The sequence below is a fragment of the Leucobacter tenebrionis genome, assembly GCF_019884725.1.
GTDB lineage: Bacteria > Actinomycetota > Actinomycetes > Actinomycetales > Microbacteriaceae > Leucobacter > Leucobacter tenebrionis.
In genome coordinates this window covers 1,426,697-1,542,039 of record NZ_CP082322.1, presented here as the reverse complement: position 1 = coordinate 1,542,039, position 115,343 = coordinate 1,426,697, and the positions used below count along the sequence as shown (strand labels likewise).

The following is a 115,343-nucleotide window of genomic DNA, read 5'->3' as shown; positions in this document are numbered from 1 at the left end:
AGCTCGTCGCTCTGAAGATCCTCACGCTCGGGGCGGGCTCGACCCTCGCCGCGCTCTTCGCAACGCTCTACACCATCGTTCCCGAGCTCACCTTCTTCGTGCTCATCGGCGGGGTCGCGGTGCTCGCAGGGATCGCCGTGCTCGTCGGCGCCCGTTCGATCCACCGCGCTCTCGACACCGGCATCGATGAGACCGGCGAGCCGCTCGAGGCCCCCTGACTCAGCTCTGCGCGTTCCACTCCGGCAGCACGCGCACGATGAGTGCGCCGGGATCCACCGTGCCGCTCACCGCGAGCGCGAGCCCGAAATCGTCGCCGTCGAGCTGCACCGGTTCGGGGTAGGAGACCCCGAGGGCGTAGCGCCTGGCCTTGAGGTAGTTGACGCTCTTCGTGTCGTGCACGAGGTCGATGATCCTGCGCCCCGTCTTCGTCTTGCGCAGCACCCCGTTCTCCCAGCCGATCTTGTTCCAGATGCGCAGCCACGAGAACGGCCCGAGGGGTCGCAGCGCCACGACGTCGAGCAGACCGTCGTCGAGCTTCGCGTCGGGGATCAGCAGCACGCCGCCCGGCATCAGCCCGCAGTTGCCGATCATCACGGTGTACACGGAGAGCGACTTCACGGGAGCGCGGTCGACGGAGTAGTGGATCTGCAGCGGCCGATCCTTCAGCATCGTGCGCACGCCCGCGTCGACGTAGGCGAGCCAGCCCAGGCGTTTCTTGAGCGTCGCCCGGGTGGCGGAGATCGCGCGCGCATCGAGGCCCATGCCCGCGAGCACGAGGAAGGTGTGCTCGTCCTCGCTTTCGTCCTCGCGCACGATGCGCAGCACCCCCAGGTCGATGGCGCGCTCGCGGCCGTAGAAGGCGGCCCGCACCGCGGCCTCGGGCCTGCCGAGCGGCATGCCGAGGTTGCGGGCGAGCAGGTTGCCGGTGCCCTGCGGAACGATCGCGATCGGGATCCCGGATCCCCTCAGGGCCTCGGCCACGGCGCGCACCGTGCCGTCCCCGCCGCTCGCGAGCACCACACTCGCCCCCTCGGCCATGGCGCGCCGCGTCGCCGCGATCCCGGCATCCTCGGCATCGGTCTCGTACCAGCGGGTGGGCCCCCATCCCGCCTGGTGCTCGTGATGGGCGATGGCGCTGCGGAGCGCGGGGAGATCGGTCTTGAGCGGGTGGTAGACCACGGCGGCGACGGGCAGGCTGCGCGCGGGGGTCTGAGACATGCAACCAGAGTAGCGGTGCGACGCGGGTGCGCGGCCATGTCCGTGGGTGCGGCGCGGGTGCGCGGGGGTGGTCCGCGGTGCCCGTGGGTGCGCTGCGGTGCCCGGGGGTGGTCCGCGGCCGCACCTGGGAACCGGCGCCCTGCGCGCGCCATCCGCACGGGTAAGCTGGGGGAGTGATCGATCCAGTCCTGCTCCGCACCGATCCTGAGGCCGTCAAGCGTTCGCAGCGCGCACGAGGTAACGATGAGGCGGTGGTGGATCAGGCGCTCGCCGCAGACGCGGCCCGTCGATCGGCCCTCACCGAGTTCGAGGGGCTGCGCGCCGAGCAGAAGGAGTTCGGCGGTCGCGTGAAGGCGGCGTCGAAGGACGAGAAGCCCGCCCTCATCGCGCAGGCGCAGCAGCTCGCGGCGGGTGTGAAGGCCGCCGAGGCCCGCGCCAAGGAGGCGGAGGCCGAGTTCGAGGCGATCGCGATGCGCATCGAGAACCTGGTGCTCGAGGGCGTGCCCGTCGGCGGTGAGGAGAACTTCGTCACGCTGCGCGAGGTGGGCGAGAAGCCCGAGTTCGAGTTCGAGGCGCGGGATCACCTGGAGCTCGGCGAGATGCTGGGCGCGATCGATATGGAGCGCGGCGCGAAGGTGTCGGGCGCGCGCTTCTACTTCCTGCGCGGCGTCGGGGCCCGGCTCGAGCTGGCGCTCATGAACATGGCGCTGGATCGCGCACTGTCGCACGGCTTCACCCCGCTCATCACGCCGACGCTCGTGAAGCCCGAGATCATGCAGGGCACCGGCTTCCTCGGCGAGCACGCCGACGAGGTCTACCACCTGCCGGCGCAGGATCTGTTCCTCACCGGTACCAGCGAGGTCGCCCTCGCCGGCTACCACGCCGATGAGATCATCGACCTCTCGGGCGGCCCGCTGCGCTACGCGGGCTGGTCGACCTGCTACCGCAGCGAGGCCGGCTCGCACGGCAAGGACACCCGCGGCATCCTGCGCGTGCACCAGTTCAACAAGCTCGAGATGTTCGTCTACACCTCGCCCGAGGAGGCGGAGGCGGAGCACGACCGGCTCGTCGGCTGGCAGGAGGAGATGCTGCAGTCGCTGGGCCTGCACTACCGAGTCATCGACGTGGCCGCCGGGGACCTCGGTTCGAGCGCCGCCCGCAAGTTCGACATCGAGGCCTGGGTGCCGACGCAGAACGCGTACCGGGAGCTCACCTCGACCTCCAACTGCACCACCTACCAGTCGCGTCGGCTCGCGACCCGGTTCCGCGGTGAGAACGGCAAGACGACCCCCGTCGCCACTCTCAACGGCACGCTCGCGACGACCCGCTGGCTCGTGGCGATCCTCGAGACCCACCAGCGGGCCGACGGCAGCGTGGTGGTGCCAGAGGCGCTGAGGCCGTACATGGGCGGGCTCGAGCTGCTCTCTCCGGCGGGAGTCTAAGATGGGTGCGCGATCAGCAGCAGCCGTGTCAGTGACGGGGGATCGGCGCCACCTCATCGCCCTCGACCTCGACGGCACCGTGCTCGACCACGGCTCCGGCGGGCCGGGCGACGAGCCGGAGGGCGGGCGCATCGATCCCGAGCTCGGCGATGCGATCCGCGCCCTCCACGACGCCGGCCACGAGGTCGTCATCGCGACCGGCCGCTCGGTCGATGCGACGCTCCCGGTCGTCGAGCGGTTGAGGATCCGGCCCGCCTGGGTGGTCGCCGCCAACGGCGCGGTGACGCTGCGACGCGACCCGCTCGCGCCCAGGTCCTACCGCCGCGAGTACGTCGAGGCCTTCGACCCGAGCGACGCGCTGCGCAAGATCCGCACCCAGCTCGTGACCGCGCGCTTCGCGGTCGAGCTCGCCGACGGCACGTTCCTCTACACCGCGCCGATCCCCACGGGCACACTGCCCGCGGAGCAGCGCATGGTGCCGTTCGACGAACTGCTCGGCGTGCAGGCCTGCCGCGTGGTGGTGGTGTCGCCGGACCACCGGCTCGAAGAGTTCCTCGGCGCCGTCGAGACGCTCGGCCTCACCCACGTCTCCTACGCCGTCGGAAGCACCTCGTGGCTCGACATCGCGCCCGACGGCGTGACGAAGGCGAGCGCGCTCGAGGTGGTGGCGGCGCACCTCGGCATCGACCGCTCGCGCGTGTTCGCGGCGGGTGACGGGCGCAACGACATCGACATGCTGCGCTGGGCCGCGCACTCGGGAGACTCCGTCGCGATGGGGCAGGCCGTGCCCGAGGTGCGGGCCGTCGCCGGGCGCGTGACGGGCTCGGTCGAAGAGGGCGGGCTGCTGAGCGCGCTGCGCGAGCGCTTCCCCGAGGTGCTCGGCGGCTGAGGCTTCGCGGTGCGGCGGCGCGGCGGGCGCGGTTTCTGGCGCGCTCCCGGCTTTGCTAAGCTCGTCGGCGGAGGGTTGTCCGAGCGGCCGAAGGAACTTGTCTTGAAAACAAGCAGGCGGTAACCCCGTCTCAGGGGTTCAAATCCCCTACCCTCCGCGGATAGAAAATAGCCCCTGACCAGGCGTCACGATGCCTCGGTCGGGGGCTGTTCTGCGCTCGCGCCGAGTATCGATCGCGCTCAAGGTCTCGGGGTCGCTCCCGGCAGGCTCCGGTCTCGGGCGGCAGCGCAGACAGAACTCCGGGGATTCGCCGTAGACCGGGAAGGTCGGCGGGATTTCTGCCGCTGTCGGGCAGATTCCCGGAGTCCTGACGCAGAGGCGCGATCACCCGAACACGAGAAGGCCCCCGCCGATGGCGAGGGCCTTCCCTGTACTGCGCAGACGGGTCAGTCGGCTGCTCCCTTGCGACCCACGATGAGGCCCCAGATCAGCAGCACCACGATCGAACCGCCGATCGCGAGCAACCAGGTCTGCAACGACCAGAAGTTTTCGAGGCTGGCGTCGAAGATCACCGAACCCAGCCAACCGCCGAGCATCGCTCCCACGACGCCGAGAAGCAGCGTCACGAACCAGCCGCCTCCCTGCCGTCCCGGGAGGATCGCCTTCGCGATCGCACCGGCGATCAGACCGAGCACGAGAAAAGCAATGAAACCCATGTCCTGCTCCTTTCCATGAGGCGGCCCGCCTGGAGGCAGAACCGCTCGGGTACTGACGACGCTACTCTCACCGACCCTTACGCTGCAGGGGCTTGCGCGACGCCTTGCCGATGCGGTAAAAGTCCGAGGCTCAGAGGCAGAGGCAGAGGCAGAGGCAGCGGCGCTGGCGGAGGCGCTGGCGGCCCCGACGCGTGCGCGAAGACGCTTCGGCGGCGCGATCAGCTCGGGTGCGGCGGCTCCTCGACCAGCCGCAGGCCCCCCTGCGAGTTGGCGTGCGCGAGGAGCTGTTCGATCCACGCGGGGTTCAGCTCGTCCGTCGTGCGCTGGTCGAACTCGAAGTGCACGGGCATGGAGGGGTGCAGCCAGATGCTGTGCTGGCGCTCGTCGCTCCAGGTGAACACGAGGCTCTCCTGCAGGTTCAGCTTCGCGAGGATCACCGTTCGCAGATGGGTGAGCAGCCGGTCGTCGAACTCGAATCGTTCGCCGTGCCCATAGATGAGATGTCCCATTGACTCGCCCCTACTTCTGTTCTGCCTGATGCTGTTGCGCCTCCTGCTCGGAGACGACGATGAGTCCTCGCGGTGTGTGCGCAAGCTCGTTCAGCACGGCGAGCCAGTGCCTGTTGAGCTGCGGCGCGCGGCTCCCGGCGAACCGGAAGGAGAGCGGGATCGAGGGGGTCAGCCAGATCGAGACCCGCCCGCCTCCTCGTTCGGCTGGCACAGTCCAGCTCATGAGGAAGCTCTCCTGTCTGCGCAGCTTGATAGTGATCGCGACTTTGAGGTGCGCGAGGGTGCGGTCGTCGAATTCGTATTCTTGCACGCCGCCATAAGTAAGGAAGCCCATGGGCCTATGCTCCCACCTTTTCATCGCGCCGTGTGGGGCGCGCCGTAACGAATACCGAAATGAACTGGGAAAAGCTGCGGCGCGGGATCACTCGAGGGGGTGGCGCACCATCTCGCCCTCGCCCGGATACTCGTCCTCCTCAGGTTTCGGATCGCGCGCGTCGGCGTACGCGAAGGCGATCGAGGCGATGACGAGTGCGAACGCGAGGATGCCGAGGGGATTGCAGAGCGCGATCGACATCTCCCCCGAGAACGCGGATCCGGCGGCGAGACTCAGCACCGAGACCAGCTCGTCGCCGACGAGATCGGGCACGGTGAGACCGAAGCCGACCGCGCATGCCCACGCGAGTGAGAGGGCGACGATGGTGCTGCGGCCGGTGCGCTTGCCCCGTGCCCGGGTGACACCCACGCGGTGGGCCAGCCAGAGGTGGAGCGCGACGAACACGAGCCCGATCGTCGGGGCGTACCACCAGGTGAGCGACCCGCCGATCCCGAACAGCCAGCGCCCCGCGCACATCCAGAGCGCGAGTATCGTTCCCACCAGCACGATGAAGCGTCCCATCAGACTGCTGCCTCCTTCGCTCTGCCGAGGGCGCGCAGCCGCTCGACGGCGGTGCGCAGGGTCTGCTCGTCCTTGACGAAGGTGAACCGCAGCCAGGGGTCGAGCGCACGCGCCGTAGCGGATCCCTCGCGGCAGAACGCGCTGATCGGCACAGTGGCGACTCCGACGAGTTCTGGCAGCGCACGGGCGAAGGTGGCCCCGGTCCCGTCACCGACCGGCCGCTCGCCCGAGCCGCGCGGCGGTGAAGCGTCGGCTCGTTCGCCGAGCAGCGGCGAAGCATCGGCGCAGACGAAATAGGTGCCGTTCGGCACGATCACCTCGAACCCGGCCTCGCGCAGCCCGTCGACGAGCAGGTCGCGGCGGGCGGAGAGCGAGTCGCGCAGCGCCGCGATGTCGGCCTCCCCGTCGACGAGGGCCCGGGCGATCGCGGGCTGGAAGGGCGCGCCGCCGGTGTAGGTGAGGAACTGCTTGATGGCTGTGACGGCCTCGATCAGCTCGGCGGGGCCGGTGATCCAGCCGATCTTCCATCCGGTCAGCGAGAATGTCTTGCCCGCCGAAGAGATCGTGAGCGTGCGCTCGGCCATGCCGGGCAGGGTCGCGATCGGCGTGTGGGAGAGGCCGTCGAAGGTGAGGTGCTCGTAGACCTCGTCGGTGACGACCAGGGCGCCGGCTCGCTGCGCCGCCGCGGCCACCGCCCGCAGCTCCTCTTCGGAGAGTACGGTGCCGGTGGGGTTGTGCGGGGTGTTGAGCAGGATCAGGCGCGTCCGCTCGGATACCGCGGCGTCGAGCGCGGCCTCGTCGAGCCTGAAACCGGCGGTTCCCGCGACGAGGGGGACAGTGACGTGGGTCGCACCGGCCATCTCGATCGAAGCCGCGTAGGAGTCGTAGAAGGGTTCGAGCGTCACCACCTCGTCCCCGGGGCCGGCGAAGGCCAGCACGGCGGCGGCGATCGCCTCGGTGGCTCCAGCGGTGACGAGCACCTCTTGGTCGGGGTCGAGCTCGATCCCGTAGTGCCGTGACTGGTGGGCGGCGATCGCCCGCCGCAGATCGGGCACGCCGCGCCCGGGAGGATACTGATTGGCGCCGTCGCGGATCGCTGCCACGGCGATCTCGCGGATCCACTCCGGGCCGTCGGCGTCGGGGAAACCCTGACCGAGGTTCGCGGCACCGGTGCGCTGAGCCAGCGCCGTCATCTCGGCGAAGACCGTCGGTCTTGTCGAGCCGTCGGGGGAGGCGAGACCGCTCGCCCGGGCCACGTCACGCCATCTCTGCACCACGACTCCCAGTCTAGGCGCCCGCTGCACGGCGCGGCCCGCGCGGGGCTTCGTCGCCTTGCCGGCGCCGCCGGCCGTTCGGCGCTGTCGCCTTGCCGGCGCCGCCGGCCGTTCGGCGCTGTCGTCAGGCCGGCTCCGCCGCCCGTTCGGCGCTGCCGTCCGTTCGGCGCCGCAGCCCGTTCGGCGCCGCCGTCCAACCCTCGTGCTCCAGCGGATCGGGGCCACTTTCGTGCGTGTCGCCTCGTGCGACACGGCCGAAATTGACCTCGGATCGGCGACACGGCCGAAATCGACCCCGGATCGGCGACACGGCCGAAATCGACCCCGAATCGAAGCAGAGAGGGGTGGAGCGGGGAAACGCGGAGTCCGTCAGACCGCGGGCGCGGCGGGCGCCGTGAGCTGGATCGACGTGAGCTGTTCCGCGCGGGTCGGCGCCGGGTGCAGGGTGACGAGCTCGTCCACGTCGGCGAATCGGGCGAAGGTCTCGAGCTCCGCGCGCACCCGCTCGGGCCCGCCGACCGCGGTGTACTTCAGCATGCCGCGGATCTCGGTGCCGGCGGGGGTGTCGAGCAGGGCCGAGGCCTCGTCAGCGGTGAGTTCCCGCTCTCGGCCGCGCGACAGGAAGTTGCGCACGCGTTCGACCTCCGTGCGCACGAAGAGCGCTTCCGCCTGGTCGTCGGTCTCGGCGGCGACCACGTTGATTCCCGCGCTCACGTAGGGTTCGGGGTGCGCCTCGCTCGGCACGTAGTGCGCGCGATAGTGCTGCACGGCCGAGGTGAGGTGCTGCGGGGCGAAGTGCGAGGCGAAGGAATAGGGGAGGCCGAGCTGGGCGGCGAGACTCGCACCGAACATGCTGGACCCGAGGATCGTGAGCGGCACGCGTGTGCCGCGGCCCGGATAGGCGTTGACCGCGTTCCTCGGTAGCTCGTCCGAGAGGTAGCGCTGCAGCTCGACCACGTCGCTCGGGAAGCTCTCGGCCGCCTGGTGGGTGCGCCGCAGCGCGCGGAAGGTGGCGCCGTCGGTGCCGGGCGCGCGGCCGAGCCCGAGGTGGATGCGTCCGGGGTGCAGCTCGGCGAGCGTGCCGAACTGCTCGGCGATGACGAGCGGGGAGTGGTTCGGCAGCATGACTCCGCCCGCCCCGAGCCCGATCGTCTCGGTGCGGGCCGCGATGTGCGCGATGAGCACCGCCGTGGCGCTCGACGCGATCGACGGCATGTTGTGATGCTCGGCGTACCAGATGCGGCTGTAGCCGCTGCGCTCGGCGAGCCTGGCGATCTCGACCGAGTGCGCGAAGGCGTCGGCGATGCTGCCGTCCGCTTCTACCGTGGCGAGATCGAGGATCGAGAGCGGAGTTGAGGCCATACTGGATTCAACCGGGGCGCGGGACCGCGTATTCCCGAGCCGCGGGATCGCGGGGTCGCGGGGCGGCGGTGCGCTCCCCGGCGCGTCGAACGCAAACGGGGAGTCTCAATATGCGGTTACCCGTGGTCGGGTACCCGCATATTGAGACTCCCCGTTTGGGAGACGCGATAGCCGGAGCTATCGCTTCGCGGGCACCCAGGTGTTGATGAGCCCGCTGTGCTCGAACTCGGGATCGAGCGGGATGTTGGTGCGATCCTTCAGCAGCGTGCTCGCGAGCAGACCGAAGCCGGTCATGATGAGCAGGTAGACCACGATGGCCCAGGTGCTGCCGAACGACTGCAGCAGGATCTGCGCGATGGTCGGGGCGAACGCGCCGCCGATGACGCCGCCGATCGCGTAGCTGATCGAGATGCCCGAGTAGCGGATCGAGGCGGGGAACGTCTCGGCGTACCAGACGGCCGTGGGCCCGTAGGTGAGGCCGAGGCCGATGGCCAGCAGGCTGGTGCCGAGCAGCACACCGCCGACGCCGCCGTTGAAGACGAACTGGAACAGCGGGATGACGGCGGCGGCCTGCAGGATCCAGCCGACGGTCATGACGGGCTTGCGGCCGAAACGGTCGCTCAGCGGACCCGAGACGAACGTGAAGATCGCCCACACGACCGCCGAAGCGAGCACCGCGAGCTGCACCTGCACCGGGTCGTAGCCGAGCCCGCCGTCGGCCTCGGGGCGCGAGGCGAGTCCCTGCACGTAGCCTCCGGTGAGCATGTAGCCCACGGCGTTGTTGCCCGCGAACAGGAGCGCGGCCAGGATCACGAGCGGCGTGTGCGCCTTGAAGACCTGCACGATCGGTGCGGAGGCCTGCTTCTTGGTCTCCTTGATCTCGCTGAACACGGGCGACTCGTCGACGGTGCGGCGGATGATGAAGCCGACCACGATCAGCACGACCGAGAACAGGAACGGCACGCGCCAGCCCCACACCTCGAACGCCTCACCCGGTGCGATGACGCGCATGAGCGCGAGGATGGCGGAGGCGAGCAGCATGCCGAACGGCACGCCGAGCTGGGGGAAGACGCCGAAGAGGCCGCGCTTGCCCTCGGGGGCGTGCTCGACGGACATGAGCACGGCGCCGCCCCACTCGCCGCCGGCCGAGAGGCCCTGCAGGATGCGCAGCACGATGAGGATGACCGGAGCCATGACGCCGATCGACTGGTAGGTGGGCAGCAGGCCGATGCCGACCGTGGCGACGCCCATCACGAGGAGGGTGATGACCAGCATGGGCTGGCGGCCGAGCTTGTCGCCGAAGTGCCCGGCGAGGAACGCGCCGAGGGGACGGAAGAGGAACGAGAGGCCGATGGTCACGAGCGAGAGGATCTGCATCATGCCCGGGCCGGCCGGCTCGAAGAAGAGCTTCGCCAGCACGAGGTTCGCGGCGAAGGCGTAGATGAAGAAGTCGTACCACTCGATCGTGGTGCCGATGACGGAAGCCGCGACGACTTTACGGCGTTCGCGCGGAGTGCTCCGCGGGTGGGCGGGCGCAGGTGATGTCATTATTTGACGTCCTTGTCCAATTATTGGATGAATTTGTACCGGAATAGTCTACGGGTATAGAAGACGGGAGTCGTGCATCCCGCTCCGGAGAAACGGAAGGGCCGCTCCGACAGACGTCGGAGCGGCCCTGGTGATCCCTGGCGGTCGTGCGGTGCGACTTCCCTTACTCGGGATCGACGATGCTGAGCAGCACGTGTCCGCTCGGAACGGTCTGCCCGACCGGTGCGTCGATGCTCGTCGCGATCCCGGCGCGGTGCGCGTAGAGCGACTGCTCCATCTTCATGGCCTCGAGCACGGCGACGAGTTCGCCCTCCTTGACCTCCTGGCCCTCCTCGACCGCCACCTTCACGACGGTGGCCTGCATGGGGGCGGCGACGGCGTCGCCCGTGGCCGTCGCCACGCCGGCGCCCTTCGCGCGCTTCGGCGCCGGGCCGCGGGTCACCTCCTGGTCGACGAGGGGCAGCAGCGTCGCCGGCATCGAGACCTCGACGCGGCGGCCGGCCACCTCGACCACGACGGTCTGGCGCTTCGGATCCTGCCCGAGCGGGGGAACCTCGCCCTCCCAGGGCTCGATGTCGTTCTCGAACTCGTTCTCGATCCAGAGCGTGTACACGCCGAAGCGGCCGTCGGGGGCGGTGAACGCGGGATCCCGAACGATCTTGCGGTGGAAGGGCAGCACGGTGGGCAGGCCCTGGATCTCGAACTCGTCGAGCGCGCGGCGGGAGCGCTCGAGCGCCTCCTCGCGGGTCGCGCCCGTCACGATGAGCTTGCCGAGCATGGAATCGAAGGCGCCCGAGACCACGTCGCCCGACTGCACGCCGGTGTCGACGCGCACGCCGGGGCCCGCGGCGGGCTTGAATAGGGCGACGGGGCCGGGGGCGGGCAGGAAGCCGTTGCCCGCGTCCTCGCCGTTGAGGCGGAACTCGAAGGAGTGGCCCTTGGCGACCGGATCGTCGTAGTCGATGACGCCGCCCTCGGCGATGCGGAACTGCTCGCGCACGAGGTCGATGCCCGTGACCTCCTCCGAGACGGGGTGCTCGACCTGCAGACGGGTGTTCACCTCGAGGAACGAGACCGTGCCGTCCTTCGCGACGAGGAACTCGCAGGTGCCGGCGCCCACGTAGCCGACCTCGCGCAGGATCGCCTTCGAAGCCTCGTAGAGCGCGGTGTTCTGCTCGTCGGTGAGGAACGGCGCCGGCGCCTCCTCCACGAGCTTCTGGTGGCGGCGCTGCAGCGAGCAGTCGCGGGTCGAGACGACGACCACGTTGCCGTGCTGATCGGCGAGGCACTGCGTCTCGACGTGGCGCGGCTTCTCGAGGTACTTCTCGACGAAGCACTCGCCGCGGCCGAATGCCGCGACCGCCTCGCGGGTGGCCGACTCGAAGAGCTCGGCGACCTCGTCGCGCTCGTAGGCGACCTTGAGGCCGCGGCCGCCGCCGCCGAACGCCGCCTTGATGGCGATGGGAAGGCCCACCTCGTCTGCGAAGGCGAGCACCTCGTCGGCGTTCTCGACGGGATCGCTGGTGCCGGCCGCGAGCGGGGCGCCGACCTTCTCGGCGACGTGGCGGGCGGAGACCTTGTCGCCGAGGCGCTCGATGGCCTCGGGGCTCGGGCCGATCCAGGTGAGGCCGGCGGCCGAGACCGCGCGGGCGAACTCGGCGTTCTCGGCGAGGAAGCCGTAGCCCGGGTGCACGGCGTCGGCGCCGGAGCGGCGGGCCACACCGAGGATCTTGTCGATCACGAGGTAGGTCTCGGCGCTGGTGGTGCCGTTCAGCGCGTACGCCTCGTCGGCGAGCTGCGCGTGCATGGCGTCTCGATCCTGATCGGCGTAGACCGCGACCGAGGCGATGCCGCTGTCTGCGGCTGCGCGGATGATGCGGACGGCGATTTCGCCACGATTGGCGATGAGCACTTTACGAATGCGCGACATGGGGTACAGCCTATTCCAGCTCCCCGCCGGAGCCTTGGATATAAGGCACAAACCTTTCGCGGTTTCGTTGCCGATGGGTATAGCGGTGGGGTGCGGGATCGGCGAGCGGAGGCCTGGCCGGTCCGCGTCGGAGCCTCGCTGTAGACTGGCGCCGTGGTGAATCCAGAGATCCAAGGCCGGGTGTACCCGCCGACTGCCCCGTATCTGGTGGGTCGCGAGAAGGTGCGCGAGTTCGCGCGCGCCGTGCAGAGCGACTCCCCGCTGCACCTCGACCCCGAGGCCGCCCGCGCCGCGGGGTACGCCGACGTCGTCGCGCCGCCCACCTTCGCGGTCGTGGTGCAGGAGGCGACGCTCGCGCAGCTGCTCGCCGACGAGGAGGCGGGCGTCGACTTCTCGATGGTCGTGCACGGCGATCAGCGCTTCAGCTACTCCCGCCCGATCGTGGCGGGCGATGAGCTGACCGCGACGCTCACGATCGCCGCGGTCAAGCAGCTCGGCGGCAACTCGATGGTCACCGCGTCGAGCAGCGTCTGCGACGCGGCGGGCGAGCACGTCGTCACGGCGATCTCGACACTCGTGGTGAGAGGAACAGAGGCATGAGCGCGTCGGTCTTCGAGAGCCTGAGCGTTGGCGACGTCGTCGCGGAGCGCGAGCTGCACTTCACCCGCGACAGCCTGGTGCGCTACGCCGGGGCCTCGGGCGATTTCAACCCCATCCACTACCGCGATGACGTCGCGCAGTCCGTCGGCCTGCCCGGTGTGCTGGCGCACGGCATGCTCACGATGGGTGCGGCCGGATCGGTCGCGACCGACTGGCTGACCGAGTTCTCGCGGGCCGCCGGCGTCTCGGCCTGGGTCAAGGACTACCAGTCGCGCTTCACGCGCCCGGTGCCGGTGGACGCGGCCGAGGGCGCGACGATCGCGGTGACGGCGACCGTCGGCGCCGTCGATCCCGAAGCCGCCACCGCTCGCATCGACCTCAAGGTGGTCTTCGACGGCTCGACCGTGCTGGGCAAGGCTCAGCTGCTGGCGGCGTTCGCGTGAGTTCGGCCCGCTCCGGCGCGGATCCCGCGGCCGTGCAGATCGGAGACGATACGCCGCTCTCGGAGCTGACGACCATGCGCGTCGGCGGGCCGGCCGAGCGGATCCTCGTCGCGCGCAGCGCCGAGGAGGTCGTGCGTCACGCGAATGAGCTCTGGTCGGGTGACGAGCCGTGGCTGCTGCTCGGCGGCGGCTCGAACACCGTGGTGCACGACGACGGTTTTCCCGGTGCGGTGCTCCTCGTGCGCAGCGAAGGCGTGGAGGTCGTGGACGACGAGGATCAGCCGGCCGGCCGCGTGCGCATTCGCGTCCAGGCCGGGCACGACTGGGACCGACTGGTCGCCGCCTGCGTCGAACGCGGGTGGTCCGGGATCGAGGCGCTGTCGGGTATCCCGGGTCTCGCGGGCGCGGCGCCCGTGCAGAACATCGGCGCGTACGGGCAGGAGCTATCCGACGTGCTGCACTCGATCGAGTTCCTTGAGCGCGAAACCGGTGAGGTGCGCCGCATGTCGGCCGCCGAGCTCGAGCTCGGCTATCGCGACTCCGTGATCAAGCGCGGTCTCGAGGGCGTGGTGCTCTCGATCGATCTGCTGCTGGCAGAGGGATCCGCTGCCGTTGCATCGACGGGCAGGCACGCGGCGCCTGCCGATCCCGCTGTCCCCGCAGCAGCCTCAGGATCCTCGGACCCGGCGGCGATCCTCTCCGAACCCGTGCGCTACGCCCAGCTCGCAGCCGCCCTCGGCGTCGAGCCCGGCGACCGCGTGCCGATCCGGCAGCTCCGCGAGTCCGTGCTGCGGCTGCGGGCCTCGAAGGGCATGGTGCTCGATCCCGAGGATCACGACACCTGGAGCGCCGGATCCTTCTTCACGAACCCCATCGTCACCGAGCGATTCGCCCGCGCCCTGCCTGAGAACGCGCCGCGCTTCCCCGTCGATGACGACGAGCCGACGCCCGCCGTCACCACGTTCGAGGAACTGGCCGCCGGCGTGCCGCTGCGCGTGCCCCGCGCCGCGCCCGAGCGTCGCATCAAGCTCTCGGCCGCCTGGTTGATCGAGAACGCCGGGGTGCCGCGCGGGTTCCGACTGCCGGGATCCGGCGCCGCGATCTCCTCGAAGCACACCCTCGCCATCACCAACCGGGGCGGCGCGTCTGCCGCGGATGTGGCCGAGCTCGGACGGTTCGTCGTGCAGCGCGTGCAGCAGGAGTTCGGGGTGATCCTCGCGCCCGAACCCAACCTGTACGGCATGGAGCTGTAGCCGGATGCGCGTTCAGATCGTCGGTCGCGGTCGTGTCGGAGCAGCGGTGGCACACGCGCTCGTGGGCTCCGGGATCGAGGTGCTGCCGCTCGCCGGTCGGGGCGCCGACGGCACGGGCCAGGACGGAGCCGTCGCCGACGTCGTGCTGCTCGCCGTGCCTGACGGTGCGATCGCCGACGCCGCCTCGCGCATCGTGCCCGGCCCGATCGTGGGGCACTGCTCGGGTGCGACCGGCCTCGACGTGCTGCGGCCGCACCCTGCGTTCAGTCTGCACCCGCTGCTCACCGTGCTGGGCGCGGGCACATCGTTCGCGGGGGCGCACGCCGCGATCGACGGCTCCGATGAGCGGGCGCTCGCCGTCGCGCAGCGGCTCGCCGATGCGCTCGGGCTCGAGACCTTCAGAGTGCGGGGCGAGGATCGGGCGGCCTACCACGCCGCAGCGTCGATCGCCTCGAACTTCCTCGTGACGATCGAGGGCGTCGCCGAGCGGCTCGCGGCGACCGCCGGCGTGCCGCGGCAGGCGCTGCTGCCCCTCGCATCGGCGGCTCTGAGCAACTGGGGAGCCCGCGGCGCCGAGGCCGCACTCACGGGCCCCGTCGCCCGCGGCGACGAGGCGACGGTGGAACGGCAGCGGGCGGCGGTGGCGGATCGCGCCCCGGACGCGCTCGCACTGTTCGACGCGCTCGTCGAGGCGACCCGGGAGCTGGCGACGGACCCGGCTTCGCGCTCGGCCACGGACCCGGCATCGCGCTCGGCCACGGACCCGGTATCGCCGTCGCCCGTCACCCAGCTGTCCAATACTTCGGATCTCTCCCGTTTTTCGGACGAGAATCCCGGATCCGATCCGAATCATGGGAGAGATCCGAAGTACGTGACGCCCCAGGCACACGACCGGGAGGATCACCGATGAGGATCGTGCGCACGGTGCGGGAACTGCGCGAGACTGTCGCGGCGGCGAGAGCCGGGGGCTCGACGGTCGCCCTCGTGCCGACCATGGGGGCTCTGCACGAGGGGCACCTCTCGCTCGTGCGGGCGGCCAGGGCCGAGCACGGTTTCGTCGTCATGTCGATCTTCGTGAACCCCAAGCAGTTCAACGAGGCCTCGGACCTCGCGGCCTACCCCCGTCAGGAGGAGCGAGACGCCGCCCTCGCGGAAGCGGCCGGCGTCGACCTCGTCTTCGCCCCGGAGGCGGCCGAACTCTACCCCGAAGGCTTCGCGACCACGGTGCACGTCTCCGGCCCCATCACCGAAACCCTCGAGGGCGCGAACCGTGGAGCCGTGCACTTCGACGGCGTCGCCACGGTCGTCTCGAAGCTGCTCATCGCGGCGACCCCGGACGCCGCGTACTTCGGTCAGAAGGATGCGCAGCAGATCGTCGTGGTGCGGCGTATGGTCGCCGACCTGGGCATCCCGACCCGCATCGTCGCCTGCCCCACCTCCCGCGACGACGACGGGCTCGCGCGATCGAGCCGCAACGTCCGCCTCAGCGCTGAGGAGCGGTCCAGGGCCCTCGCCATCCCGCGAGCGCTGGAGGCGATCGCGGCGGCCGCAGCGGAGGGGGAGGCGGATCCGGTCGCGTTGCGCGCCCGCGGCGAGGCGGTGCTCGAGGGGGCCGGTGTCGATCCCGAGTATCTCGCGTTCGTCGACCCCGATACGCTGGAGGCAGTGCCGCGAGTGTCGGAGCCGACGCTCTGCGCCGTCGCCGCACGGGTCGGCGAGGTGCGGCTCATCGACAACGTGCTGCTGGGCGTCGCGCCCGAGCAGCGTGAGGAGAGTGTGAAATGACGAAGGTCTCGATCCCCCGGTTGCTCGAGAAGCAGCAGGCGGGCGAACCCATCGTGATGGTCACCGCGTACGATTTCCCGACGGCGCGAGCCGCCGAGCGCGCCGGTGTCGACATGGTGCTCGTGGGCGATTCCGGTGCGCAGGTGCACCTGGGCTACGCGACGACCGCCGAGGTCACGACCGACGAGCTGCTCGTGCTCGCGGGGGCGGTGCGCCGCGGAACCGAGACGGCGTTCCTCGTGTGCGACGTAGCGTTCGGCACCACCGAGGAGTCCGATGCTCAGGCGGTCGCCACGGCCGTGCGCTTCGTCAAGGAGGCGGGCGCCGACGCGGTGAAGCTCGAGGGCGGTAACGCCGAGAAGCTGAGCCGGATCCGCGCCATCGTGGCTGCCGGTATCCCGGTCGTCGGACACGTGGGGCTCACCCCGCAGACCGCCACCGCTCTCGGCGGGCTGCGCGCCCAGGGCCGCACCGAGTCGAGCGCGGCGCGTGTGGTCGAGGAGGCTCTCGGGGTGCAGCGGGCGGGCGCTTTCTGCGTCGTCGTCGAGGCGGTGCCGGCCGAGGTCACCGCGGTGCTGCGCGAGGTGCTCGACATTCCGATCATCGGCATCGGCGCCGGCCCCGCCGACGGGCAGGTGCTGGTAGTGAACGACCTGCTGGGCGTGACCGAGGGGCGCACCGCGAAGTTCGTGAAGACCTACGGTTCGATCGGCGACGACACCGTCGCCGCGATCTCCGCGTATGCCGACGAGGTGCGCTCGGGGGCGTTCCCCGGTGCCGAGCACCAGTACGCGGCGACCCCTGAGGCCGTCGACGCGGCGCGAGAGAGCGCTGAGAGGTTGCGTCGGTAGCTGCCGCGTCACCCTGCGCGGTTCTCGACGGACATCCTGGTCATCGCGCGCGGCTCTCGATAGGTGCCCGCGTCACCCCGCGCGTTGCCCGGCAGATTCATCCCGTTATCCTGCGCTCAGTCGCAGGATCTCAACGGGGCCGTTTCCTCAACCCCGTTGTAGACCTCTCGCACCGTTGCAGATCTCCCGAACCGCACCGGAGGTCTACAGCGGTGCGAGAGGTCTACGCCGGCGGGCAGAAGGGGACGACGCGGTCGCAGAAGGGCGGCCTCTCAGCCGAGTTCGGCGACTCGATCCAGGCTGGCGCGCAGGTCGCGGATCAGATCGTCTGCCGACTCGAGCCCGATCGACAGGCGCAGCAGGCCGGGCGTGATCCCGAGCCTCTCGTTGATCTCGGGTGCGAAGGTACCGTGCGTCGACGTGAGCGGGTGCAGGATCATCGAGCGCGTATCGCCGATGCCGGTCATGCGCGAGAACACCCGCACGCCGTTGACGAGGGCGCGGGCGCCCTCGATCCCGCCGCGCACCGTGACGCCGAACACCGACCCCGTGCGCCCGCGACCGGCCTCGTCGGCGCCGTAATCGCGCACCGCGAGTTCGTGCAGCGGGCTCGACGGGAGGCCTGCGTAGTCGACCGAAAGCACCTCCGGCTGCTGCTCGAGCCACTCCGCGATCTTGATCGAGGAGTCGACGTGCCGCTCCATGCGCAGCGACAGCGTCTCCATGCCCTGATGCAGCAGGAAGCCGTGCAGCGGTGAGAGTGTCGGCCCGATGTCGTTGACGACCGATTCGCGCACCGCCCGCGCGTAGGCGCCCCGCCCGAAGCGATCCAGCATCGAGGCCACGCCGGGCCGCGACGACTGGGTGATGAGGGGATAGCTGCGGCCCGCCTGCTCGGCGGCCTCCCAGTCGAAGGTGCCGCCGTCGACGATCGCGCCGCCCACGGCCGCCCCGTGCCCGGTGAGGAACTTCGTGGTCGAGTGCACGACGATGTGGGCGCCGTGCTCGAACGGGCGGATCAGCGCCGGCGTGCCGACGGTGTTGTCGACTACGACCGGCAGGTTGTAGCGGGCTGCGACCTCGGCGATGCGGCGCAGGTCGGTGACGTCGTTGCGAGGATTCGGGATCGTCTCGGTGTAGATCGCCTTCGTGTCGGGGCGGATCGCACGCTCCCACTCGGCATCGTCGTCGGCGTCCCAGACGTAGTCGAAGCCGATGCCGAACCGCTTGAAACTGCGGCCGAACAGGATGCGGGTGCCGCCGTAGATGGAGCCCGTCGAGACGATGTGGTCGCCGTGCTGCGCGAGGGCGAACAGCGCCGCGGAGATCGCCGCCTGCCCGCTCGCGACCGCGACCGATACGGTGCCGCCCTCGAGCGACGCGAGGCGTTCCTCGGCGACCCAGTTCGTGGGATTGCCCTGGCGGGAGTAGATCGGCGCTCGCTCGCTCGGGGAGAACCCATCCGCCTCCCCGTGACCGGCGTGCTCGCCGTCGCGCCAGTGGATGCTGCCGTTGAAGCGGCTCACCTGGTCGTCGAAGTCGTCGAAGAGGTAGCCCGCGGAGAGCGCGATCGGCGGTACGCGCAGGCCGCTGTTCTTGTCGGGATACTCGCCCGCGTGCACCTGGCGGGTGTCGAAGCCGAAGCCGTCCCAGTCGTAGATCGGCGGGGCGGCGGCGTGCGCTGGAGCGGCGTGCGACGGGATGCCGTGCGCTGCGGCTGGCTCGGTCATCGGGTCTCCTTCGGAGCGGAGGGCTGGGGTGCCGGAGGCTGCGCCGAGGATCGGCCCGAGGACCCGGGCGCCTGCGGCAGCGGTTCGGCGGGCGGGAGCGCCGGAGGCAGGATCTTCGCGATGCGATCGACGGCTTCACGGATCGTGGCGGGAGGGCAGGCGAGATTGAGGCGCACATGCCCCGCCCCGCCCGCACCGAAGTGGCGGCCGTCGTTCAGCGCGACGCGCGCCCGATCGAGGATGGCAGTGAACGGGTCGTCGCCGATCCCCGTGCCGCGGAAATCGAGCCAGGCCAGGTAGCCCGCCCGCGGGCGGGTGTACTCGACGCCGGGCAGGCGATCCCGAATCAACTCGGCGAGCAGCCGCTCGTTCGCCTCGATCTGTGCGACCGCGCGGTCGAGCCAGTCGCGGCCCTCGGCGAAGGCCGCGACGCCGGCGTGGAGCCCGAGGATGCTGGCGCGCGTGACGGTCCCGGGCGGCAGCCCCGCGAGCCCCGCGTTGGCGCGCTCGTCGGCGGCCACGATCACAGAGCACTTCGCACCGGCCAGGTTCCAGCCCTTGCTCGCCGAGGTGGTGACCACGGCGAGGGCGCCGGCGGCCGCGGCCAGCGGCGCGAAGGGGGTGAAGGTCTCGCCCGAGAAGGTGAGCGGGGCGTGGATCTCGTCGGAGATCACGAACACGTCGTGCTCGGCGGCGAGGCGGGCCAGCTCTGCGAGGTCGTCTGCGCGGTGCACGAGGCCGTGCGGGTTGTGCGGGTTGCAGAGCAGGAACGCGTCGATCCCCGGGGCGGCGGCGAAAGCGCTCTCGATCGCGGCGAGGTCGAGGCGCGGCGCTCCGGCCTCGGCGAGCGGGATCTCGACGATCTCGAACGGCACCTCCTCGAGCATCTCGAAGAACCCGGGGTAGACGGGCGTGGGCAGTGCGAGGCGGCCGCCCTCGGGCCTGAACACCCGTAGCGATTCGACGATCCCCGTGGCGACATCGGTCGCGAGGTGCACGCGGTCGTGCGGCACGCTCCACCCCCAGCGATCCCGCGCGAAGTCGGAGAACGCGGGGGCGAGCGGGCCGGGGTCGTCGAGGTACCCGATGTCGGAGGCATCGATGCGCGCGACGAGGGCGTCGCGGATCTCGGGTGCGACGGTGAAGTCCATCTCGGCGACGAAGAGCGGCAGCACGTCGGCGGGGAAGCGCGTCCACTTGAGACTCGTGCGCTGCCGCCGCAGCAGGGCCGGGTCGAGCTCGGCGAAGGGAACGCCGCTCGGATCGGCCTGCTCGCGCGGGGCGGGGACTGCGCCACGGCTCGTTGCGCGCCCTGCGGCGCGTTCAGCGTCGGTGCCCGGGATGAGTCGACAGTCGGCTTCGGTCATGCACCCATGCTCTCGCGCACCACTGACATTCTGCGAGTCGTCCGGTAAGGCGGCGTCACACTCGGCCGTCGCGCACGCAGGTCGTCGACACACAGCTGCGACGCCGGAAAACCCTACCCCCGCACCACGACGCGCACGGCGCCCGAGAGCAGGGCCTCGAGCGGGCCCCGGCGACCGGTCGCCGAGAGGATCGCGCCGATCCCGAGCGCTCCGGCCAGCTGCAGCAGGAACGCGCCGGTGCCCGCGGCCCACCAGGGCAGGCTCTGGGCCAGCGCCGGGTCCTCCATGAGGGGGCCGAGCAGCCACCCGGTCGCGATGACGTGCAGGGTGTAGATGGTAAGGGGTGCGGCGCCCGCGGCCCGGAAGATGTCGAGCAGGCGCCCCGGTCGGTGCCCCGGCGCTCGCCGCCGGTCGCACAGCAGCACGAGCACCCCGATCACGGCGCAGGCGATCCCGATCGTGCGTGCGAGGTCCATCGGCGACCCGGAGTGCGGGGTCGCGATGAGCTGCGCCCAGAGGTCGGGGGAGAGCGGGGCGCCGCTCGCGGACGACAGGAGCAGCTCGGGATCGACGACGTCGACGGGGTGCAGGCCGAGCGCCGCGGGATCGTCGAGCACCAGGCGCGTGACGAACTGCGCCCCGGCGGCGAGTAGGGCTCCGCCCGCGGCGAGCGCGGCGGAGACGCGTCCCAGCATCTCGCGCCGGTTCGCGGCGACCAGCAGGCGCCCGATGAGGATGCCCGCGAGCAAGTAGACCGCCCACGTGATCGCCGGGTAGATGCCGGTCAGCAGCAGGGCCCGCACCGCCTCGATCCAGTCGTATGCGAAGGTGTCGAAGGTCACCGAGCGCCCCTCGTAGTCCGCGATGTCGAGCGCCACGCGGAGCGAGGCGTTGAGCGGCCCTCCGACGACGCCGATCCCGATCCCGAGCACGGCGAGCACCCAGCTGCGCACCGCGACGAGCGGTGCGACGAGCAGCATGGCGGTGCCGTAGTAGGCGAGCACGACCACAATCGGGTTCTCGATCATGCCGAGCAGCAGTCCGAGCAGCACGAGCAGGGCCCCGCGGATCGCCACCGCGGCGACGGCCGCGCCGATGCGGTGCTCGCGCAGCAGCCTCCCGGTCGCGAACACCGCGCTGAGGCCGCCGAGCACGGCGAACAGCGGCGCCGCGATGCCCTCGGTGAGCGTGTTCGTGATCTCGGCAGCGCTCAGGGCCGCGTCGGAGGCGAACGGGTTCCACTCGACGATCGTGATGAGGTGCGCCGCCATCATGCCGGCGATCGCGAGGAACCGGGCGAGGTCGACCCCGATGTAGCGCACTCCGGCGACGCGCATCCCTGGGACCCCTAGGCGCGTCCGCGGTTGCGGCGGCGGATCCCGCGCGGCGGCTTGCCCCCCACGAATGAAGCGGAGGAGTCGACGATGAACCCCTGGCGCAGCGCCTCGCGGCCGATGAGCATGCGGAACACCATCTCTTCGCGATCCGTCAGCGTTACCTCGGCCTCGATGACGCGGCCCGCGATCCCGACCTCCATGAGCACCACCGGGCGCATCTGAGCGTGGCCCGACGAGCTGCGCACGGTGCGGCGGTCGTGCACCGGCAGCTCGACCGCGACCGCGTCCTCCTCGGTGAGCTGCCACGGCTGCACGAGGAACCGCACCCACGACTCGCCGTCGCGCTCGAACTCCTCGATCCCGGTCGCGTGCAGGGCCGATGTCTGCGCCCCGGTGTCCACCTTCGCTTTGACCCACGGCACGTCGATTCCGGGGAGCGACACCCACTCGCGCCAGCCCGTGAGGGTGCTTGAATGGTCGGGTACGGTCACGCAACTATCTTGGCAGGAAACACGGTGAAACTCGCGATTCTCTCGCGCGCCCCGCAGGCGTACTCCACGCAGCGGCTGCAGGCAGCCGCAGAGCAGCGCGGACACAGGGTGAAGGTGCTCAACACCCTGCGCTTCGCCATCGACCTCGCGGGCGAGGAGCCCGACCTGCTGTATCGTGGCAAGCAGCTCAGCGACTACGACGCGATCCTGCCCCGCATCGGCAGCTCCATCACCTACTTCGGCACGGCCGTAGTGCGCCAGTTCGAGCAGATGGACGTCTACACACCCAACACGGCGGGCGGCATCTCGAACGCGCGCGACAAGCTGCGCGCGATCCAGATCCTCTCCCGCCACAACATCGACATGCCCGCCACCGCCTTCGTGCGCAACCGGGCGGATGTGCGGCCCGCGATCGAGAGCGTGGGCGGCGCGCCCGTGGTGATCAAGCTGCTCGAGGGCACGCAGGGGATCGGCGTGATCCTCGCTCCCCAGGTCAAGGTGGCCGAGGCGATCATCGAGACCCTGCACTCGACGCGCCAGAACGTGCTGATCCAGCGGTTCGTGTCGGAGAGCCGAGGTCGCGACGTGCGCGCGCTGGTGGTGGGGGATCGCGTGGTCGCTGCCATGCGGCGGCGTGCGAGCGGTGACGAGTTCCGCTCGAACGTGCACCGCGGCGGCACCGTCGAGCCGGTGCAGCTCGACCCGGCGTACGAGCAGGTGGCCGTGCGCGCCGCGCAGATCATGGGGCTGCGCGTGGCCGGGGTCGACATGCTCGAGGGCGACGAGGGGCCGCTCGTGATGGAGGTCAACTCGTCGCCCGGGCTGCAGGGCATCGAGCAGGCGACCGGGCTCGACGTGGCGGGCGCGATCATCGACTACATCGCCGGCCAGGTCGATTTCCCCGAGATCGACGTGCGGCAGCGGCTGTCGGTGTCGACCGGCTACGGTGTCGCGGAGCTCACGATGCACGGCTCGGAGCACGTGGGCAAGACGCTTGGCGAGCTCGGGCTGTGGGATCGCGACATCACCGTGCTCACGCTGCATCGCGGTGTGCAGGTGATCCCGAACCCCCGCAAGCACGTGGTGCTCGAGGCCGAGGATCGCCTGCTGTGCTTCGGGAAGCTCGAGGAGATGCGGACCATGATCCCCGAGCGCCGTCGCCGTCGCGCTCGGGTGCGCAAGCTGCCGAAGTCGGCGCAGGATCTCGCCGAGGGGTAGGGGGCGGATCGCCGATCCCTACTCCTGCTGCGCCGTGAGCTGGAACTCGACGAACCCTTCGGGCTCCACCTGCACGAAGCCGAGGTTCGGGGCTTCGACCCCGAAATCGGCGAAGGAGATCGGGATCGAGCCGGCGATATCCGCCGTGGTCTCCCCGTCATCGGCGGTGGTGCCCCGCAGCTGCACGTCTACGGTCACGCTGCGCGTGGTGCCGGCGATCGTGAGGTCGCCGGTCGCCTCCGCCTGGACCACGTCTCCCGAGGCCGGCGCCTCGTCGAGCGTCACCGGCTGGGTGAGGACGAAGGTGGCCGTGGGGTGCTCGGAGACGCGCAGTGCCTGGTCGCGGAAGTAGGCGTCGCGCTGCGCGCTGTCGGTGCTGATGGAGGCGACGTCGACGGCGAGCTCGGCGGTCTCGAGCGTGAGGCCGTCTCCGCCGATAGTGAAGGTTCCGGTGACCTCGTCCGTGCGTCCAGTCACGGTCACGTCGGTGCCGTTCAGCACCTCGTCGACGCGGTAGCCGGCCTCCGAGCCGTCGGCCACGCGCCAGTCGCCGACGAGGGCGGTGGGATCGATGGCCGCGCCCAGCGGCTCCAGCATGCTCTCGTCGCCGCTCAGGCTCGGGGCCTCGGCGGCGGGCGGTGCGATGAAGTCTCGGTAGATCATGGGTCCCGCGATGGCGGCAGCGGCCGCAAGCGCGAGCACTGCGACGCCTGAGCCGATCAGGATCTTCTGGGATGTCTGCACGGTCTGCTCCTCGCACTGCGGGTGGGTGATGCAGGATCCACACTTCCAGGCCGTCCAATGAACGAGCTTGGAGCCCGAGGGGAAAAACCTGGACGGTTGGGGCGCGGGTGGTATTCGCAGCGTCACCGGGTGGAATCAGCGGGGGAATCGGGGCCTCGGGTGCGACCTGGAGTTGAATGAACCCGGCACGTGCTCGAACCCGCGGTTCAGTCGAGGGGTTCGAAGTGCCCTCGTGCGACCGATGCCGAGAGATCTCCCCCATTTCATCTCTCGGGGCTTCCGGTCGTCGAGTGCGCGGCGGGGCGTGGGCACCCATCCATTCCCCGCCGCGCTCCTCTCCGAAGCGGCTCTTCCGCTCGGAAGCGGCGTCTTCTTGCGACTCGATGCGGTTCACGCCGGCCGCGGGTGGGGGATTCGCGCGGCGGAGGGGGTTTTCCGTGAAAGCGCGATCAGCGCGCAAAACCTCTCCTAACCTTTCCGAATACACATTTGTGTGCAAGCTCGGACTCGGGCGCCGTCGATCCCTCGGTGGCTCCCGCGCTCCGGACGAGGAACGGAAGACGAGGAGAAGAATGTCACACGAGACACCAGGTATCAGCCGCCGCTCAGTGGTCACCGCCGCGGCCTGGGCCGCTCCCGTGGTCGCGGTCGCCGTGACCGCCCCGATCGCCGCGGCGTCCGGCGAACCGGAGGTCTTCGTGCCGACGATGGTCGGCGATTACAGCTTCGGCATCCAGGAGGGCACGCCCCAGGGCGACCAGTACCATTTCAACCACTCGCAGAGCGGGTATGTCCGATACCGGGTACCGGCCGACTACCCGAACCCGACGACCACGACGGAGGCCACGTTCAGGATCTCCTGGAGCGTCGACGTGCCGCTCACCTGGCATCTCGAGGATCGCGAGTGGGGATCCTACGGCAGCTGGAGGGACTACTGGGAGATCCAGGAGGTGAGCGGCAGCGCGGCGGTTCCGGACCCGATCGTGGACGGCCAGGGTCACGGCGTGCCGTACGGCGAGGCCGCCGCCAGCGGCTACGTCGTCTTCAGAGCGAAGTCGCCCCTGCCCGTCGACGTGAACATTCCCGTGCCGCACATGATGTTCCACGGTGAGGGCTTCGCGCCGGTGACGGTGGCCGCGGGCGGGGAGCTCGAGGCCGGGTTCATCCCCGAGACCAACAGCGAGGGCCAGCAGGTCGTGGGCGAGAACTGGCTCGTTCGTCGGAACCGGGAGGCGGAGGAGCTCGGCTGACGCGGTTCCGCCCCTTCCCAACCTGTTCCTCGCGATCGAGATGACGCCTGCGGCCCCTGGCAGCCGCAGCGTTGGGCGGGAAGCGTCATCTCGATCTCGAAGGGGAAGGGGACGGGGTTCGAGGTGAAAAGCAGGATGGTTTTCGTGCCATCGCCACGGGGAGCGCTCGGGGATTCGCTTGACTTGAACGGTCATGGACATTCCCGCGATCCGATACCCGACCTCGGTGCGCCCGAGAGTGTGCGGACTCCTCGCGCGGCAGATCGAAGACCTCGCCCCGCTCACCCTTCTGCACGCGCCCGCGGGCTTCGGCAAGACCGTCGCGACCGTGCACTGGGCCCGGTCGATGAAGGAAGCCGCCGACGTGCACTGGGTAGCGGCGCCGGAGCCCGGGACCGGGCACGAGCCGTCTCCCCTGCCCGGGGCGCTCTGGGGCCGGATCGCCGAGGCGCTCGGGGGCGAGGTCTCTCGGGGCGCGTTGGGTTCCCGGCTGGGCGGGGCCGGTTCCCTGCTGAGCGCGGCGGGTTCGCGGCTGAGCGCGGATCCGCGGCCGTGGGCCGCTGATGGCCGGCAGCAGGTCGGGGGACACGCGCGCGAGGAGGTCGAGCGCCTGGTCCACGGACTGCGCCGCCCGACCGTGCTCGTGCTCGACGACTATCATCACGTCACCAGTGGAGACCTCGACCTCGGGCTGGCGCGACTGCTCGAGACCAACTCGCTCCTGCACATGGTGGTGCTGTCGCGACGGTTCAGTGCACTCGACGGCCCCCTCATCGGCGGCCGGACCTCGGCCGTGCTCGTCGACGAGCGGATGCTCGAGTTCACGGAAGAAGAGGCGCGTGCACTCGCCGAACTCTACGGCACCGACGATTTCGCGCAGATCGAGGAGCGGCGGAAGCAGGCGCACGGCTGGCCGGTGGTGATGCGCTCGGTGGTGCAGCAGCTGGCCGAGGGGAGCACGCCCAAAGAGATCACCCGGGTGCTCGCCCGACTCGGCAAGCAGCGGTTCGACACCGTGCCCACCGCCTCCGGTCGTCGCGCGGTGCTTGCGATCGTGCTCTGCCCGGACGCCTCGCTGGAGACGCTGGCCGAGATGCTCGAGACGCCCTACACCGAGCTCGAGGCCGTGCTGCGGGAGCTCGAGGAGCTCGGGATCGTGCAGCAGAGCTGGTGGCTCGACTCGCCGCGCTATCGCTGCCACGCCGGCCTGGGCGACGCGCTCGGAGCGATGGCCCGTCACGAATTCGGACCGGAAGCGCACGCCATGCGCTTGAAGCACGCGGTGGAGCTGAGCCGGGACAAGCCGATCGCAGCGGTGGCACACCTGTTCGAGATCGGCGAGCACGGCGCCGCGTCGCGCGTCTTCACCCGCCACTTCCTCGAGCTCGCGGTGCCCGGAAGCGGGGTGATGCAGCTGCTGCGCGGGCTTTCCGACGCCGTGCTCTACGAATACCCCGTACTCGCGGGAGCCCTGCTGCTCCTGGAGACACCCGAGGGCGATACCCCCGACGAGCGCATCGAGCAGCTCTATCAGTGGCTGCGAGCGCGGGTGCGGCAGCAGCTGCGCGACGGAGAGCACGAGCCGACCCCTCCGCTGATGGCGCTGCTCGCCGTCGCGGAGCGCATGCGAGGCGACGACGACGCGGCACGCCGTCTCTCGCAGCACATCGAGAGCCGGCTCGAGCGCACGCCCGAGGAGCGCTGGGATGCGGAACGCTTCACGGCGCCGCTGCTCTACCGCGCGCTCGGCCTCACCGGGCTCGTGCTCGGAGACCCGGCGATGGCCGAGCGCAACTACCGGCGCGCGTTCGAGGTCGCCGGGCGCTTCGAGAACCTCTCGACCCAGGCGCGGGCCTGCGAGGGGCTGGCTGCCACCGCCGCCTTCTCTGGCGATCTGCTCGCGGCCGAACGAGCCCTGCTCCGACGCGATGCGCTGCTCGACGGTGCCGTGCCGCATGACCGCACGGCGACGCTCGACCGCACGGCGTCGCTCGACCGCACGGCGTCGCTCGATCGTACTTCGCAGAGCGAGCGCACTTCGCAGGGCGACCGCACTGCGCAGGGCGGTCACGCGGAGCGGCCGCTTCAACGGTTCAGCTGGGCTCACGACGTACTGGCGCGCATGCACATCGCTCGCGAGAGGGGCAGGATCGGCGAGGCCTTCGAAGCGCTGCAGCAGTTCGATGCGCACCCGCTCAAGCGCGTCGAGCAGTGGCCGCTGCTGGTCGTCGCGGAAGCCCAGCTGCGGCACCTGTCCGACGGTGCGCCGAGCGCACTCGAGGCGCTGGAGCGGCGACGCCAGGAGGCCCGGGGCGGATTCGTCGCCACACGCTACCTGCGGTGCGTCATGGAGGCGCACGCCGCGCGTCTGCACATCGCGCTGGGGAACTACGCCGAGGCGGAGCGCCTGCTCGACCCGCTGCCGGCTGCGCATCCGGACGCCGCGGTGACGGGTGCCCTGCTGCACCTGTTCACCAATCGCTACGCCGCGGCTCTTGATGCGGCCGAGCGGACATCGGAGCGGGTGGCGGAGCGGTCGCCCGCGCTGTCGGAGCCGCAGCGGGCGCTGCCCCGGCTTCGGGTCGAGAACGGTCTCGTGACCGCCGCGGCGCACTGGGGGCTCGGCGAGCGGGAACGAGCGATCGACTGCTTCGCCGAGGCCGGCGAGCTCGCCGAGCGCCTCGGGAACCATCTGCTGCTCGCGTGCATCCCCCATGAGACGCTCGCGGCGATCGCCGCAGCCGCACGGGAGGCGGGCCGCATCGACCTGACTGAGGCGGTCGACTGGATCCCTCCGAACATCAGAGCGGAGGCCTACGAGTCGCTGACCAGGGCCGAACTGCGCACGCTGCAGAGCCTCGCCACGGGACAGACCGTCGGGCAGATCGCCCGCTCGCTGTACATCACCGAGAACACGGTCAAGTTCCACCTGAAGCGCATCTACCGCAAGCTCCGCGCGTCGAACAGGAACGAGGCGGTCGCCCGTGCCGCGAACATGATGCTGCTCCCGGTTCGCGGGGGCGAGAGTCGGTAGCGGGGCGCGCCCGCCGAGGTGCGCCCCTATCGGCGCGGGCCTAACGCACGCGGAGCGCGGCGGGCAGGATCCTCACCTCGAATGCCGACACCGATCCCACGTCGTCGCCGTCGACCTCGAACGCGAGCGGCACCGGCAGCTCCGCGCGCACCGTGCGGGCGCGCAGGTGAGCGGTGGATCCCGAACTCTCGGCCTTGTCGCCGCCCGTGATGAGGCGCTTCAGGCCGTTGTCCCACACCATGTTCCTCATGGTGTCGAGCCAGGCGCCCGCATCGTCCGCGCGCAGCACCAGCAGGTCGAGCTCGCCGTCGTCGGGGGCGGCATCGGGCAGCAGCGTGATCCCGCCCTGAATGCTGCCGCAGTTCGCCACCAGCACCGTGTGCGCGCTCTCCGTGATCGGGGCGTCGTCGTCGAGCTGCAGCGAGAGCTCCACGACCTCGGTGCCGGTCGCGGCGCGCCCCAGCGACTCGACGTAGGCCAGCCAGCCCGTCTTCGCCTTCAGCTCGTCGTCGGTCTCGACGATCATCTGCGCGTCGATGCCGAAACCCACCATGACCACAAAACCGTGGCGCTCGGAGCCCGCCGAATCCGCCGCCGTCGCGGCAGGGTCCCCGGATCCGCCCGGCTCCTCGGACTCGCCCGTGCCGGCCGCATCGGGCCCGCTCTCGCCCTCACCGGCCGGCGCCCGCGTGATGACGACCTCGCCGAGGTCGAGCGGCGATCCCGAACCCGTCAGCGCGCGCTCGAACGCGGCCCGGGCATCTCCGAGCGGCACCCCCAGATTGCGGGCCAGCAGATTGCCCGTGCCGAGCGGCACGATCCCGAGATCTGCCGCCGGTGATCCCGACTCGCCGAGGCGCTCTGCCACCGCGCGCACCGTGCCGTCGCCGCCCGCCGCGATCACGAGACCGCACCCGGCATCGATCGCGGCCGAGGCGGCGCCCTGGCCCGGATCCTCCTCGGTCGTCTCGAACCACTGGCACTCGGGGCGATCCCGATCCGCCGCGAAGGCGCCCTCGAGCGCGCGCTCGAACGCCTCACGCAGTTCTTCGCCCTCGACCTTCGACGGATTCCAGACGATGCCGACCTTCTCGTTCATGCGCACTCCCTCGGTGCTCGGTTCTCGGTGCTCGGTGCTCGGTTCATAGCTCGGCGAGCAGCGACTTCCAGTGCGCTCGCCACTCCTCGATGCGCTCGCCGTCGGCGAGGCCGTCCTGCGACACCGCGAGCGAGGTCTTCTCGCCCTTCGGGGTCGCGGACACCTCTACGCGCCCCGCGCCTTCGAGGTCGAAGCGCAGGAAGCTGCGCTTGTCGGTGCGGGATCGCCTGGCCTCACCGGCGGCGTGCCCCAGATGCTCGGAGCGGCCGCCGTGGGCCGCCGCCCAGGCCTCGATCGCGGCGTCGCGGTCGAGGGGCAGCGTGCGGCTCGCTCCCACACGGAACGTGCCCGACGACGACTGGCCGGGCACGCGCAGGCCGGCGTGCTGCTCGAAGGCGATCGCCGCGCTCTGCGCCCACCAGTCGGGGTTCTGCAGATCCTCGGGCATCGCGGCGCGCGCGACGCGGGCGATCTCCGTGTGGCCGGCCTCGCGTGCGCCCGCGGCCTCGAAGACGCGCAGCCAGTCGCTCCACGGGCGGCCGGTGGCGCGCTCGAGCGCTTCCACGTTGCCGGCGCGGGTGCGATTGCCGGTGGGCTGCTGGCTCGCGCGGTTCTCGGGCCCGGTGTTGGATCCTGCGTCGTTCTGTGATGCAGCACTCATGCCATCAGCGTACTCGCCTGACTTCCTCCCGGGGCCTTCCTCCCGGGGCCTTGCCTCGGCATCCTTCTTGCTTCGGCATCCTTCTTGCTTCGGCATCCTTCTTGCCTCGGCATCCTTCTTGCCTCGTCTCCTCCCGGGCACTGCTGTGGAACGCTCACCTATGTTCTTCTGGAGCCTTGCCCCTGCCCCGGACCCCGCCGAGATACGGATAGCGCACGCCGGTGTGCGAGCGGAGCTGCGAGATCCGTATCTCGGCGGGGCGTGTGCTGGTGCTGGGTCTGGGGCTGCTGGGACGTGTGCTGGGTCTGGGCTGCTGGGGCCGCTGGGCTGCTGGGACGGGCGCGGGATCCGGCTCGCCAGACCCGGCGGATGCTTGAATGGGGGCATGACTGAGCACACCGACCGCGAGGCGCGCCGGCACGTCGAGCACGTCTCGTCGCAGCACCGATCGGCCGGCATTGATGACGGCTACTCCGCCGGGGGCACCCTGGGCGACGCGGTGGCGGCCACCGACACCGCGAGACCCGAGATGCCGGGTGCGCAGGAGTACCGGATCGACCTCGAGCGCATCCGATTCTCGTCGTACTTCGCGCGGCTCTCGGACGTGACGCAGGTCGTGCCGCGCTCCGGCGTCGGCCCCGTCATGCACAACCGGCTCACGCACTCGCTCAAGGTGAGCGCCGTCGCCCGGGTGATCGCCGCGCAGCTGGCGGGGCACGAGGCACGGCACCGCGCGCACGTGTGCGGGGAGCGCGGTGACGACGATACGACGGGTGCAGCGGTCGCGCGCCTCGGCGGCTGCGACACCGTCGTGGCGCAGGCCGCGGCGCACGCGCACGACCTGGGGCATCCGCCGTTCGGGCATCTGGGGGAGCGGGTGCTGGATCGCGTGGCCCGCGAACGGCTCGGCCTGGTCGAGGGGTTCGAGGGGAACGCGCAGAGCTTCCGCATTCTCACGCAGCTCGACACGCTCGGGCGCGACTTTCCCGGGCTCAACCTCACCGCGGCCACGCGGGCGGCGACACTCAAGTACCCCTGGACGCGAGCCTCGTGGATCGGCGTTTCCGAGGCCGAGCTTCCCGTGACCGAGCGGCCGCGCGGCGTCGGGGCCGATGCCGTGCACGGCGCCGAGAAGTTCTCGGTGTACGCGCTCGACGCGGGCGAGATGGAGAGCGCGCTCGCCGCCTTCCCTCGAGTAGCGCGGGGAATGCAGACGGTCGAGTGCGCCGTCATGGACCTCGCCGACGACATCGCCTACGCGGTGCACGACCTCGACGACTTCACCCGCGCGGGGGTGCTGCAGCAGGCATCGGTCGCGGGGGAGTTCCGAGCATGGCTGAACGACGGGACCCGCCTCGCGCGCATGGCGCCCGAGGAGTTGACGGGGTCGGGTGCGCTGCGCATCCCGGGGCACGCGCTCGAGCAGCTGTGGCGGCGCATCGCGCTCAAGGACGCGTGGATCGCGGATCGCGACGCCTTCACCGCGGCGGTGCGCCGCGTCAGCGCCGATATCGGCGACTCGCTGCTCGCGGTGCCCTACGACGGCGGCATCGACAGCGAGCGCGCGGTCTCCGACTTCACCAGACGCTGGATCGAGCACCTGCGCACCTCGATCGTGGTCGACGAGCAGCCCCACATCCGCAGCGGATATGTTCGGCTCGACCGCCAGGCCTGGCACGAGGTCGCGGTGCTGAAGTTCGTGCACGCCCACTTCGTGCTCGAGCGCCCCGAGCTCGGCCAGCCCCAGCGCGGGCAGGCCCGGGTGATCGAGCAGCTGGTGCTCGGGTTCGACGCGTGGCTCGCGGATCCCGTCGACGCCGACCGCGCGCCCCGCCGCCTGCTGGAGTGGGTTGACGAGGCCACCGCGGCGAGCTTCGAGCTGCGCCGCTCGCGGCCCGAGCTGCTCTCGGGCGACACGAGCGATACCGGGCTGCGCCGCCAGGGTCGTACGCGCGCGATCCTCGACTACGTCGCCTCCCTGAGCGACCAGCAGGCGCTCTCGACGCACCGGGACCTGACCGGCGCGGCCTGATCCCGCCGCGTGCCACCCGCGACCCTGACTGCCCGCCATCCGCCCCGGCGTCCGCCCGCCCTGGCGCCCGCAGCGTCGTCTGTACGCCGCGCGCCGCGCGCTGGCTGCCCTCCGCGCGCCCGCGCGCTGCCTGCCCGCTGCGCGCTGCCTGCCCGCTGCCTGCCCGTCATCCGCCCTGCCATCCGCGCGCCCTGGCGCCCGCCCGCCGTGTCGCCCACATCGCCCACCCGACACCCGCGTCGCCCGCGCGTCGCCCGCGTGACCCCGCCCCGCCGCCGTGCCACGCCCGACGCCCGCGCGCCGCCGTGCTCCAGGTAGGAGATCCTCATCCAGGCGGGTGGTTTCAAGCAAAAGCTCCCGCTCAGGACACGATCTCCTACCTGGGGTGGGTGTGCTGGAGGGGGGTGTGCTGGCGCGGGCGTGCTAGGGCGGGTGTGCTGAGGTGGGGTGGGTGTACTGAGGTGGGGTGTTCTGGAGTGGCGCGGGTGCGCTGGGGCGGGTGTGCCGGGACGGCGCGTGCCGGAGTGGCGCGGGGTAGGGCGGCGAGACGGTACGGTGGGGGCATGAGTGTGAAGCGGGACGAGCTCATCCGGCAGTTGATCGAGGTCGGCCGCGACGCGGCCGGGCGGGGGCTGGTGCTCGCGAGCGCCGGCAACATCTCGGCCCGCGTCGCCGACGACCGCTTCGTCGTGTCGGCGAGCGGCGTCTGGTTCGACCGGCTCACCCCCGAGGACTTCGTCGAGCTGACGCTCGATGACGCCGAGACCGGCGCGCCCTCGGCGGACGGGGTCAAGCCGTCGAGCGAGTGGAAGCTGCATCACCGCGCCTACCGCGCCCGACCCGACGTCGAGTGCGTGCTGCACCTGCACCCCCGCACCGCCGTGGTGCTCGCCAGCATGGGCCGGGAGGTGCGACGCATCACGCTCGACCACGCCTACTACCTCGGATCCATCGGCGTCACGCCGTTCTTCCACAACGGGACGGACGAGCTGGCCGACTCGGCCGCCGAGCAGCTGCGCGAGCACGACTGCGTCATCATGCGCCACCACGGCTGCTCGGTCGTGGCCGACACGATCGACATGGCCTACCGGCGCGCCCTCAACCTGGAAGACGCGGCGCAGGCGACGGTGCTCGCGCTGCAGCTCGGCGACACCGAGACGGTCTTCCCCGAGGACGGCGCGCAGCACGCCTGAGCGCGGCGCCTCGTCGTGACTTGCGGCGAGACCGACGGTTTCAGCGAGACTGACTGTTTCAGGAGCTCTGGAACAGCCAGTCTCGCTGAAACGCTCGGTCTCGGCGCAGAACCCCGCCTCGAGGCCGCCGCGGCGCTCAGTCGAAGATGTCGTCGAGCAGGCCGCCGAGGATCACGCCGCCGATCACCGGGCCGAGCAGGCCGGCGGCACCGCCGCCCGCACCCTGGCTCCGGCCCCGATTGCCCCAGCCCCAGTCGTCGTTGTCGGGGCGCGACGAGTCGATGTCGCGCTGCGCCAGTTGCATGGCCTCGTTCGCGAGCTGAGCCGCGCGGCGGGCGAGCTGCCGCACCTGCTCCCGGGTGTCCTCGACGTCGGGCATCCGGCTGATCTCGGTGCGCAGCCGTTGCGCCTCGGCGAGACGGGTGCGGGCATCGGCCCCGATCCAGCCCCGATGGCCGTTGATGAGCCCGGCGGCGACGGCGATCGCCCGATCGGCGGCGTCGATGTCGTGGAGGACCTGCTCGCGAGAGGGCACCGGCCGTGCCGCGCGCTCGCGGGCGGCGTCGAGCGCCGCGTTCGCCTCGGAGACGAGCGCGAGGTCGGCGAAGGGATCGCGGCGAGCACCCGAGCCTGCCACCGAGGCGAGCGCCTCCTCGAGCCGCGCCGCGGCGGCATCCACGGCCTGGGTGCGGGGCCCGCGCCGGGCATCGGCGAGGTCGCCGCGCGAGTCGGCGATGACGTCGGCCAGTGTGGTCTGAGCGCGCAGCGCCTCGATCTCGAAGCTCTCGACCTCGTCGATGATCGATTCCGCCCGCCGCACGGTCTCGGTCGCGGCTTCGAGTGCGACGTTCGCCTCCTCCGGCTTGCCGGCCGCGCGGCGCCGCTCGGACACGTCGGCCGAGTGCAGGGCGAAGTCGAGCAGCTGCTCCACCTCCCCGGAGGTGAGGCGCAGCCGCTGCAGCGCGTCCGTGCTGTAGCGCTCGGCCAGGCGATCGACGGCGGCGCGCGCCTCGGGCAGTCGCCCGCGCAGCGCCTCGGCCTCCGCGCGCACGCGCCTCAGGATCTCGGGCGCCTGCCGCACACGGGCGATGCGCTCTTGCAGCGCCGAGGTGCGCTCGTCGAGCACGCCCTCCGCCCAGTCGCACAGCTGCACGATGCGGGCGTTGCGGGTGCGCAACTCGTCGGGGGTGTCGGGCACCTCGTCGTGGTTGAGCTGGTGCAGCTGGAACGCCTCGGTCATGTGGGTGCGCACCGCCTCGAGCCCGGCCCGCAACTCCGAGGTGGCAGCCTCGCCGAGTTCGGCCGATGCGAAGGCGAGCTCGTCGCCCGTGACCCGGATCCGCTCGTCGGCGGCGACGAGCGCCGTTCGAGCCCGCTGCGAGAGCTCGGTGTCGGCCGCCTGCTGATGCCCCTGTTCCTCGCGCGCCCTGCGTCCCCAGAAAGCCAAGTTGTCTCCGATTCTCGAAAGGGGTCGCGCGGGGAGGCGCGACTGCCGCTGCGGGATCGGCGGAGGGCGACATCGGCGCCACCCTCCGCCGAGAGGTTACTGCTCGATCGCCTGCGCGGGGCGACCGCTCTTCAGAGCCGCGAGTCGTGCCTCCACCTCGGTGACGGCCTCGAAGTTCTCGAGCTCGTTGAACTGGGCGTCGAGGGACGATGCCGCGATCTCCTGCTTGCCGCGGGCCAGCGCCTCCTGGCGGCGGATCTTCTCCTCGAAACGACCGAGGTCGCTGGTCGGATCGAGCACGTCGATCGACTTCACGGCGTCAGCGACGCGGTTCTGCGCCTCGGCGGTCTTGGCGCGGGCGACGAGCTCGGCGCGCTTCGACTGGAGCTGCTTCAGCTTCTCCTTCATGCCGTTGAGGCCGTCCTTGAGCTTGGCAGTGACCTCCTGCTGAGCCGCGATGGTCGGCTCGGCGGTCTTCGCCTCGTTCTCGGCCGAGATCTGGCGCTGCAGCGCGACCTTGGCGAGGTTGTCGAACTTGTCGGCGTCGACGCTGTTGCCCGCCGCGCGCAGCTCGTCGGCCTTGCCGCTCGCGGCGACCGCCTTGCGGCCCCACTCCTCGGCCGTCTTCACGTCCTCGCGGTAGTCCTGCTCGAGCAGGCGCAGGTTGCCGATGGTCTCGGCGATCGCGGCCTCCGCGTCGGAGATGTTGTTCGTGTAGTCGCGGATCAGCTGGTCGATCATCTTTTCGGGATCCTCGGCGGCATCGATGAGGGAGTTGACGTTCGCCCGGACGAGGGTCGTGATGCGTCCGAAGATGGATTGCTTGGTCATGCTGGGTTCCTTTCGCGGGGGATTGGCACGAGTCTATGGATCAGTGCTCGGAGTTCGCAGGGATATTTCACTGGGGCTCAGAATCTTCCGCCTCCGCTGCGGCGCCGCGATCCGCCTCCGCTCCGCGAACTGCTGCGACGGGAACCGCCCGAGCTGCTGCGACGGGAGCCGCTGCGCGATCCGCCGCCCCAGCTGCCGCCCCACGAGCCTCCGTAGCCTCCGTAGCCGCCGCGGCCGCCGCCGCTGCCGAGGATCCCGCCGAGCACCGCGGCGAGGTCGCCCCCGGCGCTGCCGCCGGCGCTCCCGTACCCGCCGTACCCGCTCACGTCCATCTGAGCCGAGGCGAGCGCCTCGGATGCGAGACGGGTCGCGCGTTGAGCCTCGCCGAGCGCGCCACGCGCGTCGCTCTGCTGCGCCGCCTCGGCGCGCGCGAGCGCCGCACGGGCCTCCGAGACGCGGGTGCGCGCGACGGATCCGACCGCGCCGCGGCGGGAGGCGATGTAGTTCTCGGCCTGGCGCACGTCGTCGGCGGCCTGGGTGAGGCTCGCCCCGAGCAGTTGCCGGGCGCGTTCCTCGTCGCGGGCCGCCTGCAGCACGCCGTCGATGCGGGTATTCGCGGCTTCGAGCGCCTGCAGCGCTCGCGAGGGGCGCCGATCGCCGGCACCGAGGTCGCCGCGCGCCGCAGCGACCTGCTGCTCGGTCTCTTGTGCTGCCGCGGTGATCCTGCCGTCCGGATCGGCCATCCCGCGAGCGGCCGCGATGTCGCCCTCGAGATCGGCGATCAACTCCGAGCAGCGCTGCTCCACTGCGGCGACCGCGGCGCCGTGCTCGATGACGGCCTGCTGCAGCTGCTCGGCCTGCGCCGCCGCGGTCTCGGCCTCGCGGATCGCCACCGCCGCCTCCCCGCTGCGACCGGCCTCGACCGCCTGCGCTGCCGCCGCCGCGCGATCCCGAGCGAACGTCAGCAACCCCGCCGCCTGCTCGGGGTGCCCCGCCACCGCCTGCAGCTCATCAGCCGCATAGACCGTCTGCAACCGGGCCAGCTCGGCGCCGATCGAGTCGGACTCGAGGCCCGCGAGCCGCGCCCGCGCCGCCTCGAGCGCCGCCGGCGCATCGCGTTCGATGTCGCGCAACTCCGCGAAGGCGTCGGCCTGGGCATCGAGCGCGGCGTCCGCCGCCTCGCACAGCTCGACGATGCGGCTCAGCCACTCGCGCCGCTGGGCGTCGGTATCGGGGATCTCGTCGTCGAGCTTCTGCCGTAGGGAGAACGCCTCGAGCAGCTGGGCCCGGGCGGCGTCGAGCGCGGCGGCAAACGCCGTCACAGACGCCTCGCCGAACTGCGCCCGCGCGAACTCGAGCTCCTGCTCGCTCGTCTTCACCGCGTCGTCGGCGGCGACCAGCGCGAGACCCGACGTGCGCTCGAGCTCGGCCAGCTGCTCCTCGGCCTCCTGCCGGGCGCGACGGTTGCGGCGCAGCCGCACGATCCCGAACGAGGCTCCAGCGATGCCCGCCACCCCGACCACGGAACCGATCACCACGGCCGCGGTGCGCCCGCCCGCGCCGTGCTCTGACTCGACCTGCTCGGCCGCCGCCTCGATGGCGCCCGACCAGTCGAGGTCGCGCAGCTCGGGCAGTATGCGCTCCTCGATCCTGCCGAGCTGAGCGTCGCTCAACGGGCCGCTGTCGAGGGCGGAGATGAAGTACTGGCGCCCCTCGGTCGACACCGCGAGCAGGTACTGCTCTTCGCCGAGGCCGTTGAGATCGGCGGTCTGGTTCGCCCACTCGATGCGGTCGGAGGGATCGTCGAACTCGTCGACGAGCACCACGTAAAGGTCGATGCCGGTCGCATCGAAGGTCGCGGCGAGGCGCTCGTTCGCGGCGCGCTCGGCGGCGGGATCGAGCGCGTCCGCCTCGTCGGTGACGTACGAATCCCCGAGCGGGATCGGGGGAGTCGCCCACGCGGCGGCGCCGGAGAGCAGCCCCCAGGCCGCCGCCAGCGCGGCGCCGAGGCCCACCCCGACGAGCCATCTTCGAACCCGGATCCGCGCGCTGTCCACATTCGGAGTGTATTGGGTGCGGCCGGTGAGGTCCATGCGCGAACCCTGCCCGGACACCTCGTCACGAGGCCTCGCACCCTCGCGAGAGGTCGAAAACGGTTCTGAGGCGCGGAGTTCAGAGCCTTTTTCCACCTCTCGCGGGATGGCCCGGCTACAGGGTGATGGGCATCTCGCGATCAGGGTCCCACGGCACCGACCAGCCGAGTTCGTCGAAGAGCGCGGAGAGCAGGATCCCGGTGAACCCCCACACGACGTGGCCGCCGAGACGGTCGTGCAGCCGGAACGCCGGGCCGCGGTAGGTCATGCCGCCGCGCCGAAGCACCGAGGTGCCGCGCGCCGCGGGATCCAGCAGCTCCGCCACCGGCACCCGGAACACATCGACCGACTCCGTGCGATCCGCGGCGACCTCGCTCGGCAGCCGCCACCAGCCCACGACTGGGGTGACGAGGTTGTTGCTGACCGGGATGTGCACGCGCTGCAGCGACCCCAGCACCTCCACGCCGGAGGGCTCGAGGCCCGTCTCCTCGGCAGCCTCGCGCAGCGCGGTGCGTGCGGGGTCGCCGCCGTCGACCCCCTCGGCGCCGCCTCCGGGGAACGCGATCTCACCCGCGTGATGCCGCATGCCCGTGGCGCGCCTGGTGAGCAGCACGTCGAGTTCGTCGGGCAGCCCGCTCGATTCGGATGCAGCGGTCGCCGCCGGGGTGCGGTCGAGCGCGCCGAACAGGATCAGCACCGCGGAGCGGCGCAGCGGGCGGTCGGCGAGCAGGCCCTGAGGGTTGAACGGGAACGTGAAGCCGCGATCCATCAGTCCGCGCAGCTCCCGCTCGGCGTCGGCCCCCGTCCTGGTCATGTCTGCCAGCCTATCGCTGCCTTCGTCCCCTGAGCCTGTCGAAGGGAACTCAGGATCCGTCCCTCGCTTATACCCGCTCTGCTCCCATCATTCAGCGCCTGCGGCGCCGCGACGGGGGTGAAGAATACGCCGCCGTCGCGCCCGCGGCGGCTTCGAGACGGCCTCTCGCCGTCGAAACCGCCTCTCACAGTCAGAGCCGCAGGCGGTTTCGACGCTGAGAGGCCGTCTCGACGGCGGGAAGCGGTTTCGACGGCGGGAAGCTGTTTCGACGGCGGGCGGCGGTCTTGACGGGAGCAAGAGGGAGCCGCAGGATCCCTCAGCCCTCGATGAGCAGGTCGCTGATGCCCTCGGGAACCCGCTGCGAGCGCGCCCACGGTTCGCGGTCGCGGCGCTCGACCCGCTTGCGGCGCTGCGTCTCCTCGGCGCGCACGAGGGTGAGCACCGCGGTCACGGCGGCGCGCTCCTCGTCGCTCACACCGCGGGTCACGAACGTGATGTCGTCGCCGTGGATCACGTCGTCCGGCTCGCCGAGCTCGCGGCGTCGGGCCGCGTCGCGCTCGGCGGCGTCGGGCGGCAGCTGGGTCTCGTTCACGTGGGTTCCTCTCGGTCGAGGGACTGGCGGCGCGCGGTGCTTCGAGCATAACGGGGCGCGGATCCGCGCACCCCGGCACCTGCAGCCGAGTCCGCTCTACAGCGGGATGTTGCCGTGCTTCTTGGCGGGCAGCTCGTCGCGCTTGCCGCGCAGGCCGCGCAGCGCCTTGATGACGGCGAGGCGGGTGCCCGCGGGCTCGAGCACGTTATCGAGCTCGCCGCGCTCGGCAGCCAGGAACGGCGAAGACACGTCGGCCGTGTACTTGGCGGTGAGCTCGGCGCGCAGGGCCTCGACGTCGTCGCCGCGCTCGGCGGCCGCGGCCAGCTCCTTGCGGTAGAGGATGTTCACGGCGCCCGCGCCGCCCATGACCGCGATCTCGGCGGTGGGCCACGCGATGTTGAAGTCGGCGCCCATCTCCTTCGAGCCCATCACGATGTACGCGCCGCCGTAAGCCTTGCGGGTGATGATGGTCACGAGGGGCACGGTGGCCTCTGCGTAGGCGTAGAGGAGCTTCGCGCCGCGGCGGATCACTCCCTGGAACTCCTGATCGGTGCCGGGCAGGTAGCCGGGCACGTCGACGAGGGTGAGGATCGGGATCGAGAACGCGTCGCAGAAGCGCACGAAGCGCGCGGCCTTCTCGCTCGCGTCGATGTTGAGGGTGCCCGCCATCTGGTTGGGCTGGTTCGCGACGACGCCCACGGTGCGACCCTCGACGCGGCCGAAACCGATGAGGATGTTGGGGGCGAACAGCGGCTGCACCTCGAGGAAGTCGCCGCTGTCGAGGATCGCCTCGATGATCACCTTCATGTCGTACGGCTGGTTCGGGCTGTCGGGGATGACGGTGTTGAGCTTGCGGTCGGCGTCGGTGATCTCGAGCGCGGTGTCGCTGTCGTAGATCGGGGCCTCTGCGAGGTTGTTGTCGGGCAGGTAGCTGATGAGCGTGCGCGCGTAGTCGAGCGCGTCGAGCTCGTCGCTGGCGAGGTAGTGGCTCACGCCGCTGGTCTTGTTGTGGGTGAGCGCGCCGCCGAGTTCTTCGAAGCCGACGTCCTCACCCGTGACGGTCTTGATGACGTCGGGGCCTGTGACGAACATGTGGCTGGTCTTGTCGACCATGATCACGAAGTCGGTGAGCGCGGGGGAGTAGACCGCGCCGCCGGCCGAGGGGCCCATGACGATCGAGATCTGCGGGATCACGCCCGAGCACGCCGTGTTGAGGCGGAAGATCTTCGCGTACTTGCTGAGAGCGACGACGCCCTCCTGGATGCGCGCCCCGCCCGAGTCGAGGATGCCGAGCAGAGGTGCGCCCGTCTTGAGCGCGAACTCCATGGCCTTGACGATCTTCTCACCGGCGACCTCGCCGAGCGAGCCGCCGAAGGTCGTGAAGTCCTGCGAGAACACGACGACCTGGCGACCGTGGATCGTGCCGGCGCCGGTGACGACGGAGTCGCCGAAGGGACGGCTGCCCTCCATGCCGAAGCCGTGCGTGCGGTGCTTCACGTACTTGTCGAACTCGACGAAGGATCCCGGATCGAGCAGCGCCGAAATGCGCTCGCGGGCCGTCATCTTGCTGCGGGGGTGCTGCTTCGCTGCGGCGGCGGCGTCGCGGTCGCCCACCGCTTCCTGGTACTTGCGGCGGTGGTCGGCGATGCGGCCCGCGGTGGTGGCGAGCGTCGCGGCTGCGTCTGTCGCTGCGGGCGCCGTCTGCTGCGAGGCGGGTGCTGCTGCGGGGGCGTTCTCTTCGGTCACGCCTGCCAGCCTAGCGCGGGCCTCCAGCGGATGGTTCATGAACACCTCCAACTGATACGGGAATTCGTAGTCGATCTCCCACTGGGAATGCTGCGTTTCTCGCGGCGCGGAGTCTCAAATTGCTGCTTCGTCATCCCGTTAAACAGCAATTTGAGACTCCGCGTGCGAGTGGGAGGGGAAGCGGGGGCTGAGGTGGGAGGCGAGGTGGGAAGGGGAAGGGGAGAGGCGGCGGGGAAGCGCGAAGCGATACCGTGGAACCCATGGAACTGAGGCGCACGCGCGAACTCCTGCCCGAAGTGATCTGGCGGGAGAGCTCGCCCTCCACGAACGCTGAGCTGCGGGATCTCGTGAACGGCGAGACGGGGCGCGACTACCCGCACGGCACGCTGCTGCTCACGTCGAACCAGACCGCGGGCCGCGGGCGCCTCGATCGCGGTTGGGTGACCCCGCCCGACACCGCGCTCGCGGCCTCGCTGCTGGTGAGGGGCTTCGGGCGCAGCGGCCTGGGCGTGGGGTGGCTGCCGCTGCTCACGGGATCGGCCATCACCGCGGCACTGCAGCCCTTCTTCGGCGAGGGCATGCGCGTCGGCTTGAAGTGGCCGAACGATGTGCACGTGCGCGATGAGGACGACGCGATCGCCGGGCGCCCCGGCCTGAAGCTGTGCGGGATCCTGTGCGAACTGCTGGGCGACGGCTCGGTGATCGTGGGCACCGGCATCAATCTGCTGATCCCCGAGTGGGAGCTGCCGACCGACCGCGCGACATCGCTGCTGGCCGCGGGGGCCGACTTGGCCGCGGGTGCGGACCTGACCCCGGGCGCCGACCTGGCCGCGGGCGCGGATCCGCACTCCGAGCCGATGCCGGGCGCGGATCCCGTCCCGACCCTCGCCGACGGCATCGGAAGAGACCTCGCCGACCGCGTGCTCTCCGCCTACGCCGCCGAGCTGCTGCGCCTCGTCGACCTCGCCGCGGAGGATCCCGCAGCGGCCCGCGCCCGCGTCGCGCGGCACTCGCTCACGCTCGGCACCGAGGTGCGGGTGCACCTGCCCGGTGGCGAGATCGTCGAGGGCCGCGCGCGCGAGCTGGCGGGTGACGGCGCGCTGGTGGTGGATCTGCCGACCGGGGGCACGCTCACCGTCTCAGCGGGCGACGTCGAGCACCTGCGCTGACGCCGCGCTCCCCGGTCGTCCGCACCGCCTACCGGCGAGGATCGAGCGGGTACTCCTCGCCCAGCTGGTCGATCTGCTCGGTGGTGGGGTCGTTCTCGGAGAAGTCCATCTTCGGCACGGGGCGCTTGAAGCCGCCCGTCACGATCGCGATGATGATGACGCCGATGACGAGCCAGATGCCGCCCACGAGCCAGGTTCCGGGTTCGAGTGAGGTCCAGAGCCAGATCGTGAGACCGAAGCCGATGAGCGGAGCGACGCCGTGGGTGAGGATCTCGCGCGCGGTGAGCGGCAGCTTCCGGCCGCCCTTCGGGAAGAGGTAGGTGCGGATCACCGAGAGGTTCACCATCGCGAACGCGGCGAGCGCGCCGAAGCTGATCATGAACGCGACGGTGTCGAGCGACAGGAAGAGGCTCGACAGCGCGAAGACCGACACGGTGACGGCCGCGACGATCGGGGTGCCGAAACGTCGGTGCAGGCGTGAGAGGGGCTTCGGCAGCATGCCGTCGCGGCCCATCGCGTAGAGGATGCGCGACACCGACACCTGGCCGGTCATGCCCGAACCGAAGGCGCCGACCACGTAGACCGCGACGAAGAACGCGGTGAACGCTTCGCCGCCGATGTTGTTCATGACGGTCACACCCGCGGCGTCGACCTCGCCGGGGGTGAGCGACGGCCAGTCGGGCTGGTATGCCATGGCGCCCGCCCACGAGACGAGGATGAAGAAGAGGCCGCCCACCATCGTGGCGAGCACGATGGCCCGGGGGATGTCCTTGCGCGGGCGCTTGGCCTCCTCGGAGAGCGTGGAGACCGCGTCGAAGCCCAGGAAGGAGAGCGCGAGGATCGCGGCGCCGGAGGCGACCGCGCCGATCCCGCCCTCACCGAAGGTGAACGGCTCGATCAGGCTGATCTCGGTGTTGCCGCCGAGGGCGTGCTTGAAGGCGAGCACCATGAAGAGCGCCACCAGCACGACCGAGAGCGCGATGATCACGAAGTTCGCCTTGTTGACGAGCGTGATCCCGAGCACGTTGAACACGAGCACGATCAGCAGCGCCGCCAGCGTGAAGATCCAGGCGGGGATCGCCGGGAACTGCGTGTTCATGTAGATGCCGATGAGCATGAAGTTGATCATCGGGATGAACAGGTAGTCGAGCAGCATGACCCAGCCGGTGAGGAAGCCGGCCGCGCCGCCGAAGGACTGCTGCGTGTAGGTGTACGCGGATCCGGCGACCGGATAGCGCCGCACCATCGCACCGTAGCTGGCCGCGGTGAACAGCATGGTGACGACCGCCACCACGTATGCGGCGGGCAGGTGCCCGTCGGTGACCTGGTTGACGATGCCGTAGGTCGTGAAGACCGTGATCACCGTCATGTACGTCACACCGAACAGCGTGAGGCCGGTGAGGCCCAGCGCTCGCTTGAGGTGCGGTTGGGATGAATCGCTCACGATATCTCCTTTGATTTCGAGGGGCCTTCGGAGTGAAGACTACCGGCGGAATGTTTCGTCGCCGGCGAGCCAGGTGCCGAGTACGGTGAGGTCGGCGATCGCCTCCGGTGCGATCGAGAGCGGATCGGCCGACAGCCAGACGGCGTCGGCGACGCGCCCGATGCCGAGCGTGCCGCGATCCGCGCCGGCCAGCGCCTGTCGGGCGATGCCCGAGGTGTACGCCGCGAGGGCGGTGCCCGCGTCGATGCGCTCGTCGGGAAGCCACGCCGGGGCGCCCGGCTCGGTGTGGCTGTGCCGGGTGATCGCGGTCGCGAGCGCGGGGCGCCAGTCGTGGGTGGTGACGGGCCAGTCGCTGCCGAACGAGACCGTCGCGCCGCTGCGGTGCACTGACCCGATGAGGTACTGCCACTCGTCGCGGGGGTGGCCGAGGTGCGGGATCGTGAGGTCGCGCATCACCGCGTCGCACTGCGCCCAGTAGGGCTCGAAGTTGGCGATGACGTCGAGCTCGGCGAAGCGCGCCACGTCGGCCGGGTCGAGCACGGCGACGTGGGCGATGACGTGGTGCCGCTCGCGCGCCGGGTTGCTGCGGATCGCCGTGTCGAGCGCGTCGAGCGCGTCGCGGTTCGCGGCGTCGCCGATCGCGTGGATGTGCAGCTGGAACCCCGCGGCGTCGAACGCCGTCGCCGCTGCCGCGAGCTCACGGGCCGTCCAGTTCGGCAGTCCCCGATCGTCCGGGCGGTCGGCGTAGGGCTCGATGAGGGCGGCGGTGTGGCTCTCGACCACGCCGTCGGCGAAGAACTTCACGGTCTCGGCGGTCAGGCGATCCGGGCCGGGTCGATCCGACTCCCGCTGATCCGCGCCCCGCCGATCCGATCCCAGCGACCGCACCCGGTCGCGGGCCGCCACGAACTCGTCGAGCTGCTCGCGCCAGCGCGCGGGATCGGCCCGGAAGGCCAGGTTGAGGCGCGTGTGCAGCCTGCCCGCCTCGGCCGCCGCCAGGTAGACGGGCAGCGCGTCGAGTTCGACCCAGGCGTCCTGCACCCAGGTCGTGCCCTGCTCCGCGTACTCCCGGGTGGCCCGCTCGAGCGCCTCGACGCGCTGCTCGAGCGAGAACGCGGGCACCACCTCGGCCAGGAAGTCGTTGGCCGCGGCCTCCTGCAGGGTGCCGAGGGGCGACCCGTCGTCGCGGCGCACGATGCGACCGAGGGGCGGATCCGGGGTCTCCGCGGTGATGCCGCCAGCCGCGAGCGCCGCCGAGTTGACCCACGCCGTGTGGTAGTCCCAGGCGCGCAGCACGGTGGGCGTGTCGCCGGTCACCTCGTCGAGCCAGCGCGCGTCGAACAGGCCGCCCTCGGCGAAGGTCGCATCATAGCTGGCACCGACGATCCACTCGGCATCGGGGTGGGCGGCCTTCCAGGTCGCGACGGCGTCGAGGATCCCGCGCAGATCCGCGGCCTCGCGCACCCGCGGCCCGAGCGCCTCGAGCCCGCCGAGCAGCGGGTGGGCGTGACCGTCGCCGGGAGCCGGCGCGAGGGTGCCCCCGGCGAGATCGATGACCTCGGCGCCGGGCTCGTCGGCGAGTGCTGCCGCCTCGTCGCCGTGCGCCGCCACGAGGCCGTCGCGGAACGCGATAGCCGAGGCGGTGAGCGTGCCGTTCGCGGGCGAGGGGTCGACGATCACGGTGCCGCCGGTGAAGATCGTGAGGCTCATGGGTACGTCCTTGTCTGCATGAGGGCAGGCGTTCAGGCGCTCGAAATGAACGGGGTTCTTTAAAGTGCGCCGCGTCGAGAATAGTACGGAACCGCCCGTTGCGCTAGCGTGAGGCGGGAACGGGCCGATCCGCGGTTCGCATGCGGGGTGCGGATCGCCGAGACGAACGAGAGGGGACCGCGATGGCGGCGGCAGCCGACGGCTCGACGGCGAACGCGCCGGCTCCGCGTGCGCGCCGCAGAGCCGGGCGCCCCGTCGTGGGTGTGCTGTCGCGCAGACTCATCATCGAGACTGGCCTGCGGCTGATCGACGAGCGCGGCGCCGAGGGCGCCGGCATGCGGGCGATCGCCGCGGAGCTCGGGGTGCGGCCCTCGGCGCTGTACAACCACGTGGCCGGCCGCGCCGATCTCATCGCGGGCGTGCGCGAACTGATCAGCGACCGCATCCCGACCGCCGCGTTCGAGCGGGAGCCCTGGGACGTCGCGCTCGCCGGCTGGGCTCACCACTACCGCAGGGCGTTCGCGGCCCATCCCTCGACCATCGCGCTGCTCGCGGTGCTGCCGCTCGCCGAGGAATCCGCGACGACCCGCATGTACGACGCCGTCATCGCGGGGATGCTGCGCGCCGGGTGGCCCGAGGATCGCGCCCTCGCGGCCCTCGTCGCGCTGGAGTCGTTCATTCTCGGATCGGCCCTCGACCTGTGCGCCGACGACGACATGCTCGATCCGGGTCCCCGCGCCGACGTGCCCGCCTTCACCGCGGCCTACGAAGCCCGCGCGGCCGCGCTCGCCGCCTCCGGCCAGAGCCCGGCCGACGCGTCATTCGAACTGGGGCTGCGGGTCATGCTCGCGGGTCTGCGCGCCGAACTCGCGGAGGTTACGGGCGCGGAAGCGCGGGCGGCGGCGCGGGCCGATACCGCTACTGGAAGATGATGGTGCGGTCGCCGTCGGCGAGGATCCGGTTCTCGGCGAACCAGTTCACCGCGTGCCGCAACACGCGCGACTCGATGTCCTGGCCCAGCTGGACGAGCTGCCGCGGCGAGTAGGAGTGGTCGACGCGGGTGGTGTCCTGTTCGATGATCGGCCCCTCGTCGAGGTCCGAGGTGACGAAGTGCGCGGTGGCGCCGATGAGCTTGACCCCGCGCTGGTGCGCCTGCTTGTAGGGGTTGGCGCCCTTGAAGCCCGGCAGGAACGAGTGATGGATGTTGATCGCACGCCCCTTGAGCGCGTCGCACAGCTCGGGGGAGAGGATCTGCATGTAGCGCGCCAGCACCACCAGCTCGATGTCGAGCTCCTCGACCGCCTCGAGCACGCGGGCCTCGAACGCCGCCTTGTCGTCGGGGCCGGCGATGGCGCGGTGCTCGAAGGGCACGCCGTAGAACTCGGCGATGTCGCGTACCGTCTCGTGGTTCGAGAGCACGAGCGGCACCTCGATGGGCAGCTGCCCGCCGCGGCGGCGGTAGAGCAGGTCGTTGACGCAGTGGGTCGCGGTGGAGGCGAGGATCAGCGTGCGCACCGCGCGGCCGACGACGTCGAGGCGCCACGCCATGTGGTACCGCTCGGTCACCGGCGCGAGGGCGGCGGTGAAGCGCTGCTCGAAGGTCTCGGGCTGAGCCACCGCGCTCACCTGCAGGCGCATGAAGAAGCGACCCGTGTCGCCGCTCGCGAACTGCTGGCTCTCCTCGATGTTGCCGCCGGCGGCGACGATCGCGCCGCTGATGGCGTGCACGATGCCGGGTCCGTCGATGCACGAGAGGGTGAGCACCCACTGGGTGCTGTCTGCGGGCTCTGCGGGGGCGATCGTGTTGGTGCTCACGGAGTACAAGGGTAGTGGATCCGCGCTAAACTGGGTGCCGTCGTGACTGGCGTGCAGATGGGACACCATCGGGGAACGACGAATCGCATCAATTGGCCGCTCGCCTGGGTCGTATTTTTCTGGAGATCTCCGTGTGCGCGGAGGCAGGAACAGAAGGAGCACACAATGTCCACCCAGTCCGCATTCTTCAACGAGCCGCTCGAGACGGTCGATCCCGAGATCGCCGAGGTGCTGAAGAACGAGCTCGACCGCCAGCGCGGCACGCTGGAGATGATCGCGAGCGAGAACTTCGTGCCCCGCGCCGTGCTCGAGGCGCAGGGCTCCGTGCTCACCAACAAGTACGCCGAGGGCTACCCGGGTCGCCGGTACTACGGCGGCTGCGAGTTCGTCGATGTGGCCGAGGATCTGGCGCGCGAGCGCGCCAAGTCGCTGTTCGGCGCGAAGTACGCCAACGTGCAGCCCCACTCCGGCGCGAGCGCCAACGCCGCGGTGCTCAGCGCGATCGCCGAGCCCGGCGACACGATCCTCGGCCTCGAGCTCGCCCACGGCGGCCACCTCACCCACGGCATGAAGCTCAACTTCTCGGGCAAGCTCTACAACGTCGTCTCGTACGGCGTCGATCCCGACACCATGCTCGTCGACATGGACGTGGTGCGCGCGAAGGCGCTCGAGCACAAGCCCAAGGTGATCATCGCCGGCTGGTCGGCCTACCCGCGCACGCTCGACTTCGCGAAGTTCCGCGAGATCGCCGACGAGGTGGGCGCGACGCTGTGGGTCGACATGGCGCACTTCGCGGGCCTTGTCGCGGCCGGCCTGCACCCGAGCCCCGTGCCGCACGCGCACGTCGTGAGCTCGACCGTGCACAAGACCATCGGCGGCCCCCGCTCGGGCTTCATCCTCACCAACGACCTCGAGCTCTACAAGCGGCTCAACTCGAACGTGTTCCCGGGCCAGCAGGGCGGCCCCCTCATGCACGTGATCGCGGCGAAGGCGACCGCCTTCAAGCTCGCGGCCACGGACGAGTTCAAGGATCGCCAGGTGCGCACCCTCTCGGGCGCGAAGCTGCTGGCGGAGGCGCTCACGAGCGAGGCCTCGAAGGCGGCGGGCGTCGACGTGCTCACGGGCGGCACCGACGTGCACCTCGTGCTCGCCGACCTGCGCAACTCGCAGCTCGACGGCCAGCAGGCCGAGGACGCGCTGCACGCCGTCGGCATCACCGTGAACCGCAACGCGGTGCCGTTCGATCCTCGTCCCCCGATGGTCACCAGCGGCCTGCGCATCGGCACCCCCGCGCTCGCGACCCGCGGCTTCGGCGACACCGAGTTCGCCGAGGTGGCCGACATCATCGCGCTCACGCTGCAGCAGCAGGGCGACATCGAGGCGCTGCAGGCGCGCGTCACCGCGCTCGCCGAAGCCTTCCCGCTGTACCCCGGCCTCGAGACCTGGTAAGCCGCGCATGACCGCGAACATTCTCGATGGCAAGGCCGCGGCCGCGGCGATCAAGGCCGAGCTCGCCGATCGCGTGGCGGTGCTGCGCGAGCGCGGGATCCAGCCGGGTCTTGCGACCGTGCTCGTGGGCGAGGATCCCGGCTCGCAGTGGTACGTCGCCGGCAAGCACCGCGACTGTGCCGAGGTGGGCATCGCCTCGATCAAGCGCGAACTGCCGGCGTCGGTGTCGCAGGAGGAGCTCGAGGCCGTGCTCGACGAGCTCAACGCCGACCCCGAGTGCACCGGCTACATCGTGCAGCTGCCGCTGCCGAAGCACATCGACACGGATCGCATCCTCGAGCGCATCGATCCCGACAAGGACGCTGACGGCCTGCACCCCACCAACCTCGGGCGCCTGGTGCTCAACGCCAACTCGCCCATCGCCTCGCCGCTGCCGTGCACGCCGCGCGGTGTGATCGAGCTGGTGGAGCGCAACGGCCTCTCGTGGGCGGGCAAGCACGTGGTGGTCGTGGGGCGCGGTGTGACCGTCGGGCGCCCGATCGGCCCGCTGCTCACGCGGCGCGAGTACAACGCGACCGTGACGCTGACGCACACGGGCACGCAGGATCTGGCCGCCGAGCTGGGTCGCGCCGATGTGATCGTGGCCGCGGCGGGCGTCGAGGGCATCGTGCGCGCCGAGAACGTGAAGCCCGGCGCGATCGTGCTCGATGTGGGGGTGTCGCGCAAGGTCGACCCCGAGACCGGCAAGAGCCGCGTGGTGGGGGATGTGGACCCCGGGGTCGCCGAGGTGGCGGGCTGGATCTCGCCGAACCCCGGCGGGGTCGGCCCGATGACGCGCGCGCTGCTGCTGAAGAACGTGGTCGAGATGGCCGAGCGGGCGCAGAACGCGTAGCGTTCGGCGGTCACTCGGCTCTCGGCTCTCGGGCCTCTGAGGCAGCGGCCCAGGGAGGAGATCGTGTTTCAAGCGGGTGTGTTCCTGGGGCGGCACCCGCTTGAAACATGATCTCCTCCCCGAATCGTGCGAAGCGCCGGGCACCCGCGCGCCCGCAAGGCTCCGGCTGCTAGTCTGCTGCGGATGGAGACGCACCCCGGAGCCGAGTACGAGGGCCTTGTCGGCTGGATCCTGAACCTGATGGAGACCATCGGGGAGCTCGGCGTCGGTCTTGCCGTGTTCTTGGAGACGTTCATCCCGCCGATCCCGTCCGAGGCCCTGCTGCCGGGGGCGGGGTTCCTCGCCTACGAGGGGCGCCTGAACTTCTGGCTGGCCTGGGTCATGGCGACGCTCGGCGCGCTCGTCGGCGCCTGGGTGTGGTACGCGATCGGCGCTGCGTTCGGGCGCGACCGCACTCGCCGGGTGGTGGGCAGGATCCCGCTCATGGACCACGACGACTTCGATCGGGCAGAGGCGTTCTTCGCGCGCTGGGGCGGCACCGCCGTGCTGCTCGGCCGATGCGTGCCGCTCGTGCGATCCTTCATCTCGATTCCGGCAGGGATCGAGCGCATGCCGATCGCGAGGTTCAGCCTGTACACGCTTGTCGGATCCGGCGTCTGGAACGGGATCTGGATCGGCCTCGGTTACGCGTTCGGGCCCGCGATCAAGCCCGTGCTCGAGCAGTGGAGCGGGCTGCTCTCCGACGCGATCATCGTGATCATCCTGGCGCTGCTGCTGTGGTTCGTGATCGCGCGTCTCGTGCGCAACGCGCGCCGCAAACGCGCTTCCTGACCGGCGCGCGTCCCTCCGCGGCTGCACCCACGCGGGCTTCCGCGTGCCCGGCCCCGACCTGCACGACCCCTCCCTGTCCGGTCTTGTCCGGTCCTATCGCGTCCGGTCCGCCCAGCCCTGCCTCGCCCGGTCCCGCGTCTGCCCGCCCTCGCCCCGTCCGGTCTCGTCCGGTCCCGCCTCGCCCTGGTGCGGGGTCACTTTCGTGCGTGTCGCGGAATAGGGGTCACTTTCGTGCGTGTCGCCCGCAGCGACACGCACGAAAGTGACCCCGGGGGCGAGAGAAGGTCGGCGGTGAAGCGCTCGTGTGGTGCCGCGCGCTGACTCGCTCGTGAGGGCCCGCGCGGACTCACGCAGGAGTGCATCAAAAGGGTTGACGGGGGCTTCCGCGCGGCATAACATACAACCAAATGGTTGCACATTATGGGAAGGAGAAGAAATGATCACCGGGCGGGCCGCGAGCCTCGATCTCGACCTCACCGACGACGAGATCGACCGCATCTTCAAGGCCCTCGCCGACGCGACGCGACGCGACATCGTGCGCCGCACGCTCGACGGCGAGGCCTCGATCTCGCAGCTCGCCGAACGATACGAGATGTCGTTCCCGGCCGTGCAGAAGCACATCGCGGTGCTCGAGGCGGCCGACCTCGTCGAACGTATTCCCAGAGGAAGGGAGCGCATCATCCGTGGCAACCCGAACACCATCCGCCGCGCTCAGCAGCTGCTGAGCCGTTTCGAGCAGATCTGGCGCGGACGCGTCGAGCGACTCGACGCACTCCTCGCAGAAGACCCACCCGCATCTTGAACCACGGGGACGGTGCGACGCAGCGCCGATCCCGAACCCGATCCCGAAAGGCAAGCACCATGCCCGTCACCGCAGTCACCACAGATCCCGACGCCCTCACGCTCACCGTGATCGCCGACTTCACCGCCCCCAAGCGCCGCCTCTGGGACGCCTACCTCGACCCGCGTCAGCTCGAGCGGTTCTGGGGCCCGCCGGAGTACCCCGCAACCTTCCTGCGGCACGACGCCCACCCGGGGGGCCTGAGCCAGTACTACATGACGAGCCCCGAGGGCGAGCGGTTCCACGGCTACTGGCGGTGGGTGTCCGTCGACGCACCGGATTCCTTCGAGGTGCGCGACGGCTTCGCGCACGACGACGGCACGCCGAACACCGACCTGCCGGAGGGGCGCATGGTGCTCGACTTCGCGGAGACCGCCCTGGGGTCGCGGGTCACCATCACGAGCCACTTCGGCTCGCTCGAGGAGATGGAGCAGATCCTGGCGATGGGGCAGGTCGAGGGCATGCGCGAGGCGATGGGGCAGATCGACGCGGTGCTGGAAGACCTCGCCTCGTTCGCTGCGGGGCGAGGAGCCGAGCTGCAGCTGATCGGCGACACCCAGGCGCGGGTGTCGCGGGTGATCCGCGGCACGGTCGAGCAGGTGTGGCGGGCGCACATGGATCCCGAACTGTTGCGCCGCTGGCAGCTCGGCCCCGACGGCTGGAGCATGCCGGTCTGCGAGGTCGCGACCGAGGCGGGCCAGCGGTATCGCAGCGGTTGGGAGAACACCGCCGACGGGCAGCGCTTCGGGTTCACCGGGGTCGCGAAGGAGGTCTCGGCTCCGTATCGCTCGGTCACGACCGAGGCGATGTGGACCCCCGAGGATCCCGACGCCGCGAACAGCCCCGAGACGCTCAACGAGATGACGCTCACACCCGTGGAGGGCGGCACTCTGCTCTCGTTGCTCATCACCTATCCCGACGCCGAGACGCGCGAGATGATCCTCGCGACGGGCATGGTCGACGGCATGGAGGCGAGCTACGCACGGCTCGAGGGTGAGGTGCTCGCGGGGTAGGGCTGCTCGCGCCAGGAACGCCGCGGATCTGCCCAACAGCACCGATCTGCCCAGCAGCACCGATTTTCGGAGGATCTGTGTGCTTGAAGGTAGATCGGTGCGGTTAGGTCGGGGGGTGAGGAGCAAGCGGGGCAAACCGGTGGAGCGAGCTCGAGGAGCGAGGCAGCGGGGCGGCGCGCACGGCGGGGGGCACGGCGCAGGATCGGCCTGCTCTACACCACCGTCACGAATCGGGCGAGGGCGTCGATTAGCACGTCGGTGAGGCCGGTCTCCTGCTGCATTCCGGCGCGAAGCTCCAGCACTTCGTCGGGGTGGTCGCTGATGATCCCGTCGACCCCGCGCCGCAGCAACTCGCGCATGCCGGGCTCGTCGTTCACCGTCCACACCATGAAACCGAGGCCGGCCTCCTCGGCGGAGCGCTGCAGTTCGTCGGTGGCGCTCCACTCTTCTGGCACGATGAAGTCGGCCGGGGTGTTAGGCGCGGCGACCGCGGCGAAGGCCATCGTGTAGCCGACGGTGAGGTCGGGGCGCAGCCGCTTCAGTCGGTCGACGCTGGGCGCGTCGAGGGAGTGGTAGATGTTGCTCTTGAGGGCGTCGAGCCGCTCGAGCTCATCGACGAGCCGCTCTACATGGTCGGGGGTTTCGCCGCCGCCGAGCTTGATCTCGATGAGCAGCGGCATTCCGAGCTGCTGCGCTCGGGTGACGTAGTCGGCGAAGCTCGGGATCAGATCCTCGTGCCCCCGCATGTCGTGCACCGTGATCGCGGTGAGCTCGGCGAGGGTGAGATCCTTCACCGAGTCTGAACGCCCCGCGAGGCGCCCGAGAGTCGCATCGTGCATGGCGACGAACTCTCCGTCCCTTGTTTGCATGACATCCATCTCGACGAGGTCGGCTCCCGCTGCGTGCGCCGCTTCAAGCCCGCTGATCGTGTTCTCGACGCCGCCGTCCGAGAAGCCCCGGTGCGCGAGTGCGAGGGTGTCCGGTACGTCGGAGAGGCGTTGCAGCGTGTCGATCGCCGCGGTGCCGAAGCCGATCGCGGTGAGGATCATGAGCGATCCGACGAGGAGGGCCGGGCGCCGCGAGGGTCGGCTGGAGCGGTCGGGCATGCCACGGTGATGCGGTGCCCCGGCGGGCGGCGTCGCGAGCGGCGGGAACAGGGGGTCGTTCTGCGACGCGGATCGCACCCGTGCGATGAGGATCGCGCCGACGAACGCGGTCACGAGGCCGCTGAGCAGGATCCCGATCACCTGCGCGGTTCCCAGCGAGTAGGCGGCCACTACGGGCGAGGCGGTGGGGGCGATGGTGTCGGAGAGAGCGACCGGCACCATCGCCGTGATCGTCAGTGCGATCGCGGCGACACCGCCGAGCAGCAGCACCGCCGCGATCGAGAGCACGAGCGGCAGTGACGCGCGCGGTCCGCGGGTCAGCCGCCAGCTCCACCGTGCGGCCCGGCCTCCGCTGGTGAGCACGAAGATCGGCACCGTGAGCGCGAGGCGCACGTTGAGCAGCGCGAGCGCGACCAACAGTACGGTGAGCGCGACGCCGCCAGACGTGCTCTTGAGGAGCTCGCCCGAGATGAACGACGGGATCGCGATGCCGCGCGTGAAAGCGGAGGTGAAACCGAAACCGGTGAGCGGCAGCAGCAGGAAAAGGTAGAGCAGCAGCGACAGCGAACCCGGGCGCAGTAGCTTGCGTGCGACGCGCCCGAGTTCGCGAGCGAAGCCGCGTAGACCGATGCCGGGCCACTGCAGCATCACCAGCAGCGCGGTGAACTGCATCGAGATCAGCCAGAACGCCAGGATGACGATCGCCACGATGAGCGCGATCGTCAGCGTGAAGCTGCGCTGCGGATCGAGCGCGCCGAGATCGAGGCCTGTCATGCCGCCCGCGCGCAGCGCCTCGCGGAAGAGCCACCCGATCACAGGTAGCGCGACGCCCATGATGGCGAGCTGGGAGACGAGGATCAGGCCGGCCAGGCGGGCGCCCCCGGCGCGCACGAGCGCCCATCCATCGGAGAGGAGGGCTGCTGCGGTGCGCCGCACGCTCAATGTGGACGGAGTCTGAAGCTGCATGGTCTCTGTGTGGGAACGGGTGATCGGGATCAGCGTCGGCGCACTTTGCGATACGGGTGGGTCTGCACGCGCGCCGTCACCTCCGAGATCAGCTCGTTGCTGGAGCGCCCGGCGCGCGCCGCGGCGGTGAGCCGGCGGGTGACGCGGGCGGCCGCGCGCAGATTCATGGGTCGGCCGTCGATCCCGAACAGCAGGCGCGCCCATTCGGGCAGCAGCGAGAGGATGCCGTCCTGGATGTTGACCGCCGCCCACACCTTGACCGGGTTGCCCCTCAGTGCCGGAGCGCGCAGCTCCCGCGAGAGCTCTGCGGCGGGCAGGGTGAGTGCCATCCAGATCTGGTTGTCGTCGATATAGCGGTCGAGCTCGGCGCGGCTGTCCGGCAGCAGCGCGGCATCGGTGATGCCGACGATGCGTGCGGCCTCGTGCTGCTCGAGGACGAAGCGATCCTGCTCGGCGACGGTGAGCATCGGGCCGAACGCGTCGGCGGCGCGCAATACGCCGTAGACGATGGCGTTGTGGGTCCAGGCGAGCCATTCCTGCGTGTCGGCGCGCAGTTCCTCGCCGGTGCGCGGGTCGGTCCAGGTGCTCGCCGCGTGCAGCCGCCGCACCGCCTCGCCCGCGGCATCGGCGTGTGCGCGGTCGCCGAACACCGTCGTGTCGATGTAGCGCCCGGTGCGCTCGGCGCGACCCTCGGCGTCGGAGGCGTATCCGCTCGTGCCGTCGAACAATCGCATCATCATGGGGTTGAGCGACTGGAGCAGCAGGGCGGCGACTCCGCCGAGCTTCGAGCTGGGGTCCGAGAATATGCGCCAGCTGATGCTGCCGGGGCCGAAGTATCCGTGGTCGAGCGTTGCAGCATCGCCCGGTGCGTCGGTGGTGGCGGATCGATCGGGATCCCGATCCATCCGAGCGCCGTGGGCGACGGGGCAGCCGCCGGCGAAGCTCGGATCTGCCGTGAGGGTCGAATCCGCGGTGCGGGTCGTATCTGCGGTGCGGGTCGAAGCGTCGTTGCGGGTGCTGCGCATGGTGTTCCTCTGTCGAGCGGGTTGACCGGTGGCGTGCCTGGAGCCCCGAGGGTCGGGCGCTTACCTGGCGAGGTGCGGAGTTCAGACCTTTGATTGGATGGTGTCCAAGATTAGCCTATGTTTATGGGTTCGAGGAGGAACCGCACCCCGAACGCCGCAGATCTGCCCAGCAGCACCGATCTTCCCAGCAGCACCGATTTTCGGAGGATCTGTGTGCTTGAAGGTAGATCGGTGCGGTTAGGTCGGGCGTGGGGAGCGGGTGCTCGGGCGGGGTGAGGAGCGGGTGCTGGGGCGGGGCGTGAGGAGCGGGTACTGGGCGCGCGGGAAGGGGCGCGGGGCACCCCGGGAGTGCGCGGCGGCACCCCGGCAGCGCGCGGTGGCACCCTGGGAATGCGCGGTGGATCAGTGCCGGCGGATCGCCGGGCTACTCGTGGGCCTCGGCGATCTCGCCAGGATCCGCCTCCGCCACTGAGCCAGCTCCCGCTCCGGCACTAGCTCCGGCACCACCCGCGTCGGCATCAGCCCCGGCACCGCCCCCAGTGCCGACCCCGCCCCCTGCCCGCCCGGCCAGCGCCAGGGCGGGCAGCACGAGCACGGTGAGCAGCGCGGCGCCCACCATCGCGGCGGCGGTCGTGCGATCGAGCACGCCGTTGTCGACGCCGATACCGGTCGCAGCGATGACGAGGGGGAGCGTGGTCGCCGTGAAGAGGGCGGCCGTGCGACGGTCGCTGAGCGACGATCCGCGTGCCGGAGCGAACCATCCCGGCACGCCCCGCACCCCGAGCATCACGAGCGCGAACACGGGCACGAGTGCGAGCGCACGCGGATCCGCGAGCAGCGCCGCGAGCGGGAAGCTGACGCCCGTCGCCACGAAGAACACCGGCACGAGCAGGCCGAAGGCGACCGAGTCGAGCTTCGCCTCGATCGTGCGCAGTTCCTCGGGATCGCCGCCGCGTAGCACGACCCGGGCCAGCATGCCCGCGGTGAACGCGCCGAGCAGGAAGTCGACGCCGAGCGCGATGGCGAGCGACACGAGCGCGGCGAGCAGCAGCAGTACGAAGCGCACCGCAAACTGCCCGCTCGTGTGCAGCGTGAGCGAGACCATGCGCCGCAGCCAGTGATGCGTTCCGCGTGCCGCGAGCCAGAACGCGGCCGCGGCGATCGCTGCGAACAGCACGAGCACCAGGGTGCCCGCGAGCGGCTGCCGTCCGCTCAGGAAGATCGAGATCGCGACCAGCGGGGCGAATTCGCCGATCGCTCCCGCGGTCGAGATGGTGCGGCCGAGGGGCGATCGCGTGAGGCCGGCGTCGCGCAGCATCGGCATGATGGTGCCCAGGGCGGTTCCGGTGAGGGCGATCGCGATGATCACGGCGGCCGCGGGATCGGATCCCAGGGCGAAGCCCGCCGCCAGCGCGAGCACGGCCGATACACCCCACCAGCCGAGCGCGCGCCTCGCCGGAGCGCCGCGCAGCGACGCCGGATCGATCTCGTTGCCCGCCATGAAGAACAGTGCCGCGAGTCCGAAGTTCGACAGCGCCTCGAGCATCGGCCCGTCGCTCACCCAGCCGAGTCCGGAGGGCCCGATCAGCATGCCGAGGCCGATCTCGAACACCACGAGCGGAATCACCACGGCGCGTCGCACGAGTGCCGCGAGCAGCGGCGCCACCACGGCGACGAGCGGCACCAGCAGTGTGGCGAGTTCGGTTTCGTTCACTGGGATCCTCTCGTGCTGATCCTTCATGTTACTGAGCGGGGGCGCCTGCGCCTTGCCCAATGAGGAGATCCGCATCCAGACGGGAGTATGCCGCGGGATCCACCCGCCTGGATGCGGATCTCCTCACCGGGTGCGCGGCGAGGTGGCGGGGCGCGATTCACAGGGACGCAGGGTATCCTGAGGCACTGTGCTGAGTGAGCTGGAACACTACTCGACGATCGCGCTGTATTCGGCGATGATCGTGTATTCGATCGCGTTCGTCTTCTACGCGGTCGACCTCGCGAACCGCAGCGGCGATGCCGCGCGGGCGACCGCGGGCGGCGCCGCGCAGCAGCAGGCGGCTGCCGGATCCGGCGGCGTCGCGACCCTGACCCGTCAGGCGACGCAGACCCGCACGGCGAGCCCGGCCGGCACCGGAGTCAAGCAGCCCCGATCCCGCTCGCTGCGCGTCGGCTTCTCGCTCACGGTGCTCGCCTTCGTGCTGCACCTCGCGGCGACCGTGCTGCGCGGCATCGCGGCGGGGCGCGTGCCGTGGGCCAACATGTACGAGTTCGCACTGACGGCGACCTGCGCGATCGTGCTCGTCTTCCTGCTCGTGCAGTTCTTCGTCGACCTGCGCTTCCTCGGAACGCTCATCACGGGTATGGCGGTGCTGTTCCTCGGCGTCACCAAGATCAACTACTACGTGTCGATCGTGCCGCTGCAGCCGGCGCTCGACTCCTACTGGCTCGTGATCCACATCCTGGTCGCGGTGCTGGCGGTCGCGTTCCTCACCCTCTCGTTCGGACTCTCGGTGCTGCAGCTGATGCAGACGCGCCGCGACAGTCGCATCGCTGCCGGTGAGCCGGGTGGGGTGCGCTTCCTGGCGAGCCTGCCGAACGCGGTTCGGCTCGAGGATCTCGCCTACCGTCTCGCGATCATCGGCTTCGTCTTCTGGACCTTCACGCTGATCGCGGGCGCCATCTGGGCCGAGCGCGCCTGGAGCCGCTACTGGGGCTGGGACACCAAGGAGGTCTGGACCTTCGTGATCTGGGTGCTCTACGCCGGCTTCATCCACGCGCGGGCGACGCGCGGCTGGCGCGGCACCCGCTCGGCGTGGCTGAACGTCATCGCCTACGCGGCCGTGATCTTCAACTTCACCATCGTGAACGTCTTCTTCAAGGGCCTGCACGCCTACTCAGGGCTGTAAGCGATGCCGGGCCCCGGAGCCGAGGCGCGGCGCCCGCTGATCACCGCTCGCATCTGGGTTGCGCTGCTGGGGTTCGTCGCGGGGGCCGTGCTGGTCGGGTTGATCACGCTGAGTCCGGATCCGGTCGACTCGAACCATCGGGCGCTCGTCCGCGAGGTGCTCCTGTTCCTGCACGATCACGGGGTGCCCGAGTGGTTCGGGTACCGCAAGCTCGAGTTCTCGGCGAACATCGTGATGTTCGTTCCGCTGGGATTCTTCGCCGCGCTGCTGCTGCCGCTGGGGCGGGCGTGGATCGCCGGAATCGTGGGCATGGCGATGTCGATGGGTGCCGAGCTCGCGCAGCTGATACTGCTGCCCGCGCGCTTCGCCACGGTGCTCGACGTGCTCGCGAACTCGGTCGGGGCGTGGATCGGGGTGGGGCTGGCGGTGCTGCTGCGCATCTGCGTCGCCGCGCGCGACAAGCGCCTGCTGCGCGAGGCGGCGGCGCGGCGCTCGTACACCGCCACCGCTCGCTGAGGGCTCGCCGGGATCCGTTACTGCAGCACCTCGATGATCTCGACGGGCTCGATGCGGCGCCCGGTGTAGAACGGGGTCTCGAGGTGCACGTAGTTGCGGGCGTCGACGCCGCGCAGATCCCGCATCATGTCGACCAGCTCGGTGAGGTCGTCGGATTCCATGGGCAGCAGCCACTCGTAGTCCCCGAGCGCGAAGGCCGAAACCGTGTTCGACACGACCCCGGTGTGCTGCGCGCCCGCCCGGCCGTGCTCCGCGAGCATGGCGCGGCGATCCTCGGGAGGCAGCAGGTACCACTCGGGGGAGCGCACGAACGGGTAGACGGCGAGCCACTGCTGGGCGGGCACGCCGCGCACGAAGCCGGGGAGGTGGCCGCGGTTGAACTCGGCGTCGCGGTGCACGCCGACTGCGCTCCAGGTGCGGATGAGCGGCCTGAGCAGCGTTGAGCGGCGCAGCTCGCGGAGCGCCCACTGCAGATCCTCCGCTGCGGTGCCGTGCAGCCAGACCATCAGGTCGGCGTCCGAGCGCATGCCGCTCACGTCGTACCAGCCGCGCAGCGTGACACCCTCGTCCTCGATCACCTCCATGACACCCTCGAGCTCCTGCACCGCCTCGGGCACGTCTCGCCCGTCGAGTGAGAGGGGGTGAGACGAACTGACCCGGAACACCGCGAAGAGCGTGAACGCCGGTTCTTCTGCGCCGTTCTCGAAGTCGACGTCGATGGCGTTGTTGCGGTCGGGGACGGCGTGGAGCGGCGATGAGTTCATGTCTTCATCGTGCTCTCTTGCGCGGGCCGACGCAAGAGGCGCGCGGGGCCCGGCGCGCGCTCACCTCACCGCGATGGCTCAGGGTGTCGGGGAGAGCCTGAAGCGAAGCCCACGAGCCTCTGCCAGGCGTCGGCCCAGGTGGGGATGCTGCGCGGGGCGGGCTCGGCGGTCTCGATCGCCGTGTCGGCCGCCGCCGCGATCGAGGCCGCGCCGTCGAGCGGCACGGTGTGCCTGGCGATCTGCTCGGGCAGCGACAAGCCGAGGGTGAGCACCGGTCGGCGGCTGGCGAGCGCGTTCCAGATCTTGGCGGGTACGAGCGTGTCCTTGCGGTCGCCGACGCGGTAGGGGAGCAGGATCGCGCTCCAGCGGTCGATGATCGCCGGCAGCTCTGCGACCGGAACCGGGGGAGCGAGCCGCGCCCCTGCTTCGAGCAGGGCCGCGCGCGAGGCCTCGTCGACCTCGCCGACGATCTCGACTGCGTGCTCGCGCGCGATCTCGGCGATCGCGGGCAGGTCGATGATGCCCTCCTGCACGGTTCCGAAGTAGCCGATGGGGGCTCCGGACCGCGGCGGCGCCCACTCGTGGCGCACGAACTCGTCGTCGGCCGCGGGCAGTATCAGCAGCGAGTCGAGCCCGCGGTTCTGCCACTCGCGCTGCATGGCGGCCGAGTCGGTGGAGAGCCGCGCCTCGCGCTCGAGGGCGGCCTCGACCCGTTGCCAGTGGCGGGGCGGGTACCAGTCGGCCGGCACCCGTGACCAGTCGAGCACGCGATCGTAGACGAGCAGCCGCGGTCGCAGCTGCCGGGCGAGCGCGAGGCTGCGGCGCGACGGCACGTACTGCAGCACCATCAGGTTCTCGGGGTCGGGGGCGTCGGGAGCGTCGGCGGAGCGGGGGCGGCTGGTGGAGCCGAAGCGGCCGGTGGAGCCGAAGGCCCCGGCCGTACCGGCAGCGCCGAGGGAACCGACCGCACCGAGGCGGCGTCGGATGCGGCGCAGCGTGGCCCCCGGCAGCAGGTCGATGGGCGACCAGGGCAGGATCCGCACTCCCCCGGGCACCTGCTGCGTCGGCGGTGCTCCGCCCCCTCTGCGCGCGATGCGGGCGAGCCTCGCCAGGATCTGCCTGACGCTTCTGAGATGGGGTTCGACGAAGACCACCGCCGTGCCCGCCTCGGCGGCGGCGCGAGCGAGCGAGTGGTGGCGCTGCCAGGCGAAGTTCCATTTCACGGAGCTGAGGATCACGAGGCTTCGAGGCGGGTCGTCGGCTCCAGGTGAGGCCGCTCTCGGTGAGCTCGTCCCCGGTGAACCCGTGCTAGGGGAGCCCGGGCGCCCAGGTCCGGTACCCCGGGCGGGATCCGCGTCGTGCGAGGGTGCGTGCTCGGCCATGACTCTCCTTCGAATCGCTATGACCTTGCCATCATCTTGACACGGTTCCCCGTGATCTTCTCACGACCCTTTGTCGCACCGGCACTGTATTCACGACTTTCCTCCTCGCTCGAGATAACGCGTAAGGCCCTTCGTGGCCGTCGACAGGGGCAATACGCGTCATCTCGATTCTTTTGGGGAGGGGAAGGCAGGGGCGGAAGTAAGAAGAGGGCGCAGGAGAAGGAGGAGGGAGGGAAGGAGGGAAGGAGGGAAGGAGGGAAGGAGAGAGGAGAGAGGAGAGAGGGGGAGAGGGGGAGGGAGGGGGAGGGAGGGAAGGAGAAGGAGAGAGGGGGAGAGGGGGAGAGGGGGAGAGGGGGAGAGGGGGAGGCAGCCCCTCGCGCGGCCCACGCGCACAGGATCAGGCAGGAGCGCTCGCACAGGATCGCACCAGATTCCGAGGTCGGAGCGTTGAGTGTGTCACAAGGTCGACAAAAGAATCCGACACGCATTGACTGGAATGCCCCACAGGCACAGACTTTGCGTAAGTGTGAAACACGTAACGTCGGGATGGGGATGAAAAGACCGGCTTACTCTGAGGGGGCTTTCAGGTGGCAGTGGAGTCGACTGACCCCACTGGGGGAGTCTGGTAATGGAACTATTCGAAGTAGACGGAGCAGGGCGCGGATCCTCGGTTCCCGGCGAGGCGCGTCTGATAACAGAGGAGAGCAGCACCCCCGAGCGTCTCGAACTGCTGCTGGAGGCGTTGACGCCGCCCGGCAGCGCGGTGCTGCTGCTCGGAGAAGCGGGCACGGGTAAGAATCGTCTCGCCCAGGAGGCGGCGGGGGCTCTCTCCGGTCGAATCGGCGAACCGGTGTCGGTGATCGCGCTCGGGCCGCCGGCCGATCCGCTCACCGGCATCGCGACTCACTTCGGATATCACTTCCCCGAGCTGTTCGGCTCCTCTGACGCGCTCGAGAACATCGACCACTTCAGCATCGAGGAGCCCGAGGTGCTCGCTGCGCGCCTCATCGGGGCGATCGAGGGCGACGCCGAGACCGGCACGCCGCTGCTCATCGCTCAGGGCCTCGACCAGTACACCCCGATGGCGACGATGCTGCTCGAGCGCCTGGTGCGCTCCCGCCGGGTGCGGGTCGTCGGCACCGCGCGCCAGCTCAGCGGAGCGGCGGGGCAGCTCGCGCGGGATCCGCAGGTGCGCAAGATCCCGGTGCCGCCGCTCTCGGTGGCCGAGGCGCAGCGCTACCTCGTGCAACTGCTCGGGGCCGAGTACGTCGAACTGCAGACGCTGCGCCGCTGGTACCGGGTGACCGAGGGCAACTCGCTGTCGCTCACGCTGCTCGCCCTGACTCTGGATCGCCGCGGGCTCATCGGCCGCAAGCGCGGCGCGGTGTACGAGCTGCCGGGCGCCGAGGCCGTGCCGACCGAGTTCAGGGAGTTTCTGCACAGCACCTGCTCCGAGGGCGAGCTGCGCACGCTCGAGATGATCGCGCACGTCGAGCCGATGTTCGAGAACGCGTTCATCCAGATGCTCGATCCGGTGCACGTGGCGCACCTCACCGACCGCGGCCTGCTGGTCTCGGGGGCGAGCGCGAGCGGCAAGCCGACGCTGAGCCTCAAGCATCAGCTGCTCACGAAGGCGGTGCGCGAGCAGATGTCGCCCGCGAGGCGCGTCGAGGTGAGCAATCGGCTGTTCGACGCGCTGCAGAGCGAGCTCGGGGCGGAGGATCCCTACCGCTCTCCCCGTCTGCTCTTCCGCATGGTCGCGATGGGGCTCGACGCGGATCGGAGCATGCCGCTCGGCTGGCTGTGGGAGGCTCTCGAGATCCTGCGCAGCGGTCACGAGATGCGGCTGCGGCTGCGGGTCGCCCTCGCGGTGGCCGCGCACGCGGACGCCTCGACGCTGCAGCTGACCATCGCGGCGCAGCAGGCGAGTCAGCTCGCGCGCCTCACGGGGGATCGCCGGAGGCTGGCCGAGGCGCTCGAGCACGTGCGCGCGGCGATCGAGCGGACCCGGCGCTCCTCCGGGGTGCCCAGCCTGCTGCGGGTGAAGCTGCAGCTCGCGGTGGTGGAGCACCTCACGCTCGACCGCGGGGATGCGGAGAGCGCCGAGGCGCTGCTCGACGGCCTCGAGCGGGAGTTCGCCGACGGGGACGCCCGCGTCTCGGAGATCGTGCGCAACGCCCGCGTGCTCTTCCTCGGCAGGGTGGGGCGGCTGCGGGAGGCCGCTGAGCTGGTTCCGGATCCCGAGGACTTCAGCACCATGCCGATCGAGTGGGAGCGCACCCTGGGCCGCGCGATCTCATCGTTGATCCTGGCGCAGCGGGGCCGGCGGGATGCTGCGGTGCAGGTCGCGGAGTACGCCGAATCCTTCGCGTCCCTGGGGGAGCAGCCGCAGACCGACAGCGCCGACCTGCTGCGCTTCTGCGCGTTCATCGGGGTATGGGGGTGCGGCGCCCTCGAATCGGCGAGGCAGATTCTCGGTGATGCGGTGCGGCAGTCGTTCTCGGATGAGCACTATTCGGGTCTCGTGGATACCTGCGCGGTGCTGATGAGTCTCGCCGACGGCAAGTGGCGCCTGGCCGCGCAGCGAGCGGAGCGGCTGCTCGAGCGGTTGAACGCGCACGACCGGCACGGTATCGCGGGTTTCGTGAGCGCGGCCCTCTCGCTGGCGCTCGCGGCGCTCGGGGAGCATAGTGCGAGTCGCAAGGCGATCCGCCTGGCTGAGAACCGGCAGTACGGCATCTCGCAGGCCATGACGGGGTTTCTTCGGTTGCTCACCCTGCAGGCGAGGCAGTGGAACGGGGATCACGGCACCGTCGAGCTCGCGATGCAGCTCGCCTCGTGGGCGCGAGCGCAGCAGCTCGAGGCCGTTGAGCTGCGGGCGCTGCGGCTGCTCGCGATCGCGAGTCGCAACGAGGCCCTGCCCTACCGCAAGCGCCTGCAGGTGCTCGCCGACGAGATACAGTCATCGTTCTCGTCGGCGCTGCTCGATCACTGCGAGGAACTGCTCGATGGCGCCGACGGGTGGGACACCCCGGCATCGCGGAGACTCACCGAGTACGGCATCTGGATGCCGCTGCCGCTCACCGAGGAGTTGTCGTCGCGCGAGCGCGAGATCGCGCTCTTCGCCTCGCTCGGGTACTCGAGCCGCTGGATCGCCGAGCAGTTCCACCTCTCGGTGCGCACGGTGGACACCCACCTGCGCCACGTCTTCACGAAACTGCGGGTGAGCGGGCGCGACGAACTGCGGCAGTGGTTCAGGCGCGAGAACCAGTCGCGGTAGGTGCGGAGCGCCGTCCCGTATTTCGGAGCTCACCAGTATTTCGGACCGAACCCCGGGGATCTGATCCGAAATACTGGTGAGCTCCGAAGTTGTGGCGCGGCGGAGGATTGCGTAGCGGGAGGGACCGTTCCCCTCGACGTGCTCAGGGAGCGGCGGCGCGCGGAGCGCACCCCTGCGTAGCGCTTGCGTAACTTGCCCCAGGGGAGGCCCGTCCGCTTCCTAGCCTGACTCCAGATATTCACGACGGAGTGCAAGCTAGGGGAGTCGGCATGCTGGTGGAGAGCGGTCTGGACGCGTTCGCGGGTGCGGTGGCGATGTCGCCTCGGCGCACACCGACGCTGGAGCGTCGGCGCCGCTGGGAGCGCAGTTTCAGGTGGTACCTGCGGGCCTCGGACACGGTGCTGATCCTCTCCTCGGTGGGCGCGGCGCTGCTGCTGCAGTCGCTGCTGACGGGCATGACGCCGTCGACGCCGATCGTCTCGGTCGCTCTCGTGGCGCTGTGGAGCCTCGCCCTCACGGTCATGCGCAGTCGGGATCTCGGCTGCATGGGGTCGGGCACGCTCGAGTACCGGCGCGTGGCGCACGGCACGGGTCTCGCGTTCGGCGCCGTCGCCATCGCGGTGCTCATCGCCGACCGGAGCGGCGACCGCGTGCTGATCTTCGCCGCGCTGCCCATCGGGCTCGTGGCGCTGCTGCTCTCGCGGTGGGAGTGGCGGCGCTGGCTGCGGGAGCAGCGCAGGATCGGCAACTACGCGTCGCGCACCCTGGTGGTGGGCGAGCGCGCCGACGTGGAGTACGTGATCCGCACGCTGCAGGCGGATCGCGGCAGCGGCTACCAGGTGGTCGCGGCGACGCTGTTCGGTGCGGATCGCGGGCCGCTCGTGGTCGGCGGACGCCGGTACCAGGTGCGGGGCAGTGCGGATCAGGTGGCCGCGGTGGCGTCGCAGGCGGGCGCCGACACGATCATCGTCGCGAGTCAGCCCGAGAACGCGCCGTCGTTCGTGCGCGAGCTCAGCTGGCGCCTCGAGGGCACGGCCGCGGATCTCGTGCTGTCGAACCAGGTCACCGACGTGGTCGGCCCGCGCATCTCGTTCCGCCCGGTCGAGGGCCTGCCGATGCTGCAGATCGAGATCCCCTCGTACGAGGGCGGCCATCACCTGCTCAAGCGCGGGCTCGACGTGAGCGTCGCCGCGGTCGCGCTCGCCGCGATCGCGCTGATCACCCCGGTGCTGGCGCTGCTCATCAAGCTCGATTCGCCGGGCCCCGTGTTCTTCTCGCAGCAGCGGGTGGGGCGCGACGGGCGCCGCTTCAGCATGTACAAGTTCCGCACGATGACGGTCGACGCCGAGGCCCGGCTCGAGGAGCTGCGAGGGCAGAACGAGGGATCCGGCCCGCTCTTCAAGATGAGGCAGGATCCGCGCGTCACCCGCGTCGGCAGCGTGCTGCGCAAGCTGTCGCTCGACGAGCTGCCGCAGTTCTGGAACGTGCTGCGCGGCGACATGAGCGTGGTCGGCCCTCGGCCGCCGCTGCCCGACGAGGTCACGGCGTACGACGGCACGGTGGTGCGGCGCCTCTACGTCAAGCCGGGCATCACCGGTCTGTGGCAGGTGAGCGGGCGCAGCGACCTCTCGTGGGACGAGAGCGTGCGGCTCGATCTCAGCTACGTCGAGAACTGGTCGCTGATGAACGACCTGCAGATCATGTGGCGCACGGCACGCGTCATGGTGCACCGCGAAGGAGCGTACTGAGTCATGTCGAATCTCAACATCCATCCGCACGGCAGCGCCGCGGTCGAGGTCGCGGGTGTGGCGGTCGACTCGTTCACCGAGCGCTCGTTCGCCGACACGGTGATCGACTGGGCGCGCAGGCCGGGTGTGGACGTGGCGGTGGGCGTGAACGCGCACGTGTGCAATCTGGCGCGCAGGGATCCCGAGCTGCGGCGGTTCCTCCAGGAGCACACCACCTACGCCGACGGTCAGTCGATCGTGTGGGGCGCGCGCCTGCTCGGCCGCTACCTGCCCGAGCGCCTCGCCACCACCGACGTCGCCGAGCCCGTGCTGCGGGCGGCGGCCGACGCCGACATCCCGGTCTACTTCCTGGGCGCGGCCGAGGGGGTGGCCGAGGCGGCCGCCGAGCGGCTGCGGGCCAGGATCCCCGGCGTGCAGATCCGCACGCACCACGGCTACTTCGGGGAGGACGACGTGCCCCGCATCGCGGCCGACATCGCCGACCACGGCACGGGGATCCTGTTCGTCGGCATGGGCGATCCCGTGCAGGAGCGCTGGGTGCAGCAGCACGAGGATCTGCTGCCGCCCGCGGTGCTGACCTGCGGCGGGCTCTTCGACTGGCTCAGCGGCTCGAACAAGCGGGCCCCGCGGTGGATGATCAAGGCCGGTCTGGAGTGGTTCTGGCGTCTGGGCCTCGAGCCGCGCCGCCTCGCGAAGCGATACCTGGTCGGCAACGTGCAGTTCATCACCGCGCTCGCGCGGCAGCGCCTGACGGTGAGAGCCGCATGACCGCTGTCGCGGCGCCGGTGCGCGAGCAGAGCGCCCTGGGCAGGCGGAGCGTGCTGAGCTTCGCGGGTTCGGCGACGAGTGCGCTGCTCGGCTTCCTGCTCGTGGTGGTGCTCGCCCGCAGCCTCGGCGACGCCGATTCGGGCATCGTGCTGCAGGCGATCGCCGTGTTCATGATCGCGCTCGGCTTCGCGCGCTTCGGCATGGATTCGACGGCCGTGTGGCTGCTGCCCCGTCTCGTGGACGATCGGCCGCAGCAGGTGCGCGCCACCGCCTGGTTCCTCATCGCGGTCTCCGGGGTGGCGGGCACGGTGTGCGCGGTGGTGGTCGCGGTCGGCGCGGGGATCGCAGCCGATGCGGATCCCGCAGACCCGCTGCCCGCGGCGGTGAGGATCAGCGCGCTGTTCCTGCCGTTCGCGGCCATGCTGCTCACCGCTCTCGCGGTGAGCCGGGCGCTCGGCAGGATCTCGGAGTACGTGCTGATCGGCAGCGTCGGGCTGCCCGCCGTGCGGCTGCTGGCCGTGGCCGCGGCCGCACTGCTCGGGCTGACCCTGAGCGGCGTGGTGCTGGCCTGGGCGCTGCCCGTCGCGGCGGCGCTCGCGCTCGCGCTCGTCGTGGTCTCGCGGCAGATGCGCGGGATCGGCGGCGAGGCACACGCCCGATTCTTCGCCACCGAGCTGCCGACCAGAACCCTCGGCTTCGCCGGGCCCAGGGTCGTGTCGGCGGCGCTCGAGCAGATGCTGCTGTGGGTCTCGGTGCTCGTCGTCGGCGCCGTCGCCGGCCCCGCCGCGGCGGGCGTGTACGGTGCGGCGAGCCGCTTCGTGGCGGCGGGCATGATCGTCGACTCCGCGATCCGCGTCGTCTTCGCCCCGCTGTTCAGCCGGATGCAGAACCGCGGCGACGAGCACGAGGTGCGCGAGCTGCACCGCACGGCCACCGGGTGGCTCGTGCTCTTCAGCGCCCCGGTCTTCCTGCTGCTCGCGATCTTCGCCCCCGTCGCGCTCTCGGTGCTCGGGCCCGACTTCGCGGCGGGGGCCTCCACGCTGGCGGTCATGTGCCTCGGGGCGCTCGTCGCCTTCCTCGCCGGGAACGTGCAGACGATCCTGCTCACCGCCGGCCGCAGCGGCCTCGCCGCCGTCAACAAGACGATCGTCGTCGCGGTCAACGTCGCGCTGATCCCCCCGCTCGTCGCCTCGTGGGGCATCGTGGGGGCCGCGTGGGCCTGGACGATCGCGTGCGTGATCGACGCGCTGCTCGCGTGGTGCGAGATCCGCTTCGTGCTGCGGTTGCGCCTCGCACCGAACGCCGGCCTCTACGCCTTCGCCGTCTGCCTGATCTCGGTGGGGATCCCCGCCCTGCTCGCACGGCTCGTGCTCGGGCCCACCCTCGCCGGTCTCGGCGTCGCGGCCGCCGTCGGCGTCATGGCCTTCGCGGTCTGGTGCCGCGTGAGCCGCGCGCGCCTCAGACTGACCACCCTCAGACCACCGGAGTGACACAGCTCCGGTCACACCGTCGGGCCGCACGGCTCGGCACCGACACACACCGCCGGGTCGCAGCCCGGCACCAACGCAGAAATCAGGGACATCATGAACAGCGAATCAGCAGGCCCGGCCGGGCCCCCGCGCAGGAGGTGGCTGCCGCCCGCGATCATCGCGGCGGTGCTCGCCCTCGCCGGCGGCGGCATCTGGCTGGGAACGGCCGGAGCGACGCAGCCCGGCCGACCCGCCTCCCCATCGAGCGAGGCGGCCCAGAACCAGGGTGACGCGAAGCCGTCGCCCACCGAAACCCCCGCACCCTCCGAGGCGCCGAACTCCCCTGAAACTGCGGGCGTCCCGGAGGGTGCGGGCCCAATCACCGACGACACGGCGAGCGACATCATCACGGCCGCCCTCAGCACGACGCTCACCGAGAGCGAGGACGACGGAGCGCTCGCCGAGCAGATCGAGGGGTTCGCCGCCGACGCCTACGCCGCCGAGCTCGAGGCCCAGTGGCAGGAACTCGTCGTCAACGGCTGGAGCATCTCGGGCGCCCCGAAGATCGAGAAGACCACCGTCGAGGTCGCCGACGACGAACGCAGCGCCGTCGCCCTCAGCTGCGTCGACGCGACGCAGGTGCGCGTGCTCGATTCCGAGGGCGAACCCATCGCCGCCGAGGCGGCGAGCACGAACCGCGCGCTGCACCGCTTCACCCTCACCCGCGGAGACGATGACGTCTGGCGCGTGACGGGCCATGACTTCCCCGACGATCCGGCCTGCTGAGCCGTCCCACCGAAAGAGAAACGAAGATGTTCGAGAATCGTACGCCGTTACTTCGCCGTTCTGCGCGGTTCCCCCGTCATTCTGCGCGCAGGATGACGGGGAGGATCGCCGCGGGCCTCGCGCTCGTCGCGGCGCTCGCCGCCGGCCCCCTCGCGGCCCCGATGCCGGCCGCCGCCGCGGGCCCGGCGCCCGTCGACGGGCTGAGCGAGGCGACCGCTGCCGCGTCCTGCTGGGAGATCAAGCAGGTCACCCCGAACGCGCCGAGCGGCGTGTACTGGATCGCGACCTCGGCCATGGGCGGCGCCCAGCAGTTCTACTGCGATCAGGAGCGGGCTGGCGGCGGGTGGGTGCTCGTCGGTCGCGGCCGTGACGGCTGGGGCATCGCGAATGCGGGATCGGGCACTCCTGAGCAGGTGCGCAGCGCCGTGACCGGCCCGGAGGCGTTCCAACCGCGGCAGCTTTCGTCGACGCTCATCGGCCAGCTCGCGAACGGCGCCCCCATCAAGGATCTGCCCGACGGCATCCGTCTCGTGCGTGCCACGAACCAGCAGGGCACCACCTGGCAGGACATGACCTTCACGTTGGCGAGTCCGCGCGCCGACTGGACGTGGCAGTTCAACAACAAGCAGCGCGTCGCCGCGTACAAGTTCGGCAACGGCAGCACCCGCACCGGCGGCGAGACGCGCGACTTCGGCAGCGACAGCTCGTACAACCGAGTGCGCACCGTGACCGGCAGCACCGAGGGCTGGAAGATGGGCTTCGGGTTCGGGTCGCAGATCCGCGGCAACCCCGCTTCCACGAGCTACCTCTGGTCGAAGGACACCTCGACGGGGTACGCGAGGCCCTTCACGCAGGTCTACATCAGGCCGAAGCTCATGAGCGGTGAGGTGTTCAAGCCGATCCCCGATTCCGGCACTCCCGCGGTCACCACGACCGCGGTGGCCGACAGCTTCGCGCTGCCGCAGCCCTGGAGCGTGACCGGGCTCGGCAACGGCCCCAGCTCGATCGAGGGCAACAACGAGGTGGCCGCGTTCACCGAGGACAACGGCAAGGTGTACGTGGGCGGCAACTTCACGACGGTGCAGAAGACCGCGGCCGGTGCCGGCGCGGAGCAGCAGTCGTACCTCGCGGCGTTCAATCGCGACACGGGGGAGTGGGACCCCGCCTTCCGGCCCACATTCAACAACGCGATCCGCGCCCTCGCCGCGCTGCCCGGCAACCGCATCGCGGTCGGCGGCTTCTTCACCGAGGTGAACGGCGAGCCTCGCAACGGCCTCGCCGTGATCGACGGCACCACCGGCGAGCTCGATCCGCAGTTCACCGGCCGCCTCATCAACTACCTGAGCGGCGGCTTCCCGCTCGTGCGCACCCTCGACGTGCAGGACGGCTGGCTGTATGTCGGCGGCTCCTTCACCCACGGCACCGGCGGATCCACCACGCAGGAGCGCTACATGCGGGCCGCGGGCCGGCTCTCCGTGACCGACGGCACCCCGGATACCTGGAACCCCGAGTTCAACGGCACCGTCATGTCGGTCGACGCCTCCGAGCGGGGCGACCGGGCCTACTTCGCGGGTTACTTCAGCACCTCGCGCGGGCGTGTGGCCGACAAGGGCGCCGCGCTCTCGACGCAGAACACCGACCTGTTCACCTGGAACGTGCTCTTCTCGAACCGCAGCGGTGGCCGCACCGGCTACCAGCAGGCGGTGAAGGAGGTCGGCGACCGGGTGTGGCTCGGCGGGTCTGAGCACTCGCTCTTCAGCTACTCGCGCGACGACTTCTCGGTGATGAGCACGACGGTCGGCAACGCCGGCGGCGACTTCCAGGCCATCGACGACTACAACGGCGTCGTCTACGGCGGGTGCCACTGCTTCGAGACGCAGTACGAGGGCGAGACGAAGTGGCCCGAGATCGGCACCGGGTGGACCTCGGCCGACGCGATCTTCGGCACCGGCGCGTGGAGCGCGACCACCGGGCAGCGGGTCACGGAGTTCAACGGAGCCTTCAGCACGCACCGGGGCGCGGGATCATGGGCGCTGATGGTCGACTCGAACGGCACGCTCTGGCAGGGCGGCGACTGGTCGTACTCGACGCGGGCCGGCTACGTGCGGCAGTGGACCAGCGGGTTCACGAGGCAGGGGCAGCGCGACGTCACCGCGCCCGCAACGCCGGCGGGCCTGTCGGCGAAGAGCGATGCCACGGCCGTCTCGCTCAGCTGGCAGGCCGCGAGTGACAACACCGCCGTCACCGGCTACGAGGTGCTGCGCAACGATCGTGTGGTCGCGACGGTCACCGGCACGACGGCGAAGCTGCCGCCCGCAGACGCCGCGGCGAAGTACTTCGTGCGCGCGGTCGACGCCGCGGGCAACAAGTCGGCCTCGACGGCGGCAGTGCTCGCCGAGCAGCAGCCCGAGACCGTCACGCTCGTGGGCACCGGCGAGACCTGGGCCTACCTGTTCAACCCGACCGGGCCGGCCGGGCCCATCGGCTCCTGGACCGGGGTCGGCTACGACACGGCGGGCTGGTCGACGGGTGCGGCTCCGTTCGGCTGGGGGCACACTGGCCTCGCGACGCCGCTGACGGCGCCGGATCCGAAGCCCATCGCCTCCTTCTACCGCAAGGCGTTCGAGGTCGCCGACGCGACCCGTGTCGCCTCGATGGAGATCACCACGCGGGCCGACGACGGCATCGTGGTCTACGTCAACGGCACCGAGGTGGGGCGCAAGAACGTGTCGGCGAACCCGGCCGGGATCGGCAGCTACGCGACGAGCTCCCCCAACGCCGCCACCGCTCTCGCGAACCCCGTCACGATCACGGTGCCCGGCGAGCTGCTCGTCACCGGTACGAACGTGATCGCGGTGTCGGTGCACTCGGGCTACCGCGCCACTCCGAGCCACAGCTTCGAGCTTCGGGCGGTCGGAACGGTGAGCGCGACGCCGCTCAGGGCGTCCGCGGCGGCGGCTCCGGCGGCGCCGCCCGCGGCCGCCGCGGAGCCCCCGGCCGAGGATCCCGACGGCGGAACCGGCGAGGCGGATGGAGCGGCCGACGGCGGATCGGGATCGGCTGATCCAGCCGGCTCCGCGGATCCCGAGGCTTCGGCTGATTCCGAGGCTTCGGCTGATTCCGCGGGTTCGGCCGATCCCGAGGGCTCCGCCGATCCGACAGGCTCAGCCGATGCCGAGGGGTCGACCGATCCTGAAGGCTCCGCCGATCCAGCCGACCAGGCCCAGGCCCAGGACGGCACCACCCAGACTCCTCGGGTCCCCCAGTCGCCCGAGGACGCAGAGAAGCTTTCCGCATCTTCCCCAGCCGTCCCCCCGGCTGCGGAAGGCTTCTCCCCCAGGAGCGGCGGGCGGTCTATCCTGATCGCCCCCGCTCCCGCGGGTCTCAAGACGGAGTGACACCATGCTCGAACGCGGCACCCGCGGATATCGCGAGAACGTCATCACGTTGCAGAACGCCCAGAAGAGCGGCGCCGGCGTGCCCGCCTATATGCGCTGGGTGAACCGCTGGCTCGGCAGGCGCATCGCCGCCGCCGCTGCCGTGGTCGGGCTCACGCCGAACGCGGTCACGGCGATCAGCGCGCTCTGCTCGCTGGCAGGGCTGGTGCTGCTGGTCGCGGTCGAGCCCGGCATCGGGGTCGGGATCGCCGTGGCCGTGCTGCTCGCGCTCGGCTTCGCGTGCGACTCCGCCGACGGCCAACTGGCGCGCCTCACCGGCACCGGCGGGCCGGCCGGTGAGTGGATGGATCACGTCGTCGACGCGATCCGCACGCCCCTCACCCACGTCGCGGTCGCCGTCGCCTGGACTCTGCACCGCCCCGAGACGGCATGGGTGGCGGCCATCGCCCTCGCCTACGCCGTGGTGTCGGCGGGGCAGTTCATGAGCCAGATCCTCGCCGAGCAGCTCGTTCGGCAGCGCGGGGGAGAGGCCCCTGAAGCGTCGGGCGTGCCGAAGTCGCTGGCGCTGATCCCGACCGACACGGGCACCCTCTGCTGGAGCTTCGCGCTCTGGGGCGCGCCCCTGGTCTTCGTGCCGGTGTACGCGTTGCTGTTCGGTGTGAACGCCGTCTACGCGGTCGTGTCGATGCGGCGCAAGTACCTCAGATTGCGAGCGCTCTGAGCGGGTACGCCGCCTCTCGGATCGTGTGGTCCTCGGTGCGGGTGAGCTGATACAAACGCACCACCCCACCGAGACCGACGCTTTCGGCGAGACCCGAGCGTTTCAGAGCCCCTGGAACCGTCAGTCTCGCTGAAACCGTCGTGTTCGGAGCGGGGCGGGTGGCCGCGGGGCCTCAGGGCTCGGTGACGAAGCCCACCACGGGGGTGCCGGCGCGATCGGCCTCGAGCGCCAGCCAGCGCAGATCCTCGGCGAGTGCGGTGCGGCGGGAGCAGAGCACGAGCACGGCTCCCGCGCGCCGCAGCAGCGCGAGCCCGTCGGCCCGGCTCGACCCCGCCTTGAACCCCTCGAACTCGACCGATCCGTCGGCCGCCGCCTCGAGCTGCTGCAGGGCGCGCGACTCATCCTTCGACCGCCGCGCGTCGAACACCATCACCGTGCCCGGCGCTGCCCCCGACCCCCGCAACCGCTCGAGTACAACCCGCATCTGCTCGTGCGCCTCATCGTCGTCGATCTCGCCGCGTCGCGGTTCGAGGTCGGCGAGTTGCGCTGCCCCCAGCGCGTCGGCCATGTCGGCGGGGGAGCGCAGCCGCCGGTCGAAGGGGTTGCGCACGAAGGCGGCGATGATCCCGAGCACGAGCCCGGCCCCGAGACCGGTCGCGAGCGTCATCTTGAGCGAGGGATCCCTCTCGAGCGCACCGTCCTGAGCCGACGTGAGCACGATGCCGCCGGTCGTGTCGACGCTCGTGAGCGCGTTGCGCTGCGACAGCAGGCTGTCGAGTTCGACCTGGATCTGCTGCTGCTGCGAGGCGGCCTGCGCGTAGTCGGTGGATCCCGGCGACGCCGAGACGAGAGCTCGGTTGGCCTCGAGCAGCGCCTCGTTGAGGTTCTCGACGCGCGTGTTCATGCTCGTGAGCATCGTGTCGATGCGCTGCTCGGCCTGGTCGCTGCGGAATTCCAAGTACGATTCGGCGACCGCGTCGGCCCCGCGCACGGCCTCCTTCTCGGTGGGCGCCGTGAAGGCGACGCGCACCACCGAAGCGCCGCCCGACGCCGTCACCCGCGACGCCTCGTGCACCTGCGCCGCGGTGAGCTTCCCGTCGAGCAGCTCCGAGGCGCCCTTCGCGACCGCGTGAGAGCTCGCGATGTCGGCCTCCGTGGAAGGGTCGAGCAGGCCCGAAGCCGGGCGCTGGGGGTTGAACGGGTCGGTGGTGATCACGTTGAGGTTGACCGCCGTGGTCGCCGTCACGGTGTGCGGCGCGAGCACCAGGTAGGCCCCCGCCGCGGCAACGCCGATGACCACGCCGCCGATCACCACGCGCCCCTGCCTGCGAAGCACGGCGAGATACCGCGAGATCCCGAGTGTCTGCTCCTGCGCCGCGCTGCCGCTCATCCGGTTTCCGCCTCCTTCGGCAGGGACTCCCGGGCGAGTGGCACGGCGAGTCCGATGTTGTGCTTATCCTATGTGAAAGCAGCGGGACGGGGAGAGCATGGGATCAGGGGCCGTGAGCGGCGTCGGCGCGGGTACCGCTCGCGCCGCGCTGCCCAGGTGGCCACTCACCGTGATGATCGCCTGGTTCCCGCTGTGGTGGGGGCTCGGCATCGCCGATATGGCGTGGATCCCCCTCGCCGCCTGCATGGTCGTGCTGATGATTCGTCGCGGCGCGATCCGCGCACCCCGCGGGTTCGGGATCTGGCTGCTCTTCCTCATCCTCATGCTCATCTCGGTGATCGGGATCGACACCACCGGCCGCCTCATCGGCTTCGTCTACCGCGCGCTGCTCTACCTGACGGTGACCGTGGTGTTCGTCTACATCTACAACGCGCGCGAGCGGCTCACTACGCGGTATGTGCTGGGGCTCTTCACCCTGTTCTGGGTGTACACCTGGATCGGCGGGTACGCGGGCATACTCTTCCCCGAGTTCTCGTTCAAGTCACCCCTCGCGTATGTGCTGCCGCAGTCCATGCTGAACAACGAGGCGATCGGGGAGATGGCGATCCGCCGCACCGCCCAGTACAAGATCGACGGCTGGCTCGACCTCGAGCCGCGCCCCTCGGCACCCTTCCTCTACACGAACGCGTGGGGCAACGTGTACTCGCTCACGCTGCCGATCGCGATCGCCTACCTCGGCGAGGTGCGCCGCGGCTGGCGGTTCTGGTGCGTGCTGCTCGCGGTGCCCGTGTCGCTCGTGCCGGCGATCCTCTCGCTCAATCGAGGCATGTTCATCGGCCTCGGGGTTGCGGCCGTCTACCTCTTCGCGCGGTTCTTGCTGGCGGGGCGCACGCGTGAGGTGCTGGCGCTCGGCGGGGTCGGGATCGTCGCCATCGTGTCGGCGCTCGCCCTCGATGTCGTGTCGCGGCTCACCGACCGGGTCGAGGTGAGCGGATCGACCACCACGCGCTCGATGATCTACGAGGAGACGTGGACCCGCACGCTGCAGTCGCCGCTGTTCGGGTACGGCGCGCCGCGGCCGTCGTATGTGGCCGAACCCTCGGTGGGCACGCAGGGGCACGTGTGGCTCGTGATGTTCTCGCACGGGCTGCCGGCCCTCGCCTGCTTCCTGCTGGCGCTCGTGTGGCTGGTGTGGGCGACGGCCCGGTGGCGCGGCAGCACCGCGCTCGTGCTGCACACGGTGCAGCTGGTGATCCTCGTCGAGTGCTTCTACTACGGTGTGCTGCCCAACGGGCTCATCGTCACGTTCGCGGTGGCGGCTCTCGTGCTGCGCGAGGCCGACGGCCCCGGCGACGCGCCGCCCCTGCGGGCGCCTACGCAAACCTTGCGTAAAAGCCTCCACGCGACGGGGTGAGCATCCCTACGCTTGCCCCATCCGAGCACGCACGGGGAGGGCGCGTTGACGAGTTACGACGAGTACCGGAGCACCCGGGTGTTCACCGCTCTCGACGGTCTGCGCGCCTTGAGCGTGATCGCCGTGATCTGGCAGCACACCTCGGGCAACCCGGGGCCGGCGTTCTTCTCGAAGGGCGGCTTCGGGGTCGAGTTCTTCTTCGCGATCAGCGGTTTCCTCATCACGACGCTGCTGTTGCGCGAGCGCGACCGCACGGGGCTGATCTCGCTGCGCGGGTTCTACGCCCGCCGCACGCTGCGCATCATGCCGCTCTACTACCTCGTGCTCGCGGTGTACGTGGTGCTCACGCTCGCTATGCGGGCCGATACCGCGCAGGGGCGCAGCTTCATCGAGAACCTGCCCGCTTTCGCGACCTACACCTCCAACTGGTTCGTCGACCTCGCCGGCGGGGAGGGCGTCACCTTCTACTTCGCGTGGTCCCTGGCGACGGAGGAGCAGTTCTACCTCTTCTGGCCACCGGTGCTCGTGGCGGCACTGGCCGCGGCCGGGCTGCTGCGCCGCGGATCGCTCGCCCTGCCGCTCTGCGCGCTCGGTGCGCTCGTCGCTGTGAACCAGCTCGCGCTCGCCGCGGCGGGGCGGATCGGCGGCGGGCCGCGAGGGGTCGACCCGGGCGGGGCTGACCTCACCGGCGCACTGCACTCTCCCGCGGCGCTCGTCGTGACCGTTCTCGCCAGCCTGTCGCTGCCGATCCTGCTGGGATCGGCAGCGGCCGTGCTGCTGCACCGGCGCCGGGTGTTCGAGGCGGTCGCGCCCGTGCTCACCTCGGCGTGGTGCGCGCCCGCGCTCGTGATCCTCACTCTCGCATCGCTCGTCTGGGACACCCCGAAGCAGCTCACGCAGGTCTGCATGGTGCTGCTCGTGGCGAGCGTGTGCGCGACCGAGCACACCGTGCTGCACCCGCTGCTGCGGTGGCGTCCGCTCGCCCACATCGGCGTCGTGAGCTACGGCGTCTACCTCATGCATATGCTGTGCGCGAATGCGCTGCGGCTCGTGCTGCCCGAGCACTACAGCGTGTGGCTCTTCGTCTTGACGACGGTGCTCGTGGTGGCCGTCGCGAGCGCGAGCTACAGGTGGATCGAGACGCCGCTGATCGCCCTCGGGCGCAAACTCTCGCAGCGGGTGCAGGTGCGCAGGGGCGTGCCGGAGCCCGGCGTGCCGCGGATCCTGCCCTCCGCGTGAACGGCGCCGTGAATTACGCAGTTTCCGCCGATGCGGAGCGTCGACCGCCGCTCATACGCTGACCTGAAACGCGCGGCGGGCAACGGTGCAGGCGGCGCTGAGCGAAGGGGAGTTCATGACGCGGATCGGTTACGCAGCGGGGGCATTCGACCTGTTCCATATCGGCCACCTCAACCTGCTGCGCCACGCCAAGCAGCACTGCGACTACCTGGTCGCCGGAGTGGTGAGCGACGAGATGCTGCGGGAGGTGAAGAGCACCGAACCCGTGATCCCCACGGCTGAGCGCGAGGAGATCGTGCGCCATATCGATCTCGTCGACGAGGTGTACGTCGAACGCGTGCCCGACAAGCTCGAGGTGTGGCGCGACGTGGGCTTCACGCACTTCTTCAAGGGCGACGACTGGCGGGGCACCGAGAAGGGGCTGCGCCTCGAGCGGCGATTTGCCGCGGTGGGCGTCGAGGTCGTCTACTTCCCGTACACGGCGCACACCTCGAGCACGGCGCTGCGGCGCGCGCTCGATCTGCTGGAGGCGCCGGGCGCGCAGCGCGTACCCGCCCCGGTCGCGGTGCTGCAGGGATAGGCAGGCCTCTGGGGCGCGGTGGCGGCTAGACGAAATCGGGGCCGCTTACGGCGCATCCCATGAAGGATAAGCACCGTAAGCGACCCCGATTTACTGAGTCGCGGGTTCGATCAGCCCTGAGGCAGCTCCGAGCCGGCCGAGCGTGTCTCGGCGTACTCGTTGAGGGTGCCGTTCTGGAAAGCGGACTGCACGTTCGCCATCTCGGTCCAGTCGGGCACCACGATCGACTGGCCGTCGGCCGAGGTGCCGGTGCCGAGCGTGGGGCTGGTGAAGAAGCCGATGTCGCCGCTGCGCAGACCGCGCATGTCGTAGCCGAGCCCGACCGTCGTGCCGAGGTCGAGGCTCTCATCGAGGATGAGGTGGGGCTTGAGGGCCTGGAAGGTATCGGTGAGCTTGCCGGGGCTGCTCAGGGTCTCGGAGCTCATGATCTTCTGCGTGAGGCCCTTGAGGTACGCCTGCTGGTTGCGGGCCCGCTGGTAGTCGCCGTCGGTGAAGGAGTACCGCTCGCGCACGTAGCCGAGGGCCTCGTCGCCGTTGAGGGTGATGTCGCCCTGCTCGAAGGTGAAACCGCCGTGCTTCGCCGTGAAGGCCACGTCGTTGTGCACGGTGACGCCGCCGACGGCGTCGGTGAGGCCCTTGAACGACTCGAAGTCGATGAGAGCGACGTGGTCGATGCGCGCGCCGATGAAGTTCTCGATGGTATTGACCGCGAGCGGCAGGCCGCCGAACGCGACCGCCGCGTTGATCTTGGCCTCGCCGTGGCCCTGGATCTCGACCCAGTTGTCGCGCATGATCGACATGACGGTGAGGTGCTTACGATCGGGGGAGATCTGCGCGACCATGATCGCGTCGCTGCGGAAACCCTTGAGGTCTTCGGCGGTCGCGGTGGGGTCGGTGGTCTCTCGGGAGTCGGAGCCGAGCAGCAGGATGTTGATGGGGGCCTTCTTGCCGGGCTCGACCTCGACGGCGGCGGGGCGTTTGAGCGTGGGATCCTGCTTGATGCTCACCCGCTCGATGCCGTTGAAGGTGTTCGCCAGCATGGCGTAGGCGATCGCGGCCGCGATGCCGAGCAGCACGATGAGCGAGCCGACCACGATGAGGGTGTTGCGCAGGCCGCGGCGCTTGCGCCGGGGGCGTTCGCGCTGGGGTGCTGCCTGGGGCTCGGCGTCGGTCTCTGCGAGCAGACGCTCGAGATTCGTAGGCTGTTCCGCCATGCTGTATTACTCCCGGTGTGACGTCGTGAGCGCGCGATCCTAAGGATCTTGAGGTTTTCAAGGCCGCGTGACGCGGTGCGCGCTGAAGGACATGGTACCTCACAGGCATATCGGTGCCTGGGAGCGCGAATTCAGGGGTGCCGCGGCGGCATCGTGTGCTTTCCTGTAAAATTCCCAGTTGTGTCCCACGCAACGCCCCAGCCGGCAGTCCGGTATCAGAGTCCGGGCGCAAGCCGATGGCTCCTCGACGTCTTCAGTTACCGGCAGTTGCTCGGCCTGCTGCTGAAGAAGGGCACGAGCACCCGCTACTACGGCACGTTCCTCGGTTGGGCATGGTCGTACGTGCGCCCCGCGCTGCAGTTCGGCATGTACTACTTCGTCATCGGCGAGGTCTTCGGCATGCGCCGCGGCATGGAGCTCTTCGCGCTCTACATCTTCTCGGGCATCGTGATCCTCAACTTCTTCAGGGATGCGCTCGGCTCGTCGACCAACTCGATCACGGGCAACGGCACGCTGATCAAGAAGATCTATCTGCCGCGGGAACTGTTCCCGGTCGCCTCGGTCGCGTCGACCTTCATCCACTTCCTGCCGCAGGTGATCCTGCTCGTGGTCATCTCGGCGATCTTCGGGTGGCGGCCGAGCTGGATCAACTTGCTCTACGTCTTCACCGCCATCGCGATCGTGTTCGTGTTCGTGCTCGGTCTCGGATTGTTCTTCAGCGCCGTCAATGTCGTGTTCCGCGACGCGAAGAACATCGTCGGCGTGATGGCGATGTTCTCGATGTGGACCTCGCCGGTGATCTACTCGCACGAGATGATCCGCGACGTGCTGCCGGCGTGGATCTACAACCTCTACATGGTCAACCCGGTGACGGTGAGCGTCGAGCTCTTCCACAGCGCCTTCTATAGAGAGGTCATGCCGGGGCAGGTGTCGGCACCCGATTACATGCTGACCAACACGCTCGCCGGCATCGGCATGGCGATCGGCACGCTGCTGCTGGGGCAGGTCGTCTTCAGGCGCTTGGAGGGCGATTTTGCGCAAGACCTTTGAACCCGTTGTCGAGCCCAACATCATCTTCGACCACGTGTCGAAGCAGTTCAGGATCAAGCACGTCCACTCGCTGAAGCAGCGGGTGATGTCGGCGCTCAAGCGCCAGCCGATCGCCGAGGAATTTCTCGCGGTCAACGATCTCAGCTTCGAGGTGCGGCCGGGGGAGTCGGTGGCGCTCATGGGGCGCAACGGCTCGGGCAAGTCCACCGCTCTCAAACTGCTCTCGGGTGTGTTGCGGCCCACGAAGGGCGGGATCTACACCTACGGACGCATCGTCGGTCTGCTCGAGGTCGGCGCCGGCTTTCACCCCGATCTCACGGGGCGCGAGAACATCTATCTCAACGCGGCAATCCTCGGCATGAGTCGTGCCGAGACCGACGCGCGCTTCGACGACATCGTCGAGTTCGCCGAGCTGCACGACTTCATCGATACCGAGGTGAAGAAGTACTCATCGGGCATGTACGCGAGGCTCGGGTTCTCGATCGCGGTGCACGCCGAGTTCGATGTGCTGATCGTCGATGAGGTGCTGGCTGTGGGCGACGCCGAGTTCCGGCAGAAGTGCAATGAGAGGCTTGCCGAGATTCAGGCCTCGGGCAAGACCATGTTCATCGTGAGCCACAGCGCCGGTCAGGTGAAGAAGCTCTGCGATCGCGGTATCGTGCTCGATCACGGCAGGAAGATCTTCGACGGTCCGGTCGACACCGCCCTCGAGTTGATCAAGCCCAAGGCGAATACGCGGATCGCCGGTGGGCTCCCGTACCGCGAGCTTTCCTCGGGTGAACTCGAGTTCCAGAAGCTGCCTGAGAGTACGGGAACCGCGCATCTCAATCTGTACGGTTCTGTCGAAGGTAAGCCGGTGGTCTCGATCGGCAGTTATGCCTGCGCCAAGCTGCCTATCGAAAGCGCGCATATCCCCGAGCCCGTTCGGACGATCGATATGGGGGCCTTCTTGCAGTGCACCCAGTTGACTGAGGTGAGTCTTCCCTCGACGCTTCGCATCATCAGCAACGGTGCGTTCCGCGGCTGCAGCAAGCTGAGCAGCGTAGTGCTGCCTGAAGGGTTGGAGATCATCCGCACGCGCGCATTCGCTTCATGTGGAAGCTTGAAGTCGATCACGGTGCCGCGTTCGGTCACGACACTCGAAGAGGGAGCTTTTGCTGCGAACCCGAATCTCGTCGTGAAATGCTACGAGGGATCTCTGGCGGCTGAGCTGCTGCCAAAACGCCTGCCTGCATCGCGTCTCGAAGTGCTGAAGTAGACGCGAAAGATGGCGGGATAGTATTCAATTGGAGTTATCACTGCTGGTGTATAGCCCTTCTTCGAGGATCCTTCCGAGCAGAAAATGCGGCACCTGTAGGTAAACATGAATAATGGACGTTCGAAAGAGAATCGCGGCTGACGGTTCTTCTTGCGCGTTCGAAACTTTTGGGGAGAAGGCATGCCGGCAGACGAGTCCGTGGTAGAGATTGTCGAGGCGCAGTCCGTTTACTACCTGACCGAGACCGAGACTTTGAAAGGTCAGAAAGCTCGGGTCCGCAATGCGCTTATCTCTATCAGCGCCAGAACCGAGGACGGTCGGCTCATCAGGGGACATGGCGAATCCCATTTGAGGGGAACCGCGTCGGGCGATCACCTGCGAGGTTCGAAAGAGCTCATCGGTAGAGCTCTGGAGTTTCTTGATTCGAGCACGCTTAACCTTGGCAACGCTAGAACAGCTGTTCAAGCGGTTTCGACTCTCATGCGGGAGATCAAGAATCTAGCGGCCGACATCGACCTTTCGGATGAGCAGGCGCCGGAGCTTGGCGCATTGCCCAGGCCGTTCGCCGGGACTCTCTTGGGCTTCGAGGTCGCTCTCCTCGGGCTGGCAGCGGAGGCTCACGGGACCACTCTGTACGGCCTGCTGTCAGGCGGAGCGCAACCGGATGTTGAATCGGTCGCAGTTCTCCCGATGCTGCGCCCCAGCGAATTGCTCGACAAAGGCGCCGTGGAAAGCTTGGCTGCGGACCCACTGTTTTCATCGGATAGCGCCTCGGTGTGGGTGGATGCGGGTAAGCGCCTCACCAAGGCAGGTGCTTTGAGATGGATCAAGCGTCTCTGCGAAGCTGCGAATATCGGCGAGGGGGAACAGAAGCTATTTATCTACAGGCCCTTGCGACGCAGCCTGGAGTCTGAGTATTCGGATCTCATCGATGAGCTTGCGGAAACGCTCTCGGACGCCGAGATGAACCGGGTGGTGATCATCGAAAGTGTCGACGCTGAAGAGTTCTCCGCGGCTTCGGCATTCGTGGCGAGCGGCCACCACGGAGTCGCGGTGCGTCCGAGTGCGGCAGGGGGACTGCTGCCGGTACTCGAATTGTTAGACCGGATCGATATGAGGCCTGGGACGCCGGTGTACCTTGTCGACGATCCCGAGAGCACCGATGCAGCCATGACCGCTCTCGGAGCGCTAGCCGCGGCCCACCCGTTGATCCAAGGCATTGCAGCTCCGGGCAAGCAGCCGCGCAGCATTAGCGGAGAGGGCACGGTTGAGGTCTCCAAGGAGCTATGGAAACAGCTGCTCCACAACAAGTCGGCGAAGGTGTCGAGCCCTGGTCGGATATTCCGTCACGATGCTCATGAGGTCCCTAACTACTACGAAGAAGAGAAGTATCTCGACCCGGTAGGGGCGAAGGGCGCAAAGCTCAGGCTCCTGCAAAAAGCTGCGCTACTCGCCGGTTTCAATACGATGCAGTACTCTCAGGCTGCCTTCATGATCACGGACAGATCCGACCGGAGCCTGCTGTATTTCGCGAGCGCCACACCGATCAACTCTGCCGCAGCGAAGGCCATATGCAACCATAAGGAAACGACTCGGCAGATCTTGCAGAGGGAAGGCGTCCCGGTTCCGCGAGGGCGCACCTTCAATCCGGGGGATTTCGATACGGCGAGAAAATATGCGGCTCAGCTCGGCTATCCGGTCGTGGTGAAACCCGCCATGGGGACTCAGGGCATCGGCGTCAAAGCTGGTATTCAGAGCGAGGCTGAGCTCGACCTCGCATTTGACCATCTCGCTTCGAGTCGGTTGGCGGATCAGAGCTTCATCGTCGAGAAGCACCTCTACGGCGAGGAGTATCGCATCCTTGTGATCGGGGACGAGGTCATTGCCGCAGTCCGCAGAGAGCCGGCCTCCGTCGTCGGCGATGGAATTCACTCCATCGGTGAGCTCATTCTGCGGAAGAACCGCTTCCGTCGTACTAATCCCCAGCTCGGTAGCAGCCCGATCGCTTATACATCGGACACCGTGCACATGCTCTCAGAGCAGAATCTCACGGTGTGTTCGGTTCCCGAGAAGGATCAGCATGTCGTGTTGTCGAGCTCGTCGAACATCTCTCAGGGCGGGGACTCGCGCGAGATTCTCGAGCAGTTGCACCCGACGGTGATCGACGCTTCGATTCGGGCTGTCAAAGCGATTCCTGGTTTGAACTACTGCGGAGTCGACTTTCTCTTGGAGGATCCGTCGCTCTCGCTTGACGAGCAGTCCGCGGGAATCTGCGAACTCAACGCGCAAGCAGCTGCCGGTACTGCGGAGTACCCGCTGTTCGGCACTCGGCGGCCGGTGCCGCGCAAAGCGATCGAGAAATGCATCGAGATGTTCGACATGGATGTAGAGCCTCCGAGCGACCTTGAGCGGGTCTCTGTGCGGCTACGCGTCAGAGGACGTGTGACCGGGGTGGGGTATCGAGAGTGGTTTGCGAAGTGGGCCAGGGAATTCGGCGTCGTCGGCAAGATCCGCAACGTCAACTCCCGTACAGTGAGCGTGGAGATGATGGGGAACGCGCTCGCGGTGGCGGCTCTCTCAGCGGCGGCGGTAACGGGCTCGCCCAAGGCGAAACCGACATCTGTCCTCACCGAGCATATTCCTGAAATCCCGTACGAGGACTTCAAGGTGCTGAAGACCAAACCGGCCGGATCGGCGAAGAAAACGGCTCGGTCAATCTTGAGCCCGACCAGGAAGGTGAAGCAGTGGCTGCGCAAGCTGTAGTGGACGTGGAGACGCTCGATCCGAACGCGCTTGACGGGATACTGGCGCTTCAAGCTTTATTGAGTCAGGATCTCCGGCTTTCGATTTTTCAGCGTCAGATTGTCATCGCCGATCGAGAAGGACAGCAGAAGCTGGTTTTCGCGCACGGTGTACCGGACACGACCATACTGACTTCGGCAGTCACCGTGCAGAACAAGCGTATGCGCCGGGCTTTGCTCGAGCAGAAGCGTGTTCCGGTGCCGAAGGGCGCGAACTTTTCGATGGGGCGAGGCATTTCCCTTGCCAAGAAGTACGCCGACGATCTCGGCTACCCGGTGGTTGTAAAGCCCAGTAAGGGCGATGCCGGCTTCTACAGCTTCACCAATGTACGTAACGTCCGAGAACTCTCGGAAGCGATCTCGCTACTGAAGGTTCCGGTTCACGAACGTGAGGGCGTGTTCCGCTCCGGATACACACCGATGGAACTTGGAATCCCTGGCGTCGAGAACGGTCGCCCTACCGTTTCCAAAGGTTACCGTTTCCTCATCGAAGAGCGGGTCAGCGGCCACCTCATTCGCTTCTTGGTACATGAGGGCGCGGTCATCTCAGCCGTCGAGTGTTCGGGCTCTCCGTCTGACGGTGGGCTTCAAGGGGTCGAAGAAGTACTGGACCGCGTGGACCCGGGCCTGCTGGAGTCTGTGAAACAGGCCTACGAAGCCGTTCCCGGGCTTGCGGTAGCAGCAATCGATGTGGTCGCGACGAACCCCTGGGGTTCTCAAACGGATGAGAAGCACTGGGTAGTCGATTACCTGGAGCGACCGTTCCTATGGGTGCAAGCCAAAGCGTCGGCTACCACTGCCGCTACGTTGAGCCGGAAGATCGTTGCCGAGTACCTTTCCCAGCGCGGCCACGACTTCCTGCCGGTCGAGGAGCGGGTGGCTCTTGCAGTCAAGGTGTCAGCCCTGCCCTCTGCCTCCGCTGCAGCCGCTGAACTGGAGAGTGCTGCCACTGAGATCGGGGCGCTGTGCAAGATCAGCGATGTGTCTGATCTTGATGGCAGTGTCGAGGCGAAGGTTTCGGGGGACTCTCTAGCCGTAGCGGTGCTTCTCAACGCCCTTACCAACGGAGAATACGAAAGCATCCCGGCCATGATGGTCGAGGTGGAGCGCGACGAGTAGGCGAACTTGCGCGGACGCTGTCGTTCAGCACACGGGACTAGGCGCGCATGCTTCACAGGACAAGCGAAGCAAATCTGCCGAAGTGGATCCGCGAGTTTCTCTGCATAGTTGGATTTGGATCGAGGGCACGTAATGTCGGATGAATCGTACGAATGGCCGGAGTTCTATCAGCCGAGGCTGGTCAAAGGGATCTCCGGAACCACTTTGACGAGTTACTGTCTTGCTCTCGAAGCTTGGCGGCGCGGCTTGGAAGTCAAGATCACGCACCCGCAGCTCTGGGTTATCCATGTCACGGATGGCGCGAACACCGTTACTTTCAACGGTTCGAAGCCCATGCGGCTGACGAGTAAAGAAGCTTCCCAGACGATCATTCACAAACAGGCGACCACTGACGCACTGCGAGCCGCAGGGGTTGCGGCTCCGCAGACGATTCTTTTCCACGCTGAGGAAGAGCCGATCGAGGACGTTCTCGTGGCTGCGGAGGACCTGGGGTACCCCGTGGTGCTGAAGCCGCTGAGCGGCTCCAAGGGCGAGGGAGTTCTAGTCGGTATTTCCGATGCCGAAGAGCTGCGCGCCTCGTATGACTGGCTCCTGAACACCTTCGGCGCGCAGGACTTCATACTTGAGAAGCACTTCGACGGCGAAGAGTATCGCGTCTATGTCGTAGGCGGACGATGCGTGGCTGCCGGCCTCAAGATCCCGGCCCACGTGATAGGCGACGGCGAACACACCGTTCAAGAACTCATCGAGATCAAAAACAAGGATCGACTCAAGAATCCGTTCTTGGGGCACGCTTTGATCAAACCTGATTTCGAGGTTGACGCCTTAGTCGAGAAACAGGGGTACTCGTACGACTCCATTCTCGAGGCCGGCGAGTACCTGAGGCTGCGTGGTAAGGCCAGTGGAAGCCAAGGCGGAGACTTCCGGGACTGCACTGAAACTCTGCCGCCGCATATCCGAGATGCTGCCGTTCGAAGCGTTGCTGCGATCCCCGGTCTTGCGGCCGCCGGTGTAGATATTCTCCACGATTCTTCCAAACCTGAGGGAGAAGACTACACAGTGATCGAACTCAACAATCGGGCTCATATCGCGCTCAATATGTATCCGACGGAGGGAACTGGGCAAGACGTCCCGAAAGCGATCATCGACGCTTTCTTCCCCGAATCCGAGCGCCTTGAAACGCGTGGGCTGAAGAACCTTGGCTTCAACATCCCCGACACACTCGCACCGCTGCGGAACGGCAGTGCGGAAGCGGTGATTGTCGCAAAGATCCCGCGCAGAGGATTTCCCGTGCGGCGTCGCTTCACCATGAACGGCCTCGATGAGTTGTCCCCGTCGCAGAGAAAGCGCATCATCAAGGCCAGCAGAGAGCATAAAGTCGCAGGACATGTGAACCTTTCGACGAGCACTTTGGTGGCGGGTGGTGTGAGCTCTTCTCTGGAAGCGTTCCGTGCTGAAGTTGCCTCGATCACCGGAGCTGTTATCGGTGAAGGCGAGATCTGGCGACAGCCTCTTCAGATCGGTTTCCGTTTTCGGGAGAAGTGAAAGTCGGTGCTCATCCGATAAGCGTCGGCGCGACGATCGCAGCGCTCCCGGCGGGAACCACCGCAGAAACGAAGAATTGAACTATGAAATATGGCGCCGCTGTTAACGCCGCGGAGCGCAGATCGAAGGGACCGCAAGAGAAGCGTGAGCACCTTACATGACGGCCGTGTGCCGAACAGGTATGACGAGCAGTCCCTGAAGGGCTCGGATGAGCGCCTGCGGGCGGTCTTTGAAGAGCAGAGACGTTCGCGTCGCGATGCGGGAGTGCTCACAATCGTGCATGCTGCCCGTCGTAGCGGTGCGAGCATCACTTGGCTCGGACGGAGCGATGCATGGGCCGTGCTGCCGGACCGTACGATTCCGATCGGGTCGCATTTCGGATCTGAGTCGAATGTCGGAGCCATTATCGCCACCGATAAAGATCTCACCAGGCAGCTCCTACTTGCTGCGGGAGTCCCCACGCCTCAAGGAAAGGTCGTGGCTTCCTGCGAAGAAGCACTGGATTTTCAAGCCGGTCTCGGTTCGCCCGTTGTCGTGAAACCCGTCAAGGGTGCAATGGGCAGGGGTGTCACTGTGAATATTTGCGACCCCGACGAGATTCGTACTGCATATTCGTTGGCGAGGGAGTACGGGCCTGCTGTGCTCGTCGAGCAGTATGTTGCGGGTGACGAGTATCGACTGCACGCAACACCCAGCGAGTGCGTTGGTGCCTTCAAACGTCTTCTGCCGAGCGTGATCGGCGACGGGACAGCAAACCTGCGACAGCTGGCAGAGAAGAAGAATGAGCTCAGGAAGCTGAACCCTACAACTCGGTTCAAACTGATTCCGATCGACCGAGTGGCAGAAGACTTCCTGCGGCGATCTGGTAAGGACTGGAATTATGTTCCCGGTCGAGGAGAGCGCGTCATCCTGCGGGATGTGAACGGACTCACCAGCGGCGGGGATTCTGAAGCATGCTTCGACCAACTCGATGAAGCGGTCAAGCATGCTGCAGTGCAGGCGGCTGCGGCCGTTCCGGGTATGCACTGGACGGGAGTCGATCTTCTGGTCGATAGCCGAACGGGAGATCCATATGTCATCGAGGTCAATACTAATGCCGCGATCGATGGTGCCAGCTTTCCGGTATACGGCAAACCAATGGACCTTGGAGCACAGCTATGGAAGGCGCTTGAAGCGCACTCCAGACCTGATGCGGAGTCCGAACCTGGCACGCTGCTCCCAGAGTTGGGCAACCATCGACCGGTTGTGGAGGGGCTGAGGGTTCTTGAAGGGAAGAGGGTTTCTCTGGGACTTCTCCTGAGACATCAGTTGCGGCGTGAAGGGCAGCAGGTGAACAAGCTCACCCTTCGGATATGGACCAGTCAAGCGGATGACGAGCCGAAGCACTGGTTCGTGAGTGACTCGACGGTCTGCGATCCCGTAGTCGCTAATCGAGTGTTGCATCGAAGAGGCCTCTTACTCCGCGCCCTTACCCTGAAGAAGCTGCCGCGACCGGAAGGGAAACTCGTGCGCAGCGTCGACGAACTGCGTCAGTTCATGCGGGAGGCCGATGCGTCGGTCACGCTGCTACCCGGAGCTAGACACGGGAGTACCGGGTATCGCCTGACGCTTCGCGCTCCGAGCGAGGCGACAGCGAGCCTGTTCGACGGCGGAAAGACCTGGTATGCACAGCAGCGACCCGACGGAGAGCGTTTCCGCGTGATTGCCTCGCCTCAGCGAGCGCTCGTGGCAATAAGTGCGGATGCGAGCAGCAGTCCTGATGCCGAGGCAATGGAACTTGTTTCTCGAACCGCTGTACTGGCCGTTCGGGCGGCCCCGCAGCGGCGTTGGGCCGCAGTGGATCTAGTCGTGTGCCGGGCCTCCTCGTCCTCAGAAGACGAACGAGTCGTTTACGTAGAGGAGGTTTCCTGTCACCCGACGTTCGCCGCTGAGGATCGAGTCGTCGGTGGTTCTATGAGCGATGTATACGACCTGGTTCTTCGTTGCTCTGCAGACTCGGAGCGTGAAGAAGGGGGCCTGGTATGACGAGCGCCGAGTGCTCGTTATGAGAGGCTTGATCGATCGCATGACGCTGGGCCGCGAGTGCCCTGCATGGGTCATACTTATCAGTAGGTAGGTGGGTTCACGACTCGCCGGGGTGACGACGGGAACATTCTTGCATATGTCAGAGACAGGTCAGGCGGCGCCTGAGGCGCCTCCGTATTCATGGCCCGAGTACTTTCAGCCAAGGGTCGTCAGGCCGGCATTTGGGTCGGGGAAGCTCTCGGCCTACTGCATCGCTCTTGAAGCCTGGCGGCGTGATCTGAACGTCACACTGATCGGGCGACGTCTGCATTACGTAGAAGTCTCCGATGGCAATCGGACGGTTCTCTTCAACCACTCACGGCCTGTCAGTCTGACAACGGCGGCGGGATTGCGCACAGCGCTTAATAAGGCGGCGACAACGGCACGATTGCGTGAAGCTGGAATTTCCGCCCCTGTGACCATACGGTTTGAGTCGACGGCTTCCTTTGAAGAGGTCTCCGCGAGCGCTGCAGAACTCGGCTACCCAGTGGTGTTGAAGCCGCTGAGCGGATCGCTGGGGAACGGCGTGCTCGTGGACATTCGGGACGAGGAGGCTCTGCGAGCTTCGCATGAGTGGTTGGTGAATGAGTTCGGGGCCCGGTCATTCGTGCTGGAGAACCACTTCACGGGGGAGGACTATCGCGTCTACGTGGCCGGAAGCCGGTACATCGCGACGGTGAAGCGAGTACCGGCGAATGTGGTCGGCGATGGCCATAGCACGGTCTCGGAGCTGATCCAGCAGAAGAACAAAGTACGAATGCAGAACCCCTTTCTGTCGAAGGGACTCATCAGGAAAGACCGAGAGGTGAAAACCTACCTCGAGAAGCAGGATCTCACCTATGATTCCATTCCCGAGAATGGAGTGACCGTTCGACTGCGGGGGAAGGCCAACGCCAGCGCGGGTGGAGACGTAGTCGACTTCACTGATGATCTGCCCGCACATATCAAGGAAGCTGCCGTGCAGAGCCTCGCGGCGCTGGAAGGTGTGTCGGCTGCCGGAGTAGACATCCTGTACGACCCCTCGAAACCGAGAGGGGAGGACTACGTGGTCATCGAGATGAACTCGAGAGCCCACATCGGCGTCAACATGTACCCCACCGAGGGCATCGGGCGAGACGTTCCCAGTGCCATCATCGATGAATTCTTCCCGGGTTCCCGGCGCCGTAATATCCGCGGGTTGCGAAACATCCGCTTCAATCTGCCCGAGACCCTGGAACCGCTCGCAAACGGGCGGGCGAAATCCGTGCAGTTGGCATCGCTTCCGGCTCGCGGGTTCCCGATGCGCCGGAAGCTATCACTGGGAGCCGATCTGAAGCTGACACCGGCGCAGAAGAACAGGCTCCTCGCGCTGAGCATCAAACAGGATATCTCGGGTTTTCTCAACGTAAGAACCGGTGAACTCATCGTCGCCGGCGTGGAGAAGTCGGTGACGAGCTTCCTGGAGACGGTGAAGACGATGACCGGGAACGAGCCGATTGGCAACTGGGAGTGGGCGGGGATTCTGGAGCTCGGTTTCGCGATTCAGGGGGAGTGACCCCCCTGAATCGCTACAACCGGTCAGGCTGACTTCGCCGCTCCTAGTCGGAAGCCCGGGAACATCGCATCGACGATGGCGCCCGCGACGTCTCTCGGTTCGCCCTCCAGTGGGAAGTGGTGCATGCTGATGAGGGGGTTCGAGTTGAGTTCGAGGATCCGCGACGGATCATCCCCTGGGCTCCTTGAGAACAGCACGTCCATACCAATCAGGCGTCCACCGGGCAGGGCGCGCGCAGCCTTCTCCACGAACTCGATCTCTTCTTCGGTCAATTCCTCGGTCGCGTCGACGGCGTCTCCCCCTCGGCCGAGCTGAATCCCGCGGGCAATGTTCACTCGAACCCCGGAGTCGGGCACTGATTCCGGGGAGAACCCCTGTTCTGCGAGGTACTGAACGGTGTCTTCGTCCACCACCAGAGGGTAGTGAGCAAGAGGTCGGTCGATGTTCTTCTCGGCGACCAGATCGCTGATCGTGGAAGTACCGTCACCCACCACGCTCGCAGGCCTTCGGTTGGTGGCTGCCACGAACTTTCCGTCAACGGTGAGGCAGCGCCGCTCTGCGCCCCGGTAGAACTGCTCGACAAGCACCCGCTTCGACCGCCGTTCGGAGACCGAGGCGAACGCTTTGAAGAAATCCTCTCGATTATCGATGCCCAGATGTACTCCCTGGCCTCTCAAGCTGTCGGTGGGCTTCACGACGATCTGCGGAAAATCTTTCGCCCACTGCCACGCTCGCTCGGCTTCGTCTGGAGTGAACACCGCGTTGTCGGTGGAGGTGACGCCGTAGGCGGATAGCAGGCGACTGGCGACTTCTTTGTTATCCGCCACGCGACGAGCAAGAGGCACATTGAAGTTGGTGAATGCGCGTGCCCATGTGAGTCGTTGCGCTCCACCTGCATCAAGCGCAATGCCCTTGCCGTGGCGCTTGACGTTCAGTCCACGTTCAAGGGCGGCCTGGACGATGAGGCCGTTGAGAGGGACACAATTCTGCGGCGGCACCCCCAGGTTTTGCATGTATCGCTTTACCTCGGCGTGCCGGTAGTCCATCGCTTGCCACCCCTAATCAAATGGTTATAGTGAACGTCATGAGCGTACTAGCCGATAACTGAGGTTATTCTGGCACGCTCCAGAAGTATGCGAGGGGGACTTTTTCTTCGTGCTGCTCTCAAGATGAATCCGTTAGGGCTGCGCACAGGTGAGATACCATCCTATTTGTTGTTGGCAGGGATACGGAATCATGGGAGAGTAGTGCAATCACCAGAGATCCCACGGATTCTTGCACGAGTCCTGAAACGGCGACCTGATCGCCTCGAGTCGCCGGAACGAGGTCACAGGCTGGCCACGGATAGCTTGAATCTCGAATCGCGTGATGGCCGATTTGTGATCATCGACGAGAACGAGGTTGCGCTTGCTGACGTGGTGAGCAACCCTCGTCCTCGAATGGTGGTTCCGGCGCGATTGCTCGAGAAGGAGGTCGTGGCCGTACGGGGACGAGCTTTTACGAAGGCTCCTGTACAGACTGTCTTTTTCTCAGCTCCCATGCGAGAGATCGCTGCGGAGGCGTTCTTCCAATGTCGCTCGGTTGAGAACCTCGTCCTGCCCGATAGTATCCAGGAGATCGGCCGCGAGGCCTTTGCCGATTGCATCGCGTTGAAGACTGTTCGTATTCCGGTCGGTGTGCGGAAGGTGCCGGCTGGCGCTTTCCGGGGATGCGCCAGCCTCACCAGAGTCGTCTTCCACTCCGGGGTCACCGAGATCGCGCCTGACGCTTTCGAGGGATGCGCTCCCAACCTTCGTTTCATCGCGGAGGATGGATCATTTGCACAACGCTGGGCGCATGATCAGGGGGTGCGAGTCATTCAGCCACTGGCTCCGAGAGTGCTCGCCCACGGTCAGCGTTGTCACGACTTTCAGCCCGTCGCGCAGGGGAACATCAGATCCGGGACGGTTTTAGATGCCGATGAGGTCCGTCTCACTCTTCGCATGGTGTGTGCGATTCTCCGTGTCAAGGTGCCTGCGCGTCTGCAGGATCAGGCCGACCTGCCGTTCACTCTCCTGTGCGCAGGGAACGGGCAGCCGCCGCCTTCGTCGCTGTATTTCGGGCAGTTCCCCGTGCCGCGCAGTAGAAGAGCTGGGACGCTGTTTGAGCAGGGTGTGGCGATGTTCGTCGCGAATCGCAGGCTCGCGGACCCGAACGGCAACCCGCTTCCTACGCTGGTAGTAGAGAAGCCTCGAGAAGCCTATGCGACAGTGTGCGCTTGGATCCGACGGCAGCATGATGCCAAGATCATCGCCCTGACCGGCAGCATTGGCAAGACCACGACGAAAGAACTGGTGAGGCTAGTCGCCTCGAGCGAGCGCGAGACGCTATTCAGCCGCGGAAACGCGAACGGGCCGGCACAGGTCGGTCGATACGTGCAGCGGCTCACCAGCAAGACTGAGGTGTATGTTCAGGAAGCCGGCGCTGCGGTAAGCGGCCTGGTCGAGCGCAGCGCGAGGACGTTGCTGCCAGACGCATTCATCCTGACTAACATCGGTTTGAGTCACATCGAGGGGTACGGCGGCAAGCAGGAGAACATCCTGGCGGACAAGGTCAGTTTCGATCGCTACATGCCCGACAACGGGGTCGCGTTCCTCAACTACGAAGACCCGAAGCTACGCGAAGTCGAATTGCGACATCGAGTGATTTCATACGGGGTCGAGAACAAGCAGGCCGATTACGTTGCCGAGAATGTGCGCGCGCGCAATGGCACGCTGGCCTTCGACCTCGTAGAGACGGCGACGGGCATCCGCGTTCCCGCGCTGCTGCACGCCTTCGGTCAGCACAATGTGTTGAACGCGGTTGTCGCCTTCGCGGTCGGCAGGTGGCTGGGGATATCCGATGAAGGCATCGTCGCGGGGCTCGCCCGCTACAGGGCTGTAGGCGTACGCCAGAACCTCTTTGAAGCTGAAGGGCGTTACGTCTACGCAGATTGCTACAACGCCTCTCTCGAGTCCGTGCTGAGCGCGATGGAGGCGTTCCGGTCGATCGAGCCGAAGGACGGTGGGCGGCGTTTCTTCGTCTTCGCAGATATCGGAAGCCTCGGTGAACAGGCGGAAGGCGTGCACCGGCGTTTGGGCCAGCGCATCGCCGAGCAGGGGGGTATCGACCGGCTGTACTGCTTCGGCGAGAACAGCGCCTGGACTGCCGAGGAGGCCCGAGCAGGCGGCGTGGACGTGGTCCACGTACTCGATCGTGACGAGCTCCACGCGCGTTTACGCAGCGATCTCGAGCCGAACGATGCGGTGGCCTTCAAAGGCAGCCACAACATGGCGCTGGTGCTGACGATCGACGCGCTGTTCGGCACCTCTTACATGGTGCAGGACGGCGACCTGATGCGCACCATCGCGCGGGATGCGCCGCAGGAGGGTGTGCGCTTTCAGGTCGTTCGCGATTACGGCGCGATCTTGCGCAACCTGCAGAAAGCCTTCGCCTCGGACAGGCTTGCACTGCCGTCTCAGATCGACGGCGCCCCGCTTTACCTAGTGGCTGAGGCGGCCTGTGCTCGCTCGCGGATCAGAGCGGTGACCGTTCCCGAGCCCGTGCGAGGCATCGGTCGCTCAGCTTTCTACCGATGTCGTGACCTGCACGAGGTCAGCCTGCCGAGCAGCCTGCGCATGATCGGGAGCAGCGCCTTCGGCGGATGCGTCGCGCTCAAGGAGATCGAGGTGCCCGAGGGGGCGACAACGATCGGAGCCCGCGCTTTCTCCGGCTGCAGCGCCCTCCGGCGTGTCTCGATACCCGCTTCGGTGGTGACCCTCGGCGACGAGATATTCGCGGGTTGTCCGGAAGTGGTCGTCGAGTGCCCCGCAGGGTCCGTGGCGGATCGTCTCATCCGCGAGCGCTGGCCGCATATCCGCCGCGAGCATGGCCGAGGGCCAGCCTGACACCTGGGCGCTAGTGGGCGCTGATGGTCGCATTGGCCGATATCCAGGCGGCTAGACCGGTCGCATTGGAGGCTTTGGCGAGCACTTCGTCATCCGGGCGCAGAAGAGCGGGTAGCGCGGCGGTCATCTCCTCGAGAGTGTTGAAGTAGCAGCACCCCACCCGATTGTTCAAAAGTTCTTCGTGTAGCGTTCCCATCTCTTCGCCGAAGAGGATGATGCCGTCCAGCCCCGCACGCATGATGATCGGGGCGAGCGAGCGATGCACAGCCTCGGAGTGACTGCCCAGGTCCAGAATGTCGCCGAGCACGGCGATCCGTCTTCCTTCAGAGGCCGAGGGTGCGGCGGAGAACGCCTCCAGAGCCGCGCGAATAGAGGCCGGGCTGGCGTTGTACGCCTCGTTGACGAAGGTGACACGGAGCTCCGGGGAGATCGCGACCTCGAGCTGCTCGCCGCGCCCGGGCAGCGGATGGAGGCTCGCGAGTGACCGCAGACCCTCGCGCCAGTTGACGGCGCCGTGAGCGCGCAGAACGCCGATGACAGCAAGGCTGTTCAGGGCGTTGTGTTTTCCACCCATTCCGAGCGTGTAGTTCATGCGCTCCCCCTCTGTCTCGGCGGTGACCATACCGGTTGCCGGATCGTAGGAGAGGAGGCGGATCAGCGCTTCGGTCGACTCGCCGTAGGTGATGATACGCCGGTTCTCGCTGCGGGCCCGGCTGAGCAGAAGATCAGCGTGGGGCGCGTCGAGGCAGATCACAGCGGCCCCACCGGGGGGTGAGGCTGCGAATACCTCGGCTTTGACCTTTGCGATCTCCTCGAGAGAGTCGGCATTCGCAAGATGGGCCTCGGTGATGGCGGTGACCACAGCCACGTCCGCGCCGGGGAAGCACCCCTCCCGGACGAAGGAGCGGCATGCTCCGTAGGAGACCTCGATGACGGCCTGTTGAAACCCCTCGGACCGGCTGATGTTTCGGAATACGGAGATCCCGATATTCTGACTTCGCTGGGTAGCGAAAGTGCTGATTCCGAGACTCTGGAAGGCGTGGGCCACCATTGCCGTGGTAGAGGTCTTGCCGACCGAGCCGGTGATCGCGGTGAATCTGCAACCGGTGTTGAGCTTGCGCAGCGCCTCGCCGGCTCTGAAGTAGAACCGGTACGAATCCTCGACCACGAAAAGATTGTGACCCTTGAGCTTCTCTGCGGCTTCGGAGGTGAGCCACTTGCGCAGGAGCACCGCGCAGGATGCCCCGTTTGCAAAAGCCAGCTGTATCGCGGCGACTGCATCCTCGGATGATCCTATGGCACGATCCCGCCAGTTCCGGGGCCAACTCGATTCGAAGGGCCAACGGTCGTCGATGACGAAAAAGCAGCGCCCCAGAGTCTGCTCCGGGGCGGAGCTGACGCTGAACCCCTCGAACGTCGCACCGAGCTCTCCGCGGTACTCGACAGCGATGCTTCCGCTTTCGCGGAGGTGGGCAAGCAGGGCGCTGACGAGCATGTGTGCGTCTTACAGCAGTTTGCGCGGTCGGGAGAGCAGGAACTTCGCATGCTCATCGAAACCGTCGTAGCTGCTTCCCAAGTGAGGGTAAAGGAACTGTGCGAGACGAGGTTCTGAACTCGAAGAGAGCCAGGCCCAGTGCGTGCCGGCTTCATCGTTGCGCAGCCCGAAGGTCATCGACATGAGCCCCGGCCCTCCCGTGACTCGCGCGACGCGACCAACATAATCCTCCAACTCGGGCCATAGTGGTTCCCCGAGGCCGACGGTGAGAGCTCCGTCTCCGAAGGCGGCGGAGTCCGAAAGGGGCACCCAGCTGCCTGCTTCGATCACCGCGTCGGCCTCCATCGGGGAGGCGGCGATGACGCTGTCGGCCTGGGTGAGCGTTGAGTTGGCGAGGTGAGCAAGCGGATTGGCCGCTCGCAGATCCAATTGAGCGGACACCAACGAATCCAGGCTGCGAACGCCGTCGCCCCTCACCCCGAACGGCACGACCAGCAACCTGCCGAGGATCTCAGTGCCTCGTGCCAGTACAGTGCATCGCGCGGGCTGAGTGCACTCTTCGATGAAGAGCCTACGGCTTGAGGCGAGGTCCTCGACGGTGGCGGCTAGATCCTGGGGAACCTTGATGAGGCGCCGGATCGGCTTCCCGTCGGCATCAAGCCCTCGGAGTTCCCAAGAACGGCCGGATGCGTCGAGCATCAGCTGCGTTGAGTCGAGATCCTCAGCGACAATTTCGTGCCGGCGTACGTAAGGGATGCCGAGAGCGTCTCCTAGACCGGCCTTGATCGGGTACCAGCGAGAGACAGCTCGAGGGTGGACGGTATTTCCGGAAAGCTCCGTCACCCAGTCGCCATCGGCGCCTTCGACATACACCATTCCATCGGAGGAGACGCGTGACGTCGCGCCGTCTCCGAGAGCGCGATTGAGCGCATCTGAAAGCAGTTCGAATTCAACAGCGCGCATTGCCCTCGGCGCGGTGCTCGAATGCTCTACTGCCTCCGCCTGAGCCGCGGCAGCGTATATATCGCTCATACTCCGCTCAGGAGCGGCAGCCGTGGTGCAGTCCGTTGCGAAATCAATGCCCTCGGCGCGCGACTCCTGCTCCCAGTGGATGGCGAATTCGATGTCGCCGAGCGGTGTGGGTGTGCCAGCCACAGGATTTGTATGGAGCGGAAGCTCGTTGTTCAGGTTCACCTCGCACACAATGGCTCGCTGTACATCGAGTCCCTGATCGAGGGACTGCGCCAGAATGTCGATACCGGAATGCAGCGCCGAGGGAAAGAGTTCCGCTGTTCTCACAGCCAGCGCTTTCAGGTCAGGATGGACCTGATCGATTACCTCGTATGAGTCGCCTCCTGCGGAGATGTTTGCAACATGGTGCAGGAACACTCGCTTGCCAGCCGGCGGCACAGAATCGAGTGACAGCCCGATCTTATCGAGGAACTCGACAATGCCAGAGGTGAACTTGATGGTCTGATGCGAAATGTAATCGTTGTGCGACCGGACCGCATTCTTCTGCTCCACGAGCTCGGCAATGGTCGATATGCCATCGCCGACGACATTAGCCGGCACGCGGAACGTTGCTGCGCGAGCCTCGCCATCGACGACGGCTATGCGCAGATCGATTCCCTGGAACATCTCCTCGACGATCACGTTCTGTCCGCTTCGGAGGATTGGTAAGGCCGCCTCTTTGAGCTCGTCCAAGGACTCGATGCTCAAGCGAACCCCACGACCGAAGGATCCTGCCTCGGGCTTCACCACGAGTGGAACGCCAATCTCGGCGAAAGCGTTCTCCAGTTCGCCGGCACGTTTGACGAGGATTCCTCGCGCGATGGGGATGTCCGCTCGACTCAAGACACGGCGTGTCAGATCCTTGTTGTTCGTCGAATCGCGATCGAGCTTCGTGACATTCGAGGACATATGCATATGGAACGGCATCAGTTTGCCGTCGCGATAATACACGTGGTAGTCGGCACTCACTACGAGTGTCTCTGCATCTTGCCGAGCCGCGGCCTCGGAAAGAACGATCGGGTCGAGTTCTCGCTTCTGGCAGTAGTGGGTGCGTTCGTACTCAGGGAAATCGAAATGCTCGAGGAGGTCGAGGGCCGCATTGATCTGGCGGTCGACCTGAATGATCGACTTGGGCACGTCGACACGTGCCTCGCGCGGCGATAGCTGCGCAGGGAAGAGTTGACCGTCCATCATCGCTGAGAGACGGAACCGCGTGCGAGTGAGTTCTTGGTCAATCGAGGTCGAGTCGAGCCGTTGCGAACAGGGGACTACCGCGAAGTCGTTCGATGCGCCTTCAGCGAGGTCCATGATGCGGCATGGCCGGTATCGGATTCGCGGCTCAAATCGCCCGTCGCTGCCGAGACTCAGCGCGACTTCGAGAATCACCGAGTCCTGACCCGCTGAAGGCTTCACCGGGACGTCGGAGATGAAGTCTCCTGCTGACCAAAGACAGGCAGCGCTGGAGCCGTCCTCGCGGTTCAACAGCTCGAACGGCTGAACCATGTGAGGATGGGTCCCAATGATCAGATCCGCTCCGGCGTCCGCCAGGATCTGGGCCGTAGCACGCTGCTCCGACGTGACGCTTGCTGAACGTCGAACGCCCCAGTGGCAGTACACGATTGAGAACTCCGCGCCCTGCTCCTTCGCCTCTGCGAGTTGAGTCGTGACGATCTCTGGATTCGCGTGGGAGAAGAGGGTCCTGCGACCGCGCTGGGTGAAATTCACGAGGCCGTCAGCTGCCAGATCGGGACTCATGAAGGAGTGCAGTGAGATACGCAGACCGCCGATATCGAACAGCTCGAAGCGTCGGTCGGAGCTGGATGCATAGAGTCCTGTATGGGCTAGGCCCGCGCGGTTCAGACTAGCGAGGGTGTCGAAGATGCCTTCGACGCCGAGGTCATGTGCATGGTTGTTGGCATTCACCACCGCATCGAAACCGGCACTGTGCAGCGCATGTGCAAAGTCGGCGGGAGCGTTGTAATATCCAGCCGGATCGATCGCTCCACTCGCGTCGGAGTAGGGATACCCCGGACTGAGGAGCGTTTCGAGAGCACCGATCACGAGATCGCCCTGCAAGAGGGTATCCCGTACGAAGCGGAATTGCCGTTCGAAGTCGTAACGGGTGTTGTTTCGGGCCGCGCGAATCTGTTTCGCCTTCGCCATCAGGTCGCCGACCAGCATGATCCGAACGGCGCCGTCTTCTACGGGCTCACGGGTGTAGGCCCCATCCACGCGGGCGAACTGCGCCTTAGGATGAGTGTCGTTCGCGACCGGCTTGATCTGTGTTGCTCGGACCTGAAAATGCTCGATCGCGTCTCTCAGATGCTCGTCGGTGAAGAAGGATGACTGAGCTTCTCCGGCGTGCTCTGGTGACATCGAGGATCGCGGAGCGTCCTTTCCCTCAACCCGGATCGGGCGGAACTCGATTCCGTTTTTCTTGGCGAATGTCAGAGCAGCGGAGCTGCGACTGCCGACGATCCTCTTGAGAGAGTCGAATGCGTTAGGAGCGATACTGCGGCATCGGAGAGGAATGCGTAGTTCTTCTAGCGCGGTGCACCCCTCGAACGCCTTGGCGTCGATGCGAGCTACCTGGCTATGCAGTGACACGAGATTCATGTTGCTGCACCCGCGGAATGCACGGACGGGGATCCGCCGCAAGCCGTGAGGAAGATAAACCGTTTCGAGGGCAGAGCAGTTCTCGAAACTGCCGGCTCCGATGCTGGTCACCGTTGTCGGGAAACCGTCGCGTTGCACCGAGGGCCGCGTGCCTGAGCGCCCCAGCTTGCCGGGATAGGCTCTCTTGACCGAGACCAGGGAAGCGCAGTCCGCGAAAGCGGCGTCGCCGATGGTCTTGAGGCCTTCGGGCAGGACGACTTGCTTGAGGGAGGTGCAGCCCGCGAATGTGCGGTCTTCGAGGGTCGATACCTTCGGGGGAAGCGTCACACTCGAGAGGTTCATGCAGCCTGCGAACGCGCTTCCTCGAATTGTCCGCAACCCGTCAGGGAGCGAAAGTGCTCCTAGCTGAAGACAGCCCTCGAATGCGGAGGTGCCGATAGTGCGAAGGTTCTCGCCGAGGTACACACCCTGCAGGCCGGTGCAGTTCTTGAACGCATTTCTCGCGACGAATCTGACGTTGTTTGGGAGACGAACGAAACGGATGTGAGAGAGATTCTCGAACGCCCCGTTGTCGATTTTCGTGACAGTCGCCCCAAGCGCCTCTTCGGGGACATGGATGACCTGTTTGTCACCACGGTACTTCTTGAGAACCGCCTTGCCGGAGTCGAGCTCGAACTCGAACTCCTCCGGCGTAGAAGCAACGGAGGACGAGAAAGCCTCGCCGCTGAGCATCTGGATATAGGGCTCATACACATAGTGGCGTCCGATGTGCTGAGGAGAGTAGGGCGCTTGAATCAGGCCGGTGCCGGGGCGAGCATTGCCCTCGACCAAGCTGACATGATCCGTACAGACGGCGATATCCCAACCGATGAAGCCGTTGCGCTCGGCTTTGAACGCAGCTGCGGTAACCAATTCGCACACCTGATCCCACATCGGGATGGTGAAACCGGCGAAGTGTTTGCCGGTTGAAGGATGCCGGTGGTGGACGGTGCCGCGCTTATCGATGGCTGGCGTCGCCAACTTTCCGGTGAGCAGATCAACATCGCTCACCATCCCATTCATGGAGAAGTTATCCGTATTACCGAGGCGACCGAAACGCATTGCGGCCGCGATGATGTCCACCCGACCATCGATCTTCACAGTGAGTACGCGGATGGTATTGACGGCATCTGGGTAGAACTCCGCCACGGACGGATGCTGCACGATCATCTGTTCCAGAAGAAGCCCCTCGTCGGCGACGAGCTTCTCGTACAGCGCGATTCGCTCGGGCTCCGTAGCCGGGATCTCGAGAACATAGACTCCGCGGCCCTGATCCGAGTCGGCCGGCTTGCAGAACGCCTGATCGAGTCCCTCGGCGAAGCTCAGGAACTCCTCCAGAGAGGTGTCCCGATTCGTCCAGGACTTGCGCTTCATGAACTCGCCGAACTTCAGGCTGAACGAGAGTTTATCGTCCACCTCTTCGGGGCTCGGATTCAGCGCATCATAGAGAACTTTTGCCGAATGGCGAGTCGCATAGCTCTCAAGCTCATCGTCGGAGAGCTCCCAGGCCCGATAGCAGACGTAGTATTTGCTCTGCAGTCCGAATTTGGTCTGCCGTTCAAGCATGTCGAGTTCGACAGCTTCCTCCGCAAGGCCGGATGTTGCAGCCACACGCTGACGGCGCTTCTGGATCGACCGCTCCCATCGGGCAGACTTATCTGCAATCTCATCATTCGTCAGCAGATGCAGAGAATGCGTGAGGAAGATCGTGAAGGTCATATTCGGCCAGCGCGACTCCACCTCCTGCATGCGCTTCATCGCCCGCTCGACGCTCCAACCCGCCGACGAAGCCACCATCGCGGCAAGCTGGGCCCGGCGGTCCTTCCAAGCTCTGACAGCCGTCTCGAACTCAGTATTTGAAGAACACTTGAACATCCCTTCATCCACGTACGCGTTGAAGGTCATGCCATGAGCGATCTGCGCCTCGCGCATCTCGAGTTCTGCTGCTTCCGGGGAGATGCCCTTGAAGCGTGCGACAACCGACACGAGCGGATCTTGGTGGTCGATTTCGGCTGCTTCCGTGGGCTGCGGCATTGTGGCTGGTGTCCTTCCCGAAATGCGAACCGGGTCGTCGCGCATCTGCTGTACACACTTGCATGTTCGAATCGACTCGGCCAAATAAGTATCTGCCAAAAAAGGACAATGAGGCAAAAGAGAGAGTTTGTTGTCGGCCTCGATCGTGCAGTTACCCGGCCGGGCCCGGACCATGGGGCGTTGCAGAAGCCGCGGTCCACAGCCCTGACCGACGATCGCAAAGCGAACAGGAAACACAGTGACACGAAGTGTATCGTCGGGAAGGATCTGAGAGACCAACCGCTTTCCTGGCGGATGGAACTGTGGGAGTGTGCTTGATAAATCAGAAACGTCTTTTGGCAGCCGCTACCAGCATCCTTCTGGTCGGCTCCGTTATCGTCGGGTGCGCCGGGGACGTTGACGCATCCGAGGGTGCAGGCAGGCCTGAGCACGGCGCGGAAGTCGATAGCGGAAGCTCTGCGGATAGCGGTGGCACCTCAGCTGCGAACGGAGATGCTTCCGGCGGCGAAGGACGCGGGACATCCGGAAAAGATGCTGCCTCGGGCAAGAAGGGCAGCGCTTCGGGGGAGAAGAACGGTGGTGAGTCCGACGCCTCGGATAATTCAGGAGGGCCGGCTGCCCTCCCCAAGACTCTCGATTACTCCTCTCCAGCTGACCTTGCGGTTTCGGTGTCCTATCCCCTCTATAAAGGCGGGCGAAAGGCGGATCCCCGGGCCTTCACTGGAGGAGGCCCGGTTGACGCTGAGATGGCATCTGAGAACTACAAGAAGCTGAAGAAAGATGCCTACGAGATAGCGAAGAAGGCTGGATCGGAGCTGCCGCCCTGGCCCGACGAATCGTATGCGAACTGCTCCGCATTTACGGGAGCCGTCGTCATCGCGACTATAGACCCTGAATTTCCAGGTAATCTCGTGCGAGATCAGCGCGAGTACATGAGTGATCCCTTCAGTGGCTGGAGGAAGGTGGGAGACAGTAGTGATTACCGCCAGGAAGACCTGCTGCCAGGGGACCTCTTTCTGACTCCTAAGGGGACGCGGCTCGCCCACACCTGGATGTGGATCGGTGAGCATGACGGCGTTGAGAACGTCGTGGCGCAGGCGGCCTACGGTAGCGAAGGGAACTCGGGTGCCCGGCTTCCCTCGTTGCAGATCGACCCGCTGCAGAACAGCGACGACGGGACGGACGGCATGGGAAGAAGCTATGAGATCTGGCGCTACGTCGGCAACGCCGCTTCGGTGTAAGGCGTAGTACAGCTTGATGGCAACTCGCCCTCCGTGTCTGCTCGCTGCCTCTGCAGCGAGCAGACACGGAGGGCGAGTTGGTTAGAGGGACCGCACCCACTCCGGGCGCACGGAGCCCAGCACAGCGATGTCAACCTCGTCGTCGGTGACAGAGGAACTGTGGCGGCGGCGCAATAGGTAGAAGACGACGCCGATGAGGATCCATGCTCCCATCGCGATGAAGGACGGCACCGACAGCTGAGCCGGCGAGCCGGGAGCCAATAGCAGGATTGTGAAGACGATGGCGACCACCACTCCGGCGCCGGCCAGCAGCTTCCGCGTGGTCGAGGCCGAACCCGGCACTGCTTCTTTCGTGCCGCTCCACTGGAACATGCGGAAGGCGCAGAGGCAGGTGTAGGCGAATGCGAAGGTGAAGCCGATCGAAGCCATGTCGACGATCCAGTTGAGCGCTGTGCGGCCGAACCACGGTGCAACCAGACAAACGATGAGCACGAACCAGATACCGGTGCTGGGGGTGCCGTGCTTGGGGTGCACCTTGGCGAAGGACGACGGGATCATCTGAGCCCGACCCATAGCCAAGAGCACGCGTGAACCTGCCATGTAGAACCCGTTGAGCCCCGTAGCGATGCCCATGAATGCTGCTACACAGAGCAGAACGAGTCCGATTGGGCCGATTGCGGCGGTGACGACGTCGGCGGTCAGCCACACCGGCTGCTTGGCGAGTTCAGCCTGCCAGGGGGCGCCTGCTGCGGTTGCGAGGATCATCGCGAGGTAGAGTCCGGTAGCGGCGACGAGTGACCAGACGATGAGCTTGAACGCCTTCGACGCCGAGAAGCTGAATTCCTCCGCGGTTTGCGGAATGTTATCGAAGCCGATGAACGCCCAGGGGGCGATTGCGACGATAGCGAGCACTCCGGCGAGCGCCGGAGTCTCAGGGTTGAAGAGAGGGTCGATGTTGCTCACTCGGCCCTGGGGAGAGGCGAGCACACCGATGACGATTGCGAGAACCGCCGCGATCATCAACACGCACATATAGAACTGCAGACGTGCCGAGTTCCCGCTGCCCCTGACGTTGAGTGCGGCGAAGATGATGAGCGCCGCGGTCGAGATGAGTACTTCGCCAAGGTACACATCCCAGCCGGCGACTGTGTAGAGGTAGCCCATCTCGGCGACCTGCGGAACCACCTGCCGTGCGAGTACCGCCAGCGCTGAAGCGTTCAAGGCGACGATGGAGACATAGCCCAGAGTCATGAACCACGCGCATATGTACGCGTGCAAACGTCCGAATCCCACGAGAGTGTAGGCGAATGCACCGCCCGAGACCGGGAACGTGCGAGCGAGGAAGCCGTAGCTCACGCCGACCACGATCATGAGCGCGCCGCCGATCGTCATGCCGATGAGTGCGCCCAGCGGGCCCGCGGTGCCCATCCAGTCGGCGGGAAGGATGAACGCTCCCCACCCCACTGCGGAGCCGAGAGCGATCGCCCATACCCAATGAGGCTTGAGCGTCTTGTTCAACCTCGTCGTCGTGGCCTCGGTTGTGGCATGCATATCGTAGTTCTCCAAACTGCTCACCTGCGAGCGTTCGCCAAAAGTACCACCTCTGAGCGGCAGGCTCTGGAGTGAAGAGGTACTTTCTGGCGATTCGAAGACCTGATGCAGCGATTGTGGCGGGATAAGCGGGCTAGGCGAGTACGAACCTGAGCACATCGTCCAGCGAACCGGAGAGAAGCTTCTGAGAAGGAGTGATTACCGGATTGACGGTAATTCCTTGCACTAGCTGCGTGAACCGCGTTGGCTGTTCGAGCACGACAATGTCAACTGCGGACCAGCGCAGTTCGGGTACTGCCCGTACTGTCCTCACTGCGAGAGAAGAGAGCAGTGCCAGTTCGGAATAGGTCAGACTGCTTTCTCCGAGAACAGCAAGCACTTCCTGTGGAGAGGCGATTGCGAGGAAACGGCGGCCGGCAGGGCGCATCTGCGCGATCCAAGCGTGCCGTCCCGACATCTTGAGATCCTGCGCCGGGCGCCCCTGCTCTAGTTCAACGGTCTTCCCTCCGCCCCACTCCTGGTCTGGCATCACGAGGGAGACAGGGGCTTGCGTCTCGCCTCTGAAATTCTCGACTTCCGAGATGCTGCGCACTTCCGCGGATAGCGGTCGCGGGATGGCTTGCAGCTCCATCAGGGCCCGGACTACTCCGTGTATACGAGCAGCTCGTCTTGCAATGTTGAGATCGAGTGTGGAGGAAGTGCCCTGCAGCCACACCTCGCGTCCTTCTGGACTGGTTGCTAGCGCAATATAGTCGCTCTTCTTGTCGAGCTTCCAGCCGAGCGCCGGGACTCTTTGTCGGAGCAGGGTGGCCAGATAATAGGAGCGCCCTGCCTCGATAGCCTGTTTTGAGAGTAAGGGGCGTGGAGACGCAAGAAGTGCCGGGAACCGTGGAGCGGTCTGCTGCGTTTCAGGGGCGGCTTGAATGCGCGCTTCGAACATGTAGTCGGCGAGTGAGACGCGCGTCCCGTACCAGGGGAACTGGGATCCGAGAGTGTCAGAAGAGGTGTTGATCTCTACTACGTAAGGATCGCCGCTGGGCGTGATGATGACATCGACACCAGCCCAGTTCAATCCGGGGATAGCTTTCACCGCGGAAACGGCGAAGTCCTGGATCGAGCGATCCACCAGATGCGAGCATTCGAACGGCTCACCTCCGAGTGTGAGCCCGCCGACCTGTCGCACTATCAACGTCTTGCCCTGAGGAAGTACGCTGTCGAGAGTCATCGACTGGTTCGCGAGGCAGGCTTCGGTTTCTGCGTCGATCGGTATGTGCCGTTTGTGCGTGCTCGGAACCGTGTCCCGCACTTCGTTCTTGCGTTGAATCAGTGTCCGAACGGTGGAGACGCCATCGCCGAGCACCCATGGGAGTAGACGTCCAACGACACTGACACAACGCGTGTCGGAAGAAACGCAACGATACTCGACGACGTTCTGCACATATTCTTCGGCTACGACGTCACCTTGCGAACGCGCCTGTTCGTATGCTCGAGCTATCTCCGACGGTTCCGTGAGATTCACGCTGACCGCTTTCCCGCCGTAGCCGAAGCGGGGCTTCACCACGATGGGCCCGTTGATCTCCTGTTGGAAGGAGAGCACATCCTCAAGAGTTTGAGGAAGAATACCTCGCGCAGTGGAGACATGGTTGCGGAGCAGAAGCTCCTTTGTGAGCCATTTATCGGTTACAAGCGAAGCGGCGGCTCGTGATGCTCGCCCGCGACTTCCGGCCAGGAGGAGTCGTTTGTTGTCGCGTTCCGCGATGACATAGTTCTCATCGATCCACTTCAGCCTTGCACCTTGACGCTCTGCGGCCTCGGCGATAAGCACTGTGGCGATGTTGCGCTGCAGTACATCGCGCTGATGGACGATCGCCTGGGTGGTGGCGTCGTCGTACACGTGGTGCGGCGCGAGTTGTTCCAGGGATCCGTAGAACGGCTCGACCGAGGAGGAAACTGAGGGGTTATCGGGGGCTTCCACTTCGATGCTCCTGTCTAAGGCCCTGGTGGCAAGTGCCGTCCGTGTGATCCATGTTCTTCAATCCTATCGGCGTAGAAAAGGCCTTTGAGATGAGGGACAGACGGGGAATTAGAGACACGACGAAGCTCGTGACGGTACTGACTCGCTTAGATGCTCACGTCGTTATCTCTCAGATCCTCTCAGAGGTCTTCTGCACCAGTCACGAGATGCTGCGCATGTACTCCCAGCCGGAGCCGATGGGGGTGCCTGCACCGAGGACGGTGCCTGTGGGGCCTCCGGAGTGCTGAATGAGCTGGCCGGTGTTTCTATCGATTGCGATCAGGTCTCCGTACCCATCGCGATCGATATCGCCAATTGACTGAAAGGTGCGATTGGCAAACCCTGACTGGGCAAGTGTGATTCGGCTCAACCAGCCTGCGTTCCCGTTGCCACGGTGAAGATAAACGAGCCCAGTGCTGTCATTCCAAGAAACGATATCGGGCCGTCCGTTACCGTCGAAATCCCCGGCCGAAGCGATCTTGAGGTTCTGGAAGCCGGAGCCGATCTCCTGCTGGCTGAGCCAGCCCCCTGCTCCATTGCCCCGCCAGAGAACCAAACGGCCGTCGGCTCGGGTGATCCCGAGGAGGTCGGGATTGCTGTCCCCATCGAAATCACCCACACTCGTCAACTCTCTGATGGTCTGAAAGCCGGAGCCAATTTGTACCCGGTTAAGGAAGCCTCCTGTACCGTTTCCGCGGTGAAGATACATGGCGCCGGTCCCGTTGTTGACGGAGATGATGTCCTGGTAGCCGTCATGATCGAAATCACCCGGAGTTATTACTTGGTGGTTAACGAATCCTGACCCGATCTGGGTATAGGGTCCCAATGCATCTACGGCACCGGTACCGGGGTAGAAACGTAGCGAGCCTGCGCTGGTCACCGCGATGATATCCGGCCGCCCATCATGGAAGATGTCGTCACTTCTATTCGCCCAGTCGGTCGTGCCGATCGGGCTTGCGATGCGCTTCGTGAATCGGTACACCTCGTAGTGGCGTTTTACGCCGTCGACCATTGCGGGCTTCCCCGTCTCCTTCGAGATGCCCGGCGTAAGTGCCGCGATTCGAAAGCCGGGCATTTTTCCGGAGCGCGTGGTCTCATCAAACGAGAGCGAAGCATCGTTGACTACCTCAGAGCGCCCCTGCCAATCGCCGACCCAGAACATGATGTGCCCACTCCCGACCATCACATCCCCGGGTTGATAGTCGGAAGGGCGGTAGTCGTGGGTATCGCCGACCTTCGTCCATCCGTTCGTGGGGTCCTCGAGATACTGGCGTTGCCGGTTGGTGAGGAGCCAGGGGAAGTGGGGATCCACCATGTTCTTGACGACCGTGGCGACGTAGCCTCCGCAATCCGCCCACGCGGACATCTGTGGCGCGTTCCAAGTAGATGCGGCGTTCATGTGGGCGTCACGAGAAGCTTGGCGTGCGGCTGTGTATGAGGGATACACTTCCTCTTTGTCGCGGCCCCCTCCGTACACCCAGGATTCTTTCGCCGCAAGCCCCGTGTCGGCCTGCATCGGATAAGAGAGACTTTCCATCAGAGCGAGCTGGGAGGAATAGTCAGGTGCCGGCGCTGGGGAGCCGCCCTGCACGCTTACCTGACTGTGTGAAGGGCCTGTAACTGCTTGCGCTGGCGCGGCGATTCCGAGGGTGAGGATCCCGGAGAGGACTAAAGCTGGAATCGGTCGCATAGAGCTAGCTCCTTCTGAACCTGAATGGGAAGAGAAGGCTCGTTACTTCAAAAAGGTCATTTGACCACCGCAGTTCAAGATATTCCAACGAATAGTTGCACTCTGCAGCGCTTCGAAGTCTCCCGTCTCCTGTCTACAAGTGTAAGGGAAATGCCTACTTTTGCTGCCGTGATGCATCACATCTGCATATCGATTCCCAAGGCCTCACACACCTTCATGTCGGTGAGAAACCTCCAGCTGCAGGTGCTCGGCGCCCCTCTTCAGTGCGCGGGCTCGATTCCGTCGCCCACGGCCTCGACGATGCGTGGGCGCGCCTCGCGCAGCGCTTTGCGGAAGCTCTCCGATTTGACCTCGGCATTCGTCGGGAACACCGCATAATGGCTGCGTCCCTGCCTGCGCACCTCGAGAATGCGGCACGGGTGGTAGGTGTTCGAGGCGATTCGAACCCTGCCATCGGGCGCTCGTTCGAGCTGCAGGTCGAGTATGAGCGTGTCGCGGGTGATGGGCGGTTTGATATTCATGTCGCACAGGAAGTTGCCGCCGGAGTAGAGGCAGGGGACCGTGCGTCCGCCCGCCGCCTTGAGCAGCGTGAACGGCTGAATGCAGTGCGAGTGCGCGCCGACGATGTAGTCGGCGCCCGCGTCGGCGAGCATCTGAGCGTACTGCCTCTGTCTGGGGCTGAGGTCGGTCGTGTACTCCTTGCCCCAGTGCGCGTAGGCGATGATGAACTCCGCTCCAGCGGCGCGGGCGGCATCGATGTGCTCATTGACTCCCTGCCGGGCGAAGGTGGGGAAGAGCGTATCCAGGCCGTGGGGCGTGAAGTTGGCCCTCTTCATGGGCTGCCGCGCTCCGTCGAGGAAAGCCACCACGCCGATGCGGATGCCCCCGATATCGACGAGGAGATAGGGCTGATCGTTCGGAGACGCGAAGGCCCCCGTGTGCATGAGCTGAAAACGATTCTGGTAGTCGAGCGTCTCGAACAGCCCCCGGGTACCCGAGTCGTAGATGTGGTTCTGGGCGTTCACCACGGCATCGAACCCGGCCCCTCGTACCGCTGCGAGGAACTCCGGGGGAGCATTGAGGTGCGGCCGCGCGTTCACGTGGCTGCGCTCACTGTTGAACGGGGCCGAGGGCGAGACCGTCGATTCGAGATTGCCGATAGCGAAGTCGCACTCCTGCAGCAGCGACCGCACCCGGTTGAAACCGAAGCCGAATCCCTCGGGGCCCGCAGCCGCGTTCTGCTGCCGCCGTCGGGCCATGATGTCTGCCACCATCATGATGCGTGCCCGCCCCGGGGTCTTCGCCTCCCCGCGGTACACGCCGTCATCGAACTCGAAGCGCGCCGGCGTCGCTTCCGGAAGCTGCCGTTGCTGCCGGTTCACGAGCTCGTATGAGGGGTGGCGGATCTCGTAGCTGTCGATCGCCCTGCGCAGCACGCTCTCGTCGTAGAAGGGCACGTGGTCCTCGCCCGAGCGGCGCGGAATCATCTGACTCGAGAGCTCGACGGGCACCGGTTCGGCTACTCGGTGCCGCTGAGCCGTCTTCTGCGCATAGCCGAGCGCCGCCGACTCTTCATCGCAGACGAGCACGGTATCCGGTGCGAACGCATTTCTGCCGATCTTCTTGCACCTGCTCGGCAGACGCAACTCGCGCAGACGCGTGCAGCCGGCGAAGGCGTGTGGGGCCACCCTCGTGATGCGCTTGTGCAGGCTGACCGTTTCAAGGCTCTCGCACCCCTCGAACGCACGGGCGGGAACGGTGAGCACCTGGTACGGGATCATCACGCTCGTGAGGCTGCGGCAGTCCGCGAACGCGGCCTCGCCGATGTGCTCGATGAACGCAGGCAGCACGTCTTCGCGCAGAGTCGGGTCGCTCTTCATGACCGCGCTGATGCCTGTCATGCTGAAGTAGTAGATGACGCTGAGCGCCGCGCAGCCTGCAAAGCAACGGTCTTCGATTCGCTTCAGACCGTAGGGGAGACGGATCTCGGTGAGGCTCTTGCAGTCCGCGAATGCTGCGCGGCCGATCTCGGTCACGGACTCGGGCAGGATCACCTCGCCCAGAGCGGCATGCCCGGCGAAGGCCTTGGGGCCGATCCTGTTGACCGGAGCGCCCGCGACTTCGCCGGGGACCTCGACGGCCTCGAGCGCCTCATCGAAGGCGATCAGCGTCGCGCCGCCGCGCGTGATCTTGAACCTGCCGCCCTCGGCGGAAACCATCTTCGCCATGCGTGTCCGTCTTCTCTTTCTGCCCTGCTCGGCGCGCTCTAGATCTTCTGCAGGAAGGGGTCGTACAGATAGCGCTTCCCCTCCTTCTGCGGAGCGTAGGCGGCTTGCAGCAGCACCGGGTCGGGTACGGTGTTGGCCTCGAGAATGCTGACCTTGTCGTTCTGGATCGCGATGTCCCACCCCACGTACCTGAGTCCCTCGCGCACGCCCATGGCCCGCTTCGCGGTGTCGAGCACGAGATCCCAGTTCGGAACCCGGAACCCCTCGAACCGCTTGCCCGAGACGGGGTGGGTCTCGTAGACCGCGCCGTCCTTGTCGACGGCCGGGGTGAGCACCGTGCCCGAATCGGTGTCGACGGCGCAGACCATCCCGTCATTCGTGAAGTTGTCGGTCACCTCGCGGTGCCCGAACTGGATGCCCGTCGAGATGATCCTGATCCGCCCCTCGTCCTCGATCATCACGACCCTGATGGTGTTGATCGAACCCGGGTAGAACTCCGCCATCTCGGGGTGCTGCTGCAGCACCTCCTCGACCAGCATGCGCGGCTTCGCCATGAGATCGTCGTACACCCTGCGCAGGCCCGCCTCATCGCCGGGCAGTTCGACCTTGAACGCGCCGACGCCGCCGCCAGACCGGAGCAGCTTGCAGAAGATGGCATCGAGACCCTGGGCGAACTCCGAGAACGACTCGAACGTCGCGCCTTCGGCATTCGACCAGAAGCGACGATTCAAGAAGTCGCGGAACACCTCGTCGAAGCGCTCTTTGTCGCGAGCCATCGCGAGATCAGCCCGATCGTTGTAGGCGGTGCTCAGACGCTGCGAGTGCGCCACCGTCGCGTAGCTCTCGATCTGCTCATCGCTGAGCTCCCAGCCGCGGAAGCACATGTAGTAGGCGGGGATCACGCCGTACTCGGCCTCGAACCGGGTCATGTGAGCACGCACCTGCTCGGCAGTCCAGCCCGACTCCTGCATCACCCGACGGCGGTTCTCGGAAGAGGTCTCGATCCACTGCCTCACGCGAGCGTCGATCTCGTCGTCGGTCATGCCGTGGAAGTTGAAGGCGGCATACTTGCGGAAGGTCACAGCGGGCCATCGCTTCTTCGTCTCGAGCATCTTCCGCTCGGCCTCCTCGAACGACCAGCCGGTCTCGTTGCAGACCTCGTCGACGAAGCGCCGATCCTGTGTTCTGATGCGCTCGAGGCGCTTGTCGAGGTCGGCCTCGGTCTTGAACTTCCAGAGGTTCCGCCGCACGAACTCCCGGTAGCTCACACCGTATTCGTCTCGAGCACGATCCATGACCTCGCGGGCGTCCTCGTAGCCGATGCCTCGCTGCTTCGCGACGAACGCGATCTGGTCGTTGCGCTTCACGCGGTGCTCCGAGAGCCGGTCCTGCGGCACGAGGTAGAGGCGCTCCTCGGCGTAGCGGCGGAGGCCGATGCCGTGATCGCGCTTCGCGCGCAGCATACGCGCGGCCGCTTGTGCTCGAGTCCAGCCGGTCTCCCGGCTCACTTCATCGATGTACCGCTTCGCCCGCTTCAACTTCTGCACGTCTTCAACGTTATCGTTTGTGGAGCTTGCCGAGAGGCCCCCAAACCAATGCGTACGCCCTAACCCCGCCGAGGTAGCGATATGAGTCGACGCGGGGGCCGCTGATCATATCCATAGCGCCGCTTCTTCTGCTCGAGTTTGTAAAGCAGGTAGTCGATGGTGGCGGGAGTGAGGCGTTCGATACGCGGGTAGTCGGGGGATCGATTGATCTCCGGCAGCTTGATCCCGGTCGGCGTGACAGCCAGGTCGAAGCCGAGATATTCGAGCTGCGGCATCGCTGCGGCGATCTCGAGCACCTTCTTCTTCGCATAACCCCAGTTCGGCAAGTGCCCCTCGATCAGCACCCCCGTATCCGGGTGGTGCGGGCAAGGTTGCACATGGCCGTTCTGGAGGATCTGAGCGTTGCCGTACGCGCCGGTTTCGGCGTCGATCTCGGCGAGCATGCCCCCGGCAGCCGTGTTGTCGACGAAGCCCGACTGGGCGGAGCCGATACGGAGGTACGCGTTGCCGATCTCGGGCGTGACGCCGTCTCGTTTGAAAACAATGACTCGGATAGTGTTCACCGAGTGCGGGTAGATCCTCGCGAGTTCCGGGTGCATCTCGATGAACTCTGTGACGAGGTATTGATTGTGTCGGTCGGTGAGGATCGCGAGTACATCGGCCTCTGAGACCGTCTGGCCGTTGAGCGAGAATTCACCGTTCTCGTACCCCAGACGGTAGAAGCCGTCTCCGTGCGATCCCTCGTCCGGCTTCAAAGCGAGCACGCCCTTCACCCGGGCGAGTGCGAGGATCCCCTCGAACGAAGCAGCGTAACCGGACGGGCAGTCCATCATCGGGACGACATGGTTCACTCCGCCCTGCAGCGTCGTATAGAAGTAGTACGCGGGCAGGCAGTCGTTGAACGCGGCGGCGACGTACTTGATGCTGATCTTGTCTTCAAGCCAGTAACGGTAGTGCTGGTTGATGTGGCGGAGCCAGCGGTACTCGAAATCGGAGATGAACGACTCGCGATTCTGCGCTGTGATGCCGTACTGGGGAATCCGGTACGAAAGGAATCCGTTTCTGTATGCCCAGAGCTTGGTGCGAAGAGGCACTCCGTTGCGTTCGAACAGATCCCGTCGCACATCGCCGAGCCATCGCACAGACTGATACGGCACGAGACCCTTCGGGTAGAGCAGCCTTGCGAAGCGCTTGCGGAGCCACAGCTTCAGGTTGTGGAACCACTTGCGGGTACGCACCGAATACTGCCGAGTGCTCTGCCGTTTGAAATCGATGCTCTGCTTCAGCAATTTGACGGTCTCTTCGGAGAACGCGAAGTACCGAGGATAGTCGGGGGAGGCCGAGAGCTTGACGAGTACCCAGTCTCCGGTGCTGGACAAGACAGCATCGAACTGCACGAACTTCAGCTGCGGTGCGAACTGGCACATCTCGACGAGCGCACTCTCGAGTGTGCTCCAGGAGGGCAGATAGCCCGAAAGGGGCGCATTCGTTTCCGGGTGATGCGTGTAACGACGTAAGCGTCCGCTTTCGACCGCTCTTGCCTCTTTGAAGCTGCCGTCTTGCGGGTCGAGTCGCGCGTGGAGAGTCGGGCAGCCCGGGCGAGGTTCCTGCTCGTCGAGGATCAGCGAAGCCTCGACCGCTCGAGGGTGGGAGCCATCGGGGTTGGCCATGGTGACCCGTACTACCGCGGTGCGCGCGCCGAGCGATTCCGGAAAGCCGAGATCGGGATCTACAGGGTCGATGAGCACGCTGATGTGACTGCGAGTGCGGGTGAGAAGCCACTCCCGGAGCTCGTCAGCTGACACCTGTTCTCCGTCGACGAAGAAGTCATCGCCGTCCCACGTCAGGGCCTCGGGTGCTTCGCGTGCCCACGCGGCTCGAACGAGCGAGAGACGTCCCTTTTCTTGCAGCAGGCTGATGACGCCGGCGAAGGGATCGTTCCCATGCGCCTGAGCCTCTGGGGAGAGCGGGATGCAGTGCAGCTCGCCATCGCGGATCAGCAGGTGGAAGTGCGCCGTCTCGAAGAAGCGCGTGAACGGCTCGAACACCGTCAGCGCGGAGACGCGATCCCTCACCCACTTGCCATATTTCCCGTTCAGAGGATGGATGAAGGCGTAGTCGCGCTCCGACACGAACCCTTCGCGGTTATCTTCGTCGATACCGAAATTCTCGACAGTGGCGGGCATGAAGCCCCAGCGGTACGCCCGTTCGCGCTGGGCGCGGTCGAGCAGTCCGGGCGCTGCGCGATCCTCGTCGATCCTACGCACCCAATCACGCGCGGCGGAACCTGAGAAGCCCCTGGCACGAAGAGCGAATGCGCGCAGTTTTCTCCCGAGCCGAGCCGGCAGAGCTGCACGGGTCCCGCCGCTCACGACCCCGCCCCGCCCGCTTCGTAGTCGAGGACGCGTTCGGCTCCCGCGCTGAGCAGGTCGTAGTTGCGCCTGAACGCCTTGAGGTCGTCGGGCTTGTTGAAGCCGGCGGTCTCGCCGTCGAGGCGTTCGAAGTGCCGCCCGATCTGGTTGCCCTCGAAGGGCAGGCCCGTGAACGAGTGGTAGACGTGCCAGCCGATGCACGATGCGATCTTGCCGGCGAGGTACAGCTCGCGCACGCGCCTGATGTGGGTGAGCATCGCCTCGGGTTCGCGCGCCTTCACCGCCACGATCGAGCGCTCGTCGCCGTAGAAGCGCAGCGGCGAATCCTCCTCGTGCTCCGGCTCCACGATGCGCGCCATCGCGCGATCCGTGTAGTAGGTGTCGCCGTAGAGGAAGCAGACCGGTTCCGTGATGAGCTCGGGCGGGAAACGGTCGATCTCCAGCTCGTTCGTCACGGGCTCGTGGCGCCGGGCCCCCGGGGTGTCGTAGCGCGGGTCGCTCGACGAGATGACGATGTCGGGATCGTCCGCGTGATCCGCGATCTGCCGCACGAGACGCTGCAGCAGCGTCTCGTCATCGACCGTGATGAGGTGCTTCGGGATCCCGAGATGCCCGCCCCAGCGCATCCCGCGGCCGTTCGCCATGATCACGTAGCGCGTCACGCTCACTTGATCACCCCGTGGGCGCGGTAGAAGTCGCCGAGCTCGCCCTGCCGCTGCGCGCCCCACATCTGAATGATGTTCACGCCCGAGGAGGTGTTCGCCTCGATCACGCAGGGTCCCTGCTCCGTGAGCAGCACGTCCCAGGCCACGAACTGGAGATAGGGGAACCGGCCGGCGACGTCGAGGATGCGCTGCTTCGCGATCCTCCATCCGGGCAGCTCGACCCCCTCGATCTGCTCGCCCGAATCCGGGTGCGTGCTGAACTCGCCCGGCGACCACAGCGGTCGGGCCGCGCTCAGCGTGCCCTCCTCGAGGTCGATCAGCGAGACGAGGCCGCCGCGGCTGCCGTTGTCGACGGGGATGGTCGCGGCCGTGCCGATCCGCAGCACGGCGAAGAACACGCGGGCGGCGCCGGTCTCGGGATCCCGCATCGTGATGAGGCGGATCGTGTTCGTGGTCTCCGGGAAGATCGTCGAGAGCACGGGGTGCTGCTCGACGCCGAGGGAGAGGAACCAGCCGTCCTGGTCCTCGAGAAAGGCGATCACCTCTCGCTCGGTGGCGGGGCGGCGATCGATCATGAAGCCGCCCTCTGCGGCATCGAGACGATGCACGCCCTTGCCCTTGCCCGAGCCGAGGGGCTTCAAGAACATCGCCCCGTGCTCGCGCAGCGACGCGACGACCTCGGAGATCGGCCGCTTCGACTCGGGCCGGTCGGTCGAGAAGAGCCGGCCCTTGTTCTTCACGAACAGGATCGGCGGCACGTCGACGTGATCCTCGAGCACCTCGTTGCACACGATCTTGTTGTTGAGCATCGAGTCGAAGGGCTCGTTGATCCACCGCGAACGGTACCAGTCGAACTCCGAGAGGTATTCGCTCCGCGAGTTGCGCTTGAGGTCGTAGAGCACGTACTGATCGGCGACGAAACCGCCGAAGATCGCGTAGCGCAGGCGGGTGTGCAGCGGCACCTTGAAGTGGCTCTTGGCGAGCAGGATGCGGGTGATCCACAGGTAGACGAGCTTCGCCCGCTTCACGTTCCGCTTGATCAGCGGGTGCATAGGCCGCCCTTCTCGAAGAAGCAGTCGACGAGATTCTCGGTCGAGCGGCCGGGGCTGTCGAAGATGAACTTCGCTTGGTACGCGCGCAGGGCATCCATGGGGTACTCGCCGTCTATCACCCGGGCGATCTCCTCCGCGCTCTCCGAGACGCACCCGGGCATCTCCTCGAACAGATCGATGTTCAGCCCGTTCGTGGCCAGGTACTCATCATGGTCGTGTACATAGTAGAGGGTTTTCACATCGATGAGCGCGGCCTCGACGGCG

At 67.5% G+C, this 115,343-nt stretch carries 86 protein-coding genes, 1 tRNA gene and 1 riboswitch (2 of these 88 running past the window's edge); of the genes, 43 read left to right on the top strand and 44 right to left on the bottom strand.

Annotated elements, in window-relative coordinates:
• Positions 1-218 carry the 3' portion of a peptide MFS transporter gene (locus tag KVY00_RS07175; protein ID WP_223044994.1) on the top strand. 1,300 nt of this gene lie to the left of the window's left edge, so 218 of the gene's 1,518 nt are visible here — the last part of the coding sequence; its start codon lies beyond the left edge, outside the window; the stop codon is at positions 216-218.
• A gap of 1 nt (position 219) precedes the next feature.
• Here the strand turns inward: KVY00_RS07175 and KVY00_RS07170 are convergent, their stop codons facing one another.
• Positions 220-1,218 carry a diacylglycerol/lipid kinase family protein gene (locus KVY00_RS07170; protein ID WP_223044993.1) on the bottom strand — a complete coding sequence of 333 codons (999 nt, stop codon included), beginning with the start codon at positions 1,216-1,218 and terminating at the stop codon, positions 220-222.
• Between the two features lie 173 nt (positions 1,219-1,391).
• On the opposite strand from KVY00_RS07170, the gene serS reads away from it, so the two are divergent.
• The 3 genes from serS (at position 1,392) to KVY00_RS07155 (ending at position 3,706) form a co-directional block, all read left to right on the top strand.
• Positions 1,392-2,660: a serine--tRNA ligase gene (gene serS, locus KVY00_RS07165; RefSeq protein WP_223044992.1), complete on the top strand. Its 1,269-nt coding sequence runs from the start codon at positions 1,392-1,394 to the stop codon at positions 2,658-2,660.
• A 1-nt stretch (position 2,661) separates the two neighbouring features.
• Positions 2,662-3,549 (top strand): HAD family hydrolase, encoded by an 888-nt coding sequence (locus tag KVY00_RS07160; protein WP_223044991.1) that lies wholly within the window; start codon positions 2,662-2,664, stop codon positions 3,547-3,549.
• A gap of 69 nt (positions 3,550-3,618) precedes the next feature.
• A tRNA-Ser gene (locus tag KVY00_RS07155) sits at positions 3,619-3,706 on the top strand.
• 289 nt (positions 3,707-3,995) lie between these two features.
• Here the strand turns inward: KVY00_RS07155 and KVY00_RS07150 are convergent.
• From KVY00_RS07150 to KVY00_RS07115, 8 genes are all read right to left on the bottom strand, one after another.
• A complete protein-coding gene (locus KVY00_RS07150; protein ID WP_223044990.1) occupies positions 3,996-4,265 on the bottom strand; it encodes a GlsB/YeaQ/YmgE family stress response membrane protein in 270 nt (89 codons plus the stop codon).
• A gap of 218 nt (positions 4,266-4,483) precedes the next feature.
• A complete protein-coding gene (locus KVY00_RS07145; protein WP_223044989.1) occupies positions 4,484-4,774 on the bottom strand; it encodes a DUF7882 family protein in 291 nt (96 codons plus the stop codon).
• A 10-nt stretch (positions 4,775-4,784) separates the two neighbouring features.
• Positions 4,785-5,108, bottom strand: coding sequence for a DUF7882 family protein (locus KVY00_RS07140; protein WP_223044988.1), 324 nt, complete (start codon positions 5,106-5,108; stop codon positions 4,785-4,787).
• A gap of 87 nt (positions 5,109-5,195) precedes the next feature.
• Positions 5,196-5,669 (bottom strand): hypothetical protein, encoded by a 474-nt coding sequence (locus tag KVY00_RS07135; protein ID WP_223044987.1) that lies wholly within the window; start codon positions 5,667-5,669, stop codon positions 5,196-5,198.
• Positions 5,669-6,946, bottom strand: a complete 1,278-nt coding sequence (locus KVY00_RS07130) for an aminotransferase class I/II-fold pyridoxal phosphate-dependent enzyme (protein WP_255572817.1) — start codon at positions 6,944-6,946, stop codon at positions 5,669-5,671. Before KVY00_RS07130 ends, KVY00_RS07135 begins: the two co-directional genes overlap by 1 nt.
• A 366-nt stretch (positions 6,947-7,312) precedes the next feature.
• Positions 7,313-8,305 carry an LLM class flavin-dependent oxidoreductase gene (locus KVY00_RS07125; protein WP_223044986.1) on the bottom strand — a complete coding sequence of 331 codons (993 nt, stop codon included), beginning with the start codon at positions 8,303-8,305 and terminating at the stop codon, positions 7,313-7,315.
• 177 nt (positions 8,306-8,482) lie between these two features.
• On the bottom strand, positions 8,483-9,853 hold the full coding sequence (locus tag KVY00_RS07120; RefSeq protein ID WP_223044985.1) for an MFS transporter: 1,371 nt from the start codon (positions 9,851-9,853) through the stop codon (positions 8,483-8,485).
• A gap of 163 nt (positions 9,854-10,016) precedes the next feature.
• Positions 10,017-11,783, bottom strand: a complete 1,767-nt coding sequence (locus KVY00_RS07115) for an acetyl/propionyl/methylcrotonyl-CoA carboxylase subunit alpha (RefSeq protein WP_223044984.1) — start codon at positions 11,781-11,783, stop codon at positions 10,017-10,019.
• Between the two features lie 153 nt (positions 11,784-11,936).
• On the opposite strand from KVY00_RS07115, the gene KVY00_RS07110 reads away from it, so the two are divergent.
• From KVY00_RS07110 to panB, 6 genes are all read left to right on the top strand, one after another.
• Positions 11,937-12,383: an FAS1-like dehydratase domain-containing protein gene (locus tag KVY00_RS07110; RefSeq protein WP_223044983.1), complete on the top strand. Its 447-nt coding sequence runs from the start codon at positions 11,937-11,939 to the stop codon at positions 12,381-12,383.
• Positions 12,380-12,826 carry a MaoC/PaaZ C-terminal domain-containing protein gene (locus tag KVY00_RS07105; protein WP_223044982.1) on the top strand — a complete coding sequence of 149 codons (447 nt, stop codon included), beginning with the start codon at positions 12,380-12,382 and terminating at the stop codon, positions 12,824-12,826. The genes KVY00_RS07110 and KVY00_RS07105 overlap by 4 nt, the downstream gene beginning before the upstream one ends.
• Before the next feature lie 74 nt (positions 12,827-12,900).
• Positions 12,901-14,079 carry an FAD-binding protein gene (locus KVY00_RS07100; RefSeq protein ID WP_223045224.1) on the top strand — a complete coding sequence of 393 codons (1,179 nt, stop codon included), beginning with the start codon at positions 12,901-12,903 and terminating at the stop codon, positions 14,077-14,079.
• Between the two features lie 4 nt (positions 14,080-14,083).
• Positions 14,084-14,989: a DUF2520 domain-containing protein gene (locus tag KVY00_RS07095; RefSeq protein ID WP_223044981.1), complete on the top strand. Its 906-nt coding sequence runs from the start codon at positions 14,084-14,086 to the stop codon at positions 14,987-14,989.
• Positions 14,986-15,864 carry a pantoate--beta-alanine ligase gene (gene panC / locus KVY00_RS07090; RefSeq protein ID WP_223044980.1) on the top strand — a complete coding sequence of 293 codons (879 nt, stop codon included), beginning with the start codon at positions 14,986-14,988 and terminating at the stop codon, positions 15,862-15,864. The genes KVY00_RS07095 and panC overlap by 4 nt, the downstream gene beginning before the upstream one ends.
• Positions 15,861-16,715: a 3-methyl-2-oxobutanoate hydroxymethyltransferase gene (gene panB, locus KVY00_RS07085; protein WP_223044979.1), complete on the top strand. Its 855-nt coding sequence runs from the start codon at positions 15,861-15,863 to the stop codon at positions 16,713-16,715. The genes panC and panB overlap by 4 nt, the downstream gene beginning before the upstream one ends.
• 272 nt (positions 16,716-16,987) lie before the next feature.
• On the opposite strand, the gene KVY00_RS07080 is transcribed toward panB, so the two are convergent.
• The 4 genes from KVY00_RS07080 to KVY00_RS07065 all read right to left on the bottom strand — a co-directional run bounded on the left by KVY00_RS07080 (position 16,988) and on the right by KVY00_RS07065 (position 21,640).
• On the bottom strand, positions 16,988-18,445 hold the full coding sequence (locus KVY00_RS07080) for an O-acetylhomoserine aminocarboxypropyltransferase/cysteine synthase family protein (protein WP_223044978.1): 1,458 nt from the start codon (positions 18,443-18,445) through the stop codon (positions 16,988-16,990).
• Positions 18,442-19,812: a MalY/PatB family protein gene (locus KVY00_RS07075; RefSeq protein WP_223044977.1), complete on the bottom strand. Its 1,371-nt coding sequence runs from the start codon at positions 19,810-19,812 to the stop codon at positions 18,442-18,444. The genes KVY00_RS07080 and KVY00_RS07075 overlap by 4 nt, the downstream gene beginning before the upstream one ends.
• Before the next feature lie 113 nt (positions 19,813-19,925).
• Positions 19,926-21,149, bottom strand: coding sequence for a heparan-alpha-glucosaminide N-acetyltransferase domain-containing protein (locus KVY00_RS07070; RefSeq protein WP_223044976.1), 1,224 nt, complete (start codon positions 21,147-21,149; stop codon positions 19,926-19,928).
• An 11-nt stretch (positions 21,150-21,160) separates the two neighbouring features.
• Positions 21,161-21,640, bottom strand: a complete 480-nt coding sequence (locus tag KVY00_RS07065; RefSeq protein WP_223044975.1) for an ATP-dependent zinc protease family protein — start codon at positions 21,638-21,640, stop codon at positions 21,161-21,163.
• Positions 21,641-21,664: 24 nt separating this feature from the next.
• Between KVY00_RS07065 and KVY00_RS07060 the strand changes: the two genes are divergently transcribed.
• On the top strand, positions 21,665-22,858 hold the full coding sequence (locus KVY00_RS07060) for a RimK family alpha-L-glutamate ligase (RefSeq protein ID WP_223044974.1): 1,194 nt from the start codon (positions 21,665-21,667) through the stop codon (positions 22,856-22,858).
• An 18-nt stretch (positions 22,859-22,876) separates the two neighbouring features.
• On the opposite strand, the gene KVY00_RS07055 is transcribed toward KVY00_RS07060, so the two are convergent.
• Complete coding sequence (locus KVY00_RS07055; protein WP_223044973.1) at positions 22,877-23,602, bottom strand: YceI family protein; 726 nt, start codon at positions 23,600-23,602, stop codon at positions 22,877-22,879.
• A gap of 572 nt (positions 23,603-24,174) precedes the next feature.
• Here KVY00_RS07055 and KVY00_RS07050 point away from each other — a divergent pair.
• Both KVY00_RS07050 and KVY00_RS07045 read left to right on the top strand, forming a co-directional pair.
• Complete coding sequence (locus tag KVY00_RS07050; protein ID WP_223044972.1) at positions 24,175-24,852, top strand: hypothetical protein; 678 nt, start codon at positions 24,175-24,177, stop codon at positions 24,850-24,852.
• A 193-nt stretch (positions 24,853-25,045) separates the two neighbouring features.
• Positions 25,046-27,886 carry a LuxR C-terminal-related transcriptional regulator gene (locus KVY00_RS07045; RefSeq protein WP_223044971.1) on the top strand — a complete coding sequence of 947 codons (2,841 nt, stop codon included), beginning with the start codon at positions 25,046-25,048 and terminating at the stop codon, positions 27,884-27,886.
• A gap of 40 nt (positions 27,887-27,926) precedes the next feature.
• On the opposite strand, the gene KVY00_RS07040 is transcribed toward KVY00_RS07045, so the two are convergent.
• Together KVY00_RS07040 and KVY00_RS07035 are read right to left on the bottom strand one after the other, a co-directional pair.
• Positions 27,927-28,985 carry a diacylglycerol/lipid kinase family protein gene (locus KVY00_RS07040; RefSeq protein ID WP_223044970.1) on the bottom strand — a complete coding sequence of 353 codons (1,059 nt, stop codon included), beginning with the start codon at positions 28,983-28,985 and terminating at the stop codon, positions 27,927-27,929.
• A 43-nt stretch (positions 28,986-29,028) separates the two neighbouring features.
• Positions 29,029-29,646, bottom strand: a complete 618-nt coding sequence (locus KVY00_RS07035; RefSeq protein ID WP_255572816.1) for a hypothetical protein — start codon at positions 29,644-29,646, stop codon at positions 29,029-29,031.
• A gap of 385 nt (positions 29,647-30,031) precedes the next feature.
• Here KVY00_RS07035 and KVY00_RS07030 point away from each other — a divergent pair, with 385 nt between their 5' ends.
• Positions 30,032-31,678 (top strand): deoxyguanosinetriphosphate triphosphohydrolase family protein, encoded by a 1,647-nt coding sequence (locus KVY00_RS07030; protein ID WP_223044969.1) that lies wholly within the window; start codon positions 30,032-30,034, stop codon positions 31,676-31,678.
• 563 nt (positions 31,679-32,241) lie between these two features.
• On the top strand, positions 32,242-32,871 hold the full coding sequence (locus KVY00_RS07025; protein WP_223044968.1) for a class II aldolase/adducin family protein: 630 nt from the start codon (positions 32,242-32,244) through the stop codon (positions 32,869-32,871).
• 136 nt (positions 32,872-33,007) lie between these two features.
• On the opposite strand, the gene KVY00_RS07020 is transcribed toward KVY00_RS07025, so the two are convergent.
• The 6 genes from KVY00_RS07020 to KVY00_RS06995 all read right to left on the bottom strand — a co-directional run bounded on the left by KVY00_RS07020 (position 33,008) and on the right by KVY00_RS06995 (position 40,394).
• Positions 33,008-34,318, bottom strand: a complete 1,311-nt coding sequence (locus KVY00_RS07020) for a hypothetical protein (protein WP_223044967.1) — start codon at positions 34,316-34,318, stop codon at positions 33,008-33,010.
• 96 nt (positions 34,319-34,414) lie between these two features.
• Positions 34,415-35,149: a PspA/IM30 family protein gene (locus KVY00_RS07015; RefSeq protein WP_223044966.1), complete on the bottom strand. Its 735-nt coding sequence runs from the start codon at positions 35,147-35,149 to the stop codon at positions 34,415-34,417.
• A 77-nt stretch (positions 35,150-35,226) separates the two neighbouring features.
• Positions 35,227-37,206 carry a TPM domain-containing protein gene (locus KVY00_RS07010; protein WP_223044965.1) on the bottom strand — a complete coding sequence of 660 codons (1,980 nt, stop codon included), beginning with the start codon at positions 37,204-37,206 and terminating at the stop codon, positions 35,227-35,229.
• A gap of 151 nt (positions 37,207-37,357) precedes the next feature.
• Positions 37,358-38,056: an NUDIX hydrolase gene (locus tag KVY00_RS07005; RefSeq protein ID WP_223044964.1), complete on the bottom strand. Its 699-nt coding sequence runs from the start codon at positions 38,054-38,056 to the stop codon at positions 37,358-37,360.
• A gap of 316 nt (positions 38,057-38,372) precedes the next feature.
• Positions 38,373-38,648, bottom strand: coding sequence for a hypothetical protein (locus tag KVY00_RS07000; protein WP_223044963.1), 276 nt, complete (start codon positions 38,646-38,648; stop codon positions 38,373-38,375).
• Positions 38,649-38,744: 96 nt separating this feature from the next.
• Positions 38,745-40,394: an acyl-CoA carboxylase subunit beta gene (locus KVY00_RS06995; RefSeq protein ID WP_255572815.1), complete on the bottom strand. Its 1,650-nt coding sequence runs from the start codon at positions 40,392-40,394 to the stop codon at positions 38,745-38,747.
• Between the two features lie 260 nt (positions 40,395-40,654).
• Here KVY00_RS06995 and KVY00_RS06990 point away from each other — a divergent pair, with 260 nt between their 5' ends.
• On the top strand, positions 40,655-41,563 hold the full coding sequence (locus tag KVY00_RS06990) for a biotin--[acetyl-CoA-carboxylase] ligase (RefSeq protein WP_223044962.1): 909 nt from the start codon (positions 40,655-40,657) through the stop codon (positions 41,561-41,563).
• A 28-nt stretch (positions 41,564-41,591) separates the two neighbouring features.
• On the opposite strand, the gene KVY00_RS06985 is transcribed toward KVY00_RS06990, so the two are convergent.
• Both KVY00_RS06985 and KVY00_RS06980 read right to left on the bottom strand, forming a co-directional pair.
• The gene (locus KVY00_RS06985) at positions 41,592-43,007 is read right to left on the bottom strand and encodes an APC family permease (protein WP_223044961.1); all 1,416 of its coding nucleotides are present in this window, start codon (positions 43,005-43,007) and stop codon (positions 41,592-41,594) included.
• 39 nt (positions 43,008-43,046) lie between these two features.
• Positions 43,047-44,717 carry an amidohydrolase gene (locus KVY00_RS06980; protein ID WP_223044960.1) on the bottom strand — a complete coding sequence of 557 codons (1,671 nt, stop codon included), beginning with the start codon at positions 44,715-44,717 and terminating at the stop codon, positions 43,047-43,049.
• 182 nt (positions 44,718-44,899) lie between these two features.
• Here KVY00_RS06980 and KVY00_RS06975 point away from each other — a divergent pair, with 182 nt between their 5' ends.
• Entirely contained in the window at positions 44,900-45,649 is a 750-nt protein-coding gene (locus KVY00_RS06975) for a TetR/AcrR family transcriptional regulator (protein ID WP_255572814.1), read from the top strand.
• On the opposite strand, the gene purU is transcribed toward KVY00_RS06975, so the two are convergent.
• Complete coding sequence (gene purU, locus KVY00_RS06970) at positions 45,636-46,541, bottom strand: formyltetrahydrofolate deformylase (RefSeq protein ID WP_223044959.1); 906 nt, start codon at positions 46,539-46,541, stop codon at positions 45,636-45,638. The genes KVY00_RS06975 and purU overlap by 14 nt on opposite strands.
• 23 nt (positions 46,542-46,564) lie before the next feature.
• Positions 46,565-46,649, top strand: a riboswitch (ZMP/ZTP riboswitch).
• A 48-nt stretch (positions 46,650-46,697) separates the two neighbouring features.
• Between purU and glyA the strand changes: the two genes are divergently transcribed.
• The 5 genes from glyA (at position 46,698) to KVY00_RS06945 (ending at position 51,558) form a co-directional block, all read left to right on the top strand.
• Positions 46,698-47,981: a serine hydroxymethyltransferase gene (gene glyA, locus KVY00_RS06965; protein ID WP_223044958.1), complete on the top strand. Its 1,284-nt coding sequence runs from the start codon at positions 46,698-46,700 to the stop codon at positions 47,979-47,981.
• A 7-nt stretch (positions 47,982-47,988) separates the two neighbouring features.
• Entirely contained in the window at positions 47,989-48,873 is an 885-nt protein-coding gene (locus KVY00_RS06960) for a bifunctional methylenetetrahydrofolate dehydrogenase/methenyltetrahydrofolate cyclohydrolase (protein ID WP_223044957.1), read from the top strand.
• A gap of 183 nt (positions 48,874-49,056) precedes the next feature.
• Complete coding sequence (locus tag KVY00_RS06955; RefSeq protein ID WP_223044956.1) at positions 49,057-49,704, top strand: DedA family protein; 648 nt, start codon at positions 49,057-49,059, stop codon at positions 49,702-49,704.
• A gap of 436 nt (positions 49,705-50,140) precedes the next feature.
• Complete coding sequence (locus tag KVY00_RS06950) at positions 50,141-50,506, top strand: ArsR/SmtB family transcription factor (protein WP_223044955.1); 366 nt, start codon at positions 50,141-50,143, stop codon at positions 50,504-50,506.
• Positions 50,507-50,565: 59 nt separating this feature from the next.
• The gene (locus KVY00_RS06945; RefSeq protein ID WP_223044954.1) at positions 50,566-51,558 is read left to right on the top strand and encodes an SRPBCC family protein; all 993 of its coding nucleotides are present in this window, start codon (positions 50,566-50,568) and stop codon (positions 51,556-51,558) included.
• Positions 51,559-51,770: 212 nt separating this feature from the next.
• Here KVY00_RS06945 and KVY00_RS06940 read toward each other — a convergent pair whose 3' ends face one another.
• From KVY00_RS06940 to KVY00_RS06930, 3 genes are all read right to left on the bottom strand, one after another.
• Positions 51,771-53,630 (bottom strand): glycerophosphodiester phosphodiesterase family protein, encoded by a 1,860-nt coding sequence (locus KVY00_RS06940; RefSeq protein ID WP_223044953.1) that lies wholly within the window; start codon positions 53,628-53,630, stop codon positions 51,771-51,773.
• A gap of 29 nt (positions 53,631-53,659) precedes the next feature.
• Positions 53,660-54,655: an oxygenase MpaB family protein gene (locus KVY00_RS06935; protein WP_255572813.1), complete on the bottom strand. Its 996-nt coding sequence runs from the start codon at positions 54,653-54,655 to the stop codon at positions 53,660-53,662.
• A gap of 424 nt (positions 54,656-55,079) precedes the next feature.
• Positions 55,080-56,369, bottom strand: coding sequence for a cation:proton antiporter (locus KVY00_RS06930; RefSeq protein WP_223044952.1), 1,290 nt, complete (start codon positions 56,367-56,369; stop codon positions 55,080-55,082).
• A 187-nt stretch (positions 56,370-56,556) separates the two neighbouring features.
• Between KVY00_RS06930 and ccsB the strand changes: the two genes are divergently transcribed.
• Both ccsB and KVY00_RS06920 read left to right on the top strand, forming a co-directional pair.
• Complete coding sequence (gene ccsB, locus KVY00_RS06925; RefSeq protein ID WP_449405449.1) at positions 56,557-57,558, top strand: c-type cytochrome biogenesis protein CcsB; 1,002 nt, start codon at positions 56,557-56,559, stop codon at positions 57,556-57,558.
• A gap of 3 nt (positions 57,559-57,561) precedes the next feature.
• Complete coding sequence (locus KVY00_RS06920) at positions 57,562-58,074, top strand: VanZ family protein (protein WP_223044951.1); 513 nt, start codon at positions 57,562-57,564, stop codon at positions 58,072-58,074.
• Between the two features lie 17 nt (positions 58,075-58,091).
• Here the strand turns inward: KVY00_RS06920 and hemQ are convergent, their stop codons facing one another.
• Positions 58,092-58,838, bottom strand: coding sequence for a hydrogen peroxide-dependent heme synthase (gene hemQ, locus KVY00_RS06915; protein WP_223044950.1), 747 nt, complete (start codon positions 58,836-58,838; stop codon positions 58,092-58,094).
• A 65-nt stretch (positions 58,839-58,903) separates the two neighbouring features.
• Complete coding sequence (locus tag KVY00_RS06910; protein WP_223044949.1) at positions 58,904-60,061, bottom strand: glycosyltransferase family protein; 1,158 nt, start codon at positions 60,059-60,061, stop codon at positions 58,904-58,906.
• A 787-nt stretch (positions 60,062-60,848) separates the two neighbouring features.
• Between KVY00_RS06910 and KVY00_RS06905 the strand changes: the two genes are divergently transcribed.
• From KVY00_RS06905 to KVY00_RS06875, 7 genes are all read left to right on the top strand, one after another.
• The gene (locus tag KVY00_RS06905) at positions 60,849-63,500 is read left to right on the top strand and encodes a LuxR C-terminal-related transcriptional regulator (protein WP_223044948.1); all 2,652 of its coding nucleotides are present in this window, start codon (positions 60,849-60,851) and stop codon (positions 63,498-63,500) included.
• Positions 63,501-63,769: 269 nt separating this feature from the next.
• A complete protein-coding gene (locus KVY00_RS06900) occupies positions 63,770-65,248 on the top strand; it encodes a sugar transferase (protein WP_223044947.1) in 1,479 nt (492 codons plus the stop codon).
• Between the two features lie 3 nt (positions 65,249-65,251).
• Positions 65,252-66,016, top strand: a complete 765-nt coding sequence (locus KVY00_RS06895) for a WecB/TagA/CpsF family glycosyltransferase (protein WP_223044946.1) — start codon at positions 65,252-65,254, stop codon at positions 66,014-66,016.
• Positions 66,013-67,506, top strand: coding sequence for a lipopolysaccharide biosynthesis protein (locus tag KVY00_RS06890; RefSeq protein WP_223044945.1), 1,494 nt, complete (start codon positions 66,013-66,015; stop codon positions 67,504-67,506). The genes KVY00_RS06895 and KVY00_RS06890 overlap by 4 nt, the downstream gene beginning before the upstream one ends.
• A 93-nt stretch (positions 67,507-67,599) precedes the next feature.
• The gene (locus KVY00_RS06885) at positions 67,600-68,271 is read left to right on the top strand and encodes a hypothetical protein (RefSeq protein ID WP_223044944.1); all 672 of its coding nucleotides are present in this window, start codon (positions 67,600-67,602) and stop codon (positions 68,269-68,271) included.
• A gap of 92 nt (positions 68,272-68,363) precedes the next feature.
• Complete coding sequence (locus KVY00_RS06880) at positions 68,364-71,669, top strand: fibrinogen-like YCDxxxxGGGW domain-containing protein (protein WP_223044943.1); 3,306 nt, start codon at positions 68,364-68,366, stop codon at positions 71,667-71,669.
• A 4-nt stretch (positions 71,670-71,673) separates the two neighbouring features.
• On the top strand, positions 71,674-72,390 hold the full coding sequence (locus KVY00_RS06875) for a CDP-alcohol phosphatidyltransferase family protein (RefSeq protein WP_223044942.1): 717 nt from the start codon (positions 71,674-71,676) through the stop codon (positions 72,388-72,390).
• A 172-nt stretch (positions 72,391-72,562) separates the two neighbouring features.
• On the opposite strand, the gene KVY00_RS06870 is transcribed toward KVY00_RS06875, so the two are convergent.
• Positions 72,563-73,780 carry a YveK family protein gene (locus KVY00_RS06870; protein ID WP_223044941.1) on the bottom strand — a complete coding sequence of 406 codons (1,218 nt, stop codon included), beginning with the start codon at positions 73,778-73,780 and terminating at the stop codon, positions 72,563-72,565.
• Positions 73,781-73,877: 97 nt separating this feature from the next.
• On the opposite strand from KVY00_RS06870, the gene KVY00_RS06865 reads away from it, so the two are divergent.
• From KVY00_RS06865 to KVY00_RS06855, 3 genes are all read left to right on the top strand, one after another.
• On the top strand, positions 73,878-75,194 hold the full coding sequence (locus KVY00_RS06865) for an O-antigen ligase family protein (protein WP_223044940.1): 1,317 nt from the start codon (positions 73,878-73,880) through the stop codon (positions 75,192-75,194).
• A gap of 45 nt (positions 75,195-75,239) precedes the next feature.
• Positions 75,240-76,433 carry an acyltransferase family protein gene (locus KVY00_RS06860; RefSeq protein ID WP_223044939.1) on the top strand — a complete coding sequence of 398 codons (1,194 nt, stop codon included), beginning with the start codon at positions 75,240-75,242 and terminating at the stop codon, positions 76,431-76,433.
• 115 nt (positions 76,434-76,548) lie between these two features.
• Complete coding sequence (locus tag KVY00_RS06855; RefSeq protein ID WP_223044938.1) at positions 76,549-77,013, top strand: adenylyltransferase/cytidyltransferase family protein; 465 nt, start codon at positions 76,549-76,551, stop codon at positions 77,011-77,013.
• A gap of 110 nt (positions 77,014-77,123) precedes the next feature.
• On the opposite strand, the gene KVY00_RS06850 is transcribed toward KVY00_RS06855, so the two are convergent.
• On the bottom strand, positions 77,124-78,227 hold the full coding sequence (locus KVY00_RS06850; RefSeq protein ID WP_223044937.1) for an LCP family protein: 1,104 nt from the start codon (positions 78,225-78,227) through the stop codon (positions 77,124-77,126).
• A 180-nt stretch (positions 78,228-78,407) separates the two neighbouring features.
• On the opposite strand from KVY00_RS06850, the gene KVY00_RS06845 reads away from it, so the two are divergent.
• The 7 genes from KVY00_RS06845 to KVY00_RS06815 all read left to right on the top strand — a co-directional run bounded on the left by KVY00_RS06845 (position 78,408) and on the right by KVY00_RS06815 (position 89,598).
• Positions 78,408-79,277, top strand: coding sequence for an ABC transporter permease (locus KVY00_RS06845; protein WP_223044936.1), 870 nt, complete (start codon positions 78,408-78,410; stop codon positions 79,275-79,277).
• Positions 79,261-80,535: a leucine-rich repeat protein gene (locus KVY00_RS06840; protein ID WP_223044935.1), complete on the top strand. Its 1,275-nt coding sequence runs from the start codon at positions 79,261-79,263 to the stop codon at positions 80,533-80,535. The genes KVY00_RS06845 and KVY00_RS06840 overlap by 17 nt, the downstream gene beginning before the upstream one ends.
• A 180-nt stretch (positions 80,536-80,715) precedes the next feature.
• Entirely contained in the window at positions 80,716-83,298 is a 2,583-nt protein-coding gene (locus tag KVY00_RS06835; RefSeq protein ID WP_223044934.1) for an acylphosphatase, read from the top strand.
• On the top strand, positions 83,280-84,455 hold the full coding sequence (locus tag KVY00_RS06830) for a hypothetical protein (protein WP_223044933.1): 1,176 nt from the start codon (positions 83,280-83,282) through the stop codon (positions 84,453-84,455). The genes KVY00_RS06835 and KVY00_RS06830 overlap by 19 nt, the downstream gene beginning before the upstream one ends.
• Before the next feature lie 132 nt (positions 84,456-84,587).
• Positions 84,588-86,000 (top strand): ATP-grasp domain-containing protein, encoded by a 1,413-nt coding sequence (locus tag KVY00_RS06825; RefSeq protein ID WP_223044932.1) that lies wholly within the window; start codon positions 84,588-84,590, stop codon positions 85,998-86,000.
• Positions 86,001-86,090: 90 nt separating this feature from the next.
• Positions 86,091-88,025 carry an ATP-binding protein gene (locus KVY00_RS06820; protein WP_255572811.1) on the top strand — a complete coding sequence of 645 codons (1,935 nt, stop codon included), beginning with the start codon at positions 86,091-86,093 and terminating at the stop codon, positions 88,023-88,025.
• 136 nt (positions 88,026-88,161) lie between these two features.
• Positions 88,162-89,598 (top strand): ATP-grasp domain-containing protein, encoded by a 1,437-nt coding sequence (locus KVY00_RS06815; RefSeq protein ID WP_223044930.1) that lies wholly within the window; start codon positions 88,162-88,164, stop codon positions 89,596-89,598.
• Between the two features lie 23 nt (positions 89,599-89,621).
• Here KVY00_RS06815 and KVY00_RS06810 read toward each other — a convergent pair whose 3' ends face one another.
• Positions 89,622-90,644: a hypothetical protein gene (locus KVY00_RS06810; RefSeq protein WP_223044929.1), complete on the bottom strand. Its 1,023-nt coding sequence runs from the start codon at positions 90,642-90,644 to the stop codon at positions 89,622-89,624.
• A 303-nt stretch (positions 90,645-90,947) separates the two neighbouring features.
• On the opposite strand from KVY00_RS06810, the gene KVY00_RS06805 reads away from it, so the two are divergent.
• Positions 90,948-93,524, top strand: a complete 2,577-nt coding sequence (locus KVY00_RS06805; protein WP_223044928.1) for a leucine-rich repeat protein — start codon at positions 90,948-90,950, stop codon at positions 93,522-93,524.
• A 10-nt stretch (positions 93,525-93,534) separates the two neighbouring features.
• Here the strand turns inward: KVY00_RS06805 and KVY00_RS06800 are convergent, their stop codons facing one another.
• The gene (locus tag KVY00_RS06800) at positions 93,535-95,019 is read right to left on the bottom strand and encodes a Mur ligase family protein (protein ID WP_223044927.1); all 1,485 of its coding nucleotides are present in this window, start codon (positions 95,017-95,019) and stop codon (positions 93,535-93,537) included.
• Between the two features lie 9 nt (positions 95,020-95,028).
• Positions 95,029-100,719, bottom strand: a complete 5,691-nt coding sequence (locus KVY00_RS06795; protein ID WP_223044926.1) for a CapA family protein — start codon at positions 100,717-100,719, stop codon at positions 95,029-95,031.
• A 335-nt stretch (positions 100,720-101,054) separates the two neighbouring features.
• On the opposite strand from KVY00_RS06795, the gene KVY00_RS06790 reads away from it, so the two are divergent.
• Entirely contained in the window at positions 101,055-101,960 is a 906-nt protein-coding gene (locus tag KVY00_RS06790; protein WP_223044925.1) for a hypothetical protein, read from the top strand.
• An 81-nt stretch (positions 101,961-102,041) separates the two neighbouring features.
• Here the strand turns inward: KVY00_RS06790 and KVY00_RS06785 are convergent, their stop codons facing one another.
• The 9 genes from KVY00_RS06785 to KVY00_RS06745 form a co-directional block, all read right to left on the bottom strand.
• On the bottom strand, positions 102,042-103,511 hold the full coding sequence (locus KVY00_RS06785; protein WP_223044924.1) for an APC family permease: 1,470 nt from the start codon (positions 103,509-103,511) through the stop codon (positions 102,042-102,044).
• Between the two features lie 133 nt (positions 103,512-103,644).
• The gene (locus KVY00_RS06780; RefSeq protein ID WP_223044923.1) at positions 103,645-105,486 is read right to left on the bottom strand and encodes a hypothetical protein; all 1,842 of its coding nucleotides are present in this window, start codon (positions 105,484-105,486) and stop codon (positions 103,645-103,647) included.
• Positions 105,487-105,685: 199 nt separating this feature from the next.
• Complete coding sequence (locus KVY00_RS06775; RefSeq protein WP_223044922.1) at positions 105,686-107,062, bottom strand: FG-GAP repeat domain-containing protein; 1,377 nt, start codon at positions 107,060-107,062, stop codon at positions 105,686-105,688.
• A 413-nt stretch (positions 107,063-107,475) separates the two neighbouring features.
• Positions 107,476-109,443: a CapA family protein gene (locus KVY00_RS06770; RefSeq protein WP_223044921.1), complete on the bottom strand. Its 1,968-nt coding sequence runs from the start codon at positions 109,441-109,443 to the stop codon at positions 107,476-107,478.
• Between the two features lie 38 nt (positions 109,444-109,481).
• The gene (locus KVY00_RS06765) at positions 109,482-110,990 is read right to left on the bottom strand and encodes a sugar-transfer associated ATP-grasp domain-containing protein (RefSeq protein WP_223044920.1); all 1,509 of its coding nucleotides are present in this window, start codon (positions 110,988-110,990) and stop codon (positions 109,482-109,484) included.
• Positions 110,991-111,049: 59 nt separating this feature from the next.
• Entirely contained in the window at positions 111,050-113,176 is a 2,127-nt protein-coding gene (locus KVY00_RS06760) for a sugar-transfer associated ATP-grasp domain-containing protein (protein ID WP_223044919.1), read from the bottom strand.
• A gap of 182 nt (positions 113,177-113,358) precedes the next feature.
• Positions 113,359-114,024 carry a nucleotidyltransferase family protein gene (locus KVY00_RS06755; RefSeq protein WP_223044918.1) on the bottom strand — a complete coding sequence of 222 codons (666 nt, stop codon included), beginning with the start codon at positions 114,022-114,024 and terminating at the stop codon, positions 113,359-113,361.
• Between the two features lie 2 nt (positions 114,025-114,026).
• Entirely contained in the window at positions 114,027-115,079 is a 1,053-nt protein-coding gene (locus KVY00_RS06750) for a sugar-transfer associated ATP-grasp domain-containing protein (protein WP_223044917.1), read from the bottom strand.
• On the bottom strand, positions 115,067-115,343 hold the end of the coding sequence (locus tag KVY00_RS06745; protein ID WP_223044916.1) for a CDP-glycerol glycerophosphotransferase family protein. Its footprint extends 866 nt past the window's final position; only the last 277 of its 1,143 coding nucleotides appear in the window; the start codon falls outside the window, past its right edge; it ends in the stop codon at positions 115,067-115,069. Before KVY00_RS06745 ends, KVY00_RS06750 begins: the two co-directional genes overlap by 13 nt.

What these genes read in the sequence shown, in the direction of transcription:
- glyA (WP_223044958.1), top strand. Translation starts at nt 46,698, where the DNA reads ATGTCCACCCAGTCCGCATTCTTCAACGAGCCGCTCGAGACGGTCGAT.
- KVY00_RS06895 (WP_223044946.1), top strand. Translation starts at nt 65,252, where the DNA reads ATGTCGAATCTCAACATCCATCCGCACGGCAGCGCCGCGGTCGAGGTC.
- KVY00_RS07140 (WP_223044988.1), bottom strand. Translation starts at nt 5,108, where the DNA reads ATGGGCTTCCTTACTTATGGCGGCGTGCAAGAATACGAATTCGACGAC.
- KVY00_RS07145 (WP_223044989.1), bottom strand. Translation starts at nt 4,774, where the DNA reads ATGGGACATCTCATCTATGGGCACGGCGAACGATTCGAGTTCGACGAC.
- KVY00_RS07005 (WP_223044964.1), bottom strand. Translation starts at nt 38,056, where the DNA reads ATGACCAGGACGGGGGCCGACGCCGAGCGGGAGCTGCGCGGACTGATG.
- KVY00_RS06825 (WP_223044932.1), top strand. Translation starts at nt 84,588, where the DNA reads ATGTCGGATGAATCGTACGAATGGCCGGAGTTCTATCAGCCGAGGCTG.
- KVY00_RS06865 (WP_223044940.1), top strand. Translation starts at nt 73,878, where the DNA reads ATGGGATCAGGGGCCGTGAGCGGCGTCGGCGCGGGTACCGCTCGCGCC.
- KVY00_RS07150 (WP_223044990.1), bottom strand. Translation starts at nt 4,265, where the DNA reads ATGGGTTTCATTGCTTTTCTCGTGCTCGGTCTGATCGCCGGTGCGATC.
- KVY00_RS07015 (WP_223044966.1), bottom strand. Translation starts at nt 35,149, where the DNA reads ATGACCAAGCAATCCATCTTCGGACGCATCACGACCCTCGTCCGGGCG.
- KVY00_RS07050 (WP_223044972.1), top strand. Translation starts at nt 24,175, where the DNA reads ATGTCACACGAGACACCAGGTATCAGCCGCCGCTCAGTGGTCACCGCC.
- KVY00_RS07115 (WP_223044984.1), bottom strand. Translation starts at nt 11,783, where the DNA reads ATGTCGCGCATTCGTAAAGTGCTCATCGCCAATCGTGGCGAAATCGCC.
- KVY00_RS07030 (WP_223044969.1), top strand. Translation starts at nt 30,032, where the DNA reads ATGACTGAGCACACCGACCGCGAGGCGCGCCGGCACGTCGAGCACGTC.
- KVY00_RS07105 (WP_223044982.1), top strand. Translation starts at nt 12,380, where the DNA reads ATGAGCGCGTCGGTCTTCGAGAGCCTGAGCGTTGGCGACGTCGTCGCG.
- panC (WP_223044980.1), top strand. Translation starts at nt 14,986, where the DNA reads ATGAGGATCGTGCGCACGGTGCGGGAACTGCGCGAGACTGTCGCGGCG.
- KVY00_RS06900 (WP_223044947.1), top strand. Translation starts at nt 63,770, where the DNA reads ATGCTGGTGGAGAGCGGTCTGGACGCGTTCGCGGGTGCGGTGGCGATG.
- KVY00_RS06855 (WP_223044938.1), top strand. Translation starts at nt 76,549, where the DNA reads ATGACGCGGATCGGTTACGCAGCGGGGGCATTCGACCTGTTCCATATC.
- KVY00_RS06960 (WP_223044957.1), top strand. Translation starts at nt 47,989, where the DNA reads ATGACCGCGAACATTCTCGATGGCAAGGCCGCGGCCGCGGCGATCAAG.
- KVY00_RS06935 (WP_255572813.1), bottom strand. Translation starts at nt 54,655, where the DNA reads ATGCGCAGCACCCGCAACGACGCTTCGACCCGCACCGCAGATACGACC.
- KVY00_RS07040 (WP_223044970.1), bottom strand. Translation starts at nt 28,985, where the DNA reads ATGAACGAGAAGGTCGGCATCGTCTGGAATCCGTCGAAGGTCGAGGGC.
- KVY00_RS06770 (WP_223044921.1), bottom strand. Translation starts at nt 109,443, where the DNA reads ATGGCGAAGATGGTTTCCGCCGAGGGCGGCAGGTTCAAGATCACGCGC.
- KVY00_RS06980 (WP_223044960.1), bottom strand. Translation starts at nt 44,717, where the DNA reads ATGAGCCTCACGATCTTCACCGGCGGCACCGTGATCGTCGACCCCTCG.
- KVY00_RS06940 (WP_223044953.1), bottom strand. Translation starts at nt 53,630, where the DNA reads ATGCAGCTTCAGACTCCGTCCACATTGAGCGTGCGGCGCACCGCAGCA.
- KVY00_RS07125 (WP_223044986.1), bottom strand. Translation starts at nt 8,305, where the DNA reads ATGGCCTCAACTCCGCTCTCGATCCTCGATCTCGCCACGGTAGAAGCG.
- KVY00_RS06760 (WP_223044919.1), bottom strand. Translation starts at nt 113,176, where the DNA reads ATGCCCGCCACTGTCGAGAATTTCGGTATCGACGAAGATAACCGCGAA.
- KVY00_RS06890 (WP_223044945.1), top strand. Translation starts at nt 66,013, where the DNA reads ATGACCGCTGTCGCGGCGCCGGTGCGCGAGCAGAGCGCCCTGGGCAGG.
- KVY00_RS06785 (WP_223044924.1), bottom strand. Translation starts at nt 103,511, where the DNA reads ATGCATGCCACAACCGAGGCCACGACGACGAGGTTGAACAAGACGCTC.
- KVY00_RS06955 (WP_223044956.1), top strand. Translation starts at nt 49,057, where the DNA reads ATGGAGACGCACCCCGGAGCCGAGTACGAGGGCCTTGTCGGCTGGATC.
- KVY00_RS07035 (WP_255572816.1), bottom strand. Translation starts at nt 29,646, where the DNA reads ATGAGTGCTGCATCACAGAACGACGCAGGATCCAACACCGGGCCCGAG.
- KVY00_RS06815 (WP_223044930.1), top strand. Translation starts at nt 88,162, where the DNA reads ATGTCAGAGACAGGTCAGGCGGCGCCTGAGGCGCCTCCGTATTCATGG.
- KVY00_RS06870 (WP_223044941.1), bottom strand. Translation starts at nt 73,780, where the DNA reads ATGAGCGGCAGCGCGGCGCAGGAGCAGACACTCGGGATCTCGCGGTAT.
- KVY00_RS06875 (WP_223044942.1), top strand. Translation starts at nt 71,674, where the DNA reads ATGCTCGAACGCGGCACCCGCGGATATCGCGAGAACGTCATCACGTTG.
- KVY00_RS07045 (WP_223044971.1), top strand. Translation starts at nt 25,046, where the DNA reads ATGGACATTCCCGCGATCCGATACCCGACCTCGGTGCGCCCGAGAGTG.
- KVY00_RS06850 (WP_223044937.1), bottom strand. Translation starts at nt 78,227, where the DNA reads ATGGCGGAACAGCCTACGAATCTCGAGCGTCTGCTCGCAGAGACCGAC.
- KVY00_RS07135 (WP_223044987.1), bottom strand. Translation starts at nt 5,669, where the DNA reads ATGGGACGCTTCATCGTGCTGGTGGGAACGATACTCGCGCTCTGGATG.
- KVY00_RS06950 (WP_223044955.1), top strand. Translation starts at nt 50,141, where the DNA reads ATGATCACCGGGCGGGCCGCGAGCCTCGATCTCGACCTCACCGACGAC.
- KVY00_RS07095 (WP_223044981.1), top strand. Translation starts at nt 14,084, where the DNA reads ATGCGCGTTCAGATCGTCGGTCGCGGTCGTGTCGGAGCAGCGGTGGCA.
- KVY00_RS06920 (WP_223044951.1), top strand. Translation starts at nt 57,562, where the DNA reads ATGCCGGGCCCCGGAGCCGAGGCGCGGCGCCCGCTGATCACCGCTCGC.
- KVY00_RS06990 (WP_223044962.1), top strand. Translation starts at nt 40,655, where the DNA reads ATGGAACTGAGGCGCACGCGCGAACTCCTGCCCGAAGTGATCTGGCGG.
- KVY00_RS07080 (WP_223044978.1), bottom strand. Translation starts at nt 18,445, where the DNA reads ATGACCGAGCCAGCCGCAGCGCACGGCATCCCGTCGCACGCCGCTCCA.
- KVY00_RS06810 (WP_223044929.1), bottom strand. Translation starts at nt 90,644, where the DNA reads ATGGACTACCGGCACGCCGAGGTAAAGCGATACATGCAAAACCTGGGG.
- KVY00_RS06945 (WP_223044954.1), top strand. Translation starts at nt 50,566, where the DNA reads ATGCCCGTCACCGCAGTCACCACAGATCCCGACGCCCTCACGCTCACC.
- KVY00_RS06775 (WP_223044922.1), bottom strand. Translation starts at nt 107,062, where the DNA reads ATGGAAAGTCTCTCTTATCCGATGCAGGCCGACACGGGGCTTGCGGCG.
- KVY00_RS06820 (WP_255572811.1), top strand. Translation starts at nt 86,091, where the DNA reads ATGGCGCCGCTGTTAACGCCGCGGAGCGCAGATCGAAGGGACCGCAAG.
- KVY00_RS06905 (WP_223044948.1), top strand. Translation starts at nt 60,849, where the DNA reads ATGGAACTATTCGAAGTAGACGGAGCAGGGCGCGGATCCTCGGTTCCC.
- KVY00_RS06795 (WP_223044926.1), bottom strand. Translation starts at nt 100,719, where the DNA reads ATGCCGCAGCCCACGGAAGCAGCCGAAATCGACCACCAAGATCCGCTC.
- KVY00_RS06835 (WP_223044934.1), top strand. Translation starts at nt 80,716, where the DNA reads ATGCCGGCAGACGAGTCCGTGGTAGAGATTGTCGAGGCGCAGTCCGTT.
- KVY00_RS06975 (WP_255572814.1), top strand. Translation starts at nt 44,900, where the DNA reads ATGGCGGCGGCAGCCGACGGCTCGACGGCGAACGCGCCGGCTCCGCGT.
- KVY00_RS07075 (WP_223044977.1), bottom strand. Translation starts at nt 19,812, where the DNA reads ATGACCGAAGCCGACTGTCGACTCATCCCGGGCACCGACGCTGAACGC.
- KVY00_RS06750 (WP_223044917.1), bottom strand. Translation starts at nt 115,079, where the DNA reads ATGCACCCGCTGATCAAGCGGAACGTGAAGCGGGCGAAGCTCGTCTAC.
- KVY00_RS07120 (WP_223044985.1), bottom strand. Translation starts at nt 9,853, where the DNA reads ATGACATCACCTGCGCCCGCCCACCCGCGGAGCACTCCGCGCGAACGC.
- KVY00_RS07100 (WP_223045224.1), top strand. Translation starts at nt 12,901, where the DNA reads ATGCGCGTCGGCGGGCCGGCCGAGCGGATCCTCGTCGCGCGCAGCGCC.
- KVY00_RS07170 (WP_223044993.1), bottom strand. Translation starts at nt 1,218, where the DNA reads ATGTCTCAGACCCCCGCGCGCAGCCTGCCCGTCGCCGCCGTGGTCTAC.
- panB (WP_223044979.1), top strand. Translation starts at nt 15,861, where the DNA reads ATGACGAAGGTCTCGATCCCCCGGTTGCTCGAGAAGCAGCAGGCGGGC.
- KVY00_RS07070 (WP_223044976.1), bottom strand. Translation starts at nt 21,149, where the DNA reads ATGCGCGTCGCCGGAGTGCGCTACATCGGGGTCGACCTCGCCCGGTTC.
- KVY00_RS07025 (WP_223044968.1), top strand. Translation starts at nt 32,242, where the DNA reads ATGAGTGTGAAGCGGGACGAGCTCATCCGGCAGTTGATCGAGGTCGGC.
- KVY00_RS07160 (WP_223044991.1), top strand. Translation starts at nt 2,662, where the DNA reads ATGGGTGCGCGATCAGCAGCAGCCGTGTCAGTGACGGGGGATCGGCGC.
- KVY00_RS06885 (WP_223044944.1), top strand. Translation starts at nt 67,600, where the DNA reads ATGAACAGCGAATCAGCAGGCCCGGCCGGGCCCCCGCGCAGGAGGTGG.
- KVY00_RS06800 (WP_223044927.1), bottom strand. Translation starts at nt 95,019, where the DNA reads ATGCTCGTCAGCGCCCTGCTTGCCCACCTCCGCGAAAGCGGAAGCATC.
- hemQ (WP_223044950.1), bottom strand. Translation starts at nt 58,838, where the DNA reads ATGAACTCATCGCCGCTCCACGCCGTCCCCGACCGCAACAACGCCATC.
- KVY00_RS06880 (WP_223044943.1), top strand. Translation starts at nt 68,364, where the DNA reads ATGACGGGGAGGATCGCCGCGGGCCTCGCGCTCGTCGCGGCGCTCGCC.